This is a genomic window from Thermovenabulum sp. (assembly GCF_049723235.1).
Lineage (GTDB): Bacteria > Bacillota > Thermosediminibacteria > Thermosediminibacterales > Thermosediminibacteraceae > Thermovenabulum.
In genome coordinates this window covers 1-115,343 of record NZ_JBNARB010000003.1, presented here as the reverse complement: position 1 = coordinate 115,343, position 115,343 = coordinate 1, and the positions used below count along the sequence as shown (strand labels likewise).

Sequence of the window (115,343 nt, the reverse complement as noted above, 5' to 3'; positions counted from 1 at the left end):
TATTATTTTACCCGCATAATGTCAATTTCTACTTTTATTTTATAACATTTTTTTGGTATTTTAATATTAGTATAATAAAAGAAAAGGAGTCTGGGAAATGAGTTTTAAAGATTTTCATGTACATATTGAACAGGGGCCTTATACCCTGGAATGGTTAAAAAAGTTTATTGATAAGGGAAAAGAAAGGAATGTTAAAGAAATAGGCATATCCGAACATATTTATAGATTCGTTCAGGCAAAGGATATTTGGAAGGGTGGGTCTATCCGAAATGAATGGCATGAAAAAAGGGCGACAGAGGATATTGAAGAATATATTTATTTAATTGAAAAAGCAAAAAAAGAAGGATTTCCTGTGAAACTCGGGGTTGAAGCGGATTACTTTCCGGAAAACGAAGAAATAATAAGGGAATTTATCAAAGATTACCCTTTTGATTTTGTAATTGGTTCTGTTCACTGGCTTTCGGATTTCGGTTTTGACAACCCGGAAAGGATAAAGGATTGGGAAGGAAGGGACATAGATAAGGTCTATGAAGAATACTATTTTACTTTGATTTCGGCGGTTAAATCAGGAATTTTTGATTTCATAGCCCATCCGGACCTGGTAAAAATATTCAATTACAGGTCGAAGGCTGATTTATCAAATATTTACGAAAACCTTGCAAAGGAAATAAGAAGTAAGAATATGTGTATAGAAGTGAGTACGGCGGGGCTTCGAAAACCCGTAAAGGAAATATATCCTTCGGAGGATTTAATGTATTATTTTTCTAAATTCGATATTCCAGTAATACTAAATTCGGATGCCCACTGCCCCGAAGATGTGGGGAGGGATTTTGAAAAAGCCGTAGAATATATAAAAAGTTTTGGCTATGATAAATTATGTTATTTTGAAAATAGAAAAAGAATGCAATATAGAATACGGGAGGAATAAAGGTGTTTAACATAGTTCTGGTGGAACCGGAAATTCCGCAAAACACCGGGAATATTGCAAGAACCTGTGCGGCGACGGGGGCGGTGCTTCACCTGGTAGGACCGCTGGGATTTTCCTTAGAGGATAAATACTTAAAAAGAGCGGGTCTTGATTATTGGCATCTCGTAAATGTGAAATATTACGAAAATTATCAGGAATTTGAAGAAAAGAATAAAGGAAACACTATGTATTTTTTAACTACCAAATCCGAAAGGTGCTATACGGAAGCAAGTTTTAAACCGGGAGATTACCTTATTTTTGGAAAGGAAACCGCAGGGCTTCCCATGGACTTGTTGAAAAGGAACTGGGATTATACTCTCAGAATTCCCATGGTAGACGACGCCAGGTCGTTAAATCTTTCCAACTCTGTGGCGATAGTGCTTTACGAAGCATTAAGGCAGAATAATTTTAACGGTCTTAAAATTAAGGGACCTTCAAAAAATTAAAGGAGGATTTTTAGGTGTCCGAACTTAAAGTAGGGCAAACCATTGAAGCAGTAGTTGAAAATATGGCCCATGAAGGCCAGGGGATATCCCGCATAGATGGATTTACAGTTTTTATTGAAGGGGCAATTTTTGGAGAAAGGGTAATTGCTGAAATTACAAAAGTGACAAAATCCTATGCAATTGCAAAAGTAAAAGAAATCATTAATTTTTCCGAATACAGGAAGGAGCCTTTTTGTCTCTATGCAGTAATCTGCGGGGGATGTGATTTACAGCACCTTTCCTATGAAGGACAGCTGATTTTTAAAAAAAGGATAGTGGAAGATAGCCTCCATCGCATAGGAAAGGTTTTCCCGCAAATAAACGACACCATCGGTATGGAAAATCCTTTAAATTATAGAAATAAAGCCCAATATCCGGTGGGAAATAAAAACAATTTGCCGGTACTGGGTTTTTTCAAAAAAAGGTCTCATGATATTGTACCAATAAATTATTGCCCGATTCAGTCACACCAAAGTAATGAAGCTCTTTTAGCGGTAAAGGAATGGCTCGAAAAGTACAAAATACCCATTTACGACGAAATAAAACACGAAGGTCTTATAAGGCATATTGTTACCCGTCATGGTTTTAGAACTGGAGAGGTAATGGTGGTGATTGTAATAAACGGGGAGGATATTCCTCATAAGAAAGAGCTTATAGAAATATTAAAAAAGAAGGTCAAAGGCCTTTCTTCGGTTTATTTAAATGTGAATACACGAAAGACAAATGTAATTTTGGGAGAAAAAAACCTATTGATTTACGGCAGTGAAACCATTACCGAATATATAGGCAATATCAAGTTTTCCTTGTCTCCCCTGTCCTTTTTCCAGGTAAATCCCGTTCAGGTCAAGGTGCTTTACGATAAAGTGGCGGAATTTGCTGATTTAAAGGGCGATGAAACGGTTTTGGATGTTTACTGCGGTATAGGGACAATTGCCCTTTACCTGGCAGATAGGGCAAAAAAGGTGATAGGTATAGAAGTGGTAGGGGATGCGGTGAGGGATGCAAGAGAAAATGCAAAAACCAACGGTATTAAAAATGCCGAATTTATAGAAGGGGAAGCGGAAAAAATAATGCCCGAACTTGCAAAAAAAGGAATAAAACCCGATGTTATAGTGGTAGATCCTCCAAGAAAGGGCTGCGAAAAAGAGGTACTTTCTGCAATGTCAAAAATGCAGCCGGGTAAAATAATTTATGTGTCCTGCAATCCTGCCACTTTGGCAAGGGATCTGGGCATTTTAAAGGAATTAGGATATGAAGTAAAAATTGTTCAACCCGTTGATATGTTCCCTCATACGCATCATGTGGAGTGCGTAGCATTGATGTCAAGGGTGGAGAAGTAGAAGGATTGCAAAAGCCTGTAAATAAAGGGTTTCCAGACATTTAGCTTTTCTCCAGGCTGCTTTGCTGGAGATTACAGTGTCGGGAAGCCCTTGTTTTTATTGTTTGAGGTAACATATCAACTACCCTGAAAATTTATAGTTGAGTTACCAGATTAGATAACTGCCTATTTTTCAGGGGGTTGAGGATATAGGATGGATATAAATTAGTATAAGTATATTAAATTCGATGAAGTGTAAATATATGTTAACAAAAAGTAAATATATATTGACACAAAGTGCTAATATATGATATAATCTCGTTAAGCTTAATGGAGGGGAAGATATGGAACTAAATGTTATTATCAATCAGGACTGCATAGAAGGAATGAAAAATATCGATGATAATATGATTGATCTGATTATTGCAGATCCACCTTATAATTTATCAAAAGGTGGCGAATGGAAGTGGGACAATAGCGTAAAACTGGCTGGTATGGGCGGTAATTGGAACAAGGTTATGGAAAATTGGGATAATATGTCTTTAACGGAATACTTTTCATTTACAATTGCTTGGTTAACTGAAGCAAAAAGAATTCTAAAACCCACTGGTTCTATGTGGATTTTTGGTACATATCACAATATTGGAATTATTAATGTAGTTTGTCAATTGCTTAATATTGAAATTATCAACGAGATCATATGGTTTAAGCGCAACGCTTTTCCTAATTTAGCTGGTAGGCGATTAACTGCTAGTCATGAAACCTTACTATGGTGTAATAAAGGTTGCAAAAAACGTGAGTATTATTTTGATTATGAATATTCTAAAAATGGAAACTTTGAATACGATACTTTAAAGCAACCTGGAAAGCAAATGAGAACCGTATGGGATATCCCCAATAATAAAGAAAAACGAGAATTAGAATTTGGGAAACATCCAACTCAAAAACCTCTTAGGATTCTAAAAAGAATCATTCAAATATCATCAAAAGAAGGTGATATTGTATTATCACCTTTTTCGGGAGTTGGAAGTGAATGCTTAGCAGCTAAGGAACTAGGGCGAAATTATATAGGGTTTGAAACTGATAGACATTATGCAGAGATTGCAAAGAAAAGATTGGAGCACGCTATTTCGAATAATCAGATGAGTATTTTTGATAGCATGAGTAAAGGTGAAAAACAATGAAAAAGTATATTGCTGATGAGAAAAAAATACGGAAAATCATGATCGATAAAAATATAAAATCAATAAGTGAACTTTCCAGACTATCAGGGGTGTCAAAACCTAAAATTTATGAATTTCTTAATGGAAAAACACCAATGCAAACTTCATTTGTAAGATTAGCAGAGTTCTTAGAAATTGACCCAAATGAACTTATTGTTGAGGTAGAAGAAAATGAGTAAAAGTATTAAACCTGTAATTAAATGGAGCGGAAGTAAACGCAGTCAAGCTTATGAAATAGTTAGTAAAATTCCAGCATATAACCGATATTTTGAGCCTTTTTTAGGAGGTGGTTCGGTTATGTATGCTTTGAATCCTAGTAATGCAATATGCTCAGATATTTGTGAGCCGTTAATAAAATTATGGGAAGTTATTAAGAAAGATCCTATTGGGTTAGCTGATTACTATCGTGAACAATGGGAAAGGCTGCAAAAGGAAGGTTACCAGGTATATTATGAAATAAGAGATAGATTTAATAGTTCATTTTCTCCGTATGATTTATTGTTTCTATCACGGACGTGTGTTAATGGATTGATTAGGTTTAACAAGGATGGTCACTTTAATAACTCATTACATTACTCGAGAAAGGGAATTAATCCTAAAACCCTAAAAGGTATTATTCTAGATTGGTCCTCACGTATACAAAATGTAGAATTTAAAGCTTGTGATTATAAAGAAGCAACAAAAGAAGCTGGTGATGGTGATTTTATTTATCTTGATCCACCCTATTTTAATACGAAAGGCCGTTATTATAATTTGTCCACAATCGATTTTGATGAATTTTTCGATTACCTAAGAGAGCTTAATGCTCGAGGGGTTAAATGGGCATTGTCTTTTGATGGAAAAACTACTGATAAGGATTATAGTGTACAATTGCCAAAGGATCTTTTTGTTAACCATTATTATTTACACGCAGGAAAATCTGCGTTTAAAAAAGTAATGGATAAAAAGAGTAATACAGTGTATGAGTCATTATATACAAATTATTAAGAAAGAGGCACTTATAAATTGCACCTTCTTTCTTTATAAAAATGTGCAAGTAATTCCTATGTTGTTTGGGTGTGATAATATTAGCTCTTTTAATTCTGTATATACGGAGTTATCAGGCATATAGTTTATAATTCGAATGTCCCAGCCAACTTCTTTAGGGCTTAATGCAAATATTAAATCACATGCAGATACCTGATGAATATTATCATAATCTTCTGAACCGGAATCAATGAACGCAGCAACAGATACAATTTTACTCGAGTTAAGTGATATTTTTTTTCTAGAAATTGACCAATTTCCATTAATACTTCTTTCACAGCTAGGAATAAACGTAGATAAGTATTTGATATATTGCTTTAGTTGCTTTCCTACATTTGGTTCTAAATCAGAAGACCTATCCTTAGATTCAATCGATAAAATTATAGAATTGGTATTATAAGGATAAAGTTGTAATACATGATCTGGCCTTTTCCCATAAATTTCGCCACTAACTCGTGGTAGTGATACCCACCTATACTCACATTGATTAACTATAACAGAAAGGCCACTCCAATCACCTCCTGGAGGATTACATAGACCCTCAAAACATTTGTTAGAAGGTAAGCTAGTAAATAACATGTGAATAGCAGAATCTACATCATCTTCGTGTACACTATTTGGTGTAGGTGAAACAATGTCTGAGAAAATAACTTCTTTTGCTGATAGTGCTGTACACTCTTGTTTATACTTATGATTTGTTCTAAAAAGAGTTGCGTTTCTTTTTTCATTTAATACTGGAACATCAAGTAATAAATAGTCGCTTAGTCCTAAGAAAACATTCCAAAAACCACTAACACGAGCAACTGAACGTGGATCATTTTTTAGTTGTTCAATGCGGGTAGAGGTCATCGGACCATAAATAAAAGTCAATATTTTGGCATGTTCTGATGTTAACATTGCCAAGAACGGTAGTAGACCGCGATCGGGACGATTATCATCGCCTCTTGGTTTAAATCCTTTGATAAGGCATACTAGAAGATCGTGGTCATCATCTAATATTGTCTGAGCTTCGTTTTGACTAATGGGATAGAGTTCAATTAGCTCATTAACAAAATTAATCTTACTATCTGAGGGTATGACTCCGATTGGTAAATCCTTACATGTTATACCGTAAGCATATTTTTTTACTAACTCGACAAATGCACGAGTTTTGCCGCCCATAGATTTTTCTGCAATCTTCTTGCCAAATTGCCATTTCTTTTCTTTGGATAGTTCTATAACAGTTGTTTCGCCGTTATAAATACGTTTCCAGTCTTCTGGCTTAAAATAATATTGTCCTTTTGTATGTAATGAGAAAAAGTTTACCATTTTTAAATTTTTTTCAAGTAAAGATTTCTCATATACCGTAGTGTCATTTCCAAGCATTAGATTTACTAAATAATCTGATATGTCGTCTTCTGAAAAAATTGATTCATCAAAGTTTTTGAGTAAAGAATTGTTTTTGTCAAACTCTTCTGATTTAACAAAAGCTTGGACACCAAAAACGTTTTCTTGCAGTGTATTGTTAATATAACTGTAAGTTATTGCAGGATTAGGTGTTCTTATTGCTTTCCTTTTTCTTGTATTGGTATTCAGTTCATATTTAACAAAATCAACTATGTAAAGGTAAGGACAACCTGTTCTAATAGTTGAATATGCTCGTCCGCTTCTCTGCCATGCTTGATTTCCTGCCTGAAGGGCACTACAAAACTCAATGGCACACAATACCTTTTCTTTTTCTTCATGGATGTTAACTTCAGTTATGATCGCATCTGGTGTTTCATCTAAAAAACTCCCAGCGGTTTTTAACGAATCAAAGATATTATTATTCCAGCGATTACGGTTAGATTTACTAAATCCTGGATGATAAATAAGCCTCCAGCGATATTTTAAGCTATTATAAATAAAATTGATATCTATCTGGATTGCTGCTTGTGAAATAAACTGTTTATTGATATCAATAATATCAAGCTTGCGTGTTATAAAGTTAAAAATGCGCTCACATTCAACTATGTTGTCTCCATGAATTTTAAATGTTTGAAAAGTCATTCTTTTATCTCCTCACTTTGCCCCAATATTAACAAGGTAAAAATTGTAAAATCTCATAAACTCCAACATATTAAGTTGAGTAATTCTAAGTTACTTGTCATCTTCTACAATTTCCATAATATCTGATATATCACAGTTAAGAGCTTTACATATCTTTACCAAAATCTCAGTATTAACATTTTCATTTTTTCCGAGTTTGGCCATTGAAGCTGTACTAATACCAGCCAATTCTCTTAAGTCTTTCTTTTTCATATCTCTGTCAATAAGAAGCTTCCATAGTTTTTTATAGCTTACGGTCATAATTATCACCTCGACTTGCAATATAAAGGGTATCATAAAAAAATAAAAAACACAACAATAATTTGCGTTCGCAAATAAAATATTGTGTTAAGCGCAATTTATGTTATAATTTACATAAGGAAATATCTGGTCTATATGATGAAATGTTATTTTGGAGGTACGGTATGGCAATGGCAAGTGTCAGCTCGTTCAGAGATGTTATTGCAAACATGTATTATAATGATCTCTTTGACGAATTGTCCGAATATATAGAGGATAACCCGGATAAGCTGGAATCCAACTCATACCATGTGCAATCACCGGACGAAGCCGCATTATCCGATTTTGACATCATAATGATAGACATAACCGACTCGCCAGGTAACAGTATTTTATTTGATGTAATTGTTTCCGCTGAAGTTGAAATAGCAGAAACAGTGCGAAGGAATCGCGAGACTGACGGCATAGAACAATGGTTCCGTATCTCCTGTAAAGCTGATCTTAATGACGGAATTCAGAATTTTCAAATCAATTCTGTTTCAATTTTCAATAAGTACAGAGAAGGCAAAACAGGCCGACTGTCTGAGTATTTAGTGCCAATTATAGAAAAGGAACAGTTTGACGATGTTGCTACTGAATTTCTAAGTGAGTTTTGCCCGGAAGCATTAAGTACTCCTATGCCCATTCCAGTAGATGAAGTAGTGAAAAGAATGGGGCTTAAGGTTAAGGAAATCCAGCTTACAAAGCATTTCACTATATTTGGTCAAATAGTCTTTGGCGATTGTACGATAGAGTATTACGACAGAAATGAAAGAACATATAAACCTTTAGAAGTTTCAAGGGGAACAATCCTTGTGGATCCCAATGTGTATTTCATGCGAAACGTAGGGTGCATGAACAATACCATTATTCATGAGTGTGTCCACTGGTATAAGCATAGAAAATACCATGAGTTAGTTAAGACGTATAACAGCGATGCTTTGCTCATAAGCTGCAGAGTAAACGAAACAACTAAATACAAGAAGCAGTGGACGCCAGAAGATTGGATGGAATGGCATGCTAACGGAATCGCACCACGCATCCTTATGCCTAAATCAATGACTATCAAAAAGATTGAGGAGCTAATAAAAAAGAATGAGCTCCTTTTTGGTACTCAAGACAGGCTGAATATAATGGAAAATGTCGTTTATGAATTAGCGGATTTCTGCCAGGTGTCAAGAATAGCGGCCAAAATAAGGATGCTTGACCTTGGATATAAGGAAGTTGAAGGCGTATATACATACGTCGATGACCATTTTATCAGCAATTATTCATTTAAGGCAGACTCATTACATAAGAACCAAACATACAGCATTAGCCTAAGCGATTCCTTTTTTGAATATTATGCAAATCCGGAATTTGCAAAAATCATAGACAGCGGCAATTTTATTTATGTTGACGGTCATTATGTTATTAACGACTCCAAATACATTAAAAGGTTAGAAAAGGGAAGCCTTGATCTTACAGATTATGCAAAACTGCATGTAGATGAATGTTGCCTTCTGTTTGATTTAAAGATAAATAAAGCTTCCAAAATGGACATTGTAGTATATCTCGATTCTATAATGTTCCGTAAAGCTACACCGGATTATAACAGAGTGCCGACATTTAATCCGGACAAGCATAATATTGAGGTATTTAATCGTTCAGAAGAGCTAAAGAAATTTCACGAAGAATTCGTCGAAGAAGGTCGGCATTTGAGCCGTACAACCCAGACATTTTCCCAAGCGGTATATGGACATATCAAAAGGAAAGGCTACAATAAGCTTGTTTTTACAGATAAGACTTTGTTATCAGGGAAAACATATGACAGGATAAAAAACAACGAACTTAATAATCCAACTTTAGAAACTGTTGTTGCAATTTGCATCGGATTGGAGCTAAGCCCTACATACAGTGAAGAGATATTAAGGCTTGCCGGTTATACTCTTAATAATACACCTCAACAATTGGCATATAAGAAACTGATTCATTCGTACAGAGGGCATTCAATATATGAATGTAATGAAGTTTTGGAAGCCTTAGGGCTTTCCCCTCTTTGTGCAAAGGCATATAAAGAAATGATAAGTTAAAAAAATTGTTGGACTTCGGAAGTCCAACTTTTTTTATTATAAATAGGCTATTATACTGAGATCCTCAGCCATTATGCAAAAAAGGTGCAAAAACCTTATTGCATAATGGCTATTTTTTTGTCCAAAACATGGACTTTAGATGTCCAGACATGCTTTAACAATTCGAGTAGCATTGAGTCAGAGAGTTGGCCAACCCTCAAAATTGAAGGATGGAGGATATAAGATGCAAGACTCATTGAACAATGCAAAAACGCTACCAATAATTTCAATGCCCGTAAAGGGTAGACCATACAAGCATCAGGTTCGTGCTTTCAATTTCATCTGCAGTCTATTTGGACTTTTGAAGGGTGGTGGTGTTCATGCCATTTCCGGATGGGGTGCAGCGCTCCTGATGGAAATGGGCTGACCAGCACTGGAAAAACGCTTGTCTCAATCGCCATTATTGGAGCATTGAATGCTGCAGGAAGAATAAACCGTGTGCTGATAATCGCACCGCTTTCCATACTTGGAGTGTGGGAGGATGAGTTTAAACGGTTCGCAGATTTTCCATACAAGCTGATTGTCCTTAATGGCACGATTCAAAAGAAAATCCAACAGCTTAGATTTCTAACTGGCGAAGGTGTCCATGTGGTGGTAGTCAATTACGAATCTGCATGGCGAATGGAAAAGGAACTGGCAAACTGGCATCCTGATCTTATCATTGCCGATGAAGGACACAAGATTAAAACTCACAACACTTCAGTTTCAAAGGCAATGCACCAGTTGGGCTTGCTTGCCCGGTATCGGCTCTTACTGACAGGAACGGTTATAACCAACAAAGCCATAGATGTATTCAGTCAATATAAGTTTCTCGATCCTCGCATCTTTGGAAACAGCTTCTATGCCTTCAGAAACCGGTATTTCAATATGGTCGGCTACGGCAACCATACGCCGGTGCTGAAAAAATCAATGGAACAGGATTTGATGAAAAAGATCCACAGCATTGCGTTTCGGGCGACTAAAGCTGAGTGCCTGGATTTGCCGGAAACTACCGATATCATTCGCCACGTTGAGCTTGAGCCGGCAACTTTAAAGAAATATAAGGAGCTTGTCAAACAAAGCTATACTGAGCTGTCAGCAGGGGAAGTAACAGCTACAAATGTATTAACACGCTTGCTGCGTCTTTCCCAGTTAATAGGAGGCTTCATTGGAAGCGATGACGGCGGAAGAATTGAACAGGTAAGTGAAGCTAAGCTGAAAGCTCTCGAAGATATCCTTGAAAGCAGCATTCAAGAAGGGCATAAGCTGGTTGTCATAGCAAGGTTCATTCCTGAAATTCATGCCATATGCAGGATGCTGGAAAAGAAGAATATCGGCTATGCGTGTATTTATGGGGCGACTAAGGATCGTCAGGAGCAGGTTTGCCGGTTTCAATATGACCCTGACTGCATGGTGTTTGTAGGGCAGATCGCAACTGCAGGACTCGGTATTACACTGACCTCTGCAAGCACAATGGTATTTTACTCCCTTGATTACTCCATGTCGAATTTTGAGCAGACAAAAGCCCGCATCCATAGAGTTGGGCAGAAGAACGGCTGCACATATATCTACCTTATTGCCAAGGGTACTGTGGATTCAAAAATCCTGACTGCTCTGCGCAACAAGGCAGACCTTGCAAAAATGCTGATAGACGACTTCCGCAAAGGAGCAAACCCCTTTGCCCCGGAGGGAGGTGAAAGCTATGAGCGATAATACGATGTTTGAACTTGCTGACCGCCTGAAAGAGCTGCGCGAGACAAAGAAGGCTGCGGAAGAGGAACTGAAAAGCATAAATGCGGAGATTGACGAGGTCGAATACCGTCTGTCTGAGCTGATGATCAGCAGTGAGACGCAAAACTTCACAAGAGCAGGAACAATGTTCTGCCTTTCAACGACAACAAGAGCCAGTGCTGCCGCAGGCATGAAGGAGGAACTGTTTGACGCACTACGCAGTAAAGGCTTTGGAGAACTCATCTATGAAACAGTCAATGCAAATTCTCTGTCGGCATTTGTTAAAGAACAGATTGCTGAGAATGGGGAGGAACTTCCTGACTGGTTGAAAGGCCTTGTGAATGTTTTCGAAAAGACAACAGTAACTGTGCGGAAAGCAGCAAGGTAAATAAGTTCAATGTGCAATGCTCGAGGAATAACGGTTCGAAGAACAATGCTTCAAAGAACAATGATATAGATTAAATTTCAAATTCATAATTACGGAGGTATAAAAGCATGAAAAACAATGAAATCGTAACTATTAACAAAAATACAGGTTTTCTTCAGCTCGCTGATTTCAATTTTAACGAGGCAATGGCATCAGAGCTTGACGGTCTTGACATGACATTTGAACGCATAAAAATCCCGTCCGCAGGCAGCACAGTATTTGAAGTGCCTGGGGAGAATCCCGGAGAGCCGGATAATGTCAAAGAATTCTCAGCGGTAATCCTTTATCATCATCCACTTTATGCATATTACAAGGACAAGTATACCGGAGGCAGTAATCCGCCGGATTGCGGAAGCTTTGATGGTGTAACCGGTGAAGGAGACCCCGGAGGAAGCTGTGCCAAATGTCCATATAATCAGTTCGGTTCAGGGGAAAACGGCAGCAAAGCCTGCAAAAATCGCCGCAGGATATATGTACTGCGTGAAGGGGAGATTTTCCCGTTGATACTCTCATTGCCTACAGGATCGTTGAAAGAGTTTTCCCGCTACATCAAAAGGCTTCTTTCTAAAGGCAAAAAATCAAACAGCGTAGTTACCCGATTTTCTTTGAAAAAGGCGACCAACTCAAGCGGTATCACCTATTCCCAGGCTCAGTTTGCAGTAGATCGGGATCTGACCGCTGACGAATATGCGTTGATAGCCAAGCTTTCCGAGCAGGTCAAAGCATTCAGTACCCGCGTAGGCCATGATACTGAACCTGCCAGTGAAAACGCAATAAACGTAGATCCTGAAACCGGAGAAATTACAGAGCCGCTTAAGTGATCAAATGCCCTATCGGAGAGGATCTTCTATCTCCGATAGGGCGGAAAGGAGAACCACGTGGAATACAAATGTGTTTATACGTTAGATGAAATACAGAAGTACCTGAAAGACGCATATATATTTGCCTTTGACTTTGAAACCTCGCCTCGCGATAAATGGAGGAACGAGAAAGGTGCTGCTCTGGATGCTCATAAGGCTGACATTACAGGGATAAGTTTTTCAGTATCAGACGGAACTGCCATATATGTTCCACTTAAACATCGCAGCGGGCGAAACGCAGAGAACCAGAAGGCAATATGGGAGTATTTAAAACCACTGTTCGAATCAAAAGACGTAATAAAGGTTGCTCATAACCTGGCTTTTGAGTCTATGTTCCTTTACGCAAGAGGTATTGTCCTTCAAAAGCCTTGTTATGACACTATTGCAGCGTCACAGCTTACATTGAAGAGCAAGTGGGAGTTCAGAAGCCTTGCTGACAGCGGACTTAAGACGCTTGCACCCACACTATGCAAAGCGGAAATGATAGAATTCTCAACGGTTACTGAAGGTCGTTTTTTCGATGAATTAAACCCTCAGGATGAGAAGACCATCGGCTACGCTTGTGCAGACAGCGACTACACTCTTCGCTTGTACCATGTTTTCAATCAGTGGTTTGATAGGTTTTTACCCAAACACAGAACCATTGTAGAAGAGGTGGAGTCGCCCACATCAGTGTATGTCGGGATAATGAAGTATAACGGCATATTGGTGGACAAGTCAGCCATGCTGAAGAAACAAGCGGAAGCTGCGGAAAAGATCTACAGTATCAGGAATGAGATTACTGGGATAATCGGCAACGTGGAGATAGGGGCAAATGCTTCAACTTCGGCGTTTAAAAAGTATCTTTTTGTGGATCTTAGCCTTCCGGTCATGAAAACGACCGCAAAACATCAGGAAGCTGCCGACGATGAAACCATGATTCTGTTAAAAGAATGGTGTGAATCTAACAGGCCCGAACTTGTTCGTTTATTTGATCTGGTGCAAGAGTACCGCAAATGGGGCAAACTCAAATCCACCTATATAGACGGTTATCTTCGATTTATCGATGAAAATACTGGCAGGATTCATCCGGATCTTATGCCACTGGGTACAGAGACAGGGCGGTTTGCTTCAAGAAATCCGAATATGCAGAATTGCCCGCAGAAAGACAATGACCCAATAGGCGTACGAAAATTTATCATTGCGCCAGCCGGAAAGGTTCTTTTATCCCTTGACTTCTCGCAGATAGAACTGCGCGTCGGAGCGTTTTATTGCAGGGACAAACGTATGCTGGAAACCTATCGTACAGGCGGTGACATCCATGCGCAGACCACTTCTGTTATTTACCGCATTCCTTTTGAAGAGGCAGCAGACAAAAATGCTCCACATTATAAAGAGCGCAGGACCATTGCAAAGAACTGCAATTTCGGTGTGTTCTATGGACTGTTTCCTACTGGTTTACAGAGGACACTAAAATTTAAGGCTGGTCTAAACCCAACTTTAGTCGACTGTGAGACCATCATTCAAAACTTGAAGGCAGGATATCCTGGCCTTGCCCGGTGGCAGGATGAAGTTAAAAAGCGGGCTGCTGCAAGCTGCTATACAGAAACATGGCTGGGCAGGCGAAGGTACCTGCTGGGAATTCGGTCATCAGATTGGGGCAAGAAGTCGTTTGCCGAGCGGTGCGCATTAAATACACCTATTCAAGGTACAGCGGCAGATATTCTAAAGCTTGCCTGTGGGCGCATCATCAGTGGACTTCCCGAAAGGCTCTGGCTGAAACCTCTACTGCAGATACATGACGAGCTGGTTTTTGAATTACCGGAAGACAAGGCGGACGAAGCAGTTACCTTTATAAAAAAATGTATGGAAACACAACCCTTCCCAGAATTTGATGTACCCATCGTGGCAGAAGCCTCGATAGGCAGAAATTTTGGAGAAATGAAAGAAATGGAGGATTGATGTTATGAATAATTTACAGGTTTTTAAGAATACAGAATTTGGAGAACTTAAAGTACTCGTTATTGATGGAAAGGAATACTTCCCTGCAACAGATTTTGCAAAGATGCTGGGATACTCAGATCCATATGATGCAATTAACAGACATACAAAGGGGTCGGTGAAACACCGAGTCCTTACGAGCGGCGGTGAGCAGGAAATTAAATTCATTCCGGAAGGAGATCTTTTCAGATTAATTGTTAAATCAAAACTTCCTGCTGCTGAACGCTTTGAGAGATGGGTCTTTGATGAAGTGCTGCCTACGATCAGAAAATATGGAGTTTATGCTACGGATAAAGTTATCGAAGAGATGATTTCCAATCCAGAGTATGGCATCAGGATTTTCTCCGAACTGAAGGCAGAGCGCGACAGACGGAAAGCTTTAGAAATAGAAAATGCAAAGAATAAACAGATAATCAGCGAGTTAAAGCCCAAGGCGAGCTATTATGATCTCATATTGCAAAATAAGAGCCTTGTGCCGATCAGCAAGATTGCTAAGGATTACGGAATGTCTGGCCGCGCTTTCAATAAGCTGCTTTATGAGCTTGGAGTACAGTACAAAATGGGAAACTGCTGGCTTTTATATCAGGAGTACGCCGATCAAGGATACACGCAATCCAAGACCCATGCTATTGATGCAGAAAGAAGCGTAATGCACACATATTGGACACAAAAAGGAAGGTTATTTATCTATGACCTTCTCAAAAACAAGAAAGGTATATTGCCTGTAATCGAACGTGAACAAAAAAGCGCATAGGCAGGGGGAAATACTATGAGTATCAGCAAGTTTAACGCGGAAGGATATTACGACCCCACACCCTATGAAGCACTGCTTAGGATTGAGCGGGAAGCCAAGAAAGCGCCTTACAGACCGATGGTGTTCATCTGCAGCCCTTATGCCGGGGACACTGAACGCAATATCCGTAAGGCTCAGGGGTACTGCCGCTTTGCAGTGAGCAAGAATTGCATACCTATTGCTCCGCACCTATTGTTTCCGCAGTTTATGGACGACGATGATGAACAAATGCGGGATCTGGGCTTGTTCTTTGGCATGGTGCTGATGTCAAAGTGTTCAGAAGTGTGGGTGTTTGGCAGAAAAATTACTAAAGGAATGTCCATTGAAATTGAGAAGGCAAAGCAGCGCAGCATTCCGATCCGGTATTTCAACGAACGATGTGAGGAGGTGCGGTGCCAGTGAGCATGACATTCCCTCAGGAACTGGCTGACCGGAAGCAATGGATCTGCTGGCGTCTGGAACCAAACACGAAAGATGGAAAAGACAGCAAAATTCCTTACAATCCCTTAACCGGCAGAAAAGCCTCAAGCACTAATCCAAATGACTGGTCGACCCTTGATGATGCGATTGCGGCTAAAGAACAATATCTCTATACCGGATTGGGTTTTGTATTCGCAAAAGGTGGAGGCTTAGTAGGAGTTGATATCGATCACTGCCGCGACAAAAACACTGGGGAATTAAACGATACCGCCAAGGCTATCCTTGAGCGGTTTCCGTCCTATACGGAAATCAGTCCCTCAGGAACTGGGCTTCATATCTTCTATAAGGGGGAGATGCCTGCCAAAGGAAATAAAAACACAAAAACCGGCGTTGAAATGTATGCCCACAGCAGGTACTTCACAATGACTGGCGAACGACTGCCAGGGACTCCTGATTACATTGCTGAAGATAACGGAGCTCTAGCCTGGATACATGAGAATTATATCAAAAGCAAAAAGCGGAACGGGAAAAGCAAGAAAAACCGTAAGAATTTTAAGCTAGAGCCGCTTACGGATGAGGAAATCCTGGAGAAAGCCCGGACAGCCGAAAACTATAAGGAATTTAACCTGTTATGGGAAGGAAAATGGCAGGAAGCGGCCTATCCCAGCCAGTCCGAAGCAGACCTTGCCCTATGCTGTATGTTAGCTTTCTGGTCGGGCAAAAACAAAGAGCAGATGGACAGGCTGTTCAGGAAGTCCGGGTTATTCCGGGAAAAATGGGATACGGTACACCATGCAAGCGGCGCAACCTATGGTCAGGAGACACTGGACAAGGCCATTGAAGCCACAGAGAACGTATACAACCGCAAAAGCGAGTCAGTTATCTTTGAACATGAGGGCAGGTATTACCGCACCAGAGGCGAAAGCGTGTATCCTATAACAAACTTTATCATTCAGCCGGTGGAGATGATTGTATCAGAAGATGAAACGCAGATGACTGCCGATCTTGTTACAATCCGCGATGAAATATACCGCCAGACCTTTATGACCACCGACTTCAATAATATCCAAAAGTTCAAAAATATCTTGAACCGCCGGACAATATCCTTAGGCTATTTTGGCTCAGAAGGAGATTTAGAGCTGCTGAAAGGTTATATATCCGAAATGGAGTGGGTACGGAAAACAGGGGTCAAGGCTCTTGGAATTTATGAGCATGGCGGACGGATGGTCTATGTTTCAACGGATGGTGCCATTGAAGCGGGAGGCAAAATTGTTGAAGATATCGTGCAGCTTGATAAGTACAAAAGTATAACGACTGATATCCTAACCTTTGAGCCATTGACAAAGGAACAGTTTATTATGCTTGGAGAGTGGCTCCTCAGTTATAACGAACCCATAAAAACGGTGTCAGTGATGGCTTGGGTAGCCGGATGTTTTATTAAACCGCATCTTAAAAAATCAGGCATTAAGTTTCCGCACTTATTGCTTGTCGGAGAACAGGGCAGCGGAAAAAGTAATACGTTGGAGCGGGTTATTCTGCCGGTATTTTCATGCAGTAAAATCCGTGCCGCTACACAGGTTACCGCGTTTACATTGATGAAGGAATCTGCATCTTCAAATCTGATACCACAGCTGATGGATGAGTTCAAACCTTCAAAGATAGACAAGCTAAGGCTAAATGCCTTATACAACCATCTTCGTGATGCATATGACGGGCATGAAGGTGTCCGGGGCCGGGCAGATCAAAGTGCTGTTACTTATGAGCTGTTGGCTCCTATCATTGTAGCTGGTGAGGAATCGCCGGACGAAGCGGCCATCAGGGAACGAAGCATAGAATTGCTTTTCAGCAAGAAGGACTTAAAACCGGCCAGCCATAGGCAAGCATTTTATAAGTTGTGTGCAAAAGCTGATCTGCTTGGCAGCTTCGGCCGGAGCCTGTTGGATATAGCACTCAGAGTATCGGCCGCAGAGGCAGAGAAATGGTATGAGGAGGCAAAGTCAGAGATATCTGATGAGTTTCCATCCCGTATCGTCAATAACCTCGCCTGCTGCTATGCCGGATTGAGCCTAGTTAACAAGCTGTGTGAATTTCTTAATGTTACATGGTCTGAAGTGTTTCCCATTAACAAAGGGGCATGTATTCGATATCTTCAGAACGGTGTGCAGGAGTACTTGCTGGATGGCGGCAGCAATAACAAGACTATTGTTGAACAGACGCTGGAAATCATGGCCCGGATGAAACTGGCTCCAAACCAAGATTACACTTTTGATAAAGGTGGCAAGGTTATCGGGATACGTTTCTGCGATGTATATGACCGCTATACCAAGTATAGACGCGATTATGCAATCACAGGGGAATGCCTTCCGTATAACCAGTTTCTGAAGCAGTTGCGGCAAAGCGACTTTTTTCTGGAGAGCAATAAAACGATGCGTTTCGGGAATGAAACTAAGAAAGCCTGGGCTCTTGATTTTTCAATATTAAAAGAGCGATGCGATGTGAGCGGCTTTGAGATCACAGATATTGAACCTCTCTAACCTCGAAAAAGGTAACAAGGTAACAAAAAGGTAACACCCAAAACGCTGATGGATAGCCACTTGTTACCTATGTTACCTTTGTTACCTCAACTTTATATATACGCGCGAGAGAAACATGGCTTTTTTGAAAATAAAAGAATAAAAAATAAAAATATTTGTGTATACACCTAGCCAAAAAAGAGGTAACAAGGTAACAAAATCCGGAAAAGCGCTTGGAAAGCGGATTTATGAAATGACCTTTTTGAATATTACGAGGTTACAAGAGGAAAAAAGGTAACATTTTTGGAGGATGAGCAGTCATGTCCGAAAAAAGTATTGTGACTAAAATCCTACGGTACTTAAAGACAGTACCGGGGTGTTTCTGTTGGAAGGAGCATGGCGGTCTGTACGGGACAGCTGGAATACCGGACATTATTGCCTGTGTAAACGGACGGTTTGTAGCTTTTGAAGTAAAAACCCCATCAGGAAAGGCAACAAAACTGCAGGAAGCTACTATTAGGAAAATCCTCAATGCCGGAGGCGTGGCAGCGATTGTCCATTCGGTAGATGAGGTGAAGGTTATTCTGGAAAAGCATGACCTTCTACAAGGAACAAAGCAATAACGAACAAGGAAACATGCACTGCGAAGCAACGTAAAAAAGCACACTGCTTCAAGGATCAAGGTTTTTATCTTGATTTTTTGGAGGTGCGATATGCTGATTGCATGGCAGTATTTAGATAAAAAAGCGGCTGCTGTTGAAGCATTGAAAGATTACAGCAGCATGCAGTACATTATCGAACACAGTGATGAGGATATATATGAAGTTGAAACCCGTATGACAAGCCCACATAGTGCAAAGATTACCGGAGTTCCAGGCAAACACAATCCCAAAAGCGGCGAAGAACGCCTTGCTGCTTGCCTTGACGAGATTGATGTGTTGAAAGAACGTTACAGGCGGGCATTGGAATATATGGAATGGTTCAAGCCTGCATGGGAAGCCTTGTCGGAGGAAGAACAGTTCATACTGACAGAATTTTTTGTTAATGATGTGAGCAAGACGGAAGCCGTAGCAAACATCGGAGAGAAGCTGTTTCTTGAAAGAGCACAGGTGTACCGCAGGAAGGACAAGGCGCTTAATCATCTGGCACTGCTTTTATACGGAAAATAGTTTTAGATAATATCATTTTGCATGTAAATAGGAAACCCACTCAGATAGAGCGATCTACCTAAGTGGGTATTTTTATGGCCTACTGTATTGCGCTTAATATAAGCTCGTAGGATCTGTTATCTTTAGTATACGCTTTTTAATAAGAAAATCAATAAGTTAAAAACGCACTAATTGATGCATAAATCTTGACAATACGCATATAATATAGTATCATTGTATCACAAAGAGGTGATGCAATGAATCAGCACTATAATCAGAATTATACCCGAGAGCAGATTGATGAGATTTTGGCAATGATACAAGACTGTATTAGAGAGGGCAGATTCATTATATCAAAAAATGAGAATAGACAAGAAAACATAGATTTTATAAATGAATATAACCTAAACAGCAGAAGGCAAAAAGAGATTTTACTAAAAATAAAAACAGAAGATTTTTGCCATTCATTGCAAAATACGAAAATAGGATTTGAACATGAGGTTTTATATGTATTTTGTCCCCAGATTATGTTATTTAATTTTGATGGCATCGAGGAGCTAGTTGATATATATACGAAATTTAATCTAATTGATAGTGAGAGTGGAAAACGAGTGGTTGTCATATCGTTTCATAAGCGAAACAAGCCGATTGATTATCTTTTCCGATGATCAATCAGAAAGTTTGAAAGGAGGTCGCCTTATGAACAGGAATAAGACATTTTGCGAGGAATGCAGAAGAGATGTCGAATACATGGTAGAAACAGCAACAATTAAGGGTAAACTTAAAGGCGAAGAATATGAGTATACTGGAAAGAAGGCTGTTTGTACGGAATGTGGAAGCGAAGTCTATGTAGCGGATATAGAGGACGAAAATCTGAAGGCTTTGTATGACATGTACCGTCAAAAAAACGGCATTATTTCGCTGGAGAAGATATTAGAAATACCTCAGAAATACAATATTGGGAAACGTCCGTTGTCATTGCTTTTAGGCTGGGGAGAAATGACTTTTTCGAGATATTGTGAGGGTGATATGCCTACAAAACAGTATTCGGATATTCTTCAAAAGATTTATGATGACCCAGCATATTATAAAGAATTGCTGGAGAAAAATAAGGATAATTTAAAATCTCTGCAGGCATATGAAAAAAGTAAGCGGAAGGTACAGGAACTGCTTGGAGAAGAAAACAATACAGGTTCAAAGCTGGATTCAATTATCCAATATCTGCTTTATAAATGCGAGGACATAACTCCTTTAGCTTTACAAAAGGCGTTATATTATGTCCAGGGCTTTTATTACGCTTTTGAAGGACGGTTTCTTTTTGATGAAGACTGTGAGGCATGGGTTCATGGACCGGTTTACAGAGATGTGTATAACAGGTATTCATCTTATCGGTTTGACCCCATTGAAAGTGTTGAAGCTTTCGATGAATCAGTTTTTACAACCTCTGAAAAAGCAATATTGGATAGTGTTATTAAAAATTTCTGCTGTTATAGCGGAAAAACATTAGAAAAGTTTACGCATCTGGAGAAACCATGGCGGCATACCAGAGACGGTTTGCCGGTGGATGCGCATTCTAATCGTGTAATACCCAAAGAATTGATCGGGGAATATTTTGTAGCTGTGAAAGAAAAATTCAACATGCTTACTCCTGGAGATATAGAAGTATATTCGAAAGCTATTTTTGAACAAATAAACTGATATTTTTGCATTCCTTTTAGATGAGATTTTTATGAGATGCAAAACACAGAAATCCAATATATAATGATATTGTGGAAAAATGACATAAAAATGCATAAGCCCTTCGGGGCTTTTTTTATTGTTTAGGAAATTATGCTTTTAAAAAACTGTGGATAAATGTAGAATAAAGTTATGGTAGCAAATGGTAATGAAAAAGATACAATTAAAATAAAACAGATATTTGCAGATCACTGGGAAGATTTTAAAAAGACAGACTTACATAAAGTACCAAAAGATTTGATTGACAGTGTAACTGAGGCTGTTGAGAAAATGCTAAGGTGTGGAGATCCTCAGTATGGTTTCGTCAAATATCTTTGCACTAATTGTGGTAAACATGAGAAAAAGATAGGGTTTTCTTGCAAAAGTCGGTTTTGTAATAGATGTGGTAAGGTATACATAGAAAAATGGGTGGATAAACAGGTTGAGAAAATAATTGATGTAGGTCACCGTCATACCGTATTCTCTATACCTGAAGAACTAAGGGGTAAGATTTACTGGAACAGAGATTTACTAAAAGACCTTAGTGATGGGGTGGCCCAAGTAATTCAATATTGGTTTAGAAACAAAGCAAAAAACAAGGAATACGAAGTTGGAATAATTGCAGTAGTTCATACATTTGGACGAGATATGAAATTTAACCCTCACATCCATGCTCTGGTAACCGAAGGTGCACTTGATAAATATAAGAACTGGAAATCAGTAGGATATATTCCATATGAGTACTTAAGAAAGAGCTGGCAAAAGGTACTGCTAGATATCTTTAAGAAAAAATTTGGACAAGAGCCGGAGATGAAAAGGTTAATTGGTACCCTATACCGCAGGTATCCAAAGGGTTTTTATGTACATGCAGAAACTAGAATGAAAGATGCCAACGGTGCGGCGAAATATATTGGGAGATATCTGGCACGTCCGGCCCTAGCTGAATATAGAATAATTAGTTATGATGGGAAAAAGGTTAAGTTTTGGTATATTGACCATAAGACTAAAGAAAGAAAAGAAGAAGAGTTAGAAGCAAAACAATTCATAGGTAAACTGATAATGCATATTCCGAAGAAAAACTTTAAAATGGTCAGGAGATATGGACTTTATCGTCGGGATTTAAATAAATTAGCTCAGAAAGTGGTTGGATTATACAAATATCTAAAGACTAAAATTAAAAGCAAAATCAAACCTACTAAACAGCAAAAAAAGACATGGAAACAAAGAATGATAGAGAGTTTTGGAAATAACCCACTTGTTTGCCCAAGGTGTAAGAAAGAAATGGAACTTTGGGCTATTTGGCATCCCCATTATGGATTGATTTACGATGGTATAAAAGAACTAAAGAGGGAGAATACAAGGTATGAAAAACAAAAAGAACGAAATATTTTGGGACGAGATTCCTTTTCAAGAGGGTCCGGAAGACAGAGCACACCACAAATATCGCTGTCAGAGTTGTGGGTATAGGGAATGGATTCCCGCATGGGTAATAGATGAGTTTGCCTATGATGAGGAACCAGGAGTTATGCCGGGAACTGTTTGCCCAGAATGTAATGGAGAAATGAAATATACAGGAACACTAGCGTTGCAAAAACGTAATTCTCATTTGTCAACTATTAAAAACCGGTGAAAATAGCGGATAAACCAGCCAAATGCATAAAAAATCCTTTATAATAGAGATATAAGGTAGTTCTTGCCCAAATCTCTAAAATAAAGGAGATAAAACATGCAAGGCAAGGATACCATAATATCCACATTTCATCAATTGTTTGGACCAATTTTCACTGAAAAATTTCAGCAGGAAGTAGAAAAAATGGGGGTTGATAAATACACCAAGAAACTGCACACCATACAACTCATTGAACTTATAGCTCACGCTCAGTTAGAACAGCACGGTGGTTTACGGGATATCAGCCATAGTCTAAATGACGATAAGATCAGCGAAGCAATTGGCCTTGACTCCATTAGCGCTTCCCAGATTTCCCGCAAACTAAGAGAACTGCCAACTAAAGTTTTACAGATGCTGTTTAATGACGTAAAAGCTAATGCCGTAAAAGAAATTGGTGTTGATACCGTTAGCCAAGGGTTAAGACGTCTTCGTCTAATTGATTCCACGACCATCAGCTTATGTCTTTCCCAATTCCTTTGGGCTAAGTTCAGAAAGACCAAAGGCGGTATCAAGATACATCTTGGTCTTAGATTTTTTGAACAAGGGGTTCTGCCTGATGAGGTTGTCATTACCCCTGCCAAACCTGCTGACAAAACCCAGATGGACGCCCTGGTGGTTGAGGAAGAAGACGCTTTAAACGTCTTTGACCGGGGATACGTGGACTACAAGAAGTTTGATAACTACTGCCAAAAAGGCATCCGGTTTGTTACCCGTTTAAAAGGCAATGCAGTAATCGAAGTGGTTAAGGATCTTCCTAAAGACCCCGCCGACCCCATAAAGAAACACCAAATCGTATATCTGGGCACCGAAGGCATCAACAAAATGAAACACCCTTTACGCTTGGTGGAAACCGAGGATACCCAAGGCAATCCGGTAATTATCATCACCAATGACTTTAAACTTGAAGCTGAAGAAATTAGCGCCATCTACCGCTATCGTTGGCAAATAGAACTCTTCTTCAAATGGATTAAACAACACCTTCGGATAAAACACTTTTACGGAACAAGCGAGCAAGCGGTGGAAAACCAGATATTCATAGCGCTCATCACTTACTGTCTGTTGGTGCTAATGAAATTAAAAGTGGGTTATAGAGGACCTCTACTAACAATTAAAAGACTATTACATACCTGTCTTTGCGAATCTTTCAAATCCTTCGTCCAGAAGCTTTACCGGTTGCCTCAACGAGGCTCAAAAGGCCGACGAAGGATGAACCATGAAGCAATTTATCAAGCAACTGTGAGGCAGGTGATGGCAGGCGAAACAGATCATCTAAACGATCTGGCCTATGATCCGGTAATACTGTAATCGCTATATATTTGGAAAAATGTGGATGAGAACTACCTTTTAAAGGTTACTCCCTTTTACATAGGGATCCAAAATAATATGGTTGTATACACCATTTATGTAATATAAACCCATGTAAATGTTTGGGCCTATTCTGTTTTAAATTTGAAAATGCTTTTTATGCAACGTTAGTGATACAGGAAAAACCGAGGATAGATAATCAGTCCTCGGTTTTTAGTGTTTTTAATCGCCCGTAGGGCGAATTTGTTCTGCCATAAAACAGGAGTGAGGAAAGATGCACGATAAATGTTTTGGCAGTAACGGAAAGAATGGCTGCAATATCCTGACTGTACGCAAGTGTCAGCAAGGTAAATGTTCATTCTATAAAAGCACCCAAGATTTAGAGGAAGACAGGAAAAAGGCCTACCGTTTGCTGGTAGCTTTGCCGCCCGATATGCAGCGGTATATTTCAGATAAGTATTATAACGGCAGGATGCCATGGGTGAAAAGCAATTGTGCTGTTTAGTATTTCCGATGAGATTTTTATGAGATGAAATTCAGTAAAAAACCAAATATAATGGTATTGTGAAAAGTTATGGATAAGCCGTCATGGGATGAACCTGTGAGGGCTTTTTTTATACCCGTAAAGGAGGTGGCCAGATGCCAAGAAAGCCAAAAAGGCCTTGCTCCTTTCCAGGCTGTCCTGAGCTAGCGGGCGGAAGGTACTGTGACACGCATCAAAGGCAAGTGGATGCTTATTACAACAAATACGAACGAGATCCCCAAACAAGAAAACGCTATGACCGGAGATGGAAACGCATCAGGGACAGATATATCTCAGAGCATCCGCTTTGCGAGGAGTGCCAAAAGTACGGAAGGCTTACACCAGCTGAAGAGGTACATCATATTATCCCTTTATCCAAAGGTGGAACCAATGCAGACAGTAACCTTATGAGCCTGTGCAAACAATGCCACTCATCGATTACTGCCCGCGAAGGAGAGCGATGGGCAAGACGGTAGGGGGGTCAAAATCTCTGGTGAAGTAGTTTTGTGCAACGGGCGGGGGGTCACGCGAGAAAAATCGCAGTTTCAAACGGGGTATATACCCTCGTCGTCGCAAACTGCGCTGTGCTCGTTTTGACGCCAGCGTCAAAAGCTCGCCCGTTCCGTTGCTCCTTCTCTCCCCACAAAGCCTGCGGCTTTGCGGGGGCCCCAATTAATCTCAGAATCGAGGTGATGTATATGGCAAAAGACGGTACCAACCGCGGCGGGGCGCGCATTGGCGCAGGACAGAAGAAAAAGCCGCTGGCGGATAAGATTTTGGAAGGAAACCCTGGCAGACGAAAGCTCATGGTAATGGAGTTTACGGATGCTGCGGAACTGGAAGGCCAGAGCATGCCGCCACCAAGGGATTATCTTGCCGCAAAGCAAAAGAACGGCAAAGCAACATTGGCGGTGGAAATATACGAAAAAACATGGCAGTGGCTTAAGGAACGCAGATGTGTTCATCTTATTCCTGCGCAGCTTATAGAGCAATATGCCCAGAGCGTGGCGCGGTGGATCCAGTGCGAGGAATGCATCACCGAATTTGGCTTTCTTGCCAAGCATCCGACGACTGGCAATGCCATCCCGTCGCCTTATGTGGCCATGAGCCAAAGTTTCATGAAGCAGGCCAATAACCTGTGGTATCAGATTTATCAAGTTGTGCGGGAAAACTGTGCTACCGAATACAACGGGGCAACGCCCCACGATGATGTGATGGAAAAACTACTGACAGCCAGGAGGGGTGGCTGATGCATAAAACAAATTCAATCTTTCTTAGAAAACTTAGAAAATATAAAGGCCATTTAACGAGGTAACAGTTTAAGGCCCTGCGGGGACAAGTATTAAACGGAGATTGTGAGGGTGCTAAAAAGGGTCTTGAGAAAATATTGAACAGGAGAATGCAACATGAACATACAAAAAATATCTGTTGACAAACTTAATCCTGCAGAATACAACCCGCGCAAGGATTTAAAACCCGGCGATAAGGAATATGAAAAGCTGAAACGGTCAATAGAGGAATTTGGCTATGTGGAGCCTGTTATCTGGAACCAAAAGACGGGCAATGTGGTAGGCGGGCATCAACGCTTAAAGGTTTTGCTGGACTTGGGACAGACTGAGATAGACTGCGTCGTTGTAGATCTTGACCCGCAGAGAGAAAAAGCGCTTAATCTTGCCCTCAATAAGATTCAGGGAGAGTGGGACGAGAATAAACTGGCCGAGCTAATGGCTGAGTTGGACGCAGGTGCATTTGATGTTTCGCTTACAGGGTTTGACGCTTCTGAAATAGACGAACTGCTTAACCGATGGTATTCCAAAGAGGCGGTACAAGACAGCTTTGACATAGATAAAGCGCATGAGGAAATCATGCAGTGCGAGCCGGTAACGAAGCGGGGCGATATCTGGCTTCTTGGGAATCATCGTTTGATGTGCGGCGACTCTACGAAGGATGAGGATTTTGAGAAGTTAATGGACGGATGTCACGCACAGATGGCAGTGACTTCCCCGCCATATGGGGTAGGTAAAGAATATGAAAAAGCTGGGATTGAGCCATGGTTTGAAACAGTACGCCCAGTGATTAGAAATTTGTGCAGGTATGCAGATATTGTCTGCTGGAACTTAGGTGATTTATATGCAACCGGCTCCCAGTTTATTGAACCAACCAGCGTTTATAGCGTGAATATGTTTTTGGACAACGGTTACCGGCCTATCTGGATCCGTATTTGGAAGAAGCAGGGGCAAAACTTCGGTGTAGGCCCCTATCACCTTGTTTCAAATAAGCCGGTACAGCAGTATGAGTATATTTCAGCCTTCAGTAATAAAGGCGAGACTGAGGAATATAACGATCAGGAATATGTATGGCTTTCGGCCTTTGCGGGACACAGTTATAAATTTGTGAAACGGCTTACAAAGGAAGAACGCAAGAAATGGGGCTATGCGGGCATATGGGAAATGACCACTGTCCGGGCAAACAAGGAACATCCTGCGATGTTCCCTGTAGAACTTCCATGGCGGTGCATCAAAATGCACAGCGACAAGGGAGGTATTGTACTTGAACCGTTCTCTGGTAGCGGAACCACTATAATTGCGGCTGAACAGACCGAGCGTAAATGCTATGCGATGGATTTATCCCCTGTTTACTGTGATTTAGCTGTTAAGCGCTGGGAGGAATTCACCGGTGAAAAAGCCATCAAACTGGAGGGTTAAGATTTATGGATATACTGAAAATACCAGCAGAAAAATTAAAACCTTCTAAATATAATCCGCGAAAAGATTTAAAGCCTGGTGACCCTGAATATGAAAAATTACGTCGGTCTATTGAAGAGTTTGGATATGTAGAGCCGGTCATATGGAACAGGCGAACCGGGAATATCGTCGGCGGTCACCAGCGGTATAAGGTACTGACAGCCTTAGGGTATAAGGAGATCGACTGCGTTGTAGTTGATTTGGATGAGCAGCGGGAAAAGGCGCTCAATGTCGCACTGAATAAAATCAGCGGCGAGTTTGATATTCCGCTTTTGACCGATCTGCTTATGGACTTGAATGAAGATGGCTTTGACATTTCCCTTACCGGGTTTGATGCCGCGGAAATCGATGAGTTGTTCCGCGATAAAACAACCACAAATGTCAAAGAGGATAATTTCGATGCAGAAAAGGCAGCAGCAGAGATTAAAGCTCCGGTTACCAAAAAGGGCGATATATGGACGCTTGGCGGCCACCGGCTGATGTGCGGTGATAGCACCCTGCTTTCAGATGTGCAAAAGCTGATGGATGGCCAAAAGGCGAGGTTTGTTTTCACTGACCCGCCTTGGAACGTGGATTATGGTTCAGATACCAAGCATCCGAGCTGGAAGCCAAGGCAAATTCTAAATGACAAGATGAGCACCGAAGAATTCGGCGCTTTTTTATTGCGCGCTTTTAATTGCATGAAAGAGGTTTCTGAAGCCGGATGCATGACCTATGTGGTAATGAGTGCTCAGGAATGGGGCAGTTTGATGAACGTCATGCGGGAGGTAGGGTATCACTGGTCGAGCACAATTATATGGAAAAAGGACAGCCTGGTACTATCCAGAAAGGACTATCATACCCAGTATGAGCCGATCTGGTATGGCTGGCTTGAAGGGGCACGTCTTTGCCCGCTTAAAGACCGTAAACAGTCAGATGTTTGGGAGATCCCCCGTCCTAAAGTATCGGAGGAGCACCCCACCATGAAGCCGGTTTCGCTTGTAGCAAAGGCAATGCTCAACAGTTCCCATACTGGAGATTTAGCCCTTGACCTGTTCGGTGGTTCTGGTACGACAATGATTGCGGCGCAGCAGACCGGGCGGGTTTGTTTTATGATGGAGCTTGACCCGAAATACTGCGATGTGATTGTAAAGCGCTATGTTTCACAATTTGGAGCAGATTCAGTATTCTTGGTATCAGGTAGCGAAAAAATTCCTTACGCGGAAACACAGATTGCTTAAAAATGTTCTTGCTTTCCCCTCAAAACAGAGCGTTAATGTACCCCACCAAAAAGGAAAGGTGGGATTTTTTATGGGAATCAGAAATGTTTTAGCTTGTTTGAGGGGAGGTGTATGGCATGAACAATAACAGCTTTCGCTTTTCACAGAAGGTTGTCGGTCAGGAGAGAAAAGCTATTGCCTCAGTCATAGCTGAAGCCCTTGAAGGCCAGGTACGCTATACTGGAGCACCGGGGTTTATGTATGAGGTTAACGATGAGAAATCCGCTGGCAGCTGGACGGTTGACAGGGACAGTGTGGTTCACTCACCGAAAATCAGTCTTAATGAAATCAAAAGCATCCGTCCTATTATTGACGCGCTGAATATGGCGGGCTTATCAGCAGAGGGAACCATGACAATTACTCTTTTTTTAGAGGGCTTTGGCGAGACAAGCCTTGAAAACCTTAGAAATATGCTGGCCAGCAAAGAGACGTTAATTAAGAAAGCGCTGTCGCTTGACCGAGAACTTGAAGTATTCATTGAAAATGATGAGATTGCCTTCTCTTTCTGGAACGCAACCCTAAATGCCGACGAGGTACAGACGTATATAACGCTGGCAAAGCAGATGGCAGAACAGGCAAAAGCGCAGAAGCGTGTGCTGCGCATTGAAAAACCGGCAGATAATGAAAAATATGCTTTTCGCTGTTTCCTGCTTAGGTTGGGATTTATAGGTGATAACTTCAAAACTGAACGCAAGGTACTGCTTTCAAGACTGGTTGGAAACGGGGCGTACCGGAAAGGCAGAGTAAAGGCGGTGGACGAAAATGAATAATTTTCATAGCACTGCTTTCTTTGTCAAGCATCCGTTTAGGATTGAGGATCTAAAAGTGCCGCATCGGCATGATATGAGGAAACGATTTACAGTTGTAAAAACCATTGAGCTTTCAAAAATTGACTATGATAACTTCGTTGCCGACCTGTGCGTTGACCGCACATTTATTGAGAAAAACAAAGGGCTTTGCAGAATTGACGAGGACGGAGTATGGCTTTGCTTGCTGGTTAAGCAACGGGGACAGCCTGACGGAGTGCTGGTAATGCCGGACGGTAGTGATTATCCAAAGTACGCTGCATATTATCATGGAGAGGAGGACGAGCAATGAGCACAAGAGGCTTTCCTTCAAAAGAAACAGTCCTCCGCCTTAAAGAGCAGTATCCGCCGGGAACACGAGTTGAGCTTATATGCATGGATGATCCGTACTCTATGCTGAAACCGGGAGACCGAGGTACAGTTTCTTTTGTGGACGATATCGGTACCATTCATATCAACTGGGACTGCGGTTCTTCTCTGGGTGCAGCTTATGGTGTAGATATGATCAAAAAGCTGTAAATGTTCACAAATTAAGATGCGAAAAATCGTCCAAAATCCAGCGGAAACTCATGCAGAATTGCCTTGCTATCCTGTGTTTTCAATGGCCTAATGTACACTGCCAAAAGGCAGAAAACACAGAGAAAGCGAGGAGAAAACGCAATGCTTACAACGAGATTTGGAATCGAGGTAGAATTAACGGGGATTACAAGGAAACAGGCGGCCAAAACTGCAGCAGCTTTTCTTGGCGGAAGGATCGAATCCAGCGGAGATTACTACGACACTCAAAAGGTTATTGCACCGGATGGACGGGTATGGAAATTCATGAGCGACGGGAGCATCCGAACACAGAAAAAGGAAAGCGGACGGATTGTAGCGGCAGGCCGGGAATACAGTGTCGAGCTGGTAAGCCCGATACTGACATACCGCGAGGACACTGAAACCCTGCAGGAATTGATAAGGAGGCTTCGCAAGGCGGGAGGTTTTGCAAACACAAGCTGCGGAATCCATATCCACATAGACGGAGCAAACCACACGCCGCGAAGCATCCGAAACTTCATCAACATTATAGCCAGCAAGAACGACCTTTTCTATAAGGCATTGCAGATTGAGCCGGATAGGATGCGGTTTTGCAAGAAGATGGATGAGGCGCTGGTTGAAAAGATGAACCGACGCAAGCCCAAAACCATGGCGGCGATTGAGAGTATATGGTACGAAGGTTACAGCGAAAGCCGGAGCACCCATTACCACAACAGCAGGTACCATTTTCTGAACCTGCACAGTTTTTTTAACGGCAACGGGACTATTGAGCTTCGCGGTTTTAACAGCGAGCTTCACGCGGGGAAAATCAGAAGCTATATAGTGCTTGCCTTGGCACTAAACCATCAAGCGTTAACCCAAAAATGCGCTTCCAGCAAGAAGCCACAGGTTGAAAACGAGAAATTTGCCATGCGGACATACCTCAACCGCATAGGGCTTATCGGTGACGAGTTCCAAAACTGCCGGGAGCACCTTTGCAAACATCTCGACGGCAACGCGGCATGGCGGTTTCGGGCAGCATAGATAACCGGGCGCTGGGGGCGTAGAGCCGCCCCTAGTCTTCGGTAAACACAAGGAGGATGATACTATGAGCAAAGAAAAAGGAACAATATATTTAGCATACGGAAGCAACCTGAATTTGAAGCAGATGGCATACCGCTGTCCAACGGCGAAGGTGCTGGGAAGTGCAAAACTCACAGGATACCGGCTGTTATTCAGAGGCGGGAACGGCGGCGCAGTAGCGACGATAGAAAAGCAAAAAGGTGAAAGTGTACCGGTACTGCTTTGGAAAATCACGCTTTATGACGAGGAAGCGCTGGACCGATATGAAGGCTACCCGCATCTATACCGGAAAGAAATGGTTAAGGTGCGTTTCAAAGGGCGGTGGGTATCCGCAATGGTATATATCATGAATGAGGGCAGACCACTGGGAGCACCGGGTCGTTACTATTACGAGGTGATTCGCCAGGGATATATTGACGCGGGCTTTGATATTTCAGTTCTCAATAAAGCGGTAAGCGATTCAGTTTCAGCGGCAGAGATGTCTGAGGTGTAGGACATGGGTAACGAAAATCTGATAACTGATAAGATTTACCGGCAGATAATTGTCATACGGGACAGCGGTGTCTGCAATATGTTTGATTTGCCAAGAGTGCAGGAGGAGGCATACAAAAAGGGTTTTTATGAATTGGTGGTATTTCTTAATGAACACAAGAAAGAATATGCCGAGTTTATCCTGACAGGCAAACGATAACGATAATAACGTAACAGATTTCATAGAAATCCACTAATGAGAGGAACTTCGTCCATGAGGTTCCTTTTTTCTTGCTCAACTTTAGGAAAGGAGGCGGCAAAGCTGCGGAAGTTAAAACGGTATAAACCAACAAAGTTTATGGCGGAAGGTTCCCGATACGACAAGGAAGCGGCGGATGCCGCTGTTACTTTTATAAACTGCCTGAAGCATACCAAGGGCGAATGGTATGGGATGCCTTTTGAACTCATTGACTGGCAGGAGCAGATTGTCCGGGATATATTCGGCATCTTGAAACCCAACGGATACCGACAGTTTAACACTGCCTATATAGAAATCCCAAAAAAGCAGGGTAAGAGCGAGCTTGCAGCGGCAATCGCTTTATACCTGACATGCGGTGATTTCGAGCATGGTGGCGAGGTTTACGGGTGTGCATCTGACCGTCAGCAGGCATCCATTGTTTTCGACGTTGCGGTAGATATGGTGGAACAGTGTTCGGCATTAAAGTCCCGGATTAAACCGATGCTGTCGCAGAAGCGGCTGGTATATAAACCGTTAGGCAGTTTTTATCAGGTGCTTTCAGCGGAGGCATATACGAAACATGGGCTAAACGTCCATGGTGTGGTATTTGACGAACTTCATGCCCAGCCAAACCGGGATCTTTATGATGTAATGCTTCACGGATCTGGCGATGCAAGAAAGCAGCCGCTGTTTTTCCTGATTACAACTGCTGGCACCGACCGCAATTCCATCTGCTGGGAAGTGCATCAAAAGGCAGAGGATATTCTGCAGGGGCGCAAGATAGATCCGACTTTCTACCCTGTTATCTACAGCGCAGCTGATACTGACGACTGGACAAGTGAAAAGGTGTGGAGAAAGGTTAATCCGTCACTAGGCATTACAGTGGATATCGAAAAACTAAGGGTGGCTTGTGAAAGTGCCAAGCAAAACCCCGCAGAGGAAAATTTATTCCGTCAGCTCCGCTTAAATCAGTGGGTGAAACAATCGGTGCGCTGGATGCCAATGGATAAATGGGATAAGTGTGCATTTCCTGTTGATGCGGAAAAATTGCGCGGTAGAACCTGTTACGGTGGACTTGACCTGTCATCTACTACCGATATTACTGCATTTGTACTGGTGTTTCCGCCGCTTGATGAATCGGACAAATATCAGATTCTGCCTTTTTTCTGGATGCCGGAGGAGAATATCGATCAGCGTGTGCGGAGAGATCATGTACCTTATGATGTCTGGGAGCGACAAGGCTTTTTATATACCACTGAGGGTAACGTGGTGCATTACGGTTTTATCGAGACTTTTATTGAGGAGTTCGGGATGAAATATAACATTAAAGAAATAGCCTTTGACCGCTGGGGGGCAATTCAGATGACGCAAAACCTCGAGGCCTTGGGCTTTACGGTTGTTCCGTTCGGTCAGGGTTTTAAGGATATGTCGCCGCCTACAAAAGAGTTGATGAAGCTGACATTGGAAGAACGCATCGCCCATGGTGGTAATCCAGTACTACGCTGGATGATGGACAATATCTATGTTAAAACAGATCCCGCTGGAAACATAAAGCCAGATAAAGAAAAGTCCACCGAGAGAATAGATGGTGCGGTAGCGTTAATTATGGCGCTTGACCGCGCGTTAAGACATGGAGGAGATGTCCGCAACGGATCAATTTATGATGAAAGGGGGCTGCTGATCATATGAGTGTATTTTCCCGCCTATTCAAAGCAAGGGACAAGCCGAAAAACAGCCTGTTCGGCAACACATACAGCTTTTTCTTCGGTGGCACATCCAGCGGAAAGGCTGTCAATGAGCGGACGGCCATGCAGACAACGGCAGTGTATGCCTGTGTAAGAATACTTGCAGAGGCCATCGCCGGGCTTCCGCTTCATGTATACCGGTACAAAGAAGACGGTGGCAAAGAAAAAGCGCTGACCCACCCGCTGTATTACTTGCTCCATGACGAGCCAAACCCTGAGATGACTTCATTCGTGTTCCGGGAAACACTGATGAGTCATCTTCTTTTATGGGGAAATGCTTACGCTCAGATTATCAGGGACGGTTCCGGACGAGTGCTGGCGCTTTATCCCCTTTTGCCAAACAAAATGACGGTAGACAGGGCTCCAAACGGAGAGCTGTTTTACACTTATCGACGCGATAGCGATGAAAGCAGGGTAAATCCGAAGGCAGGCCTTATATACCTGCGAAGTGACGAGGTGCTTCACATCCCAGGACTCGGTTTTGACGGGCTGATCGGATACTCCCCTATTGCTATGGCCAAGAACGCCATAGGCATGGCTATTGCCTGTGAAGAGTACGGTGCATCCTTTTTTGCCAACGGTGCAAATCCCGGCGGTGTGTTGGAACACCCCGGAGTATTAAAAGATCCGGCAAAGGTGCGTGAAAGCTGGAACGCTGTCTATCAAGGAAGTGCTAATGCTCACCGCATTGCAGTTCTGGAAGAGGGTATGAAGTTTCAGCCAATCGGTATTCCACCCGAACAGGCACAGTTTTTGGAGACAAGAAAGTTCCAGATAAACGAGATTGCCCGGATATTCCGCGTGCCTCCCCATATGGTAGGAGATCTTGAAAAGTCAAGTTTTTCAAACATCGAGCAGCAGTCTCTGGAATTTGTCAAATACACGCTTGACCCGTGGGTAGTGCGCTGGGAACAGGCTCTACAAAAAGCACTGCTTTTACCGTCAGAGAAGCGGACATATTTTGTCAAATTCAATGTAGACGGCCTTCTGCGCGGTGATTATGCAAGCCGCATGAACGGCTATGCTGTAGCTCGTCAGAACGGCTGGATGAGCGCAAATGATATCCGCGAGCTTGAGGACATGAATCGGATCCCAGCGGAGTTGGGTGGGGATCTGTATCTTGTCAACGGTAACATGACCAAGCTTGCCGATGCAGGTGCATTTGCAGGCAAAACCAATGCTGAAACGGAGGGATCAAAAAGATGAGCAAATCACAAAAACCAAGGCCGGTTCGCCGCTTTTGGAACTGGATACAAAACGATGATGGCAGCCGGACATTATATATTGACGGACCAATAGCCGAAGAAAGCTGGCTGGGAGACGAAGTAACTCCCAAACAGTTCAAATCAGAGCTGTTGTCCGGAGAGGGTGATATAACGATCTGGATCAACAGCCCGGGCGGCGATATATTTGCAGCCAATCAAATTTATAACATGCTGATGGATTACAAAGGAAAAGTAACGGTAAAGATTGACGGTATTGCGGCCAGCGCCGCTTCGGTCATAGCCATGGCCGGAGGCGATGTCTTTATGTCACCTGTCAGCATGATGATGATTCACAATCCAATGACAATAGCCATAGGCGATACAGAGGAAATGGAAAAAGCCATCGCAATGCTGGAGGAAATAAAGGAATCCATCATCAACGCTTATGAGCTGAAAACCGGACTTTCCAGGGCAAAAATATCGCACCTTATGGATGCCGAAAGCTGGTTTAATGCAAGAAAAGCGGTGGAACTTGGCTTTGCCGATGGCATCTTGTTTATGGAAGATGAATCATTTCCATCCGAATTTGAAATATCAGGAGGAATGATCTTCAGTAGGCAGGCAGTAACAAATTCTATCCTGCAAAAGCTTAAACCCAAAGATAAACCAAAAGGAACACCGATTGAGTCGCTTGAAAAGCGGCTTTTTTTATTAAAACCATAAGGAGGATTTGATTATGAGCAAAATACTGGAACTGCGTGAAAAACGCGCGAAAATATGGGAAGCTGCTAAGGCTTTCCTTGATAGCAAACGCGGGAACGACGGACTGCTTTCACCGGAGGACACCGCGACTTATGAAAAAATGGAAGCCGATGTTATTGCGCTGGGCAAAGAAATAGAACGTCTCGAGCGTCAGGCTGCCATAGATTTGGAACTGTCTAAACCGTTGAATATTCCCATTACAGACAAACCCACTTCCATATCTGGCAACAATGAAAAAACCGGACGTGCCAGTGATGAGTACAGGCAGTCATTCTGGAACATGATGCGCGGCAGGCGCAAATATGACGTGCATAACGCGCTGCAGATTGGAGAGGACACCGAAGGTGGATATCTTGTCCCCGACGACTTTGAGCGTACTCTTGTGGAAGCGCTGGAGGAGGAGAATATATTTAGGCAGATTGCCAATGTTATTACTACGTCCAGCGGCGACAAGAAAATTCCTGTAGTGGCAAGCAAGGGCACTGCATCCTGGGTAGATGAGGAAGGCCAGATTCCGGAAAGCGACGACTCCTTTGCACAGGTATCCATCGGCGCATATAAGCTGGCTACTATGATCAAGGTGTCAGAGGAACTGTTAAACGACAGTGTATTTAACCTTGAACAGTATATCGCCAAAGAGTTCGCCCGCCGCATCGGAGCAAAAGAGGAGGAAGCATTCTTTATAGGCGACGGATCTGGCAAGCCAACCGGTATCTTGGCGAATAACGGCGGTGGCGAAATAGGAGTAACCGCGGCAAGCGCGACAGCCATTACCCTTGACGAGATCATGGACTTGTTCTACAGCCTAAAGTCTCCGTACCGTAGGAATGCTGTATTCATTATGAATGATTCGACAATTAAAGCTATAAGGAAACTTAAAGACAACAACGGTCAGTATCTCTGGCAGCCTTCTGTAACTGCTGGAACACCGGACACTATCCTCAATCGTCCAGTTAAGACGTCTGCATTCATGCCTGCCATTGCCGCTGGAGCAAAGACAATTGTATTTGGTGATTTTTCCTACTACTGGGTGGCAGATCGCCAAGGCAGGGTTTTTAAGCGGCTCAATGAGTTGTATGCTGCGACCGGACAAGTAGGATTCATGGCAACCCAGCGTGTAGATGGCAAGCTAGTGCTGGCAGAAGCAGTCAAGATACTGCAGCAGAAATCAGCTTAATGAAAACGGAGGGCTGCGGCATGGAACTTTTGGAGAAGGTTAAAGCAAACCTCATATTGCAACACAACGAAGATGACGCACTTTTACAAGAGTATATCAAAGCCGCAGTGGCCTATGCAGAAAGTTATCAGAAAAAGCCGGAAGGATATTATGCCGAAAACCCAATGCCGCCTACTACTGAGCAGGCTGTCATTATGCTGTCGAGCCATTTCTACGAAAGCAGGGATGGCTCGACGGCTGGCTTTTTTGGGGATAGTGTGCAGGCAGGACAGCAGGTATGGAATACAGTTAACCTTTTGTTGCGGCTTGACCGGGATTGGAAGGTGTAAATATGGGCTTTGGTAACATGAAAACTTTCGTGGACATTATCTCAACCAAGCCGGTTAAGGATAGTGAGGGGTTTGCTGAAAAAGGTGATGTCATTCTCGCTTCAATAAGGGCATACAAGGAAGACAGGCATGGCAGTGAAAAATGGGCAAACAGGGCGGCGTTTTCGCAGGCGTCTGCCCTGTTTCGCTTCCGTAAGATACCTAACCTGGAAGTTACCACAGATCTTGTACTCGTTTGCAGCGATGGCAGGTACAATATTATCAGTGTTGAGGACGTAAAAGGGCGCGGAATGTATATTGAGGTGCTTGCGGAAAAGGTGAAATCAAGCAAAGCATAAGAGGAGGTGGCTGCAAAGTGGCTAAGGTGGAAGTTAAAATGCCGGAAGAGTTCTTGTTCAGGCTTTCCAGACTTGGAGAAAGGACAGATGAAATAATACCTAAGGTATTGGAAGCAGGCGGAGAAGTGGTTCTTTCAAAAGTAAAGTCCAACCTGCAGTCGGTCATCGGAAGCGGCACTAAATACCCGTCCAGGGCAACCGGTGAATTGGTAAATGCTTTGGGATTATCTCCTGCTAAACAGGACAGGGATGGAAACCACAACATAAAAGTCGGCTTTACAGAACCAAGGAAAGATGGGGAAAGCAATGCGAAGATTGCTAATATTATCGAATACGGCAAGTCCGGGCAGCCTCCAAGACCCTTTTTGAAACCTGCAAAATCAGCTACAAGGAAGTCTTGCATCGAAGCAATGAAAACAAGGCTGGAACAGGAGCTGGGGCGGATATGAGCATATTATCAGAGTTAAATTCGTTATTGTATGTTTTGGGTATCCCCGTTGAAACCGGAGTTTTTAGCGGTGTACCGCCAGATGAGTACCTTGTCATTACTCCGATGACAGATACATTTGAGGTTTTTGCAGACAACCGGCCTCAGGCTGAAACCCAGGAGGTACGGTTGTCTTTATTTATAAAGGGAAACTACACTGCCCGTAAAAACGAAATAGTGAGCACATTGCTTCAAGCGGGCTTTACCATTACCGACAGGCGGTATATTGGCCATGAGGACGATACCGGCTATCACCACTATGCCATTGATGTGGCAAAAGAATATGAAATAAAGGAGGAATGAAAGGCATGGCTACAATCGGACTGGACAGGTTATATTACGCTAAAATAACCGAGAATGAAAACGGAGAAGAGACTTATGACACGCCTGTTCCGCTGGCTAAGGCGATTACGGCGGAGCTTTCGGTGGAACTGGCCGAGGCGACGCTTTATGCCGATGACGGAGCGGCAGAAGTAGTCAAGGAGTTTCAAAGCGGCACCTTATCTCTCGGTGTTGCGGATATCGGCGCTGCCGCTGCAGAGGTTTTGACAGGAGCCACCCTTGACGACAACAAGGTGCTGATTTCTGCCAGTGAGGATGGGGGCGCGCCTGTGGCAATTGGCTTTAGAGCCAAGAAAGCTAACGGCAAGTACCGGTACTTTTGGCTGTATAGAGTAAAATTCGGTATCCCGGCGACAAATCTGCAAACGAAAGGTGATAGCATCACCTTTTCGACACCCACCATTGAAGGGACAGTCATGAGACGTAACAAACCAGATGGCCAAGGTAAACATCCCTGGAAGGCGGAGGTCAGCGAAGACGACCCCGGTGTATCGCCTGAAACCATTACCGGCTGGTATACGGAAGTTTATGAGCCGGTATTTGCTGTGGGAGGAGGCAGCGAATAATGCAGGATAATGACAGAAGCGCAATTATCAAAATCGGCGATGAAGAATATCAGCTTATTCTAACCACTAAAGCGACAAAGGAGATTGCAAAAAGGTACGGCGGTCTTGAAAACCTCGGCACGAAACTGATGAAAACCGAGAACTTCGAGATGGCTCTTGACGAAGTGGTATGGCTGATTACACTGCTGGCCAACCAGAGCATTTTGATACACAACCTCAAAAATCAGGATAAGTGTGAACTCCTGACTGAAGAGACAGTGGAACTTCTCACATCTCCTTTGGAACTGGCAGCATATAAAGACGCTATCATGGAAGCAATGTTCAAGGGTACCAAAAGAAACGTTGAAAGTGAGGATGACTTAAAAAACACACCGGCCGAGTGAGCGATGAGGAATTGTTCACTCGGCTTTTATATTACGGCACTGTCCAGCTCAACCGTTCAGAGGAAGAAGTATGGCTCATGCCTATTGGGTACCTGCTTGATTTATGGGAGTGCCATAAGCAGTTTTTAGGGCTGGCCAAACCAAAGCGTATGCTGACCATTGATGATGTGATACCTTATGGAATCTAAAAATTTTGCAGGAAAGGAGGCGGTTATATGGCAGACAATTTTGGCTTGAAGATCGGGATTGAAGGCGAAAAGGAATTTAAAAACGCCATTCGTGAGATTAACCAAAGCTTTAATGTACTGGGTAGCGAAATGAACCTGGTCGCATCTCAGTTCGACAAGCAGGATAAATCAGTTGAAGCTGTTACTGCAAGAAACAAGGTGCTTAACAAAGAGATCGAATTGCAGAAAGAAAAAATAGCTACTTTGGAGAAAGCGCTTGCCAATGCCGCCTCATCTTTCGGAGAAACCGACAGACGTACTCAGTCATGGCAAATACAGCTTAATAATGCCAAAGCCGAGCTGAACAAAATGGAGCGTGAGCTGGAGGCAAACAACAAAGCGCTGGATAATGCAGAAAAAGAGTTTGATGAAGCGGAAAAACAAGCGGATGAATTTGGCGACGAGATTAAAAAAGCCGCGGATCAGGCGGATGACGCGGGCGGTCGCTTTGAAAAACTGGGCGGCGTTTTGAAAGGAATCGGCTTGGCCATGGGCGCAGCCCTGGCGGCCATTGGTACGGCGGCGGTCGGCGCGGGAAAGGCTCTTGTGGATATGTCGGTAAATTCCGCGGCCTATGCTGATGAAATTCTAACCGCTTCAACCGTAACCGGCATGTCCACCGACAGCCTGCAGGCGTATAAATACGCCGCAGAACTTGTGGATGTCTCATTGGAAACTCTGACCGGCAGCATGGCAAAGAACGTCAAGTCCATGTCTTCCGCAAGAAAAGGCACTGGCGAGATCGCGGACGCTTACCGGAAGCTCGGCGTTTCGGTCACTGATGTCAGCGGTAACTTACGCGACAGCGAAGCCGTATACTGGGAAACCATAGATGCACTTGGTAAGGTGTCCAACGAAACCGAGCGCGACGCGCTGGCCATGCAGATCTTCGGAAAATCTGCGCAGGAGCTCAATCCACTAATCGCGCAGGGTTCGGCAGGCATAGCTGAACTTACCGAAGAAGCAAAACGCATGGGCGCGGTTATGAGCGAAGATTCGCTCAAAGCTCTCGGGAAATTCGATGACAGTATCCAGCGGCTCAAGGCTGGCAGCACAGCGGCCAAGAACATGCTGGGCACCGTACTGCTCCCCCAGCTTCAGGTGTTGGCCGACGACGGAGTTGCGCTTCTTGGGGAATTTACTCGTGGATTATCTGAAGCCAATGGCGACTGGACGAAGATAAGCGGGGTCATCGGTAATACGGTAGGAAGCCTTGTGAGCATGCTGATGGAAAACCTGCCAAAGCTCATTCAGGTAGGCTTGGATATCGTCACCTCCGTCGGCGAGGCTATTGTGGACAATCTTCCAGTTATTATAGACGCGGCGGTACAAATTGTCATGACACTTTTGCAGGCTTTGATTGACGCACTGCCGCAGATAACAGACGGCGCCCTGCAGCTTGTAATGGCGCTGGTGCAAGGAATCATTGACAATCTTCCTGCTTTGGTGGAAGCTGCAGTTCAAATGGTTGTTACGCTGGCGACTGGTATCGGGGAGGCGCTTCCGGAGCTGATCCCGGCTATTGTCGAAGCCGTCATCCTTATCTGTGAGACGCTGATAAACAACATGGATCAGATACTTGAAGCAGCATTTGCCATTATTGAAGGGTTAGCGCAGGGACTTTTGAACGCTCTGCCAAAGCTTATAGAGGCATTACCTCGGCTTATTATGGCCATCATAAACTTTATCACAAATAACTTGCCGAAGATTGTGGAGATGGGCATACAGCTTACTGTCCAATTGGCAGCAGGCCTTATCAAAGCAATACCCCAACTTGTGGCAAGCTTGCCTCAAATTATATCCGCAATTATCCAAGGGTTGGGAAAGGCTATTCCCTCAGTTGCAGATATTGGCAGGAACATCGTAAAAGGATTGTGGGAAGGCATCCAAAGCCTTGGAAGCTGGATAAAGGACAAAATATCAGGTTTCTTTTCCGGAATCGTTGAGGGGGCAAAAAATCTCCTGGGCATACATTCACCATCAACAGTTTTTGCTGGTATCGGGAAAAACATGGGTGAAGGAATAGGAATAGGGTTTGATAAAGCAATGAACACAGTCGTACAGGATATGCAAAAGGCTATTCCTACTGAATTTGAGATAGATGCAGGTCTTAAGACGGGTGCTTCAGGCATCACTGGAAAGAGTGCTGTAAATGGTAATGGATTTATACTCCATATTGAAAATTTCTATAACAATACGGAAAAGGATATTGAGCAGCTTGCTTATGAATTTGAGTTTTATAGACAGCGTTTATCCTTGGCAAGGGGTGGTGCATAATGCTTAGTTTTGTCTTTAATAGCAAAGACAGTTTTAAAGATTATGGGATATTTATAGAAAAGCGGCCCAATGTACCTTCTCCAAAGCGAAGAGTTTCATACATTAGCATTCCGGGAAGAAATTCGAGTCTGAGATATGACGAGGAAACCTATGAAGATATAACCTTATCCGTAGAGTGTGCTGTAATTGGCAATATACAAGGCAAAATTGACGATATTAAGGCATGGCTCATTGGTTCAGGCGAAAGTGACCTTATTTTCAGTTTTCAGAGCGATAAGAAATACAGAGCACAGGTTGTAAACAGCATCGATTTTGAAATCATCCTGAAAATTGCCTCCCGGTTTGTCATTCTGTTTAACTGCAGGCCTTTCAAATACTCAGTAATGAATGAGGTTATTAATATTACTGAAGGAACAGGAACCTCTGTTTTTAACCATGGGACTGTTAAGAGTAGGCCTATAATAAAGGTTTATTGTTCAGGAGATGGCAGTTTTGTTATTAATGGCCGGGAAGTCAGACTAACAAACATTGATAAGCCTTATGTTGTTATTGATAGCGAGTTTGAGGAAGCCTATTTTGTTGAAGGTGGAATCCTATTAAATGCTAATAATTACATGTCCGGCGAGTTTCCTGTTCTTGATATTGGCAATAATATTGTTGCTTTTAACGGTGGGGTTTCTAAATTAGAAATCACTCCCAATTGGCGGTGGTTGTGATGATTCATGTTTATGATAAAAAAGAGAAGAGCTTTGATAAAAATGGGCTTGCGGTTTTACATGAGGTAGTGGAATGTAAGATAATCGAAAAGCTTAATAATGAATATGAGTTGATCTTGTCATATCCTTTGCATTCAAAAAAAGCGCAATATCTTAAACCCTTTAATATAATCAAAGCTGACGGTCAGTTATTCAGGATTTATAACACTGATAAAGACAGTAAAGCCGGATTAGTCACTGTTTATGCCCGGCATATTTTCTACGACCTTTTGAACTGCATCATTGAAGATCGGCGGGTGGAAAACAAAACCTGTCAAGAAGCGCTTGATATAATACTGGAGGAAATGGGACTTTCAGAAGTATATACAGCCGAATCGGATCTTACTGAAGTTGCTACGCAATATCTTGTTAAGAAAAATGGGGTTGAGGCTGTTTACCTGCTTGTAAATGAATGGCAGGGGGAGCTGGTCAGGGATAATTTCAGAATCGCCATTATGAAAAGCAAAGGTAAGGACCGGGGAGTGCACATCAGGTATGGCAAAAACATCATCGGCATCAGCGAAAAGCTCAACTCCGACAATGTGGCGACCTGGATTTACCCGGTTGGCATGGATGGAATTACTCTGCCGGAGAAATATTTATTAAATCCGCTGTGGGAAGGTTCGGATTACCCTGATTTTGCTCTCGTCAAGATGGTTGAGTTTAAAGAGGTAAACAGCGAAGGGCTGCTGAGAATAGAAGCGCAAAAGTATCTGGATGCCCACGCCCTTCCCGATGTCAATTACAAGGTTGATTTCATCCTGCTTGGGCAGACCGAGGAATACAAGAACTACAAGGCTTTGGAGCAGGTGGAAGTGGGGGATATTGTAACGGTATCGCACAGCATCCTCGGTATTGATATAAAGGTTAAAGTGATCGGTGTTGAAAAAGACCTTTTAAGCACCAAAAACACCAAGGTGGAACTGGGGCAGCCTTTAAGCACCCTTGACCGGTATTTTGCTGAAATTTCAAGAAACAGTGAGATTTTGGCTAGCACCATCTCCCAGGCCTTAAGCTCTATGCTGTATTATACAAATCCCAGCACACTGGAGGTCGGGGCTGTTGAAAAGGAAGTCATTTATATGCCCATTGGTACTGTGAGAAATACAAATATCATGTCTTACTTGATTTTGAGTGTGAATGCCTCTTCTGTTTGCACTTTAACTATAAAATATAGCCTCGATAACAGTATCATTCCAATCAATTTAAAACAGAAGCTGCAGATAGGAGATAACTTAATAGCAGTACCAATGGCATTGGTGGCTATTTCGGAAGGCGGTCACTATTTTAGTGTAAAGCTGTGTCTCGATACGGGTTCTATTACAATCCTGCCAAATGGTCTGCAGCTTGCTATTGACGGAAGAAATCTAACAGGAGGTTTAAGCTCGGAAATACCCCATGCAGAAGCAAGAGAAGAACTGAAGTACTCCGACGTAAGTTCAAATAGAGTGACTTACAATTATATAGTAGAGTCAAAAGTTCCTATTCCTGCAGCATGTACTGAAATGCTTATATATACTGATGTCAGCGAAAACCGGACAACTGAAGTTGTAGATATTATTTTAACGCAGGAGGTGTGATAAAAAATGCGTGTAGCCAAAGGCTATGACAAAAAATTTATAGATGGAACAATCAAAGAGCATGTAAAGATGAAACCGGATATTGAGATAAACGGTATAGTCACAATTCAGCTGTTTGATGAAAATGGTAAGCTGGAGCGTGAAATAAAGACTGAGAATCGCATTGCCGACTCAATTGCGAGAATGGCTTTCATGGATTATTTTTGCTGCAGGATAAGAGGAAATCCATGGGGCAGGCAATGGGAGTATAACGACGCGGAGGTGGGCAGCACCCAATCCACGAAGGATTCAAATTATACTGAATCAGGCGGATATTACTCATATTTTACTGCCCCATTTCGCCATTTATTTCTTACGGATGATACTACACCGGAATCAGGCTTTGCTAGAGCCATAAAAGGAAATATTATAGGCTGGGCGGATAAGTCAAGGCCGTATGCGGGCTCAAGTACAGTAAAAGGCACAATTAATCTCAGCGAATCTTTCTTTACGGAAAGTAATCTGCATTTTGTATTTGACTTTCCGACAAGTGCTGCAAATGGAACATTTCAGAAGCTGTGGTGGTGTGAGATGAAATATGATTCATCAACACAGGAAATATTATATGGTTTAAAGGAAATATCAAGAAATTTCAAATTAGACAGTTATAGCAGCAAGTCTAAAAATATTCCTGCATCAACAAATTTCACTCCAGGAAACTACAGTTCATATAGATTCAGGGTGTTTAAATACAACAACAAACTCTATATTATTGGAGTAAATTACAATACAGCAAAGGCATGTATGGGAGTAATCAATCTTGATACCGAAGAGTATTCAGAAGTTGACTTATATACTACAATGGGGCTAACATCCTCAAGTTACAGGCCATCGGCCTATTTGATGGCACAAGACAATAATTATGTATATATGATTTATCCATCATACAACAATAAACTTCATAGGCTGAATCTTGATGATAATACCAAGGTTGAAACAACGCTAACAAATAGCTACTATACGCTTATTGGCCAGCAAATACCTGAAATACCTTCAAACTGGTATAGCAATATTGACTCTTATTTACAGAATGGGTTAATGGGGTGTAAAAATGGAAAATTGTATATACCTTTAAGATACAATAATGGTGGAACAAACAAGACATTTATATTGGTGTGCAATCCTGATGCGAATTTAACAAAGACAGCTTTGTATGACTTGAGTACAACAACTACACCTGCAGGACCATTTTCAACCAGTGCAATGTCATTGAATGGATATGATTTGAAACTGCAGCCAAGAGATGCAGACACTTGGTTTGTTTGTAATGGAAACTATACTTTCATAACGGATAACAATTTTAATATCATCGATATATCATTTAGAAATTATTCCTTTGACTACCAATATGTAGTTGAGGATACAGGTGGATGTGCCGTAAAAAGATATTATGTTCCAAGCAGCAGTTCAATTTATAACTGGCAATATTACTGGACATTATGGGAACCTATTGCTGCAATGACCCTGCTGCCAAGTCCTGTAACCAAGACACCGACAAACACAATGAAGATTCAGTACGACTTTAACATCCAAAGGGCGGATCCGTTTCAGCCATAGAATGTAACAACTTTAATTTTTGAAAGCGCCTTTGTTGATTCAGAGGTGCTTTTTTATATGGAAATTTATAAAGAAATGAGGGATTTGATATGAAAGAAGTTTGGAATTGGATGCAAATTGCATTCACTGCTATTGGCGGATTTCTTGGCTGGTTTTTTGGAGGGCTGGATGGATTTTTATATGCTCTCATCGCTTTTGTGGCCATTGACTATGTGACTGGTGTGATGTGCGCCATTGTGGACAGAAAGCTTTCAAGTGAAGTCGGAGCCAAGGGCATCTTTAAGAAGGTGCTTATTTTTGTACTTGTGGGTGTGGGACATATCATCGACAGTCAAGTTCTCGGTAACGGTGGGGCAATCCGGACAGCGGTAATTTTCTTTTACCTGAGTAACGAGGGTATTTCAATTCTTGAGAATGCAGCACATATAGGACTGCCTATCCCTGAAAAGCTGAAGAACGCGTTGGAGCAACTGCATGGCAATTCAAGTGAGGAGGATGGGAAGAAATGAAGCTTTTTACCAAATACATGACGCGAAACGACTGCTATACGGCAGGCCGGAAAATCACGCCTAAAGGAATCATGGTGCATTCAACGGCAACGCCGGGCGTAATGGCGGCCGACTGGTTTTCCCGCTGGAACAAATCTTACAAAGCCGGTGAAATAAATAGGCAGGTCTGTGTTCACGCCTTTGTGGACGATAAAGAGGTTTGGCAATACCTGCCTTGGAATCATCGCAGTTGGCATGCAGGAGGAGCAGCCAACAATACCCATATTGGTTTTGAAATCTGTGAACCTGCCGGGTTTTTGTATAAATCCGGGTCGGTAATGGTGGGTTACGATGCAGCAAAGCAGGAAGATTATTTCCGTAAAGCGTGGCAGAATGCGGTTGAACTCTGCGTTATGCTCTGCAGGGAGTACGGCCTTAACGAGAATGATATCATCTGCCACTGTGAAGGGTATAAGCTCGGTATTTCCAGCAATCATGCTGATGTGATGCATTGGTTTCCCAAGCATGGGGAGAGCATGGACACTTTCCGTAAAGCAGTGAAAAATGCGCTGGAGAACAACACAGATAACAATACGGATATTGGAATTGGCGATATAGTGGAGTTTAAGGACAGCGCAAAAAACTACTACCCCGGCAGTGTGGAAGTTCCAACGTGGGTCAAAAATGACTATTACCACAGGGTCACACAGACTTTATACAAAGGCAAGCCGGTCGTAAAAGGCGGCAAAGAATGTGTTTTGCTTGGCAAAAAGGTTAGAAAATCTGGCGGTCTAGAGATTGCAGGCATAAACGCTTGGGTAGCAAAAGAAAACCTTGTAATTGTGAACAGCATTCCTGATAACAAGAGCAATAGAACCTATACAGTGCAAAAAGGCGACACCTTATGGAGAATAGCGGAAAAAGAACTCGGCAGAGGAACAAGATACCCGGAGATTAAGAAACTTAATGGCCTGACTTCAGATGCTATTTACCCCGGACAAGTTTTGAAATTGCCGGAATAACGATAAAGGACAGCCAATCAAGGCTGTCCTAAATTTTTATAGGAGGTGCTTGAATGATAGAGGCGGCTAATCATTTACCATATAACCCGCAGGAAACTAACTATACAAAGATAACACAGGAAGAACTTCAAAGAGAGGTTGATTACTGGCGGGCATATAAAATCCTGCAAAAGATGCTTAAGACAGGACTGATTTCAGAGGAAGAATTCGACAAAATCGACAAGTTGAACCGTAAAACTTTCTCGCCGATGTATGCACAGCTTATGGCCTAATTAGCTTGCTATTAGCGACATACAGAGGTAATATGTCACATACCCAAAGGAGGTGAAAACAGTGAGAAAGGTAACGAGGATTGATGGGAACAATGCTCTTCAAGCTTTCAAGCCAAAGTTGAGGGTAGCGGCTTATTGCAGGGTTTCAACCGAAAGTGATGAACAAATGGCAAGCCTGGAAGCACAAAAGAGCCATTATGAATCCTATATAAAAGCAAATCCTGATTGGGAATTTGCAGGGATTTATTATGATGAAGGCATTTCAGGCACAAAAAAGGAGAATCGGACTGGACTTTTAAGACTGCTTGCAGATTGTGAAAACAAGAAGATTGACTTTATTATAACCAAGTCAGTCAGCAGATTTGCAAGAAATACAACCGACTGCATTGAGATGGTGCGAAAACTTACCGATCTCGGTGTTTTCATCTATTTCGAGAAAGAGAATATAAACACACAGCGCATGGAAGGCGAATTGGTGCTGACAATTTTGAGCAGTCTTGCAGAAAACGAGTCATTATCCATTGCAGAAAATAGTAAGTGGTCTATCAGACGTAGGTTCCAAAACGGAACATACAAAATTTCGTATCCTCCCTATGGTTACGATTATGTGGATGGAAAGCTATTTATCAATAAAGAACAGGCTGAAATCGTAAAGCGGATTTTTTCCGAGGCTTTGGACGGTAAAGGCACACAGAAAATTGCAGATGGGTTAAATTCGGATAAAATCCCAACAAAGAGAGGTTCACACTGGACAGCGACAACTATCCGTGGCATTTTAAGCAATGAAAAATATACTGGGGATGTCCTTCTGCAAAAAACCTATACAGATGAGAATTTTAAGCGGCATTATAATCGTGGGGAAAAGGATCAATACATGATAAAGGGTCATCATGAAGCCATTATATCCCATGAGGAATTTGAAGCCGCCCAAGAGATATTAAAGCAAAGAGGAAAAGAAAAAGGTGTAATCAAGGGAAGCAGCAAGTATCAAAAACGCTACCCTTTCTCGGGGAAAATCAAATGCGCAGAATGTGGCAGCAGTTTTAAGCGTCGAATTCATGGCAGCGGTGACCGTAAATATATTGCATGGTGCTGCACAAAGCATATAAAGGACGCTTCGGCTTGTTCAATGAAGTTTGTCAGAGAGGATGCGATCCATCAGGCCTTCGTTGTTATGATGAATAAGCTTATTTTCGGTCATAAGTTCATTTTAAGACCATTGCTGCAAAGCTTAAAGAAAACAAATTACTCAGATAACATAGCAAAGATTCAAGAACTGGAAACTAAAATCAAAGAAAATACAGAGCGGGTTCAGGTGATTATGGGACTTATGGCCAAAGGATACCTGGAACCCGCTCTTTTTAATACACAGAAAAATGAGCTGCTCAAAGAAGCGGTTTTATTAAAAGAACAAAAGGAAGCCATAAAACGCGCAATCGATGGGAGTCAGACTATCCTTGTTGAGGTAGAAAAGCTTCTTAAATTTACAACGAAAGCTGAAAAGCAGATTGATGAATTTGATAGTGAAATATTTGAGGATTTTATTGAAGAAATCATTGTGTTTTCACAGGAGGAAATAGGTTTCAAGATGAAATGCGGGTTGAACTTAAAGGAAAGGTTGGTGAAATGATGAGCCATATACCTTTTGGGTATATCATTCAAAATGGCAGGGCTGACGTTAATGAAGAGGAAGCAGTTAAGATTGAGAAACTATTTGAGGCTTATCTTTCCGGGCTTTCTTTAACCGATGCGGCTCAAAAAGCGGGCATTAAGCGCTACCACACATCTATTGCAAGAATGCTGGCAGATAAACGGTATGTTGAGGATAAATTCTATCCGCCAATTATCAGCAGGGACACATTCGAAAAAGCACAACTGGAAAGACGCAGGCGAGCTGAGGCGCTTGGCAGGATTTATGAACATAAAGGAAATGAAAAGAAAATCTTAAATTTTAGGTTTCATGCTTCAATGCCAGATAATCTATACGATGATCCATTTCAGCAGGCAGAGTATGCTTATAGTCTTATTAAGAGCGAGGTGATTTTAGATGACAACGAGGAATGTTACAGTAATTCCTGCCCGTAAGCGAATTGGGAATAGTGCAAAGGCCGAGGAATTGCCTAAGCTTCGGGTAGCAGCCTATTGCCGTGTTTCTACGGACAGCGAGGAGCAGGCAACCAGTTATGAAGCGCAAATCGAGCACTACACAAACTACATCAAAAGTAATCCAGAATGGGAGTTAGCCGGTATATTTGCAGATGAAGGTATTAGCGGAACCAACACAAAAAAGCGTGAAGAGTTTAACCGGATGATAGAAGAATGTATGCAGGGCAAAATCGATATGATAATCACAAAATCTATCAGCCGTTTTGCAAGAAATACGCTGGACTGCCTAAAGTACATAAGGCAGCTTAAAGAAAAAAATATTCCGGTTTACTTTGAAAAGGAAAATATAAACACAATGGATTCCAAAGGGGAAATCCTGTTGACCATTATGGCTTCTTTGGCGCAGCAAGAAAGCCAATCGTTAAGCCAGAATGTAAAACTGGGTATTCAGTACCGATATCAGCAAGGAAAAATCCATATTAATCACAACCGGTTTCTTGGCTATACAAAGGATAAAGATGGCAACTTAGTTATCGTGCCAGAAGAAGCTGAAATTGTTAAACGCATTTATAGAGAATACCTCGAAGGTTCCAGTATGCTGCAGATAGCTAGGGGTTTGGAGGCTGACGGAATTCTGACGGGTGCAGGCAATTCAAGATGGCATACCAGCACCATCAATAAGATTTTGAGGAATGAAAAATATATCGGTGATGCGCTGCTGCAGAAAACCTATACAGTAGATTTTTTATCGAAGAAAAGGGTACCAAATAACGGTATAGTTCCACAGTACTATGTAGAAAACAGCCATGAGCCTATAATCCCGCGTGAAATCTTTATGCAGGTTCAGGAACAGCTTGTCAGAAGAAGATGTGTGCATATAAGTAAGAACGGAAAGAAGAGAAACTACAGCAATAATCATCCTTTATCCCAAATGGTGTTCTGCGGCAAGTGTCATGAAATATTCCGCAGGGTTCATTGGAATAACCGAGGAAAGAAATCAATCGTATGGAGATGTGTTAGCCGATTAGAAAATACCGGTTTGTTTTGTACCGCTTCCACTATACTTGAAGATACGCTAAAAGAGAAGATTGTAGAAGCCATCAATATAGCCGTCAGCGGAAAAAACTCTTTTCTGGCTATACTGAAAAAGAATATTGAAACCGTATTAAGCAAGCATTGGGATGAAAGTACAGCAGATATTGATAAAAGGCTGGAAGAACTTCAAACCGAATTAATTCAAAAGGCAAATTCAAAGGAAAGCTATGATAATATTGTCAATGAGATTTACCGCTTACGGGATTTAAGGCAAGAAACCCTTTCAAGAAACGCCCTCCGTCAAGATAAGCGGGATCGGATTGCTGAGATGACGGACTTCCTTCACACGCAAACCGGTGATATTACGGAGTTTGATGATAAACTGGTTAGAAAATTAGTTGAAAAAGCGACTGTATATGATGACAAGATAGTGGTGGAGTTTAAGTCTGGATTAGAAATAGAAGTGAATCTATAGGATTGCAATAAGATTGCCGCCAGTTGAGGAGGAAACCTTCTTAATTGGCGGCATTTTTATTTTTATACAAATATATAAACAAATATATAGACAAATAAATTTTTGTATTATATAATTGTAGCAAGGTGGTTAATTATGGCATATATCCAGATAAGAGCAAGGAGTGAGTGCTACCTAACATGTTTGGCAGGGTTACACATTAAATTGGAGGGTAAATATAGCGACTTTGAAGAGATACAAGAGGTGTAAGTTATGAATAGAATTAGAGTCGCAGCAGGAGTTATTACAGATAATGATAAAGTTTTAATTACTAGACGTGCACCAAAAGAAAATTTCGCTGGAGGATGGGAATTTCCAGGTGGGAAGATTGAAGCTAACGAAACCCCCGAAGATTGCCTTACTAGAGAACTTAAAGAGGAGCTTAATATCGATGTTTCTATTGATAAATTTTGTACTGAGGTAACTCACGATTACGGTAATATGAACATTTATCTAATTGCCTATTATTGTACAATAACTGACGGGACAATTCAGATATCTGTTCATGATAAGTATAAGTGGGTTAAAATAATTGATTTACTAAAATTTGAGCTTTTACCAGCAGATATTCTGATTGCTAAAAAGGTAATGGAGGATTATCATGAGTAGTTTTTGCAAATTTAAAATTGGACAAATTGTAACCCATTCAGATATTATAGCTGAATTTAAGTGCGGAAATATGGGGGGAATGCGCCGGTCAAAAGCAACCAATTCCCTAGTTATAATATCTGATCATACAAAAGGTTTGTACGAAGACAAATGGTTTGGAGATGTTTTACATTATACGGGTATGGGTAAAAATGGGGACCAAGATCTGAATTTTATGCAGAATAAAACACTAGCAGAATCTGATAGAAATGGTGTAGAAGTTCATCTGTTCGAAGTGCTGGTACCTACAGAATACATATATCGTGGTCTTGTATCTCTGGCAGGTAAGCCTTATCAGGAAATACAAAAAGGTGAAGATGGGGTTCCAAGAAAAGTATGGATGTTCCCTTTGAAGTTACAAACTGGTTCACAGGCTATTCCCGAAGCATCATTTAATAAATACATTAAGGAAAAAGAAAAGATAGCTGAAAGATTAACACTGGATGAGTTAAAAGAACGTGCAGAGCAAAATGAAAGTGATAAAGTAAGTAGTCGTAATGTTACAAGTAATGTTTTTATTAGAGATGCATTTGTAGCAGAATATGCTAAACGAAGAGCCAATGGTGTATGTCAACTATGTGGGCAAAAGGCTCCCTTCTATAATAAAGAGGGCATTCCTTATTTGGAGTGCCATCATATAGAGTGGCTTTCAGAGGGAGGAAGCGATACTATTGAAAACACTGTTGCACTATGCCCAAATTGTCATAGGAAAATGCATATTTTAAACTTACCTTCTGACAAAGAAAAATTAAAAATTCAAGCAAAAATCAGGTTATCCAAATAAAGCATGGGTATACAGAGCATGTTATGAGGAGGTTAATCGTGGATATTAAAATTGATAGCTTAATTCCTTTTGATTCATTAAAAACAAATATAGATCATGTATTTTCTGTCGTTGATAAAAATGGAAAAGTCGTTCTGCTTAAAAATAATAAGCCAGCTTATATAGTCTTAAAATATGATGAAAACAATTTAACTGATACAGGAATTGGCATGCAAGAAATGCCTAACTATACACTCCATGAAGCAATGAGAATAGTTTTATCAGAGGCAGAAAACAAGACGATGCATGCAGCTGAACTTGCTGATGAGATATACAGGCGCAGGCTGTATTTAAAAAAGGATGGCAGTAAGGCGGAATATACACAGATTAGGGCAAGGTGTGGGCATTACCCGGATATGTTTGAAGCATTGCCTGGCAACTACATTAAATTGAAGGAGGATTAGAATGTATATCTGTAATGACCCCGTTTGTGATCCAGTTTGCGATTTTTGCTGGTTTTGTGAACACGACGAAAATGGTGTACCTAAGTGTTGTACAAAGGGAAAGATTAAGGAATTTGATGATGGTTTAGGATATTGCGATGAATTTAAATGTAGTATACATGAAAAACAGCCGTAATGTGGATCTTAAAGTGATTACCAGTTTATTTATCCTTACTAACAGGCTTTTTTTGAAACATATTTATCAGTGAAAACTGATTATAATAGATTGTTAAGATGAAAGGGATGATAAAGATTGGTTCAAATACAATCATTGATGCGGGCTGTAATAAACTTTTATAATTTTAACAACAGAAATGCTTCCGTAGTAATCACGAGAGTAAAAGAACACGACAGTGAAAAAATGTTCATGGGCAGACTAGAAAGAGCGATTTTTGACTCATGTGATGAAGACTGCAAGGCAACTCCATCAAGATATGCAATATGGGGAGAAGACATTCGTAGTTTAATTATTTCTGCAAAAGAAGCAATGAAAAATGGGAACATCGAACAAGCAGAAAAATTAATGAATCAAGTTATTAATAGTATGGGCGCTTTTATAGACGCTCAATTGATACTGAGCAACTTGCCTGGAAATATCAGCTTTGTAAAGTCCAAAGATATTATTAAATCTTATTTAACCAGCTTACTAGAAAACAACTGGGTATCACATCCTGAAAAGGACTATTTAATCGACAGCATGAAGGAGATAATGAACAGAATTGAGGAAAGCGATTGATTAATTAAAGAGCCATACCGTCCTTGCTGTTGAGCTAGAAAAAATATCAGATATTTATTGTGCGTGGATAAAGTTTAGACTACTCAGGATTTATTAAAGCAACCAAATGTAAATGGGGTGATGCTGTATGACAGATGTTCAAGTAACAATAGATGGAATTATTCTTTATTGTGACGAAAGTGTTACTGCACTACAGTTAGGAAACGGATATACAATTAAAAAATTATATTTTGATGAGATACCATTTAGGAATAAAATAATCGATGGTAACGGAAAAATTGCAATTAGTTATTTAGGTTCACAGCGACAAGATGAAATAGGCACTTTTTTCATGTGCCTACATAAAGACGATACATATCAAGTGCAATTGCCAGAGATAGTACCAGGTGTTATATATACAGATAGAGATTTTGACTGTAGTAATCAATTGGAAGCCTATTATAACAGCGAAATGGAATACCTTCACAAAATTTTTTCCTTATTACGAGTATTCAAAAAGGGGAATATTGGTTTGAAAGAGGTTTTTATGGAGCACCGCTTTTCAGCTCTGGGTGGTTTTATAAATAATACACATAAGCAAACAAGCGATAATGTATCAAGAAACATCACAGACAATACAGTTTATACACTGACCCAGGAAGAAGTAATTCGCTGCAATCAGTTTCTGCAGGAGTATTCGGGACAAGAATACCTATTGTTAAAAAGCTGTATTGATGAATTTGTTTGGGGATTAGAACAGGTTGATCTTCCGACAGGATTTGAACAGTATACTACTGCTTTAGAAATGATATTCCTTAATAAAAATCAACAGGGAAAGAAAGAAGTGCTTTCGAAAAGAGTAGCTGTATTGCTAGAAAGCGACGCGACCAGAGTAAGGACACTTTATGATAAAATGAAGAATTTTTACAGATATCGTTCTGATTCATTGCATGAGGGTGATGGTAGGAATATTTCAGCCATAGAGTTAAAAGAAATGGAAGAAATAGTACGAAATGTGCTGCTTAAATACCTTGAATTGTGCAAAACAGCGCTTCATAATAACCCTTCTGTTACATGGGATGAAATCAAGAATAATAAAATAAATGAACTGAAAGCTGCGGTTCAGTCGGCGATACTTGCTGGTACACTTCCTGTGTAGACATGTTCCCACATACGGATGATTTTCAAAAAACAGCAAAAAACCTATTGATATGTTCCCGTAAACGTAAGGTGCAAAAAATCAGCCCAAGACATCAATCCAAGCGGCTCGTTCCACGTGGAATGTGTTGCGTTGATGACATGGATTGAGAAATAGGGAATATTGAAAAACACTTTATAATAAAGGATTTTCAAAGTTAGATGAGAAACTGATATTTAAAGTGACGTTTTTTGTCTTACAACCACCGTGAAATTTCTTTTGTAATGTATTTAAAATTGGTATTAAAATTGCTCCCCTTGAAGCAGAAGTTTTATAATTTTAGACTGTCTACTGAAAGGGGAGCATGTTCAATTATAAGCTTATAAAATTATTCTTTTTTATAACTGTCATACCTTAAATTTTTCTACCTGTCCCTCTATACGTTTTGCTACATCAAGAACCTGCTGTGCATTTTTTCAATACTTTTAAAAAAATTTCAACTATATTAGGATCAAACTGTGTTCCAGCATTTTTTTTAATTTCTGCAATTGCTTCCTCTCTGGTTAAAGCTTTGCGGTAAGGGCGGTCGCTTATCATGGCATCATAGGCATCGACAACTGCAAGTATTCGGCACAACAGTGGGATTTCCTCGCCTTTTAGCCCTTTTGGATAACCCTTGCCGTCCCATCTTTCATGGTGGCACAGTATGTATTCGGCTATTTGCACCAGTTCAGGAGTATTTTGCGCTATACGGCAGCCTACTTCCGGGTGCTTTTTCATTTCCTCCCATTCTGGTTCCGAGAGCGCGGAGGGCTTTTTTAAAATTTCCTCCGGTATTCCTACTTTTCCGATGTCGTGCAGGACTGCAAGAAGTGATAGCTCGTCTATTTCTTTTGGAGAAAGCCCCATATCCCTGCCTATATTTATGCAGCAATTTTGTAGCCGTTCTGCATGTTCTTTTGTTTCTGTGCTCTTTGCAAAAAGTGTAGCCAAAAGTGTATTTATTATACTTTTCCGGTAGCTTTTAGAATCATTTAATTTTTGGCGGTACATCATTTCTTCCGCTTCTTTTATAACCTTTTCTAACTTTTCTTCGGGAGATTTTTTTATAGAACAGCCTAATGCCATGCTCAGCTGCAGGTTTTTTGTGCTTTTTTCTTTGCATTTATCTTTAATTTTTTCAGTGATTTCCTGGGCGGCCTTTAAGTTTGTTTCTGGCAGTAATATAAGGAATTCATCCCCTCCCCAGCGGGCGATTACATCTTCTTTTCTGCAGCTTTCTTTTATTGCTTCGGCTGCTTTTTTCAGGAGGTCATCCCCTTCTTCATGTCCAAAAACGTCATTAGCCAGTTTTAAACCATTTACATCGGCCATAATAATTGCAAAAGAAGTTTTTCTTTGTTCAAAGCTTTTAAGCTTTTCTTCCATGTATCTCCTGCTATAAAGGCCTGTTAAGGTATCGTGATTGCTTAAATAGAGGATTTTTTCCTGCCATTCTCTTTCTTTGGAAACATCTCGAAAGACCATAATTACACCAAAAATATTGCCCTTTTCATCTGTAATGGGTGCCGCACTGTCTGCAATGGAAATTTTTCTATTGTCCTTTGTGACGAGGGCGGTATGGTTGGCTAAGCCTATTATTTTACCGGATTTTAGTACTTTTTCTATAGGGCTTTCTACCTTTTCTCCAGTTTCCTCATTTATAAGGCAGAAAATTTCGCCAAAAGGCAAACCTGCTACTTCATTTTCATTCCAGCCGCTTATCTCCTGAGCTACTTTGTTCATTAGAATAATACGTCCCATAGAGTCAGTGGCAACAACCCCATCTCCTATGGAACGGAGGGTAATTGAAAGGAGTTCTTTTTCTTCATTAAGCTTTCGTTTTAGCTCCTCCCGTTCTGTTACATCAAATATTATTGAAAAAAGTACTTTTTTATCACCGAAATTTATTGGAGCTGAATAAACATCGACAAGTCTTATTTCACCGCTCTTTAAGCGATGGGGAAAAACAAAGTATTTTTGTTTTTTCTGCAAAGCCATCAGACGCTTTTTTTCAACTTCTTCTTTTGGGAGCATATTTATGTCCTGAATATGCATTTTTAGCAACTCTTCCTTTGTATAACCGTAAAATGAACAGGCAGCCGGGTTGGCATCTAAAATTTTTCCTGTAAATGGTTCAATAATAAGCATTATGGCAGTATGCTCATTAAACATGGCTTGGTATCTATTTAAAAGCTCTTCTTTTTCTTTTTCTGCCTTCTTTTGCAGTGTTATATCCTTTCTTGAACCGACTATGTATTTAATACTGCCGTTTACGAAAACCGGTGTCAGGCTGGTAAGCCAGACTTTTTCTCCTGCCGGCATTTTAAGAGTTTCTTCATAAGTTATCGCTGCACCGGTTTCTAAGCATCTTTTATAGTCGGATTCTAATATCTTTCCCAGTTCTTTTCCTGCAACTTCCACCGGTGTTTTGTCTTTGATCATATCTAATGAAAATCCGGTTAATTCCTGATGAGCTTTGTTATTTCTGATATACCGGAATTCTCCGTTTTCTACTTTGACTAAAAATATCGCATCGTGAGTACTGTTAAATATGGTATCCAATTCGATGGTTAATTTTGAAATAATTTTTTGTTGCTCTTCCAGTTGCTTTATTTTCTCCATTTCAGCGGTTATATCTTGAAAAAAGGTTACAAAGTGATATTTTTTAGGGGAAAGGGCAGTAATTTTATAATATCTGTTCAATTCTTTTGAATATTGGGAAAATTCTCTTTTACCGCCGTTTAATGCAATATAACCGTAAAATCCTATCCAATCAAAAGAGTCTTCTTTAATTCCCGGCAGTATTTCAGTTAATTTTTTTCCTAAAATATTTTCTTTTTTTAGGCCGGTCATTTGCTCAAAGGCTGTATTGACATCCAAAAATACATAGTCTACTGGTATCCCTGATTCGTTTAAAATTATTTTGTGGTATGCATAGCCAAAAGGCGCCTGTTTTAATATTTCCAGGGTTATTTCTTCCATAAATGCCTCCTCCCTATTTAAATAAGTATCAACAATAAAAACATTCTAAATATATAAAAAATATTAAAGATATTTATACATATTTTATCATAATTTGTCGAATGAGTTAAGTAATTCCACAGGAAAAATATGGACAAAATAAAAAATAGAAAATAAAAAAAATTAAGAAGGAAACTGCATTTAAAAGTCGAATTTTTAAAATAAAAGACATTATGCCGGCGGAATAACCTTTATGAGTAACAGTTTTCATGGGGTGCAGGTCTTGTTCCCGGAACGGGTACAGTTATTTCTATGATAGTTTCTAAAAAATATATAGATTTTATGAAAATTCCAATACTTACAATGGAAGATGTAGATAAATATATTGCTGTTATTTTAGTAGGCCTATTAAATTATGCTAAAAGAAATGGGGAGTGCTAAAAAATGAAGAAAATATTATTGCTTTCAACAGGTGGGACAATAGCATCAGCCTCCGGAGAGGATGGATTGGTTCCGAAGTTATCAGGGGAAGAGATGATAAAACTTATTCCCGAACTGGAAGGAATATGTGAAATTGATTGCAGGGAAATAATGAACTTTGACAGTACAAATATTCAGCCGGAAGAATGGATAATTATTGGTCGTGAGGCATTTGAAGGTCTGAAAAAATATGATGGTGTAGTTATTACTCACGGAACGGATACCATGGCTTACAGCGCTTGTGCTTTGACTTTTATGCTGCGCAACTTGAATAAGCCCGTGATTTTTACCGGTTCGCAACTTCCAATTGAGCATCCACAAACGGATGGGAAGAGAAATATTCTCGACGCTTTTAAAGTGGCCGTATCCGGTTTGGCAGGAGTATATATAGTTTTCGACGGTAAAATCATTAAAGGTGTGCGCTCATCAAAAGTAAGAGCCCTCGGTTTTGATGCCTTTAAGAGCATTAATTATCCGTATGTTGGCCGTGTTGAAAATGGAAACGTGATTATTGAACATGGTATTGATAAAATGCCTGAAGGGCAGGTAGAACTCGATGATAAATTCGATCCAAGGGTTTTGCTTTTTAAGTTAACTCCCGGTTTTTTGCCCGAGGTTATTCCCGCGGTTTTAAAATTGGGATTAAGGGGGTTGATTATTGAAGGTTTTGGGTTGGGAGGAATACCTAATTTCAGGAGAAACATTATTCCTGAAATTGAAAAAGCATTAAAAGAGGGAATTGCGGTTGTTGTAACAACTCAATGCTTGTTTGACGGTAGTGATTTGACTGTTTACGAAGTAGGGGTAAAAGCTTTAAAAGCAGGTGTGATTCCGGGTTACGATATGACTACCGAAGCTATCATAACAAAGCTTATGTGGGCTTTGGGCCATACGGACAAATTGGAAGAGGTCAGAAAAATAATGATGACAAACTATGCCGGTGAATTTAGTATAATTAAAAACCACTGAAAATCGTATTAATTAAAAAAGGAAAAGCCTTTTGTGTAAATACAAAAAATTAAAGGGGTATTTTTATGGGGTAGAACAGACTTTAAGACTTGGTAAAAGGCCTTTGTACGCCCTGATAGCAGTTTTTATAGGTGCTATTGCAGGGTGGATAATAGGGCCGGGGGTTTCAGTTATAAAACCGCTGGGTGATATTTTTATTGCGCTTTTGAAGTTCATTGTAGGACCGCTGATTTTTGTTTCTATTGCAACGGCAGTAACTACGGTGCAAAGTTTCAAAAGACTCGGGAAAATATTCGGTGGATTTTTGGTTTACTGGTTTATTTTTGGACTTATAGCAGCAATCATAGGCTACACCATGGCTAATATCATGAAACCCGGTGTAGGAGTTCAATTGGGAGCAAAGGAAATACAATTGGCTCAAGTTTCTGCTGCTCAGGTATTAATGAGCTTTATACCTAATAACCCCGTGAGAGCATTTTTAGAACTTAACACTATGCAGATTATTATCTGTGCTTTGTTAACCGGGTTTGCTATTGCTTTTTTGAACAATGTGGCTCCCGAGGAACACAATTTCCTTAAAAAACTGTTTGAATCCTTACAGGCATTGATATATAAAATTGTTGACTTTATTTTATGGTATGCTCCGATAGGAATCTTTGCATTAATGGCGAATCTGGTAGGTACGGTTGGAACCATGGGGTTAGCATCCCTTGGTAAAATGGTATTCACCCAATGGGTAGCGTATTTTGTAATGTTGTTAGTTATTCATCCTCTATTTATGATGCTGGTTTTAGGGGTAAATCCTCTAATATTCTGGAAAAAAGTATATCCCGCAATGCTCACTGCCTTTGTTACACAAAGTAGCTCGGCTACATTACCAATTACTTTAAGGGTTACAAAGACACTGGGCGTTCCGGGAGATGCTGCGGATGTAATTATACCCCTTGCTGCTACCATCAACATGCAGGCGGTGGCTGCAGAAATGCCAATATATGCGGTATGGGTAGCACAGATGCATGGGGCTAATTTAACGGCAGCTCACGTTGCCGTGGCTTTGATGATGGGAGTATTCGGTGCTGCAGCGTGTGCCGGTGTTCCGGGTGGAGGTATAATGATCGCGGCTTTAACGTTACAGACCTTAGGACTGCCTTTGGACCCGGTAGGTTGGATAGCAGGTATTTACGTAGTTATTGATATGTTCAACACAATGCTTAACGTTACCGGCGATCCGCTGGGTGTTATGACCGTTTCGAAATTTGTACTGAAAGAATTCGATAAGAAAAAATTTCAGGCTCCTTCCGAATAATCTGGATTTTGTATAAATAATAATATTTTGCTCTCAGTATAGAGAGCATTTTTTATGATTTATTAATTTCTCTTATTGTAGTAAAACATTGCTTAATTGTATTTTCAAAAGTCTCATGTTTGACTTTTGTAGCATCAAACTTAAAAATTTTGAAAGTAATCTGGATAAATAACCCAATTAAAAGGGCAAATAACACCGTTCCAATTCCAATCATTCCACCGAGCTTCCAACCGGTTAATGCTACAATTAGCTCTATAAGTCCACGGCAAAAACCTATGGGATAACCTGTTTTGCGGGAAAGGGCTACCATCAAGCTATCCCTTGGCCCAGCTCCAAAAGCTGATTGAATGTATAAATAAGTAGCGAATGAAAAAATAATCATTCCAATTATTAACATAATTATTCCTGTAATGAAATTATTTGAAACCGGGATTATTCTGAGATTAAGTATAAGATCTAAAAACATTCCAATTAAAATCATATTTAAAAGTGTACCAAGGCCTACCTTTTCTCCCAAAAGGATTATTAATAATAAAATTAAGATTCCGGTTGCAATAGAAGCGGTACCAATACTTATCCTCAGGGTACTTGCCAATCCTGCATGAAAAACATCCCACGGAGAAAATCCTATGCGAGCATTTATTGTAAAGGCTATTCCCAAAGCACAAAAGAAAAGCCCTGTTAATAGTTTTATTAATCGAAAGTAAAATTGCTTCATTTTTTGGCTCCTTTCTTTATCGCTTAAGTTAGATAATAAAGTAATGTTGAATATATTATATTTTCTCCGCAGGATAAGGTTTTGTCAAGAAAAATATATAATACTCTTATTTTAACGTTAGCTGAATATTGCGTATATTAATAAATAAGAATATAATAAAAAAGTAACATTGTCATTAAATTGCCCGGCTTAGGAGTGATTAATTTGCTAAGGCTATTGACCGAGATGGATAGGGATATAATAATTGAGTACATAAGAAGGTATCCCTTTGAAACCACCTTTATCCAGGGAAATATTTCTAATTTCAGCATTGAAAATGATAAAAATATAAGAAGATGCGGGGATTATTACGGTTATTTTAAAAGCGGCAGGCTTGTAGGCATTATTCCCTTCTATAACTTAGGAAGCTCGACACCGCATTATGAGGATGAGGAGTGTATTGAAGCTTTTTCAGAGCTAATTTTAAAATACAATGTAGAATTCTTACTGGGAATGAAAAAAGTAATATTGCCCTTATTTGACAAAATTAAAGATGTAAAAAAAATAAAATTATGCGATGAAGATAGCTTTCAAGTTAATGAAAAATTAACACCCTATGAAAATTCGAAAATAAAAATCATGGATTTTCATGAACTGCCTTTAGAAGAAGCTGCGACCTTTGCTGTGGAAGCTTCAAAAAAGGGATTTGATATGGAAGTAAGTATTGAAGAAAAAATAAAAACTTTTAAAGAAAGGTCAAAAGAAGAGGATTACATATTTGCAATCTACAATGATGAAATCGTAGGGCAGGCATATATTCAGGTGTCAACGGATTTGGTAAACCAAATAGGCGGGGTATATACCAAGGAAGAATACAGAAATAAAGGAATATGTAAAACAATGGTTTCCGAACTTTGTAAAAGGATAGTTAACAGGGGAAAGAAACCGGTATTAATGGTAAAAAAGTATAATACACCTGCAGTTAAAGCCTATGAAAGGCTTGGGTTTTCCCATTTTGATGATTATATGATGGTAAGGTTTGATAATTGAAATCAAAAAATAACTAAATTGGGGGTATAATTATATGTCAAGAAATTATCCGCCTTTTATCAGTGTTCTGGAGCAAAAGGATCCCAAACTATTTGAAATCGTATCGAAAAATTTTGATCTGGCTATGGGACCCGGAGAGCTGGAACCAAAGGTGAAAGTATTGATAGCCCTTGCCTTAGATGCCTTTGCAAATTCTCCTGAAGGTGTAGAAAGCCTTTCAAAGACTGCAAGGCAAATGGGAGCAACGGAAGGGGAAATAGCGGAAACTTTGAGAATTGCTTATATGGTGTCGGGTATGAAAACGTTGAGCACTTTAAGTAATGCCTTTAAGTAAAATTAAAGTATCACGACTTATTAAAAAAGCCTCCTTTATGGAGGCTTTTTTAAATTTACTTGCTTATTTTATATAGGTCACTTGATATAAGTCGTCGCTGAGGGAGGGGTTTTCCCCTTTATAACCTTTTGATAATAATCGTAGGTTAATGGTTCGGAATCATCAATAATCTCACTGTCAATTAGTTTTCCAAGGAAAAGGGTGTGTGTAGGTGTATCAAAAGTGTTTATTACATCGCATTCTAACCATGCGGTGCATTTATCGATTACCACGGGTGCACCGGAATTTGAGAGTTTGAAGTTTACTTTTGAAAATTTATCCACATCTCTGCCGGATTTAAAACCAAAATTTCCAATAAAATTAAAGTCTGCCTTTTGGGATAAAATTGAGATAGTAAATTTTTTTGAAGAGGAAATGTATTCATGAGTTAAGTTTGATTTATTTATACTTGCTATTAATAGAACCGGATCTGATGTAACCTGAAATACAGAATTAGCAATTTGTCCATTGAATTTTCCGTTTTTAAGAGAACTAACGATGTAAAGCCCATAAGAGATTTTTTTTAGCGCATTCTTGTCCACAAAATCCCTCCTAAAAAATTTTTTTAATAATTTTTTACCTGTTGTAAAAATTATACATACAAAAGAATTCGAAAATTATTGGAAAATGGCAAAATTTCGGGTAATATTTTCTTATAGAGATATACTAATTTAATTATAAAATATTTTCTAAATATAATATAGAGGTAGATAATATGGATATTTTCGTTGCCAGGCAGCCAATTTTTAATAAAAACTATAAAGTAATTGGCTACGAGATCCTTTATCGAAACAGTTCTGCAAATAGTTTTAGTGAAAATCTTTCACCTGAAGAAGCTACTATCAAGGTATTGAATAATGTGTTTATTCAGATGGGTATTGATTTAATTACAAGAGGGAAAAAAGCTTTTATCAATTTTCCTGAGAGAATTATTAAAAATAGATTTCCCGAGTTATTTTCTAAGGATTTTATAGTTATAGAAATTCTGGAAAATATTGAACCGGATATTAGTTTTATAGAGACCATCAAATTATTAAAAAATAAAGGCTATAAAATAGCAATTGATGATTTTGAATTGATAAATTATAAAAGATATGCAGGTTTACTTGAGCTTGTAGATATAATTAAAGTGGATTTTTTAAAAAATGATAAAAAATCTCTGGCTTTAATACCGCGAATATTTAGCGGTAAAAATATGACAATTTTAGCCGAGAAAATTGAAACCCTGGATGATTTTAAGTTTGCCATTAACAACGGGTATGAATTATTTCAAGGATATTTTTTCCAAAAGCCCGAAATAATATCGGGTAAAAGTATATCAGTAATAAAGAAAAATTATTTTGAAATTATAAAGGAATTAAATAAAGATGAAGTCAATTTTGACAAAATTGAAGAAATAATAGAAAAAGATGTTTCTTTGTCCTATGAACTGCTTCGGCTTGTGAATTCCTCAATTTATTATAAAAGAAATGATATATATTCTATAAAACAGGCATTAGTCTTTTTAGGTTATGAAGAATTAAGAAAATGGATGGGAATCATGCTGATAAAAGATTTAGTAAAGGATAAGCCTGATGAATTAACATTAACTTCACTTGCAAGGGCACGATTTTGTGAAATAATAGCTAAAGAAATAGGGGAAAAAGAAGAAAGTACTTTAGCATATTTTACAGGATTATTTTCTATGATTGATGTGATTTTAAACAGGCCCATGGAAGAAATTTTGAACAATTTAATTCTTCCTGAACGAGTAAAAGAATCATTGCTGAAGAAAAAAGGCAGATTATGGGAAATATTGGATTTCGTTATATCTTATGAAAAAGGTGAGTGGGAAAGGGTAGAAAAATACTCAAAAATAATGAATATCGAAACTAATTTATTGGCAAAAATATATTTTTCAGTGTGGGAATGGCTCAATCTATTATCCCTTTAATAACATAGGGAAGTATAAAGGAAGTAATTACTCCTGCCACGCCGATAGCCAATCCGCTCATAGCACCCTCAATTTCACCTTCTTGAACTGCTCTTGAAGTCCCAAGTCCATGGGCAGCCGTACCTATTGCAATTCCTTTTGCAATTTTATTTCTTATTCCAAAAAAATTCAATACTTCCGGACCGGTTAAAGCACCGATAATTCCGGTAATTACTACTGCTGCAGAAGTAATAGAAGGATAACCGTGAAGCATATTTGAAATTTCCACTGCAATAGGTGTTGTTACGGATTTGGGAGAAAGTGATAAGGCAATTGTTTTATCCGCTCCTAATAAAAGTGCAATCATTGCAGAAGAGATAATACCGGTAAAGGAGCCCACCGTTATACCTATAAAAATGGCTAATTTGTATTTTAATATTGTATTAAAATTTTTATAGAGCGGAACGGCGAGAGCAACGGTAGCGGGACCCAAAAAAAAGCTTATATATTTTCCTCCCTCATTGTAATCCTGATAAGGTATTTTAAAGTAGCCAAGAAAGATAATTATTAAGATAATTGCAAGGGGGTTTGCTACGAAAGATTTTGTTCGATTTTGTACATACATGCCAATTTCAAAAGCAATAAAAGTAAGGGTTATTCCAAATAGAGGATTTTTTAAAATTTCCTCAATCATTTTCTTCAGCCCCACCTTTATCTCTTATTAAAAATTGCACAGTAAAGCCCGTTGTTAAGAGAACTGCATATGTACTAATTACAATTGAAAAAAGCAGGGGGAGGGCATTTTTATAAATTATATCTAAATACAATATTATTCCTACAGCCACAGGCACGAATAAAAAAGACAAAATTTTTATAAGGCCGTTTGCAACCTTTTCTACATCCTTTAATTTAACGATTTTGAAGTACAAAAATAAGAATAATAAAATCATCCCTAATACGTTTCCAGGGATTAAAAGATTAAGGCTTTTTGAAAGTAAATCCCCCGAGAAAAGGCAAAAAATTATAATTGAAAATCCTCTAATTATTTCCATAATCTATTACTCCTCGGATTAAAAATAAAAAAATTATAAGTAAAATAAATACCTGGCAGGTATAGATGATTATAACATTTTAACAATTAAATTGTCCATAATTTTACTTATTTGGATTATAAAAAATTAGGATCAGATTTTTCTGACCCGACAACTTAAATAAAGGATCGCAGGGTTTAAAGAGCTCTTAAACCTTTAATCCTACTAAATTATAACGGGGTTTTTTATCAAAGCGGTGAACGGCTTCTATAAAACGTATTGTTCCGGTTTTTCCCCTCACTACCAGAGTATGGGTGGATGCACCTTTTGATGTAAAGTGTACACCTTTTAAGAGATTGCTATTGGTAATTCCTGTCGCTGCAAAAAATATATCATCGCTTTTCACCATATCGTCCAAGGTAAGAATTTTTTCGGGGTCTGAAAGTCCCATTTTTTTGCACCTTTCAAATTGCTCTTCATTTTCCGGCTTCAACCGTCCAATTAATTCTCCTCCGAGGCATTTTAAAGCGGCCGCTGCAAGAACTCCTTCTGGGGCACCACCTATACCAATCATCATATCGATACCGGAATTTTCAAATGCGCAGGCGATAGCAGGTGAAACATCTCCGTCGGAAATCAGCATTATTCTTGCTCCGGCCTCTCGAATTTCTTTTATTAACTGTTCATGCCTGGGTCTATCTAAAATAACCACCGTAAGGTCAGAAATCGATTTTTTCAAACTTTCTGCCACAATCTTCAGGTTCTCTTTTACAGGAACATCTAAGTGAATCTTTCCAGCTGCGGCAGGGCCTACTGCAATTTTTTCCATGTACATGTCAGGAGCGTTTAAAAGGCATCCTCTTGGAGCTGCTGCCACTACTGCAATTGCCCCGTTTAGTCCTTTTGCTACCAGGTTAGTTCCCTCTAACGGATCCACCGCAATATCTAAGGCTGGGCCGTAACCCGTCCCTAATTTTTCACCTATATAAAGCATTGGCGCTTCGTCCATTTCACCTTCACCGATTACTACTTCACCTCTTATATCAATGGTATCGAAAACAGCCCGCATGGCTTCGGTAGCCGCTTCATCGGCTTTATTTTTATCTCCTCTCCCCATCCAGCGTGCTGCAGCCACCGCTGCTGCTTCAGTAACACGAGCAAATTCCAGGGAAAGTTTTCTTTCCATTTCCATCACGAAATCCCCCTCTTAATAATAGTAGAATAACAAAATAATGCTGTAATAATTTTATCATAAAAAGAAAGTCTGATGCACTTTTTAAGTTAAAATATTTAATATGTATAGTGCAATTTTTATTGCGAAAAATCAAGTAGCTTAAAAATTTCAAAAATTGTATAATAAAGGAAGAAAAATAAAAAAGGAGTGGTAATATGTCAGGGGAGAGGATGCAAATATTTATAGTGATAGCCCTTTTATTTGCTCTTTTCGTAGCTATATTTGCCCTTTCTAATTCGGAAATTGTAAATATAAGGTTTTTTGGAAATATCTATTCAATGTCGCAGGCTCTAATAATTATCGGTTGTACTGTTTTTGGGGCTTTAGCAGTAATGGTTCTTGGGTTATTTTCTCGTATAAGAACGGCTTTTAAGATGAGGGAGTATAAAAATAAGATAAAAAATTTAGAAAGGGAAATCGAAAAATTGAAGGAAAATATTAATATGCTTTCCAATAATAAAATAGAAAATAATTAAAATCGTATCTTTTTAAAAGGAGGTAGTAATTTTGGGTGATCTATTTAGAAAAATTATTGCGATTTTTATCCTATTTGGCATGATTTTTACTAATTTTGCTCTTGCAGAAGCAAAAACCATAAATAATTCTGTAAAAACAAAACAAACTACTTCTAAGACCACCTACATACATCCTGATAAAGCTTATAAACTTGGGGTCGAAGCATATAATAAAAAGGATTATTCTAAAGCTGTATACTATTTTGAGATTGCAGTAAAAGGAAATCCATCGGCAGCTAATTTTATTATGCTCGCTAAATCTATGAGGAATTAGGGAAAATGGATAGATTAGCAAAAAGCAGGGTATATAAGTTTTTTATCGGTCAGTAAATAGAAAGTTACCTTTACGATAAGAAAAATATTTATAAAAAAAAAGTATAATATTTATTTTAAAAATATATATGTTCGGTTTATTGAATTTACTTTAATAAGGGGGTATAACAGATATGGAATAAAAATATGCTAAAGGAGATGTTATAAATGAACTTCATTCAGGTTATTTCTGTAGCAGTATTTATAATTACTTTTATATTTATTATCAGCGAAAAACTTAACAGAACCGTGGCGGCCATGTTAGGGGCAATGTTTTTAATGATAATACGCTTAATTGATCAAACAACTGCCATTAAATTTATAGATTATACGACAATCGGAGTTTTAGTGGGGATGATGATAGTAATTTCAATTATCAAAAGGACCGGACTATTTCAATATCTTGCCATAAAATCCGCTAAAATGGCAAAGGGTGATCCTTTAAAAATTATAGTCATGTTTGGGATAATGACGGGTGTAATTTCTGCCTTTCTGGATAATGTTACCACCGTTTTATTGATGATACCTGTTACCATAGTAATTGCAAAAATGTTGAAATTAAATCCCGTGCCTTTTATAATGTCAGAGGTTCTTTCATCTAATATAGGAGGTACCGCTACCCTGATTGGTGATCCGCCCAATATAATGATTGGCTCTGAAGCGGGGCTGGGTTTTTTAGATTTTATTGTAAATCTGACCCCTGTGGTATTGATAATATTATTTGTTACGGTATTTATTTTGCGATATATATACAGGAACGAATTGAAAGTAGACGAAAATCTTAGAATGCAGATAATGAAATTGGATGAAAACAATGCAATAGTAGATAGGACGCTTCTTGTAAAAAGCTTAGTGGTTTTAGCATTGATAATCACAGGGTTTTTCCTGCACGAACACCTCGGTTATGAATCCTCAACGATTGCCTTAGGAGGAGCTACTTTATTGTTACTTATCAGCGGTTTACAAATTGATGAACTGCTGGTGGAAGTAGAATGGACCACCATATTTTTCTTCATATCACTTTTTATTATAGTGGGTACTTTAAATGAAGTAGGGGTTATTTCAATTCTTGCAAATAATGTGGTAAATTTAACAAAAGGCAATCTGGTCTTAACGGGAATTGTAATACTATGGGCATCGGCGATATTATCTGCTTTTTTGGATAATATACCCTTTGTAGCTACCATGATTCCATTAATTAAAGGGCTCGGTGCCATTACGGGAATAAATATTACTCCCTTGTGGTGGGCGCTTTCCCTCGGTGCTTGCCTCGGTGGAAATGGAACTCTGGTGGGTGCTTCGGCTAACGTGGTAACTGCCGGTGTCATGGAAAAGGAAGGCTATAAAATTACTTTTAAGGATTTTACTAAATTGGGATTTCCTTTAATGCTGATTTCAATTGTCATATCAACCGTATATTTGTTGATATTTGAATTGAAATAAAAAAGAAAAGGGGTAAAAAATAATGAAAGAAATCGATATTAGGGAAACGGTCCATGAAATGATGCTAAGGCAGATGGGAGGAAAGGTGACCGTTTTTCTGGGTAAGCAGTGCCATGTAAAATTTACTGTAGAAGGCTACGAGATAAGTTACGTTTACAATATAAATGCAAAAAATAAGTATTTTTTACAGAGGGTTAAGCCGTATCCAATGGCAGCAGGGGTATATGAAGATTTAAAAGATGTGGTAAAAATGATTGAAATAGATTTAGAGCAGTTAAAAGAAGTTATTAAAAGCGGCAAATTTGAAAAATTTTTAGATTTAAATAAAAGGATACTGGATACGGCTCGAAATTTAGAGGATTTGTTTTTCTATTACAAGGTGGATGAAGAACTGTTTGATGATCTTTTAAAAAGGATAGAAGAAATTAAAGAGAAAATCTATCAAAGTGCGATACCTGAAAAGAGGGTATACTTTAAAAAAGATCCGGAATCCCTGGAGATTGAATGATCAATTTTTCTCATAAACTTTTTCGGCGATTCTTACACCTTCTAATGCATCCTTAGCGTAAAAATCTGCTCCGATTTTTTCGGCAATATCTTTGTTCAGTATTGCACCCCCAACTATTACCTTACAGTTGGGGATTTTATTTTTTAAAAGTTTAATCGTTGTTTCCATAGAAGGTACGCTTGTAGTCATGAGAGCACTTAAACCTATTAATTTTAAATCTTTATACTTTCTGGCTTCATTTAAAATTATTTCCGCGTCCACATCCACACCCAGGTCAATTACGTCAAAACCGTAATTTTCCATAATAGCTTTAACTATATTTTTACCTAAATCGTGTATGTCGCCTTTGACCGTAGCCAGTATTATCCTTCCTTTTTTTTCTTCTTCTCCGGAAGGAATTTTCCTTTTTATTATTTCAAATGCTTTTTTTGCTGCTTCAGCGGATAGTAAAAGCTCGGGGATAAAGTAGTCACCTTTTTCGTATTTTTCCCCTACCTCTTTTAGTGCGGGGATAATTATTTGGTTTATGATATTATAAGGCTCGTTGTAACTTAAAAGCAATTCCTCAATAGGTTTTTCAACTTCTTCATTATTACCGTTTAGTATTGCTTCATAAAGCTTTTTTTGTGGACTATTTTGCAGTATCATATTTTCTTTTAAAAATTGTTTTTCGCCATCTCTGTCTTTTGTGGTTTTTGCAAAACTGATGAATAGACTTGCATTTTTATCCCTGCCAGTTAATACGTCACCCGCTTTTATTATTTCTAATAAGTCATTGTCTAAAGGATTAATTATGGGCAGGTCGAGCCCCGCCGAAAGGGCCATGGATAAAAATGCTCTGTTCAGGAGATTTCTTCTTGGAAGACCATAGGAAATATTGCTTATTCCGAGGGTAGTAAGACAACCCAGTTCTTCTTTGATTAATTTTATAGCCTTGATGGTTTCCAGGGCTTGCTCTTGCCGGGTTCCTGCTGTCAGACATAGACAGTCTATAATTACATTTTGTTTCGGGATGCCATAATTTTCTGCTGCCTTAATAATTTTTTTTGCAATTTCGAGCCGTTCGCTGGCGGTTTTTGGAATTCCGATCTCATCCATTGTTAAACCGATTACCACCGCTCCGTATTTTTTTATAATGGGAAGTACCTTTTCGAGGCTCTCTTTACTTCCATTGACCGAATTTACCAGAGCCCTCCCGGTATAGACCCTGAGTCCCGCTTCCAGGGTATCGGGATTACTGCTATCTATGGAGAGAGGAATGTTTACGGCCTCCTGAAGAGCGGGAATGACCTTTTTCATTAGGGAAGTTTCATCTATTTCCGGCACCCCCAAGTTCACATCTAAAATATCTGCACCGGCATTTTTTTGTAAGACTGCTTCCCGGATGACTCCTGATAATTTTCCTGATTTTAATTCTTCCGATAAAGCCTTTTTTCCCGTGGGATTTATACGTTCGCCAATTATTTTAACGGGATCTTTTCCGCTCAATACAATCGTCTTTTTATCCGAACAAATAACGGTATTTAAAAAAGGGATCACTTTTAAAGGTTCTATTTTTAAAAAAGAATGCTTAAGAAATTTAATGTGTTCGGGTGTTGTGCCGCAGCATCCTCCTATAGCATTAAGCCCTATAGAAGATAATTTTACACAGCTTTTTGCAAATTCTTCTGGAGAGAGGGGATAAATAGTCTTTCCTTCAGATAAAATGGGCATACCGGCATTGGGCTGTACCAAAATAGGTGTGCATTTATATTTTGACATTTCCTGGAGGGCAAAGGCTATTTTATCCGGACCCAAGGAACAATTGATGCCAACCACATCAGCTCCTGCGGAACTCAAAACAAAAAGGGCTGTGGCCGGATCGGTCCCCATCAAGGTTTTACCGGATTCTTCGAAGGTCATGGTAGCGATAACAGGAAGATCACATAGCTCTTTTGCGGCAATAACCGCTGCCCGGGCTTCAGAAAGCTGACTCATGGTTTCGATGAGAATAATATCGGGTTTGGCTTCTAAAGCAGAAGAAATCTGGTTTTTAAAAACTTCGATGGCAGATTCAACGTTTAAAGGTCCATAAGGTTCAACCAGAACTCCCGTAGGCCCAACGGATAAAGCCACAAAGGCTTTCCCTGCAGCTGCTTTTTTTGCAATTTGTACAGCTTTAAAGTTGATTTCTCCGACTTTATCCGAAAGCCCAAAGTGGGAAAGCTTTATTCGATTTGCTCCAAAGGTATTGGTTTCTATGACCTCAGCGCCAGCTTCAATGTAGCTTTTGTGAATTGTTTCAATAATATCCGGTTTTTCTATATTCCATAGCTCCGGACACTCGCCGGGATTTAAACCGCGTTTTATCAGCTCCGTCCCCATGGCGCCGTCAAAAATGACAACTTTTTCATTTATAATATTTAAAAAAGGGTGACTCATATCTTATTTCCTCCCGGGTTAAAATTAGAGGGTAACCAATCGGATGTATCCTTTTGCAGCAATTTTATCTCCCAGTATACTGAGAGCACCGATTACACCGGGAATGTCAAGGGCGAAATTAACCGCCCTTTCCAGATCCCGTTCACTTTTAACCAGATTGCAGGCAGCCGTCGCTACTGCATCGGCTAAGATTGCGGACTCAGCTACTATTACCATAGCATCGGCTTTACCAAAGCTTAAACTATGACCCACGGTGCCCGAAGAGGTACAAATTCCCAGAGGTGTGCGATTAGGATTTATCTTTAAACCTATACGATTTGAAAAAGGGGAATTTCCTGCAAATATTCCCACCGTTCGGGTCTTTTTTAATTTCAGCCATATATCTCCTCCGTTCTCTACTATTACTTCACTGGAGTAATTAGAGAGCATTTTTCCTACAATCTCCGAAAAATATCCCGCCACTGCTGCCATTGGCCCTACGCCCGCTAATTGGGCGGCTTTGCTCATAGACAGGGCGGATAAAGGAGCACCGGGTAAAGGAGTATATGGCTCAAGAGCTGTTATAAATTCGGGGTCTTTTTTTATGTATTCTTTTAAAAGCAACCTTTCTTTTTGTACTAAAAGATATACCATATCTTTAATTTTAGGGTTAAACCTTTCTTGCCTTATGGCAATATCCAGGTCGGTTTCTTCAATGGTAACCTGAAAATGATATAAATCCTTTTCTTTATAAAGCTCCCGGTAATTTTTTGGCTCGTAGGGCAACTATACCTTCACCTCCATGGCGCGAACAGGGCAAATTTTCAGACACATGAGGCAAAGGATGCATTTTTCACCGTCAAATTCAACCTCCATCGAAGGTCTTTTTATATATAAAGCCTGGGTGGGGCAGTGAACTGTACACGCCCCGCAGCTGGTACAGCGCTCAATATTCCTTACGACTTCAGTTTCAATGGGTAAAACCGATACTCCCTGTTTTTCCAGGAAGGATATGCCTTCCTCATACCTATCACCGGAAATTTCTAAAACCATAGTTCCCTCTTTATGAGGATTAATAGAAGCTTTTAGAATATTAATTATTAAATCGTAATCCTTTACTAAGTGATAAATAATTGGCTTATCGGCATTCTGGGCTGAAAATTTTAAAACTACTTTTTTCTCGGTCATAAAAATCCCTCCTAATTTAATACCTTTCCTTTTATACCGGAGTGGGGGTTGGGCAGGGCTTCTACAGGTTCGCTCAATAAGAAATCTCCCTTTATTATCCATTCCTTCAAAATATAAGCTATTTCCCTGGCCTTTGGGTAACTGCTCAAAGGCGCTGTTGGGACCTCTTTTCCTAAAACGTTAATTTTTCCGCTTTTTAGCCGGGCATAACTTACATAGCCCAGATTTCCGGGTTTTCGGTTTGGATAAGCATCGCTGTAATCCACAATTGGGGCAAAAAGTTCATCATCGGTTTTAGCTGCATAGTAAAGAATTTCTTCATTTAAAATTGGTATAGGTATTCCGATTCCTACCGTCAATGTGGCTCCGTAACCTCTAAAGCTCGTTCCAACCAGCCATTTAGGGCTCATTTTTTTCAAATCGCCTATTACGGCAAGGGTTCCACCTGCTGCGCATAATTCATTTCCATTTTCATCTTTTAGTATTGATGGGAAGTGCTGAGTTCCATTCCAGGCTACATATCCTATTCCGCCTCCCAAAAATATCCTGGTGCCTACGCCTATGGTTTTAAAGAAAGGATCCTTCAAAAGGGGGCTTAGCTGTCCTGAAGTGGAATAGTTTGCATTTCCCAAATTGGGCTTTAATGTGCCCATGTAAGTATATATTGTTCTATCGCTTAAATTTACAGCACAGTTGTAATTTTGATAACAGTTCCTCGGGTTGAAAAGTATGGCTTCGTTTATGTCATCAAGGGTAATGGTTGTTTCAAATTCCTTTCTGGGATAGCAATCCGTTCCGTAAGCTGTAGCTTTGAGCCTTATCGGTCTTCGTGCCACCAGGTCCTCTATTACATGACCGCCTCCGTAGCGGAATTCGCCCGGATAATCGCTGTTTAAAGGGTCGTCTTCCGGAAGTTCGGTAGCCCCTATATAGGCATCTACTGCTGCTACTCCGGTATAAGCGGGTACATTGTTCAGCCAAACTTTTTGCATTTTTATACGGGGAGAGCTATGGCCGAAGTTTAAGAAAACGCCGGAAGAGCACATGGGCCCAAAAGTACCGGTTGTTACTACATCTACTTCCCTTGCAGTAGCTTCTATACCTTTTTCTTTGACCTTTTCTATAACCTCCTCCGCTGTAAGAACCACTGCTTTACCGCTTTTTATTCGTTCATTGATTTCTTTGATTGTGCGTTCAATACCCATAAGCAATCTCCTTTCTAAAAATTAATTAATATAAAAATTTAAGGCCTCTTCATCAAGATAAGAGGCCTTAGATATTATTCTAAGTACGCCCCTCTTATCTCTCAGAAGACCAAGCTTCTGCAGGAATTGGCACCATTTTAGAAGCAAAGCTTCTAACGGTTGCCGGGCTTCACAGGGCCAGTCCCTCCGCCACTCTTGATAAGAGGTTTTAAAAACCTTTATCATATTCAATTGATGAAATTATACCAGCAAGAAATTTTCCTGTCAATAAATTTAATGTTGATTTTTTTTAAAAATATTTTTATAATGTAAATATAACAATTGAACAAATATTCATATGTTCAACTAAAAGGGGTGTTAAAGTTTTGGTTAATGATAAAATTGACAATTTTGAAAAATGTGACTGCACGGTTATTCATGAAGATGTGGTGAAAAAAGTAGGGGAGGCAATGCCGCCTGAGGAAGAACTTTACGATTTAGCGGAGTTTTTTAAAGTTTTTGGTGATACTACGAGGATTAAAATCTTGTGCGCTCTTTTTTCTTCGGAAATGTGCGTGTGTGATATAGCAGCTCTTTTAAATATGAGCCAGTCCGCTGTATCCCATCAGCTGAGGGTTTTGAAGCAGGCAAGGCTGGTAAAGTACAGAAGGGAAGGGAAAGTGGTTTATTATTCCCTTGATGATGAACATGTAAAGCAGGTTTTCGACCAGGGTCTTTTGCACATAAAAGAGAAATATTGAAGGAAGGTGCTATGTTGAAAGAAAAGAGAGAATTATTGTTAGAAGGGCTGACATGCCCCGTTTGTGCGGATAAAATAGAGAAAAGAATAAAAGAAATAGATTTTGTGGAAAATGCCGTTATCAACCTTTCAGGTCAAATCCTTACCCTGGAAATTAAGAATAATGGCAGTTATTCAAAAATAAAAGAAGAAATAGAAAAAATAGTAAAAAACTATGAGCCCCATGTAACTGTTCGAGAAAAGGGCAAAAAAGGCGAGGATTTAGAGGAATTTCGGTATTATAAAAGCGAAATTTTTATTTTAATTGTAAGCGCTCTTTTGTTTGCTTTAACTTTTATATTTAATCTTCCCAGTAATATAAAAATTGTTTTGTATTTAGCAAGTTATATTTTTGCCGGTAAGGATGTGATTAAAAGATTTTTTAAAAATATTTTGAGAGGACAATTTTTTGATGAAAATTCCCTTATGACAATTGCTACCATAGGGGCCTTTGCAATAAAAGAGTTTCCAGAAGGTGTAGCGGTAATGCTTTTTTACCAGATCGGTGAAAAAATCCAGGAACGGGCCGTAAACAGTTCAAGAAAATCGATTAAAGACTTGATGAACATAAGGCCAAATTACGCAAATTTAAAAATTAACGGCAACTTTATAAAAGTTTCACCTGAAAAGGTGAAAGCAGGGGATATTATCGCGGTGGGGGCAGGAGAAAAAATACCCCTTGATGGTATTATATTAGAAGGCAGCTCCTTTGTGGATACTTTCTCCTTAACCGGTGAAGCTATACCAAAGCGGGTTAATCCAGGAGATGAAGTTTTGTCGGGGTGTATTAATAAAAACGGTCTATTAATCGTTAAAGTTACAAAAAATTACGAAGAATCTGCGGTTTCTAAGATATTGGAGCTGGTGGAGAACGCATCTGCCAAAAAAGCTCAGACAGAAAATTTTATAACCACCTTTGCCCGCTATTATACTCCTGCTGTAGTATTACTGGCCGTGCTTATCGCTATTTTTCCGCATCTAATTTTCAAGGATACATCCTTTTCTTTCTGGTTTTACAGGGCTCTAATTTTTCTTGTAATATCGTGTCCTTGTGCCCTTGTGATATCGATACCTCTGGGATTTTTTGCAGGTCTTGGCAGGGCGGCGCAAGAAGGGATATTAATTAAAGGCGGAAATTATTTAGAAGCTTTGAATTTTCCTGAAATAGTGGTTTTTGATAAAACGGGCACGCTTACAAAAGGGGTATATGAAGTAACAGAAATAAAAGCAAAAAATGGATTTTCACCACTGAAATTGCTTGAATTTGCAGCACAGGCAGAAAGTTTTTCCGGTCATCCCGTAGCTTTATCCCTGAAGAAGGCTTACGGAAAAGAGGTTGAGGGACAAAAAATAGAGAGGTTTGAAGAAATTCCGGGATATGGGGTTAAGGCTGTGGTGGATGGCTTTGAGCTTTTGGTAGGGAATAGAAAGCTTTTGGAAAAGCAAAATATTGATTTTTATGAAGACGAAGATGAAGAAGGTATTACAAGGGTACACGTAGCGGTTAATGGAGTTTATGCAGGCTCAATATTAATTTCCGATGAAATCCGGGAGGATTCTGCAATAACTATTAAGTCTTTGAAGGAAATGGGGATAAGAAATATTGTAATGTTAACGGGAGATAAACTAAGCGCCGCTGCGCATATATCGCGAATTCTCGGCATTGAAGAGTACTACCCGGAGCTGTTACCCCACCAGAAAGTTGAAAAAGTAGAGGAGTTAATGACACAAAAAACAAAAAAAGGAAAATTAATATTTATGGGTGATGGAACAAACGATGCCCCTGTACTTATGCGTTCCGATATAGGAATTTCTATGGGGAGATTGGGCTCCGATGCTGCCATCGAAGCTTCGGATGTGGTTTTGATGGAGGATAAACCTTATAATTTAGTAAAAGCAATAAAAATCGCAAGAATAACAAGAAAGATAGTGATTGAAAATATAGCTATCTCCCTTGGCTTTAAATTAATTATTCTTATTCTCGGTGCTACAGGACGTGCCAGCATGTGGGAAGCGGTTTTTGCCGATGTGGGAGTTGCACTGCTTGCGGTTTTAAATTCATTAAGATTGCTCAAAATACGATTTTGAAAATTACCCCGGAAAGTCCGGGGTTTATATTTTTAAAAGAATTTTAATTCAATTATGATATAATTAAAAAAGGGGGGCCATAGGAGGTTTTTACTGTGGCGGACAATGAAAAAAATTTTAAGATCGATGTAAGGATAACCCAGGATGAAATGTCGGCTTATATCATTATTGTTTCTAAAGAAGAAGAGATAGCATTAAAGGTAGAGGATGTGTTGAATGCATTAAAGGAAAAAGGGGTTATTTACGGGATTGATATTTCGGCTATTGAAAGGGCAGTAAAGGAGAAGATTTTTAATACCGAAGTACTGGTTGCGAAGGGAAAGGAGCCGGTACCCGGTAAAAACGGCGATGTTAAATTTTATTTTGATTTAAAAAGGGAGTTCAAGCCTAAAATTAGCGAAGACGGCAGGGTAGATTTTCACGATTTAGGGTATATTACAAATGTTTTAAAAGGTCAACTCCTGGCGGAGAAAATCCCACCGACCAAAGGTATTCCCGGATATACAGTTAAAGGGAGAATTATACCGGCAAAGGATGGAAAGGAGCCAAAACTTTTTCCAGGTAAAAATGTGGTTTTTTCTGAAGACAGGAACAAATTATTCTCCATTATTGATGGATCTCCCGTTTTGCATGATGGGAAATTAAGCGTTAACCCGGTTTTAGAAATAAAAGGGGATATTGGTCCTAAAACCGGAAATATTGATTTTTTGGGAAGTTTAAAGATTTACGGTAATGTACTTACAGGATACAGGGTGAAAGCCCAGGGCGACATAGATATAGAGGGTTATGTGGAAGGTGCCCAAATCCATTCCGAAGGAAGGGTGTTGATAAAGGGAGGAGTAAAGGGAGGAGGAAAGGGGATAATAAAGGCTCTTTCCGATGTTACAATAAAATTTATTGAAAACGGCTGTATTGAAACAAAAGGAAATATTTATATTACCGATTCTGCCATGCACAGCGTACTGATTGCCGGTGGAAGAATTGAAATTACCGGTAAGAAAGGGTTACTCGTGGGAGGCAAAATTTCAGCCTATGAGGGGATTGCAGCCAGGATAATAGGTTCTCCCTTTGCGACACTGACGGAAATTGAGGTAGGGATAAATCCTTTTTTGAATATTAGATTACAGGAAGCGATTAATAAAATTAAGAATACGGAATACGAACTGGCAAAGGTGGAAAGGGCAATACTTCTTTTTGAAGCTATGAAAGATAGCGGGAAAATTTCCCAGGAAAATTATTCGGCTTTAGAAAAACTTTATAAAACACGGGATTCTTTAAAACAAAGCTTAAACGATATAAATGAAGAGAAAAAGAGTTTAGAGGAAGAGATAAAAAAAGTATCATCGGCAAGGATAGTAGCTAAGGAAATGGTATACCCGGGCGTTTGTATAAAGATTGGCAACGGAATCCTTCGGGTAAAAGATAATATAGAAAGGGCAGTTTTTTATAATAAAGAAGGAAGTATTTTAATTGAAAAATACATATAAAAGGGATATTATTTTACTTTCCTCCCTTCCGGTGCTATATTTTAATTGAGGGGAGGTATTTTTTTGGAAAAGGCACTGAGTTTTTCCTTTCAAAACGCAAAACGTCTTCAGCAAATTGTAAACACAGTTTTTAAATACGGTTTTGGGTATATATTAACAAGGATTGGCGTAGTAAAATTTATACCCAGGATTAAAACCGTGGATGAAAAAATAAGCACTCCCGTAAGAGTAAGATTAATGCTGGAAGAACTTGGTCCCACCTTCGTAAAATTAGGACAAATTCTAAGCATGAGACCGGATTTATTGCCGGAAGAATATATTATGGAATTAAAAAAATTACAGGATGAAGTGCCCGGCGTGGCTTTTTCTTACATTAAGTCTTTAATTGAATCGGAGCTGGGGAAGAAATTAGAGGATGTGTTTGATTATTTTGAAGAACAGCCAAAAGCAGCAGCATCCATTGCCCAGGTTCACAGGGCAAGGTTAAAAAGTAAAGAAGAAGTGGTTGTAAAGGTTCAAAGACCGGATATTGAAAAGATAATAAATTCCGACCTGGAAATAATGTTTCATGCTGCACGGCTTTTAGAAAGGTATGTCCCTGAAAGCCGTTTATACGACCCCGTTGGAATTGTAGAAGAATTTTCGGAAGAGATAAAAAATGAACTGGATTTTCTCAGGGAAGGCTGGAATGTGGAAAGGTTCAGAAAAAATTTTAAAGGAGACGATTCGGTATATGTTCCAAAAGTTTACTGGGAATATACCACAAGAAAAATCCTTGTAATGGAATATATTGATGGAATAAAAATAAAGGATATAAAGAGCATTGAAGAACATGGTTTTTCAAAGAAAGAACTGGCGGAAAAGGGAATAAGGGCAGTGCTAAAGCAGGTATTCAAACATGGATTTTTCCATGCAGACCCTCATGGTGGGAATATTATTTTAACAAAAGATGGCCGAATTGCCTTTATAGATTTCGGAATAATGGGAAGGCTGGATAATTTTTATAAGTACAAATTGCTGGAACTTATACAGGGAGCCATCAGTAAAAATATAGACAGGGTTTGCGATGTGCTTTTGGAGATCGGATTTATTGAAGGGAAGATCGATTATTCCCGGTTGCGATGGGATGTGGAAGATGTTATTGAGAGATTTTACGGGAAAACTTTAAAAGAAATAAATATGTCTGAAATGCTTCCACAAATGCTGAGGTTATCTCAAAAGCACAGGGTGAAGGTCCCGTCAAATTTGATTTTACTGATAAAAGCGGTAATTACCGCTGAAGGTCTCGGGAAAGAGCTTTATCCCGATTTTGATATTGTAAGTACAGCCAAGCCATATGTGTACGAGCTAATAATTTCCAATTACAGCCCTGAAAGGATAATTAAAAATGCCGGTGAGGAACTGAGAAAATTTCAAAAAGCAATTAAAGGAATTCCCGAAATAATAAATAAATTGAATGACAAATTGGCTGAGGATAATATTAAGATTGATTTTGAATACAGGGGGTTAGAAAAATTTGCCTTTGAACTGAGTAAAATGGTGAACCGGCTGGTAATAGGGATAATAGTATCGGCAATAATAGTAGCTTCTTCTTTAATTATTCGTGCTAACGTAGGCCCCATGATTTTCGGCATTTCTGCAATTGGTATGCTGGGATATGTGTTAGCGGCGTTTTTCGGTTTTATGATTTTGATTTCAATTCTACGAACGGGATAAATTTATAGACTGTTAAGGTTATTAGTGATAGAATAGAAAGGAAATTACATAATTTTGGGGGAGGCTTAACCGGAGATGATGTTAAAACTTTTCAAAAGAGCGGTTTCTGCTGTTATTATTGTTTTATTTTTATTTGTCTTTTCCTGCCCGGTAACCGCTCAGGAAAACAATGAAAATAGTATTCCGCCGGAAATAGAGTTTTTAAAACAGCTCGCTGATTTTATCGAAAATAGCTATCCTTATGATGTAAACAGGCTGGATATCATTAAAGGAGCTATAAAGGGCATGGTGGAATCACTGAATGACCCTTATTCGGAGTATTTTTCACCAAAAGACTTCAAGGATTTTGAGGATACAACTACCGGCGTGTTTGGCGGTATAGGAGTTGTAATTACATCCAAGGATAATATTATTACAGTCGTCACCGTTCTTGATAATTCTCCGGCGATGAGAGCGGGAATAAAGCCGAATGATAGAATAGTAGAGGTGGATGGGCAGGATATTAGGGGCATTTCAAGTTCTGAAGCTTCAAAGCTAATAAGGGGAAAGGAAGGTACCACCGTTCGGTTGGGCATAATGAGAGAAGGGCAAAAGGATGTAATAAGGTTAAATATCACCCGGGAAATAATTAAGGTTAATCCTATAGAATATAAAATCTTAGAAGAAGGGATAGGATATATTAAAATCAGCGAATTTAATGAAAATACTTCGGACAATGTGGCAAAAGCTATAGACTTTTTCAAAAAAAGCAATGTTAAATATCTTATTCTTGATCTAAGAAATAATCCGGGAGGGCTTCTGGATGAAGCGGTGGAAGTGGCAAAATACTTTGTACCCCGGGGTCCTATTGTGAAGGTTATTTACAAGAACGGTGAGGAAGAAGTTTATCAATCGGATAGGGATCCGGAACAATTTAATCTATCTGTTCTGGTAAATGGAGGCTCCGCCAGTGCCGCAGAAATTCTTGCCGGAGCTATAAAGGACAGGAATGCGGGAACAGTAATCGGTGAGAAAACTTTTGGTAAAGCCACCGTACAGAGAGTTATAGATTTGGGGGAACTGGGTGGCATTAAACTTACGGTAGCAAAATACGTAACTCCTAATGGAACGGATATAAATAAAACCGGAATAAAACCCGATGTGGAAATAAAAATGGAAGAAGAAAAAAAGGTGGAATTCACTCCGCTAAAAGGGGATAAGCCTTTAAAAATTGGAAGTATAGGGCTTGATGTAATGGGACTTCAGGAACGGCTGGCCTTCTTGAATATTTTTCCCCTGAAAGCGGATGGTATATTCGGTCCAAAAACAAAAAAAGCTGTGGAGACCTTCCAGCGGATGAACGGATTAAAGGTCAACGGAATTGTAGATGTTAATTTTATTAAAAAGTTAAACAGTGCAATCGAAGAGAAGGTAAACAAAAAGCAGGATGTGCAACTAAATAAAGCCTTAGAGATAATAAAAGAAAAAATAAAAAAGGCTGCTTAAAGCAGAGTTTCGTAACAGTATATAATCTTTTTTATCATTGTATTATAATTAAATTTTTTAAGAAGTGTTTCATACCCGGCTTCGGCCAATTTATAAGCCAGGCCGGGATTTTTAATTATTTTTTTTAAGCAAAGGGCAAGGCTGAGGGGATCCTGATTTTTAAAAAGAAGGCCGTTTTCTTTATCCTTTATTATCTCCGGAATTCCTCCGGTATTGGATGCGATTACAGCTTTTTTTAAACTGAATGCCTCCAGCAGGGAAATTCCGAAACCCTCCATTCTTGATGGCAAAACCAGAATATCACACTTACTCATAAACTCGTATATATTTTCGAGTTGACCTAAAAATACTATGTAATCCTCTAAATCGAGCTTTTCGGAGAGTTTTTTTAGATTAGTTTCTTCAGGGCCGCTTCCGGCGATGTAGAATTTAATATCTTTCGGGGTAAGATTCAATTCATCTTTTAAAATTTTTGCTGCTTTTATCAGCACATCCACCCCTTTTTCGCGGGTGAGTCTTGAAGGACAAAGAACCTTTATCTCACCGGAAAATAAAGGCTTTAAAGCATATATATTACTACTGATTTTATCTTCCGGAAGGGAATTATATATTACACAAATCCTGTTTTTACTCACCCTGTATTTGAAAATTAGTTCATTCTTTACAGCTTCCGAAACTGCTATAACCATATCACATTTTTTGAGGAAAAATAGGCAAAGCGGATGACCTTTCGGTATATTATGGATGGTGGCGACTAATCTTATCCCGCTTAAATACTTAACGAATAAACATATTAACGTGGCTAAGATGCCGTGAGAATGTATAAGATGGATTTTTTCGTTTTTGATAATATGAACAATTAGTATTAAAATTTTTAAATATTCTTTTATGTTATATACATTCTTAAGGCTTATTTCAAAAAAATTTTCTACATTGTCAGCCAAATTAGGGTGCAAAATATCCTTTGGCCCTGCTAAAAAAATAGTGAAATTTTCTTTCATTAAGCCCTTAATAAGTAAATTTATATGGGTTCTCATCCCTCCTGTGCACTGCCTTACTACTATGAGCACTTTCTTATCCAATAATTCATCTCCTTTCTTCACACTCTTTTACGGATAGAATCAGCAAAGGAAGAAAGGAAAAAATCATTGAGGTAGCTGCTGCCACAATACCTGAGTCGTTAAATACCAAAGCCAGTAATGTTCCAAAATTTGCACCTTTTATTCCCTTAAAAAGGAATGGATAATCCTGGCTTAATTTTTTAAAAAGGCCTACCGGCCATTTTACTAATATTAGAAGGGTTATAATAGAAAAAATTAATGCTTTAGTCCAGGGAGTATATTTAAATAGTCTGTAATTCATTAGAAGTTTTCTTGAAATAACAAGGAAAAGAGGGTTAAATCCCTGATTTTTTATTGAAAGAAAAAGCAAGGTGAAGTGAGATGGTGGTCCATACAGAATAAAAATTAACAGAAAAAGGACAAAAATGATCGTTCCCAATAGGATGTATTTTATAATTACCTTAAAATCGGTTTTTTTATAAAAATAAAGTACATATGTGTACAAAAAACCACCCAGAGCGGCAATACCCCCGCCAAAATTGCTGCCGAAATCGGGAGAAAAGATTAATATAAATGTTACCAAAAAAAGGGCAATCGAAATATTTTTTTTGTAATTATCTTTTAGTTTCAGAATTTCAAATAGCGATGAAATCCCTGTAATAATTGAAGAAAAAAATACTCCCATATATTCGTTTCCAATGCCGTAATACCTGGCACCTGCTATCACATCGTAACCCAGAATGGAAGTTTTCATAAAGTTAGCTCCCAGTAATAAATCTAAAAAAATAATTGAAGCGGTAAAAATACTTAAAAAGGCTATTGAGTAAAGGGGATTTTGAAAATTTTTAAATAACAAATACGGAATTAAAATTACAGCTAAGGATGTTATCACCCACAGGGTAAATTTATGAAAAAGAGAAGGAGAGCCATAAATAAAAGGAAAAAGCATAGAAGCGGGTGACGAAAGGTTAAACAGAAAGAAAAAAATCATGAAACCGGGCTTTATATCCAGTAACTTAAAAATATAGGACAAAAAGAGGATAAGCGATAAAATATGTAAAAAAACATAGGTTTTTATAATATTAGGGCGTGCTGTATAGTTTGCGGTTATTTTTTTATTAGAGTCCTGTAAAAAAGAAAGGGTATTTTCAGAATCAATTCCGTATATGGCCTTTCCCAACATTGGATAAGGGGCATTTATACCAAAAAAAGAAAGGATAGTAGGTGCAATATCTATATTGGCAACAATTCCTTTTCTTTTTGTTGTTTCAGAAGTAGCAAAACCGCTTTTTAAAATATTTCCCTTTAAAATTACAGGAGTTAAATACTCCCTGTTAATTAAACTTTTATAAGAAGGGAAGGGGGTTACAATCATTAGAAGTTCTTCTGAAAAGTCCACGGTATCCGCAACTTTACCTATGAAGCTGTCAGCCCTTATGAGTGCATTAAGCCTTGTAGATTCTCCATGATTTTTATCCGAAAATCTATAGTATTCGTCTGCCCTTACGGAATCACCTATGTATATTACAATTAACCCTCCGAGAGATCTATATTTTAAATATTCCTGGAACAATTTTTCATAGTTTAATGTTAAAAAAAAGGGAGAATTCTCATCGAATATATTTATTCCTTCCAATTTTCCCTCCCAAATTTGCCCCTTTTCATCCATAGCAATGAGTGCGGCAAGCCGGTTCATTTCCTCTGCTTTATCTGCATTTCCGAGGAGGGAAACAGGAATGCTCCGTTTCTTTAAAGTTTCTCCCAGCAAACCGGGTATAATTTCGTGATCCTGTTTTAAATTTTCTTCGATTATTAAGGGTATTTCGGGAACCAGGATTTTACCGTAGATTTCATTTCCAGTAAAGCTTTTGTAAATCTTTCCTGCTTCAAAAGAATTGTAAATTTCGTAATCCATTAAAGCGATTTTTCCTTTACCCGAAGCCGAAGCTCTTGTACCGGCACCAATGGTAAGATAGCTCCCGGCGGGTTCATAATTTCCGGCGCATCTTGTATTCATCAAGCCTGTAACTCCGCTAAAGGCAATTTTTTTTAAATTGGGAAGCTTTTCTATATCGTTTATACTTATCCTGTCCAGAATTATAAGAGTGCAAATTTTATTTTTTGTGGAGGGATTAGCTGAGGAAACTGCCGGGCTAAATATAAAAAAATAAACAAGGGATACTATTATAATCTTTTTCAAAAGTTTATATATCAAGGTCCATCACCTGTTTTTTTTTAAATAGTATCCCTTGTATCTTTCAATATCATTCAGTTTTTATTAACGAAATCTTATTTCCCTTCATAATATAGAATTTAGATTAGTTTATTGGTATTTTGGAGGTGGAGATGTTGCTCAACGGAATCTTGGGATCAGCTGCAGCAGGACTTATTACTACACTGGGAGCTTTTTTTGTATTTTTTAAAAAGGAATATAACAAAAATCTTGAAAGAATATTCATAGGATTTGCAGCGGGTATTATGCTTGCTGCTTCAATCTTCAGCTTACTGTTACCTTCTATTGAAAAAAGCAATGTGTATCTTTCTTCTTTGGGTTTTTTAAAGGGAGCCTTTGCAGTATACATTTTGGATAAAGTAATAGTTAAATACTATTTTAAAAAGGAAAACAAGGAAGATGTGGAAATAAATAAAATTGCCCTTTTCATCCTCGCCATAATAATTCACAATTTCCCGGAAGGCTTGGCAGTGGGGATTGCATTTTATCAGGATTCGTTTTCTGCAGCCCTTGCCCTTGCCTTAGGGATAGCGATACAAAATATACCTGAAGGTTCGGCAGTGGCCTTTAGCCTTATAAAATTAAATTACAGCAGGGTTAAAATAGTTATGGTGACTACCTTAACCGGGCTTGCCGAACCCGTTGGAGCCGTGATTGGATTAATTTTCAGGAATGTACCTTTATATTTACCTTTTATGATGGCTTTTGCGGCAGGTTCAATGGTCTACGTGATAATCAGCGAGCTAATTCCCGAATTTTTTAGAGATGAAAAAGATAGAAAAATAGGTTCGATTGCGGTTATAATAGGGTTTATTATTATGATGTTGATGGATAGCATTAATTTTTAAAAAGGTTTATTCATCTTTTATTTTTCTCCAGTGATATAAATATAATGGGATACAAATCAATAAGAAGGCAACTTCTTTTAGCGTTCGTTTTATAGCGTAGATTTTTTGCCGTTTTTGGTCGTTCTGAATTTGCTCCTGCTGCATTTTAATGAATTCTTCTAAGCTAACGGATTTTTTAATAAATTCATCTCCCTGGTACATTCTCACCATGTCGATTTTCGCAGGAGTATAGGTGGTGGGAAATATTATTTCGGTTGCATCGTAAACTAATTGGGCGGTATTGTAAATGATGATCATTAATGTAACAAAACATACAAGATAAAAATAAATACTTTTAAAATTTCTTAAAATACCCGATCTTTTTTCATTTTCCATAAATCTCACCCTTATTTACGTTGTTAAGATAATTATACCTTTATTTATAAATTCCTTAAATACTTTTTCTCTGAATATATATTGATAAATTTTTGAAAAACTGATAATTTATATTAAAATAATCAGAAATCGAAAGAGGGATAAATAATGGAGGAGTATTTACGAATTCATAAAAGGGCATTTGTATTTGACGCCCATTGCGATACGGTGTTATGCATATTAGATGGTAGGGGAAGTTTGAAAAACGGGATTAAAAATGGCCATATAGATATTGAAAAATTAAAAACAGGTGGGATAAAGGCTCAGGTTTTTTCGGTTTTTGTCCGGCCGGAGTGGTACGCTAATCCGGTTTTACATACTTTAAAAGCAATTTCGGTATTGAAAAAAGAATTTGAAGAAAACAGGGATGAGATTGAACTTGCTAATTCCTATAAGGACATTTTAAGGATAAATAGAGAGGGGAAAATTTCTGCTTTGTTAAGCATAGAAGGTGGAGAAGCCATAGCCGGTGAAATTGATATGCTTAGAATATACAGGGAACTTGGGGTAACTTCGATGATTCTTACCTGGAACAACAGGAATCAAATAGCCGATGGAGCGGGAGAAAAAAGATCAAAAGGAGGTCTTTCGGATTTCGGCTATGAAGTGGTAAAACAAATGGAGAGGCTGGGAATGGTAGTGGACCTTTCCCATATTTCTCCGGAAGGTTTCTGGGATGTAATTTCTATAGTAGAAAAACCTGTGATTGTTTCTCACTCAATTCCCAGAAGAATGAGGGATATTCCCAGAAATTTAGATGATGAACAAATAAAAGCAATTGCTGAAAAAGGTGGGGTAATTGGAGCAGGTTTTTATTTTTCCAGCTACAACGGAGTGCAGGCAAAATTAGAAGATGTTCTTGATGCAATAGAGTATTTTATAAAAATCGGTGGGATAGACCATGTGGGAATCGGTTCGGATTTTGATGGCATTGATGTGCCGGTAATGGGGTTGGATGATGCGAGTAAAATGCCGGAGCTTACAAAGGGTTTGATAAAAAGGGGGTTTAAAGAAAGCGAAATATCAAAGATACTTGGTGAAAATTTTCTGAGGGTTTTTAAAGAGGTACAGGATCAGGGAGGAGTGTGAAACCTTTGCGAGTAGGGGCACATATTTCAATTTCAAAAGGTTATTTTCATGCCGTTAAAGAAGCCTTATCCATCGGAGCTAACACAATGCAATTTTTCACCCGAAATCCGAGAGGGGGAGCGGTAAAGGCCCTGGATGAAGAAGACATAAGGAAAATGAAAAATTTGAGGGAGCAGGAAGATTTTGGCCCCCTTGTAGCCCACGCACCCTATACGTTGAATCTGGCAACGGATAAACAGGAAGGCATGGAATTTACAAAAAGGGTATTAGAAGACGATATAATAAGGTTAGCGAAAGCCGGGGCGGAGTTTCTCGTTTTGCATCCGGGTAGCCATACAGGACAAGGAATAGAAAAGGGAATCGAACGGATTGCAGGGATTTTAAAGGAAGTGGTGAAAGCTGATACGGGAGTTACCGTTTTACTCGAAACCATGGCGGGAGCGGGAAGTGAAGTGGGATATACCTTTGAGCAGCTTTACGATATAATGGATAAAACCGGGAAACCCGAAATTTTTGATGTTTGCATTGATAGCTGCCATTTATACGGCGCCGGCTACGATGTGGTGGATAAATTGGATGAGGTGTTGAGCGAATTTGACAAAATCTTGGGATTGTGGAAATTAAAGGCTGTCCATTTAAATGACAGCAAATTTGGTCTTGGACAGAGAAAGGACAGGCATGCAAATTTAGGAGAAGGAGTTCTTGGTTTAAATACTATAAAAAAAATAATTACCCATCCCTTTTTGAAAGACAAACCTTTTTTACTGGAAACCCCGGGAGGGCTTGAAAATTATAAAAAGGAAATAGAGTTTTTAAAGCAAATGGCCCAAGACCTGAAAAATTAAGGAGGGCAAAATGGAACAAAAGGAGAGAGCAATAAAGATAATAGAAGAACTTATTCCCCTCTACCCTGCCAGAACTGCTTTAAATTTTGAAAATCCTTTTCAACTATTGATAGCAACAATATTATCTGCCCAGTGTACAGATACCCGGGTAAACCGGGTGACGGAAAGGCTCTTCAAAAAATATAAAACTCCTCAAGACCTTGCGATTTCAAATCTAAAAGAACTTCAAGAGGATATTAAGGAACTCGGGCTTTTTAAATCAAAAGCAAAAAATATTAAAGAGGCTTCAAAAATGATTTGTGAAAAATATGATGGCAAGGTTCCGGATAGTTTTGAAGAACTTGTAAAACTTCCCGGTGTTGGAAGAAAAACTGCAAACGTTGTTCTGGCTAATGCGTTTAATAAACCGGCATTAGCAGTAGATACACATGTTTTCAGGGTTTCGAGAAGATTGGGTTTATCTTCTGGAGAAACCCCGGAAAAGGTGGAAAAGGACCTTGTGAAATTATTTCCCGAAGAGTTATGGAATACCGCTCACCACCTTTTAATAAGGCACGGCAGGCAGTGCTGCAGGGCAAGAAAACCTTTATGCCAGCAGTGTGCCGTATCTAAATGGTGCAATCATTTTAACAATAATTAAGTGGAGGGATTTTATGAATTACGAAAAATATGTATCGACAAAAGTAAAACAAGTGGAATTTTCTACTATTCGTCATTTTTTTAATCTGGTTTATCAGATGCCCGATGCTATTTCCCTTTGTATTGGAGAGCCCGATTTTGCTACTCCTCTTCATATAAGGGAAGCTGCTAAGGTAGCGCTGGATAGATACAATTTAGGATATACGCCCAATCCGGGTTTGCCAGAGCTTAGAAAAGCTATATCCGAATATTTAGAGGAGAGGTTTGGCTTAAAATACAGGCCGGACACCGAAATAATTGTAACAATAGGCGCCAGTGAAGCTATTGATATTGCCCTCAGGACCATAATAAATCCCGGAGATGAAGTTTTAATACCCGTACCATCTTTCATTGCATATAAACCCTGCACCCAGCTGGCAGGGGGAGTACCTATATTTGTCCCTACATATTTTGAAGATGAATTTAAGCTCAAAAAAGATGTACTGGAAAAATACATTACAAAAAATACTAAAGCCCTGATATTGCCTTACCCCAACAATCCCACGGGTGCGGTACTGACAAAAAAAGACTTAGAGGAAATCGCAGAGGTGGTTGAAAAATACGACTTACTAGTGATTTCCGACGAGATTTACGCAGAATTATCCTATGAACAGGACCATATTCCCTTTGCAGCTATTGAGGGAATGAGGGAAAGGACCATTACCATTAATGGATTTTCTAAATCTTTTTCAATGACCGGCTGGAGACTTGGATTTATAGCTGCTCCCGGAGGGCTTGCCCAGGAAATTTTAAAAGTGCATCAGTACAGCGTGACCTGCGCATCATCCCTTTCCCAGTTTGCTGGTATAGAGGCGTTAAAACACGGTAAAAAAGACGTGGAAGAAATGCGCAGGGAATACGATAGAAGAAGAAGGTTTCTTTTTAATAGTTTGATTAATTTAGGGTTTGACTGTTTTGAACCCAAAGGAGCATTTTATATATTTCCTTCGATAAAGAAATTTGGAATTTCCGACCCGGAATTTGCTGAAAGATTGCTGAAAGAGGAGAAGGTGGCGGTGGTGCCGGGAAGTGCTTTTGGAGATGGCGGAGAGGGGTTTATCAGGATAGCTTATTCCACTTCAATGGAAAACCTGAAAGAGGCAGTTATCAGAATAAAAAAATTTATTAATGGTTTAAAATAGGTGGTAAAAATGCAAAAAAAATTCGTAATCTTCGACGTGGATGGAACGCTGATAGCCAGCGAACATGTCACCTTAGAAAGCCTCAAGGTAACAATGAAAGACCTCTATGAGAAAGATTTTGAGGATGAAGAAATTGAATTCGCCATCTGGCTTCCGGGACAGCATTCCTTGGAAAGATTAAAAATTGAAAGAGTTGAGGAAACTTTAAGGATTTGGTTTGAAAACATAAAAAGATTTGCCCATAAAGCTTATTTATACCCCGGGGTAAAGGAACTTTTAAAAAAATTAAAATTACAGGGCTTCAAACTGGGGATAGTTTCGGCCAGATACGATTACGAAATCTTTGAAGATGATAAATTAAAAGAAGTATTGGAATACTTTGATGTTATTGTACCTTACAGCAGCAATTTAAAACCCAAACCCCATACCGATCAATTGGAAATAGCCTTAAAAAAGTTAAAGGCCTTAAAAAGCGAAGCGGTATATGTGGGGGATACCATGGTGGATTATGAATGTGCTAAAAATGCCGGGGTGGATTTTATCCTTGCCAATTGGGGGGAAAGGGATAAATTGAAATATTTTGAAGAAAAACCTGTTAAAATATGCAGGAAACCACAGGAATTATGGAATTATTTATAAAAGTAAAATGCGAAGCTCAAAGCTTCGCATTTTTTATTTATTTTTGGTGATAAATTTTCAGTTAATTATTGATAATAAGGACGACATATGATATATTTATATAAACAAACAAAACATAAATTAATCATAATAATATTCGTATAAAAACGAACAATAAATTTTTTACATAGTTCTAATATAGTTAAATCAGCGACGAAATAATTTATATCGATTAATAAGGCGGAGGTAATTATATGAAAGATAAATATGGATTTCCCCTGGCAAAGATAGGAATCATAGGTGGGGGACAACTGGCTAAAATGATGGCGCAGAGCGCAAAAAAGATGGGTTTTTTTGTTTCGGTATTGGACCCGGCACCTGATTGCCCGGCATCTTCGGTTTGTGACAGGGTTTTGGTGGGGGATTTCTACGATGAAGACAAAATAAGAGATCTTGCGGGGGAAAGTGAAGTTATCACTTATGATATTGAACATATTAGTACTCGAATTTTAAAAATACTTATGGATGAAGGATATAAAATTTTTCCCTCGCCGGCTTTGCTGGAAATAATCCAGGATAAGTTTCTGCAAAAACAGGTTTTATATGCTGCGGGAATTCCGGTCCCAAAGTTTAAATTGCTTGAATCTTTGGAACCAGGCTGTTTTAAAAATTTCGGTTTTCCCTGTGTTCAAAAAGCAAGAAAAGGTGGATACGACGGCAGGGGAGTCCAGCTAATTAGAGGTTATGAGGATCTTAAAAAAATTTTAAAAGTGGAATCTTATTTAGAAGAGTATGTGGATATTGAAAAAGAACTTGCAGTAATGGTGGCAAGAAGCAGCAAGGGAGAAATGAAAAGTTACCCGGTGGTGGAGATGATTTTTGATGAAGAAGCGAATATATGCGATATGGTTATTGCACCTGCAAAAATTTCTGAGGATGTAGAAAAAGAGGCTAAAGCAATTGCCGTAAAAACGGTGGAAATATTAAATGGAATAGGCGTTTTTGGCATAGAATTGTTTCTTACTAAGGATAAAAAAATATTGGTAAATGAGGTGGCACCAAGGCCTCACAATTCCGGACATTATACCATTGAAGCATGTACTACAAGCCAGTTTGAACAACATATTAGAGCAATAACGGGTTTGCCCCTTGGAAGCACAAAATTACTGATACCGGCAGTGATGGTAAATATACTGGGAGGAAAGGGATACGAAGGTGCTCCTTTAATCGAGGGACTAAAAGAAGCCCTTTCGATAGAAGGTTTATCCTTTCATTTTTACGGGAAGAGTATCACCAAACCCTTTAGAAAGATGGGGCATATTACAGTTCTTGATGAAAATATAGAAAAAGCTATCGAAAAGGCTGTAAAGGCAAAAAAATTACTAAAAATAACATCGGAGGTAAGAAAATGAATAAACCGTTAGTAGGTATCATAATGGGCAGTGATTCCGATTTGCCGGTAATGAAAGAAGCGGCGGAGGTTCTTGAATACTTCGAAATTGAATACGAAATTACCATCGTATCAGCCCATAGAACGCCGGAAAGAATGTTTGATTACGCGAGAAGCTGTGCCGATAGGGGATTGGAGGTAATAATAGCTGGGGCCGGTGGAGCGGCTCACCTGCCGGGTATGGTAGCTTCAATAACATGCCTTCCGGTTATCGGAGTTCCCGTAAAAACTTCTGCCTTACAGGGTTTGGATTCCCTTCTTTCAATTGTTCAAATGCCGGCAGGGGTACCGGTGGCTACCGTTGCTATTAATAATGCAAAAAATGCGGGTTTGCTGGCAGCGGAGATAATAGGAATAAAAATCCCCGAAGTTAGAAATAAGATTAAAGAATATAAGGAAAAGATGAGACGAGAAGTGGAAGAAAAAGCAAGGAATTTGGAAGAAAAGGGATACAGGGAATATTTAAATGTGTAATTGGTAAAAAAATGGGGAAAGGTGGAATAAAAATGGAAAAATTAGAACTCCTTTACGAAGGTAAGGCTAAAAAGGTCTATAAAACTTCCGACCCATCCTTACTGATAATGGAATTTAAAGATGAAGCTACAGCTTTTGATGGAAAGAAAAAAGGGGTAATAGAAGATAAAGGAATTTTAAACTGCAGAATTTCTACCATATTTTTTGAACTTCTGGGAAAAAAAGGAATTGATACCCATTATGTAAAAAGGCTAAATGACAGGGAGATGCTTGTAAAATCAGTTAAAATACTCCCCATAGAAGTAATAGTGAGAAACATAGCCGCAGGAAGCATGGCCAAAAGATACGGTATTGAGGAAGGATTTGAATTGAAAAGGCCGGTTCTTGAATTCTGTTTAAAGGATGACAGATTGGGTGACCCCATGATTAACAATTACCACCTTATAGCCCTGGGTATTGCCTCAGAAGAAGAATTAAAAAAGATAGAAGAGATGGCCTTCAATATAAACAATATTTTAAAAGAATATTTAATGACTAAAGGCATCCTGCTGGTGGACTTTAAACTGGAATTCGGGGAAAAGGACGGGAAAATACTTCTGGCTGACGAAATTTCTCCCGATACTTGCCGTTTCTGGGACATTAATACAAAAGAAAAATTGGATAAGGATAGGTTCAGAAGGGACCTGGGTAATATTATAGAAGCCTACAGGGAAGTTTATAACAGGTTAAAAGATTAAAGGGGGAAATATTATGTACTATGCGGAAATAAGGGTCATGTACAAAAAGGGCGTTTTAGACCCTCAGGGACAAGCCGTTAAGGGAGCTTTGCATCACTTAGGATTTTCTAAGGTTTATGATGTGAGCATAGGGAGGTTAATTTTTTTAAAATTGGAAGCCGAATCTAAGGAAGAAGCCCAAAAGACTGTAAGGGAAATGTGCGAAAGCCTTCTTGCAAATCCCGTAATTGAAGATTTCACCTTTACTATTATGGAGGAAGAAAAATGAGGTGTGCGGTTATTGTATTTCCTGGTTCCAATTGTGATCTGGATTGTTATCATGTTTTAAAAGATGTTATGGGGCAAAATACAGAATATGTTTTTCATAAGGAGAAATTTTCTCCCGAAGATTTTGATTTAATAGTTCTTCCGGGGGGATTTTCTTACGGTGATTACTTAAGGGCAGGGGCTATTGCCCGTTTTTCAAAGGCTATGGAAAGTGTTGTAAAGGCTTTTGAAAAAGGAAAGCTAATTCTTGGAATTTGTAATGGATTTCAGATTTTACTTGAAGCCGGTCTTTTAGAAGGAGCGATGATGAAAAACAGGGATCTGAAGTTTCACTGCCATGAGGTTTATTTAAGGGTGGAAAATAACGATACGCCCTTTACTCATCTTTATAAAAAAGGTGAAATTATTAAGATGCCGGTTGCGCACGGATTCGGTAATTTTTATGCCCCTGAAAATACCTTAGAAAAATTAAAAAATAACGGGCAAATAATTTTTACCTATTGTGATAAAGATGGAAATGTTACGGAGGAATCCAACCCTAACGGTTCCGTTATGAATATTGCCGGAATTTGCAATGAGAACAAAAACGTTCTTGGGCTAATGCCCCATCCGGAAAGGTGTGCGGAGGAAATTCTAAAAAATACCGATGGGAAAAGGCTTTTTGAATCCGTACTAGAATTTATAAAAGGGAGGGCTCTATGACCATGCTGAAAGAAGCACTAAAATTAGGTTTAAATGAAAACGAGTACAGGGAAATTGTAAATACCCTGAAAAGAGAGCCCAATCATGTGGAACTCGGAATGTATTCGGTAATGTGGTCGGAGCACTGCAGCTATAAAAATTCAAAAAAGTACCTGAGAAGATTTCCTACGAAGGGAGAAAGGGTTCTGGTAGGCCCCGGTGAAAATGCCGGAATAGTGGATATCGATGATGGCTTAGCGGTAGTTTTGAAAATCGAAAGTCATAATCACCCTTCTGCAGTTGAACCCTATCAAGGAGCAGCAACGGGAGTGGGTGGAATAATTCGCGATATTGTGGCAATGGGAGCAAGACCTGTTGCCTTGCTCGATTCTCTGAGATTTGGAAATCTGGAAAACCCCAGGGTTAAATATCTTTTCAGCAATGTAGTAGCGGGCATAGGCGATTACGGTAATTCGGTAGGCATACCTACTGTGGGTGGTGAAACTTATTTCAGCGATGAGTACGAGGAAAATCCCCTGGTTAATGCTATGTGCGTTGGAATTATTAAAAAGGACGAAATAAAAAGGGGAACCGCAAGGGGTGTAGGTAACTCCGTAATGCTGGTGGGTGCTTTGACGGGGAGGGATGGCATACACGGTGCCAGTTTTGCTTCAGAAGAACTTTCAGAAGATTCCAAGGAAAAAAGGCCATCCGTTCAGGTGGGAGACCCCTTTATGGAAAAACTGCTTATTGAGGCATGCCTGGAAGTGCTGAAATTCGATTTTGTGGTGGGCATACAGGATTTAGGTGCTGCCGGTTTAACTTCAGCCTGTTCGGAAACTGCCGCAAGAGCGGGAACGGGAATAGAAATAGATGTGGATCTGGTGCCAAAAAGGGAAGAGGGGATGACCCCCTACGAAGTGATGCTCTCGGAATCTCAGGAAAGGATGCTTTTGATAGTAAAAGAAGGATACGAAGAGGAAGTCATCAAGGCTTTTAAAAAATGGGACCTGAACGCCGTCAAAATCGGAAAAGTCACCGGTGATGGGATGCTAAGGGTACTGGAAAAAGAGAGAAAAATTGCTGAAGTACCGGCAAAATCCCTGGCAGAAGGGGCGCCGCAGGTAATTCACGAGATAAGGGAACCTATAAAACAGGAAGAAAAGGATATTGTAAATGTTGAAGTCCCCGAAGATTTAAATGAGGTTTTTAAAATTCTTTTATCTTTGCCGAATATTGCCGATAAATCTCTCGTTTATCATCAGTATGACTACATGGTAAGGACGGATACGGTGGTAACTCCGGGTTCGGATGCAGCAGTTTTGAGAGTAAAAGGCACCAAAAAAGGGCTTGCTTTGACCTGTGACTGCAATGCTTATTATTGTTATTTAGACCCCTATGAAGGCGGAAAACAGGCGGTTGCTGAAGCGGCAAGAAACATAGTTGTGAGCGGAGCAACTCCCTTAGCCATAACCGATTGTCTTAATTTTGGAAATCCAGAAAAAAATGAGGTTATTTACCAGTTTGCAAAGTGCATCGAGGGTATGGCCGAAGCTGCAGAATATTTTAAAATACCGGTTGTAAGCGGAAATGTAAGCTTCTACAATGAGTCAAAGAATAAGGCGGTTCTTCCAACTCCGGTGGTTGGAATGGTAGGATTGATGGAGGATATTTTAAAACATACCACTCAATCTTTCAAAAAACAGGGAGACCTGGTTATTTTAATTGGTGAAAATACCGAAGAACTTGGCGGTAGTGAGTATTTAAAAAATGTTCATAAAATAAGGTATGGAAAGCCTCCAAAGGTCGACCTGAAAAAAGAAAAAATGGTACAGGATTTTTGCTTGAAAGCAATAGAACTTGGTCTTTTACGGTCAGCTCACGATGTGTCCGAAGGAGGGCTCGCTGTAGCCCTGGCTGAATGTGCCATAACTGGAGGTTTTGGATTTAAAGGAGAGATTTATACATCTTTGCGTGAGGATGCCGTCCTTTTCGGTGAAGCTCAGTCAAGGATAATAGTAAGCATAGATGAAAAAGAGTTTTCTACATTTAAAAGATTGGCCGAAGAAGAAGGGATTATTTATCAGGTCCTTGGCTTTGTAGATAAGGATGATTTTGAGTTTACGGTAAAAAATAGCAGGGTGAAGAAAATTTCATTGGGATTAGATGAAATTTCATATATTTGGAGGAATTCCTTAAAATGGGCTTTGGAGAAATAATGGGAAGTGACAAATTAAAAGAAGAGTGCGGGGTTTTCGGAGTTTATTTGAAGGAAACCGATCCCACCATAGCCAGAACAGTGTTTTATGCTCTAATTGCTCTGCAGCACCGGGGTCAGGAAAGTGCGGGAATTGCTGTAAGCAATGGAGAGGAGATACTGTACCATAAAAACCTTGGGCTTGTTAACGAGGTTTTTGATGAAAAAGTTTTGGATTCCCTTCAGGGTAAAATTTCCATTGGGCACGTCAGGTATTCTACTACGGGATCCAATACTGCAGTGAATGCTCAGCCCTTCGTAGTAAAATACAAAAATGGCTTTTTAGCGGTAGCACACAATGGAAACCTGGTAAATGCCGATATTTTAAGAAGGGACCTGGAAGAGAAGGGAGCCTTTTTTCAGACAACTGTTGACAGCGAGGTAATTGCCCATCTTATTGCAAGAGAAACTAAAAGCGACCTTGTCGATGCTATTATAAAAACAATGGAATACATTAAAGGTTCCTATGCCCTTGCCCTGATGACTCTGGATTCTTTAATAGCCATAAGGGACCCCTATGGCTTAAGGCCTCTTTGTCTCGGAAAATTAAATGGAGGCTATTTAATTTCTTCTGAAAGCTGTGCTTTTAATACTCTTGGAGCGGAATTTATTAGAGACGTAGAACCCGGTGAGATATTAATCATTAATGAAAAGGGAGTAAACAGTATTAAGCCTTTTAATGCAAAAAAATCCCTGTGCATTTTTGAGTTTGTTTACTTTGCCCGCCCCGACAGCACGATTGACGGTATTAATGTACACCGGGCAAGGTTCAATGCGGGAAGGATACTTGCCAGTGAATGTCCGTGCGATGCGGATCTGGTTATAGGTGTTCCCGATTCGGGAACAGCTGCCGCAATGGGTTTTGCTTACGAATCTGGAATCCCCTATGGGGTTGGTCTGATTAAAAACAGGTATATAGGCAGGACCTTTATTCAACCGGGGCAGAAGTTGAGAAGCCTCGGAGTGAGATTAAAACTGAATCCTTTAAAGGAAGAAATAAAGGGTAAGAGGCTTGTCATGATAGACGATTCCATAGTTCGCGGCACTACCAGCGGACAGATAGTAAAAATGCTGAAAGAAGCGGGAGCCAAAGAGGTACACGTTAGAATTACCTCCCCACCCGTCAAATATTCCTGCTATTTTGGAATAGATACACCTACAAAGAAAGAATTAATTGCCTCAAGTTTAAGTGTAGAGGAAATAATGAAAAGCATAGGGGCGGATAGCCTGGGGTATTTAAGTACCGAAGGGCTAATAAGATCAACGGGAAAGGAAAAAGGATTTTGTCTTGGGTGTTTTACAGGAGAATACCCCGTGGAAGTACCGAGAGAGGGAAGAAAGTATCTATTTGAAAAATGTTGAACGGGAGAGAAGGCTATGGAAAAAATGACCTATAAATCTTCAGGCGTTGATATAGATGCGGGCAATAAGGCAGTAGAGTTAATAAAAAAACATGTACGTTCTACTTACAGGAACGAGGTTATCGGCGACTTGGGAGGATTTGCAGGATTTTTTAAACTTGACCTTAAAAAATATAAAAATCCGGTTCTTGTTTCCGGCACCGATGGAGTAGGAACAAAAATAAAGATTGCGCAGGAAATGGACGTACACGATACTATTGGCATTGACCTGGTGGCCATGTGCGTAAATGATATTTTGGTAACGGGTGCTGAGCCTCTTTTTTTCCTGGATTACATCGCCTGCGGGAAACTCATTCCCGAGAAGATAGAAAAAATTGTCAACGGGATTTCGGAAGGATGCAGAAAAGCTGGTTGTTCTCTCATAGGTGGCGAAACGGCGGAAATGCCGGGCTTTTACGGGGAAGAAGAGTACGACCTGGCAGGATTTGCGGTGGGAGCGGTGGATGAAGATGGAATAATTGATGGATCGGGTATTTCCGAGAAGGATGTGGTAATCGGTATTTCATCTTCCGGACTTCACAGCAACGGATTTTCCTTAGTAAGAAAAGTGCTATTTGAAAGAGCAAAGCTTACCTACACTACTTATATCCAAGAGCTGGGTAAAACCCTTGGAGAAGAACTTTTAACTCCCACAAAGATTTATAAAGAGGATTTAGAGGTTTTAAAGGATTTTAAGATAAAAGGAATTGCTCATATTACAGGGGGTGGCCTGGTCGAAAACCCGCCCAGGATTTTAAAAGAGGATTTGAGTTTTCGGATTTTTACCAATAGCTGGGAAGTACCTCCTATATTTAATATTATTAAAAACACGGGGGAAATCGAAGAAGCCGAGATGTTCAGAATATTTAATATGGGTATAGGACTAATCCTGGTGGTTTCTGAAGAAGAAGTGGATAAAATATTAAGCCTGCTAAAAGAAAAAAAAGAAAAAGCTTTTGTCATAGGAGATGTAGTTAGGGGAGAAAGGGGCGTTACATTTTGCAAAAAGTAAAGGTGGGAGTTCTCGTTTCAGGCACAGGAACAAACCTGCAGGCTTTAATCGATGGAGTGAAACGGGGTTTTTTACCCTGTGAAATCTCGGTAGTAATATCCAATAAAAAAGAAGCCTTTGCCCTAAAAAGAGCTGAAAAAGAAGGAATTCCGGGTTATTTCATAGATGAAAAGGATTTTAGAGAAAAAACGGATTACGAAAAAAAGATAGTAGAAATTTTAAAAGAATATAGAGTAGAACTGGTGGTGCTTGCAGGTTATTTAAAGGTATTATCTCCGTATTTTGTAAGAGAATTTCATAATAAAATTATAAATGTTCATCCATCTTTGATACCTTCCTTTTGCGGTAAGGGTTTTTATGGAAGGAGAGTGCATGAAGAGGTAATAAAATACGGAGTGAAAGTGACGGGTGCAACGGTGCATTTTGTTGATGAAGGCACCGATACGGGGCCTATTATTTTGCAAAAGGCGGTACCGGTCCTGGATGAAGATACACCTGAATCCCTTGCGGAAAGGGTAAAAAAGGTGGAACATGAAATACTTCCCCTTGCTGTTAAGCTTTTTGCGGAGAAAAGGCTCGTAATAGAAAATAGAAGGGTGAAAATTACGGGAGGGCTTGGCGATGATGGAGAAAAAGAGAGCAATAATATCGGTATATGACAAGAAAAATGTGGTGGAATTTGCAAAAAACCTTGTGGAAATGGGATATGAAATAATTTCCACGGGTAAAACTGCGGATATACTGAGCAAGGAAGGAATTATCACGATTAATATTTCCGATTATACCGGGTTTCCGGAAATGCTCGAAGGCAGGGTTAAAACCCTGCACCCAAAGGTGCACGGAGGGATTCTTGCCAGGAGAAAAAATGAAGAGCATATGTGGCAGTTAAAACAACAGGGTATTTCAACTATAGATATGGTAGTAGTTAATTTATACCCTTTTAAAAACACCATTTTAAAGGAAAAGGTGGATTTTCAGGAAGTTATAGAGAATATAGACATAGGTGGTCCTACCCTTCTCAGAGCAGCAGCAAAAAATTTTGAAGATGTAATTGTTATTTGCGATCCGGAAGATTATTTTAATATTATCGAAGAATTAAGGGCAAAGGGAGATGTGGGTTTTGAAAAAAGGTTTGAACTCGCTTTAAAAGTTTTTGAACATACCTCCCATTACGATGCGGTTATTGCGGATTATTTCAGAAAAACCTTGAAACAAAAGGGAGTTCAAATTCAAAAATTCCCCGAAACCCTTACTTTTACCTTCGAAAAGGTAGAAAAGCTTCGCTATGGGGAAAATCCTCATCAAGAGGCGGCTCTTTATAAAGAAGTAAAAACTAAAAAAGGGAGCCTTTTTTCAGCCGAAATTTTAAACGGTAAAGAGCTTTCTTTTAATAATATTAATGATATAGAAGCAGCTGTAACTATTGCTGCGGAGTTTGAAGAACCCTGCGCTGTGGCTATTAAACACACTAACCCCTGCGGGGTTGCTCTGGGAGAAAGTATTTACGATGCATTTACCCGGGCCTATAATGCGGATCCTGTTTCCATTTTCGGTGGTATAGTTGCCCTTAACCGCAAAGTCGATGTGGAGACGGCAAAAGTCTTGAACAGCATATTTTTAGAAATAGTAATTGCTCCCGATTATGACGAAGAAGCTTTAAATTTGCTTAAACAAAAAAAGAATTTAAGAATATTAAAAATGGAAATAAGCGAATATAAAAACCTACATGAGGATGGTTTTGATATTAAAAAGATTGGCGGGGGAATCCTTGTCCAGGATTTTGATTCAATGGATTTTGATTTAAAAGAGCTAAAATACGTAACAAAATTAAAACCTGCTGAAAGAGAATTAAAGGATTTGATCTTTGCCTGGAAGGTAGTAAAACATGTTAAATCCAATGCCATAGTAATTGCAAAGGATCTATGCACGGTTGGTATAGGCATGGGCCAGGTAAACAGGCTCTGGCCTACCCAGCAGGCAATTTCCTGGGCAAAGGAAAAGGCACAAAATGCCGTTCTTGCTTCGGATGCATTTTTCCCTTTTCCGGATGTAGTAGAAGAGGCGGCTAAGGCTGGAATTAAAGCCATCATCCAGCCGGGAGGATCAATAAGGGATGAGGAATCAATAAAAGCATGTGACGAAAAGGGCATTGCGATGGTTTTTACCGGAATAAGGCACTTTAAGCATTAAATTAAAACCTTGGAGGGGAAATAATGAGGATATTGGTGGTTGGCCAGGGCGGAAGGGAGCATGCTCTTTGTTATGCCCTTGCTAAAAGCAAAAAGGTAAAGGAGATTTACGCGGCACCGGGCAACCCAGGAATGGATGAAATAGCCGGGAGAGTCGATATAAATGCGGAAAACATTGAAGGCCTTGCAGATTTCGCTTTAAATAAAAATATAGATATTACGGTGGTAGGACCTGAAACACCTTTAGCACTGGGTATTTCTGATGAATTTAATAAAAGAGGATTAAATATTATTGGCCCTGTAAAAGAAGGTGCGCTACTTGAAAGCAGCAAAGTTTACGCCAAAAATTTTATGAGAACATATTCCATTCCCACCGCATTTTACGAGGTGTTTGACGATTACAGGAAAGCTATGGAATTTATTGATGGGCAAAAATTTCCAGTTGTTATAAAAGCGGAAGGTTTAGCCCAGGGAAAGGGAGTGATTATTGCCCGGGATAAAAGGGAAGCACAGGAAGCTTTAGAAGATTTAATGGTGAAGAAAGTTTTCGGTAGTTCGGGAGAAAGGGTAGTTATTGAAGAATTCTTAGAAGGACGGGAAGTCACGGTACTTGCTTTTTGTGACGGGAATACTATAATCCCCATGCTTCCCAGCAGAGACCATAAAAGGCTTTTTGATAATAATGAAGGGCCAAACACGGGTGGAATGGGGGCGATTTGTCCCTGCCCGGATGTGGATGGTAATTTAATGGAAGATATCTATAAGAAAATACTAATAAGAACTTTGGAGGGTTTAAAGAAAGAAGGAATAATCTATAAAGGTATTCTTTACGCGGGTTTAATGCTAACAAAAGAAGGTCCTAAGGTACTTGAATTCAACTGCCGTTTTGGTGACCCTGAAGCTCAGGCGGTATTGCCGCTTTTAAAAAGTGATGTTGTAGAAATTTTTGAAAGTATAATTAACGGGAATCTTGATAAACAAACCATCGAATGGGAAGGACTATTTGCAGTAAATGTGGTTGCCGCATCGGGCGGGTATCCCGGCAAGTACGAAAAAGGCAAAAAAATAATAGGCCTTGAAAAGGCAAAGCAAAAAGGAGCTCTTGTTTTTCATTCGGGCACTTTAAAATCCGGTAATGAATATTACACATCCGGCGGCAGGGTTCTTTCGGTAACAGCGATGGGAGCAAAATTAAACGAGGCAAGGGAAAAGGCGTATGATGCTTTGAAGGAAATATATTTTGAAGGAATGCATTTTAGAAAAGATATTGGACTATACTAATTTGTATTCTAATACTACTTCTTTTGACTCAATATTGTAAAGTTTTACCACATCCTCGAGGATTATTCCGCAGGAAGGAATACCGTCCTTTGGTAAAGAGGTTGAACCGGGATTTATAAGCATTACATTGCCTATTTTTTCAATAGTTTTAACATGAGTATGTCCTGCAATTAAAAAATCCACACCCCAATCATTACATAGGCTCAACCAGTCCTCAAGAGGTTTATCGTGGCCGTGAATGGCCACTATTTTTTTTGCATAAGTATATATTAAAGCATAGCTGTTTTGAAGGGGGAATCTCAACAACAGCTGGTCTATATCGGCATCGCAATTACCGCAGGCTGCAACAATGGGTTTATTACATTCGTTCAATAAACGGGCTAATCTTTGCGGGTCATAACCTGCCGGGAGCGGGTTTCTCGGGCCGTGGTATAAAACATCCCCCGAGTGCACTATGAGGTCGCAGTCTTTAATAATATCGAAGGCTTTTAAAAAGGCTTCTGCACTTCCATGGGTATCACTTATTAAACCGATTTTCATTTACATTTCCTCCTTCTTGGGGTAAAATTTATTTTTTGCCATTTCAAGGAGAGTATCTTTCTCATTTAAAGATGGATCTTTTAAAATTTCTTCCAAAAGATAGCTCAAAATTTGACCTATTAGAGGACCCGGCTTTAAATTAAAGGCTTTAATTAAATCATCGCCTTTTACGGCTAAGTCCTTTAGGTTATAATCTAATTTTTCTTTCTGCAAAATTTCTAATTTGTTTATGAGACTTGATAATCCCGGGCCTATTGCCTGGGGAAAACCGCTGGCAAGCCTATCGGCTTTTCTGATTTCAATGAGGTCGTAAATATTCTCCCACCCCACAGTAAAAACAAGCTTTCTTGCTTTATAAAGGTCATCTTCAGGGTAAAAAATAAACATATGATGTTTTATTAAATGGATCACCTTTTTAATGGTTTTTGAGTCGTACTTTAACCTTCTTAAAACTTCTTCGGCTATTCTGGCAGATATCTCATGGTGGTTGGGGAATTCTAATCCGTATTCCTTTTTTTGGGCACAAAAGGGCTTTCCTACATCATGCAGAACTCCGGCAAGCTTAAGGTATAACTTCTTTGAAAGGTACTTACTCATTATAAGATTATGTTCCAATACATCATAGGGTTTATTGTAATGTTCAACTCCCATTCCTTCTAAAAGTTCAGGTATAATATAATCCAAAAGATTTGTCAAAAAAAGCATGTTAAGGCCTTCGTAAGAATTATCAGATAGGAGTATTTTTGAAAACTCATCCCTGATCCTTTCTTTGGAAATAGTTTCTAATAGTGCAGATTTTGCTTTTATGGTGTATAATGTGGAAGGTTCGATGGAAAAATTGAGCTGTGCCATAAACCTTACCGCTCTTAATGCCCTGAGAGGGTCTTCCCAGATTCTTTTTGAAGAACCGGTGCATCTTATTATTTTATTTTTAATATCTTCTATTCCTCCGAAGGGGTCAATAATTTTATTTTCGATAGGATCGTAAGCAATAGAATTTATTGTAAAATCCCTTCTTGACAGGTCCTCTTCAATAGAGCCAGCAAAACCGTACTGGGGCTTTCTTCCCGGAGCGTCATTTCTAAAGGGAGTTATCTCTATTTTTTTGTCCTTTAGAACATACAAAAAGGTTCCAAATTCACCGTAAGGAATTGCTTTTGGCAAAGCTTTTTGTATTTCATAAGGCCGGGCACTGGTAGATATGTCATAGTCAAAATTTTCTTTTCCTAAAAGCGCATCCCTTACTGTCCCTCCTACTATATAGGCTTGATAACCGCTATTTTTGAAACATTTTATAACTTCTATAACGTCCTGGGGTATTTTTATCTGTGATAACATATTTTACCTCCGGTATCTAAAAAAGGAAAAATTTGAAGATTGATGTTGTTAAATCAAAATATATCATAATTTTACGTTAAATAAAAGATAATAAGTTTTTTATAAGTAAGATACAATCGATGTTTTAAAAAAATTTTTATGCTATACTTTATATTAAGGTGAGTATAATGTATCCGAAAAACCGCCTGCTGGGATCGGATGCATTAAAAAGGGCGGAATATAAATAGCCCAGCCTCAAGCAAAAGATTCAGCTTGAGCTAACGGGAGGATGATGGATTTTAAAAAGCTTTTTTTAAAGGGGATAGATTTTGAAGATTTTTTAGAACAAGCTGACGAAAAAACGAGGAAAAAGATTGAGGATATTTACGGCAAAATAAACTTTAGCGATAAATTGTTGGAAAGAATTAATGAAATCAATAAAAAAATAAAGGTCCTGGTTTTTGCTGAAAGCTGGTGTCCCGATTGCATTGCCGCCGTTCCCGTCCTTATAAAAATGGCAAAAACCTCGGGAGTCATAGATTATGCAATACTGCCAAAAGAAGGTCATGAAGAAATTTTAGAAAATTATAAATACGATGGAAAACCTCGAATTCCCACTTTTATTTTCCTGGATGAAAACTATAGAGAAATTGGAAATTACGTAGAAATACCTGCTAAAATAAAGGAGATTTACGAAAAGGGTATGCAGGCTGATTACATTGTAGCCCGCAGAAATTACAGAAATGGTCTTTATCCGGATATGATTGCGGAAGAATTTTTAAATATTATTGAGGAAAGATGACAACAGCCTATGATTAAACTTCGAGGGCATCATTTAATTTGTTTGAATTATTACGATGGTGATGGAATTGATGAAAGGTTTAAAGAAAATGTGCAATTTATAAAGAAAAAAATGGCCGAGGGAGATACGGTAAAGGTCGTAGAGGGTCCTGATGATGTATGCGGAGAATGTAAATATCTTAAAGATTATACTTGTCATTATTCGTTGAGTTCAGAAGATGAGGTAAAAAGTTTGGATAATTTGGCTTTAAAGCACTTAAAATTTGCTGCAGGGGATTCAGTTTGTTTTTCTGATTTGAAAAAAAATCTTTCCTTAATATCCTTAGAATTTTATAAAGAATTCTGCAGCGGATGTAATTTTGAAGGATATTGTAAAAATCCTCTAAAAAACTGAAAAAGTTTTATTATATCCACCCTCCGGGGTGGTATTTTTTTTATAATTTATTATTATTGATTATTTTTTTAATTTATTGTATCATTTAATCAGACAAGTTAGTTAAAAGTTTGGCAATTTACAAAAAATAATAAAAATAGACAAAATATAGACGATAAGGAGGTTTTAAATTGTACAACCTTACCTATGAACATACTTTCGGAATAGTGATTACACTGCTTTTTATCACCTTTCTCGGATATTTTTCGGGTAGGAATATAAAAAGTTCTTCCGATTTTTCTACGGGAGGAAGAAGAGCGGATTCATCCGTAATTGTCGGAGCAATAACGGGAACGCTGGTAGGAGGCGCGTCTACCATCGGAACGGCTCAGCTTGCTTTTGTTTCCGGGCTTTCTGCCTGGTGGTTCACCTTAGGAGCCGGTATAGGATGTCTGGTTCTGGCGCTTTTTTTTGCCGAACCCTTTTATAAAATGAATAAAGGTACAATACCTCAAATTCTCTGCGAGGAATTCGGGCAAATTGCAGGGCCTATTTCCAGTATTTTTGTTTCTATTGGCATGTTTTTAAATATTGTAGCTCAGGTTCTTTCTGCCGTAGCCTTGATTACATCAATGTTTAAAATGCTGCCTTTTTCGGCTGCAGTAATTGCGATATTAATTATGGCTACCTACGTGATTTTCGGTGGGGTATGGGGTGCGGGAATTGTCGGTGTGGCAAAACTTTTACTCTTATATCTTGCAATGCTGGTGGGAGGCATTATTTCGTATAAAGGCCTGGGAGGATTACCGGGAATATTTAGTACCTTTCCGGCAAACCCATACTTTAACTTATTCGGGAGAGGATTCTGGGTAGATTTTGCAGCAGGTTTCTCGCTGGTTATAGGCGTTATTTCCACACAGACCTATTTCCAGGCGGTGGTATCAGGAAAAAGCGTAGAAGAAGCTAAAAAAGGTGCATTGATTAGTGCTATAATTATTCCTCCAATCGGTATAGCGGGAATTTTAATAGGACTTTATATGAAGGCTAATTTTCCCAGCATAAATCCAGCCTCGGCGTTACCTTTGTTCGTTATAAACCATTTAAACCCCTGGCTGGGAGGAGTGATACTCGCAACTTTACTCATTGCCGTTGCAGGAACAGGTTCCGGGCTTACGCTGGGGATCAGCACCATCTTTGCAAAGGATATATATGCAAAATTTATTAATCCAAAGGCCAATGACAGTGTTTTGCTGAAGGTAACGAGATTAAGTATAATAGCGGTTTTGAGCATCACGCTCTTATTCATCACCGGAAACCTGAAATCCCTGATTTTAAAGTGGAGCTTTATGTCTATGGGACTTCGGGGAGCTACAGTTTTTGCTCCCTTATGTGCGGCAATATTTATGAGAGGAAGGGTTGACAGGAGATTTGCAATCCTGTCAATGGTTATAAGCCCATTAACGGTGCTGATAGGGAAATTTATTCTACCCGAGAATATAGACCCTCTAATTCCGGGGATATTAATAGGTATGATATTAATTTTTACAGGAACCTTTGTTAAGGAAAAAACTCCCGAAAACAAAACTCCTATGGCTTAAAATACAACTGGATCAGGGGGAATTATAATGAAAAATCTAATGAACTATATATGGCTTTTAAATGCCTGCAATAACAGTCTGCTGGAAGCAGAAATCCTTTCAAAACAGGCTCTTGAAAGATATGATGAATTTTTTAAAGAAAGCCAAGGTATAAAAGGAGAAGAAAGAGAGTGTTTGAAAAAAGAACTGGAAAATTCTATTTTATACCTTGATGAAAAAGTAAAATTCTTACAACTTTTATCGGAGAAACTAAAGGAAGTTATTCCTTTACTAAAGGAGGAGTAAGATTATGAGCAACTCCGAACTTAAAAACAAGGTTATGACCGCAAAAGAGGCTGTTGAAAGGTTTATTAAGCCGGGAACCCACATAGCCTTTGGCGGATTTACGATATTAAGGAGACCTATGACAATTGCCAGGGAGATTGTAAGGCAGGGAATAGACAACCTTTTTGTTACCATGAACGGTGGAACACTGGTTGAAGAAATGCTGGCTGGAGCGGGATTAATCAAGTGGCTCGAAACCACTTACTTAGGCCTGGAAGGTGGCATGCCCGTTGCTTATGCTATAAGGCAGGCCATTGAATCGGGAGAAATCGAACTTATAGAAGATTACAGTAACTGGAGCTTTGCTCAGAGGACTTTAGCAGGAAGATTGGGACTTCCTTTTATGCCCTGTCTTGGCGATATTGGCAGCGATCTTATCGAATACGATACATTCAAAAAAGCCGGGCTAAGAGGCAAGAAGGAAAACGGAGAGTTTATTCACCCCGGAATACCTCCCAAAAAATATGAAATTATAGACGACCCCTTTGAGGGATTTGGGTTAAGACCCAGAAGGTTTTTAAGCGGGGAAGATTCTTGCGTAAATAAGACTAATGCTTACAGAGATGGCAAGATAAATTCGAAAAAGTATACCGGAAAAGAAGGAGTTAAGGTAGCCCTTGTACCACCTTTAATGCCCGAAGTATGTGTAGTAAGGGCTCAGAGAGTTGCTCTCGACGGCACCGTAAGAATAGAAGGACTTATAGGTCCGGACCTGGATCAATCCCTTTGCGGAAGGATTTTAATTGTCGAATGTGAAAGAATATGTCCGCCGGAAGAGTTAAGAGCCGTTCCGGAACATAACCAGATAGCTGCTCATTTTGTACATGCTATTGTGGAACAACCCTTCGGTGCTTACCCCAGTGCCGTTCCCAATTACTATGATTACGATTATTCGTGGTTTAAGAATTACGTAAAAGAGGTTAATCATCAGCCAAAGGAAAAAGTAAAGGAATTCTGGGAAAAGCATGTAAAGGAAACCAAGGATGATTGGGATTACTTATATAATAAGGTAGGAATTAAAAAACTTTTTTCATTGAGAACCGATCCTAAATACCACTATAATCCGAACCTTGACAGATTCAATTGAGGGAAGGGTGAAAAAATGCCTTTAGATATAAATGTTAAGGAATATGAAGAATACTTAATAAAAATGGGTCTGGAAAAAGATAAATACACCTATATGGAACTTTTGGCTGTGGCAACGGCAAGGGAAATGCCCGACGAGGCCTTTGCGTTTGTAGGGACAGGATTACCCCTTCTTGCCGCTATGCTTGCCCAGCATACCCATGCTCCTAATATGACAATAATCCTGGAAGCGGGCACGGTAGGTCCTAAAATTGAACATATACCCGTTTCCGTTGCGGACCCCCGAGCGTGCTATCAGGCATCTACCCTTTCCACTCTTGTAGATGCTTTCGGAACCTTAGCGGCAAGGGGATACTGTACCCTCGGAGTTCTCGGAGCAGCTGAATGCGATAAATACGGTAACCTTAATTCAACAGCAATAGGTAGCTACTGGCCTAAAGGGGTTTCCGAAACGGGAAGAGGACCGGATGTAAGGTTTACAGGGAGTGGAGGGGCAAACAGTATAGCCAGCTTAGCGGATAAGATAATCGCCATGATGGTCCACGAGAAAAGGCGCCTCCCCGAGAAGGTCCAATATTTAACTACACCGGCGGGAATGAGGGGGCCAAAAGGGGAGACGAGATTCGATTACGGGCTTTTCAGGGGCGGAGATTTGGTAGTGGTCACCGACCTTTGCAAAATGAAACCCGATCCCGAAACGGGTATACTTTACCTTGACGAAATTTATCCGGGAATCGACCCGGAATTTGTAAAACAGAATACGGGATTTGATCTTGATATTTCAAGATGCAGAGTTATGGAGCCACCTACGGAAGAAGAGTTAATGATTTTAAGGATGAAGGTGGATCCGGAAAGAATTTACCTGGGAAGAAAACCAAAAAGAAAAGAATAAGGGTGCAAAAAACGCACCCATTTTTATTAAGTTTAATTCACAGGTATAGCAAAAACAAAGCAAATTTTATAAAATGATTATTAGGTATAAAAAATAAATTTAAATTTAGAAAAAGGAAGGTAATAATATGCCCTTTTTATTAATGCTTTTGTTAATATTTTTTTTCTTCCCGTATCTGATACTTCCCTTTCTGATATTTTTTATAATAGGTTCATTATTTTTACTGCCCTATGTTTTAATTTTTAACTCTTTTTATAATGTTATAACAATACCCTGGCAGATAATAAAAATTGCCGCGGATAAAAGGGTAAGAAAAAATCACAGCTTAGAGCATGCCACTGTAAATGTGCTGGAAGAAAGATATGGGCGAAATTTAAGAATAGGCGGGCTTGCTTATTCCAATGGTTTTACCCTATCGGGGCCGGACCTTCCCCCTCCTTACGAAATTTTAGATGCAGCCCGGGAAGGCCTTTTAAGGATGAGACGGGGAGAAATAAGTTTAGCACTGCACCCACGATGCGGAACTTCTATTGCTGCCGCCAATTTTTTATTTTCTCTTGCTTTTGTTATTGTATTAATCTTTTATAAACACTTTAGTTTATTAAATATATTAGTAGCTTTTCTTTTTGCAAATATTCTGGCAAAACCTTTTGGGATCATGCTCCAAAAGTTTTTCACCACTCATCCCGATGTGGAGGATGTGGAAATTCTTGATATATACGGACAGGGGCTTGGTTTTCCTTTTGAATTCTTTTTAAACCCTAACAGGACTTATTTTATAAAAACCGCCGATATAAAAAGGGGCTTTAGATTATTTTTATAAGGAGAAGAATATGAAAATAGAGGGCGAAAAAATTGAAGCGATTTTTGTAAAAAGGCTGAATCGATTTGAGGCGCAAGTTTTATTAAACGAAAAAGAGATTACCGTTCACGTTCCAAATAGCGGGAGGCTAAAAGAACTATTTATACCGGGGGCGGAAGTTATACTGCTTGAATCAAAAAATGAAAATAGGAAGCATAAATATGATTTAATATTTGTCAAAAAGGATTTAAATTTAATTTCTGTTGATTCCTCAATTCCTTCAAAACTTGCCGTTGAAGAAATAAAACGGGGAGCTCTTGCTCCCTTTTTTGAAGAGTATATAAATTTAAAAACGGAAGTCAGATTTAAAGATAGCCGTTTTGATATAGGACTGGGTAATTCCGAACGCATAGATTATTTTTTGGAAGTTAAAGGGGTAACCCTTGTAAAGAATGCGGTGGCTTTTTTTCCGGATGCACCGACAGTAAGGGGAACAAAACATTTAAAACATTTGATTGAAGCCAAAAAAGAAGGTTACTCTGCCGGTGTCCTTTTTATTGTGCAAAGGGAAGATGCTGAGATTTTTCGCCCTAACCGGGAAATGGATAAAGTTTTTTCTGAAGAACTAATCAAGGCTCGGAATGCCGGTGTTGATATATTTGCTTTTAACTGTGAAGTAAAAGTGGATAATATAAAAATCAAGGAAAAAATTAAGGTTTTGCTATAAAACTTTATTATATCAATTGACATTAATTTGCATTATATCTGCAAGATGTCTAAACACCTCTCCTATGGATTCATGAATTACAAGGTCTGCATACCTATCCCAGGGGGTTTCCTCTTTGTTGATGATGGCCAATTTTTTTGCAAAGGAAGGAAGGTCCGCTACAGGGTAAACCTGAAGGCTGCTCCCTACCACTACTAAAAGTTCACATCCTTCCATATCCTCAAGGGCTTTTAAATAATCCTTTCCCATGGGGTCTTCAAACAAAACCACGTCAGGCCTGAGCATACCATTACAGTAACTGCAGTGAGGAGGATTTTTTCCGGCGAAATATTGGTTAGCCATTTCTTCAAAGGGATAGGTTCTATTGCATTCCATACAATGACAAGTCCTTAAATGCCCGTGCACTTCTCTTACCCTTTTTGAACCAGCTTTAATATGTAAACCATCGATATTTTGAGTGATTACTGTTTGTATGTATCCCATTTCCTCAAGTTTTGCTATTACCTTATGAGCAATATTTGGTTGTGCATTAACGTATTTTGTCCAGGTGGGTATATTAAAATCAAAGAACTTTTTTGGATCCGTCATAAGTGCTGTTACACTGACGTATTTCATAGGGTCAAATTTTTCCCAGAGCCCCGTGCCCTTGCTCCTGTAATCGGGGATACCGCTTTCGGTGCTAATTCCGGCCCCCGTTAATACATTATTTTTATTGTTATTTAGTAGCAGGTTTTTTAAAATATTTATTTTTTCAAGAATATCTTGGGTATTCCTTAACATAAAATCCCTTCCTTTAAGTCTCAAAATTGGTGAAAAATTGCTAAATATATTATATTAAAAAACTTATGTTTTTGAAAACTAAAAAATATTGTATACATAAAAAAATAAGAAGGAAATTTTATATTTTTATCGAAATAATATATAAAAGATAAAGTTATACTTATCACAAATATACAGGGTGTTGGTATGAATAGGGTAAATCAATCTGAAATTTTAATAACAGGATATGCTAAACTTCCAGAAGAAACGACTGCGTATAAGCTTTACGATGTAGTGGGTATAGCACTTCGAATTAATAAAGAAAATGCCGAAATAATTGATGCAGATATTACACTTGCCACATCCGTTGCCAAACAATTTTTTAGAGATGCTGTAATAGGAAAAAATCTCAATAAAATTGATGAAATAATCAATATATTTGAAAGGCAATACTTAGGCACTGCTAAAAAATCTATAATAACAGCTTTGAAAATATGTCAGCTAAGATATAAGAACTATTTAAAAAATATTGAAAGCAAGGATGAATAATTTCTTAAAATAAATTTAATAAAATAAGAGGGCCATTTACCTGTGGATGATAGAAAATAACTTTTATCATAAAAGCAGGTAATGTGCGGCCTAAGATAGCGATATTTTGCTGTCTTAGGCCGTTTTTATTTTATAAAAAAACAGCGAGGTGATAATTTTTATGAATGTTTCGAGAGAGAGATTGCGTCTGCCAACGTTAAAAGACAGAATTATGAGTGCAGACGAAGCGGCCAATTTAATTAAGAATGGTATGACAGTAGCAACCAGTGGATTTACTCCCTCCGGTTACCCAAAAGAAGTACCGATGGCAATTGCAAAAAGAGCGGAGAGGGAAAATTTAAAAATAATACTTTATACAGGTGCTTCTGTAGGTGACGAGCTTGACGGGACTCTTTCAAGGGCCAATGCAATAGCAAAAAGAATTCCTTATCAGACCAATGAAAGTATAAGAAATGCCATTAATTCTGGAAAAATAGAATTTGTGGACCTTCATCTTAGCCATATGCCGCAGATGATAAGATATGGTTTTCTTGGGAAGATTGATGTAGCAATTATAGAAGCTGTTGCCATTAGGGAGGATGGGGGTATAGTTCCAGCTACTTCTCTGGGCAACAGCCCTGTTTTTGTGGAAATGGCGGAAAAGGTGATAATTGAGTTGAATGAAAGTCATCCTTTAGAACTTGAGGGTATGCATGATATTTATACACCGGAAAATCCACCTGATAGAAAACCTATTCCTTTAACCAGGGTAGATCAGAGAATTGGGAAAGATTATATACCGTGCAACCCTGATAAAATCGCTGCTATCGTCCTTACCAATAGAAAGGACAGTGTAAGACCTCTTTCACCTGTTGACGAGACGTCTAAAAAAATATCCGAACATCTTATAGATTTTTTAGAAAATGAGGTTAAAAAGGGAAGGCTCCCGAAAAACCTGCTTCCTCTCCAGTCAGGCGTAGGGAATATAGCTAATGCAGTTTTAAAAGGCCTATTGGATTCACCTTTTGAAGGACTGGAATTCTATTCAGAAGTAATTCAGGACGCGGTTTTTGACCTTTTGGACAGCGGGAAAATGGTAATTGCTTCCGGCACTTCTGTTACTCCCTCGGAAGAAGGCCTTGATAGATTCTACAAGAATATTGATTTTTACAGAAAGAAAATCATACTCCGGCCGCAGGAAATAAGTAATAATCCTGAAATAATAAGGCGTCTTGGTGTTATAGCAATGAATACGGCTATTGAAGTGGATATTTATGGACATGTCAATTCAACTCATATCATGGGGACAAAGATGATGAACGGCATCGGAGGTTCAGGGGATTTTACAAGAAATGCATATATATCCATATTTGCTACTCCTTCTACTGCAAAGAACGGGGCGATTTCCTGCATAGTACCGATGGTTTCTCATGTAGACCACACTGAGCATGATGTAATGGTTGTCGTTACAGAACAAGGCCTTGCTGATTTAAGGGGATTAAGTCCTAAGGAAAGGGCCAAGGAGATTATTAAAAAATGTGCACATCCTGATTATAAAGATGCTTTAATGGAATACTTCAATAAGGCGATAGAAAAAGCAGGTTTAACCCATACTCCGCATATTCTTGAAGAAGCTTTTTCCTGGCATATAAAATTTATGAAAGAAGGGAGGATGAATTCAATATTATAAAGCTTGTATTTTTTAAAATCTTTAATTTAAATTTTAAGGAGGGGAAACTGTGGATGCGTTTATTAAAAGTGTAATGGGCAATAAATTTTTCATCCTGTTTGTTGTTACTGCTCTTGGATTGATTTTAGGGAAAATCAAGGTAAAGGGTATAAGCCTTGAGACATCGGGAGCACTTTTTGTGGGCCTCGTTTTTGGGGCTCTCGGATATAAACCTGAAAAGGTTCTTTTTACCTTCAGTTTAATAATATTTGTATCAGCTGTTGGCTTATTGGCGGCAAAGGATATAGGAAGGGTAATAAAACTATACGGACTTAAATTTGTTTTGTTAGGAATTATAATAACTTTTGCCGGAGCATTTGCAACTTATATTCTTACTTTGATTTACCAGGGTACTCTTGACCCTTATCTGGTATCGGGAACTTATACTGGAGCACTGACAAGCTCACCTGGCCTTGCAGCAGCTCTTGAAGCTACGAAAAATAATCCAAACATTACTATTGGGCATGCAGTAGCTTACCCCTTTGGCGTAATAGTTGTTATACTTTTTGTTCAATTAGCTCCATTAATATTCCGGATAGATGTAAAAAAGGAATTAGAACAATATAGGATAGAAATGATGCAGGGGGGACAGGGAGATAAAAACCCGAAGGCAGAGCCTACCCAGGTAAAAGAAAAATTCAATCTCTTAAGTTATTGTATAATACTTGCATTGGGAATAATTATAGGAAGTATACCCTTCAGAATTCCAGGAATTGCAACACCTATAAAGTTAGAAACAACAGGTGGCGTATTGATATCAGCACTTTTACTGGGATATTTCGGTAAAATAGGTTCTTTAAATACCAGAATGCCCAAGGAAACTCTGGCAAATTTTAGAGAACTTGGTCTTGCGTTTTTCCTTGCGATTGTAGGTCTTGATAGCGGAGCCGGTGTGGTACAAGTAGTAAAACAGACAGGTGTGATACTTTGTGTTATAGGATTTGTAGCAGGTTTATTTGCCGAATTAGTAGGATTTTTAATTGGAAGGTATATATGGAAGATTAACTGGATACTTCTTTCTGGAGCAATATGTGGCGGAATGACCAGCACACCCGGTTTAGGTGCGGCTATAGAAGCTACTGGAACTGATGAGGTTGCTACCGGTTATGGTGCCACATATCCCATAGCACTTCTTTTCATGGTAATATGGACCATATTGCTCCATACTGTTTTAGGTGCATAATATATAATTTCTGGCTTTTAGTTTTAATAGTAATTGAACACGAAGGAATGGGTAACAGAATTTTTATTAAAAGCTGTTACCCATTCCTCACTGCAATATTTAATATTCAAAATTTGCAAATGGGAGGGAAAAAACTTGTTTGGCAAAGAAACCCTTAGCAGGATACAGGAAGAACAAAAAAGATGGGAAGAAACTACG

The 115,343-nt window shown here is 39.3% G+C and carries 119 protein-coding genes and 1 riboswitch; of the genes, 101 read left to right on the top strand and 18 right to left on the bottom strand.

The annotated features are described in order from the left end of the window. Positions 1-97 precede the first annotated feature (97 nt). The 6 genes from ACPLOV_RS02745 (at position 98) to ACPLOV_RS02720 (ending at position 4,980) form a co-directional block, all read left to right on the top strand. Positions 98-928, top strand: coding sequence for a histidinol-phosphatase HisJ family protein (locus tag ACPLOV_RS02745; protein ID WP_424910579.1), 831 nt, complete (start codon positions 98-100; stop codon positions 926-928). A gap of 2 nt (positions 929-930) precedes the next feature. Then, positions 931-1,413, top strand: a complete 483-nt coding sequence (gene trmL, locus ACPLOV_RS02740) for a tRNA (uridine(34)/cytosine(34)/5-carboxymethylaminomethyluridine(34)-2'-O)-methyltransferase TrmL (protein WP_424908594.1) — start codon at positions 931-933, stop codon at positions 1,411-1,413. A 14-nt stretch (positions 1,414-1,427) separates the two neighbouring features. Further along, positions 1,428-2,792, top strand: a complete 1,365-nt coding sequence (rlmD, locus tag ACPLOV_RS02735) for a 23S rRNA (uracil(1939)-C(5))-methyltransferase RlmD (RefSeq protein WP_424910578.1) — start codon at positions 1,428-1,430, stop codon at positions 2,790-2,792. Positions 2,793-3,114: 322 nt separating this feature from the next. Next, the gene (locus tag ACPLOV_RS02730) at positions 3,115-3,954 is read left to right on the top strand and encodes a DNA-methyltransferase (protein ID WP_424910577.1); all 840 of its coding nucleotides are present in this window, start codon (positions 3,115-3,117) and stop codon (positions 3,952-3,954) included. Continuing rightward, entirely contained in the window at positions 3,951-4,172 is a 222-nt protein-coding gene (locus tag ACPLOV_RS02725; RefSeq protein ID WP_424910576.1) for a helix-turn-helix domain-containing protein, read from the top strand. The genes ACPLOV_RS02730 and ACPLOV_RS02725 overlap by 4 nt, the downstream gene beginning before the upstream one ends. Further along, positions 4,165-4,980 (top strand): DNA adenine methylase, encoded by an 816-nt coding sequence (locus ACPLOV_RS02720; RefSeq protein WP_424910575.1) that lies wholly within the window; start codon positions 4,165-4,167, stop codon positions 4,978-4,980. The genes ACPLOV_RS02725 and ACPLOV_RS02720 overlap by 8 nt, the downstream gene beginning before the upstream one ends. A 33-nt stretch (positions 4,981-5,013) precedes the next feature. Here the strand turns inward: ACPLOV_RS02720 and ACPLOV_RS02715 are convergent, their stop codons facing one another. Together ACPLOV_RS02715 and ACPLOV_RS02710 are read right to left on the bottom strand one after the other, a co-directional pair. Beyond that, positions 5,014-7,047: a hypothetical protein gene (locus tag ACPLOV_RS02715; RefSeq protein ID WP_424910574.1), complete on the bottom strand. Its 2,034-nt coding sequence runs from the start codon at positions 7,045-7,047 to the stop codon at positions 5,014-5,016. A gap of 90 nt (positions 7,048-7,137) precedes the next feature. Beyond that, a complete protein-coding gene (locus ACPLOV_RS02710) occupies positions 7,138-7,347 on the bottom strand; it encodes a helix-turn-helix domain-containing protein (RefSeq protein WP_424910609.1) in 210 nt (69 codons plus the stop codon). A gap of 416 nt (positions 7,348-7,763) precedes the next feature. On the opposite strand from ACPLOV_RS02710, the gene ACPLOV_RS02705 reads away from it, so the two are divergent. From ACPLOV_RS02705 to ACPLOV_RS02445, 53 genes are all read left to right on the top strand, one after another. Continuing rightward, the gene (locus tag ACPLOV_RS02705; protein WP_424910573.1) at positions 7,764-9,437 is read left to right on the top strand and encodes an ImmA/IrrE family metallo-endopeptidase; all 1,674 of its coding nucleotides are present in this window, start codon (positions 7,764-7,766) and stop codon (positions 9,435-9,437) included. 223 nt (positions 9,438-9,660) lie between these two features. Further along, positions 9,661-9,843 (top strand): hypothetical protein, encoded by a 183-nt coding sequence (locus ACPLOV_RS02700; RefSeq protein ID WP_424910572.1) that lies wholly within the window; start codon positions 9,661-9,663, stop codon positions 9,841-9,843. Continuing rightward, complete coding sequence (locus ACPLOV_RS02695) at positions 9,810-11,168, top strand: DEAD/DEAH box helicase (RefSeq protein WP_424910571.1); 1,359 nt, start codon at positions 9,810-9,812, stop codon at positions 11,166-11,168. Before ACPLOV_RS02700 ends, ACPLOV_RS02695 begins: the two co-directional genes overlap by 34 nt. Beyond that, positions 11,158-11,574, top strand: coding sequence for a hypothetical protein (locus tag ACPLOV_RS02690; RefSeq protein WP_424910570.1), 417 nt, complete (start codon positions 11,158-11,160; stop codon positions 11,572-11,574). The genes ACPLOV_RS02695 and ACPLOV_RS02690 overlap by 11 nt, the downstream gene beginning before the upstream one ends. Before the next feature lie 107 nt (positions 11,575-11,681). Continuing rightward, the gene (locus ACPLOV_RS02685) at positions 11,682-12,434 is read left to right on the top strand and encodes a hypothetical protein (protein WP_424910569.1); all 753 of its coding nucleotides are present in this window, start codon (positions 11,682-11,684) and stop codon (positions 12,432-12,434) included. Between the two features lie 57 nt (positions 12,435-12,491). Continuing rightward, positions 12,492-14,414 carry a bifunctional 3'-5' exonuclease/DNA polymerase gene (locus ACPLOV_RS02680; RefSeq protein ID WP_424910568.1) on the top strand — a complete coding sequence of 641 codons (1,923 nt, stop codon included), beginning with the start codon at positions 12,492-12,494 and terminating at the stop codon, positions 14,412-14,414. Between the two features lie 4 nt (positions 14,415-14,418). Beyond that, positions 14,419-15,207 (top strand): phage antirepressor, encoded by a 789-nt coding sequence (locus tag ACPLOV_RS02675; protein ID WP_424910567.1) that lies wholly within the window; start codon positions 14,419-14,421, stop codon positions 15,205-15,207. 15 nt (positions 15,208-15,222) lie between these two features. After that, positions 15,223-15,648, top strand: a complete 426-nt coding sequence (locus ACPLOV_RS02670) for a DUF4406 domain-containing protein (RefSeq protein WP_424910566.1) — start codon at positions 15,223-15,225, stop codon at positions 15,646-15,648. Then, positions 15,645-18,200 carry a DNA primase gene (locus tag ACPLOV_RS02665; protein WP_424910565.1) on the top strand — a complete coding sequence of 852 codons (2,556 nt, stop codon included), beginning with the start codon at positions 15,645-15,647 and terminating at the stop codon, positions 18,198-18,200. Before ACPLOV_RS02670 ends, ACPLOV_RS02665 begins: the two co-directional genes overlap by 4 nt. A 299-nt stretch (positions 18,201-18,499) precedes the next feature. Continuing rightward, on the top strand, positions 18,500-18,802 hold the full coding sequence (locus tag ACPLOV_RS02660; protein ID WP_424910564.1) for a VRR-NUC domain-containing protein: 303 nt from the start codon (positions 18,500-18,502) through the stop codon (positions 18,800-18,802). A 90-nt stretch (positions 18,803-18,892) separates the two neighbouring features. Then, a complete protein-coding gene (locus ACPLOV_RS02655) occupies positions 18,893-19,348 on the top strand; it encodes a hypothetical protein (protein WP_004400053.1) in 456 nt (151 codons plus the stop codon). Between the two features lie 236 nt (positions 19,349-19,584). After that, complete coding sequence (locus ACPLOV_RS02650) at positions 19,585-19,995, top strand: hypothetical protein (RefSeq protein WP_424910563.1); 411 nt, start codon at positions 19,585-19,587, stop codon at positions 19,993-19,995. Between the two features lie 31 nt (positions 19,996-20,026). Beyond that, the gene (locus ACPLOV_RS02645) at positions 20,027-21,025 is read left to right on the top strand and encodes a type II TA system antitoxin MqsA family protein (RefSeq protein WP_424910562.1); all 999 of its coding nucleotides are present in this window, start codon (positions 20,027-20,029) and stop codon (positions 21,023-21,025) included. 171 nt (positions 21,026-21,196) lie between these two features. Continuing rightward, positions 21,197-22,510 (top strand): IS91 family transposase, encoded by a 1,314-nt coding sequence (locus ACPLOV_RS02640; RefSeq protein ID WP_424910561.1) that lies wholly within the window; start codon positions 21,197-21,199, stop codon positions 22,508-22,510. Positions 22,511-22,769: 259 nt separating this feature from the next. Then, positions 22,770-24,017 (top strand): IS4 family transposase, encoded by a 1,248-nt coding sequence (locus ACPLOV_RS02635; RefSeq protein ID WP_424910560.1) that lies wholly within the window; start codon positions 22,770-22,772, stop codon positions 24,015-24,017. Positions 24,018-24,291: 274 nt separating this feature from the next. Then, positions 24,292-24,522, top strand: coding sequence for a hypothetical protein (locus ACPLOV_RS02630; protein WP_424910559.1), 231 nt, complete (start codon positions 24,292-24,294; stop codon positions 24,520-24,522). A 134-nt stretch (positions 24,523-24,656) separates the two neighbouring features. After that, positions 24,657-25,016: an HNH endonuclease gene (locus ACPLOV_RS02625; RefSeq protein ID WP_424910558.1), complete on the top strand. Its 360-nt coding sequence runs from the start codon at positions 24,657-24,659 to the stop codon at positions 25,014-25,016. Positions 25,017-25,238: 222 nt separating this feature from the next. After that, positions 25,239-25,790 (top strand): P27 family phage terminase small subunit, encoded by a 552-nt coding sequence (locus ACPLOV_RS02620; protein WP_424910557.1) that lies wholly within the window; start codon positions 25,239-25,241, stop codon positions 25,788-25,790. Positions 25,791-25,946: 156 nt separating this feature from the next. Further along, entirely contained in the window at positions 25,947-27,245 is a 1,299-nt protein-coding gene (locus ACPLOV_RS02615) for a site-specific DNA-methyltransferase (protein WP_424910556.1), read from the top strand. Positions 27,246-27,250: 5 nt separating this feature from the next. Continuing rightward, positions 27,251-28,504 (top strand): site-specific DNA-methyltransferase, encoded by a 1,254-nt coding sequence (locus ACPLOV_RS02610; protein ID WP_424910555.1) that lies wholly within the window; start codon positions 27,251-27,253, stop codon positions 28,502-28,504. Positions 28,505-28,620: 116 nt separating this feature from the next. Continuing rightward, complete coding sequence (locus tag ACPLOV_RS02605) at positions 28,621-29,313, top strand: virulence factor (protein WP_424910554.1); 693 nt, start codon at positions 28,621-28,623, stop codon at positions 29,311-29,313. After that, a complete protein-coding gene (locus ACPLOV_RS02600; protein ID WP_424910553.1) occupies positions 29,306-29,641 on the top strand; it encodes a hypothetical protein in 336 nt (111 codons plus the stop codon). Before ACPLOV_RS02605 ends, ACPLOV_RS02600 begins: the two co-directional genes overlap by 8 nt. Next, positions 29,638-29,868, top strand: a complete 231-nt coding sequence (locus ACPLOV_RS02595) for a DUF4314 domain-containing protein (RefSeq protein WP_424910552.1) — start codon at positions 29,638-29,640, stop codon at positions 29,866-29,868. Before ACPLOV_RS02600 ends, ACPLOV_RS02595 begins: the two co-directional genes overlap by 4 nt. Positions 29,869-30,009: 141 nt before the next feature. Continuing rightward, on the top strand, positions 30,010-30,909 hold the full coding sequence (locus ACPLOV_RS02590) for an amidoligase family protein (protein ID WP_424910551.1): 900 nt from the start codon (positions 30,010-30,012) through the stop codon (positions 30,907-30,909). Between the two features lie 64 nt (positions 30,910-30,973). Further along, complete coding sequence (locus tag ACPLOV_RS02585) at positions 30,974-31,441, top strand: gamma-glutamylcyclotransferase family protein (RefSeq protein WP_424910550.1); 468 nt, start codon at positions 30,974-30,976, stop codon at positions 31,439-31,441. A 3-nt stretch (positions 31,442-31,444) separates the two neighbouring features. After that, a complete protein-coding gene (locus tag ACPLOV_RS02580; RefSeq protein WP_333552863.1) occupies positions 31,445-31,639 on the top strand; it encodes a DUF5049 domain-containing protein in 195 nt (64 codons plus the stop codon). Between the two features lie 54 nt (positions 31,640-31,693). Next, positions 31,694-33,346, top strand: a complete 1,653-nt coding sequence (locus tag ACPLOV_RS02575) for a terminase large subunit (protein ID WP_424910549.1) — start codon at positions 31,694-31,696, stop codon at positions 33,344-33,346. Then, complete coding sequence (locus tag ACPLOV_RS02570) at positions 33,343-34,608, top strand: phage portal protein (RefSeq protein ID WP_424910548.1); 1,266 nt, start codon at positions 33,343-33,345, stop codon at positions 34,606-34,608. The genes ACPLOV_RS02575 and ACPLOV_RS02570 overlap by 4 nt, the downstream gene beginning before the upstream one ends. Next, complete coding sequence (locus ACPLOV_RS02565) at positions 34,605-35,330, top strand: head maturation protease, ClpP-related (RefSeq protein ID WP_424910547.1); 726 nt, start codon at positions 34,605-34,607, stop codon at positions 35,328-35,330. The genes ACPLOV_RS02570 and ACPLOV_RS02565 overlap by 4 nt, the downstream gene beginning before the upstream one ends. Positions 35,331-35,343: 13 nt before the next feature. Then, a complete protein-coding gene (locus ACPLOV_RS02560) occupies positions 35,344-36,546 on the top strand; it encodes a phage major capsid protein (RefSeq protein WP_424910546.1) in 1,203 nt (400 codons plus the stop codon). Between the two features lie 20 nt (positions 36,547-36,566). Further along, positions 36,567-36,875: a head-tail connector protein gene (locus ACPLOV_RS02555; RefSeq protein WP_028306855.1), complete on the top strand. Its 309-nt coding sequence runs from the start codon at positions 36,567-36,569 to the stop codon at positions 36,873-36,875. Between the two features lie 2 nt (positions 36,876-36,877). Continuing rightward, positions 36,878-37,213 carry a head-tail adaptor protein gene (locus tag ACPLOV_RS02550; RefSeq protein ID WP_424910545.1) on the top strand — a complete coding sequence of 112 codons (336 nt, stop codon included), beginning with the start codon at positions 36,878-36,880 and terminating at the stop codon, positions 37,211-37,213. 17 nt (positions 37,214-37,230) lie between these two features. Beyond that, positions 37,231-37,662: an HK97 gp10 family phage protein gene (locus ACPLOV_RS02545; protein ID WP_424910544.1), complete on the top strand. Its 432-nt coding sequence runs from the start codon at positions 37,231-37,233 to the stop codon at positions 37,660-37,662. Then, positions 37,659-38,003, top strand: coding sequence for a hypothetical protein (locus tag ACPLOV_RS02540; protein ID WP_424910543.1), 345 nt, complete (start codon positions 37,659-37,661; stop codon positions 38,001-38,003). Before ACPLOV_RS02545 ends, ACPLOV_RS02540 begins: the two co-directional genes overlap by 4 nt. Positions 38,004-38,008: 5 nt before the next feature. Beyond that, positions 38,009-38,608, top strand: a complete 600-nt coding sequence (locus ACPLOV_RS02535; protein ID WP_424910542.1) for a major tail protein — start codon at positions 38,009-38,011, stop codon at positions 38,606-38,608. Then, a complete protein-coding gene (locus ACPLOV_RS02530; protein WP_424910541.1) occupies positions 38,608-38,991 on the top strand; it encodes a hypothetical protein in 384 nt (127 codons plus the stop codon). Before ACPLOV_RS02535 ends, ACPLOV_RS02530 begins: the two co-directional genes overlap by 1 nt. Next, positions 38,988-39,179, top strand: a complete 192-nt coding sequence (locus ACPLOV_RS02525; protein WP_213997470.1) for a hypothetical protein — start codon at positions 38,988-38,990, stop codon at positions 39,177-39,179. Before ACPLOV_RS02530 ends, ACPLOV_RS02525 begins: the two co-directional genes overlap by 4 nt. A gap of 27 nt (positions 39,180-39,206) precedes the next feature. Beyond that, complete coding sequence (locus ACPLOV_RS02520) at positions 39,207-41,495, top strand: phage tail protein (protein WP_424910540.1); 2,289 nt, start codon at positions 39,207-39,209, stop codon at positions 41,493-41,495. Further along, complete coding sequence (locus tag ACPLOV_RS02515) at positions 41,495-42,211, top strand: distal tail protein Dit (RefSeq protein ID WP_424910539.1); 717 nt, start codon at positions 41,495-41,497, stop codon at positions 42,209-42,211. The genes ACPLOV_RS02520 and ACPLOV_RS02515 overlap by 1 nt, the downstream gene beginning before the upstream one ends. After that, positions 42,211-43,830: a phage tail spike protein gene (locus ACPLOV_RS02510; RefSeq protein ID WP_424910538.1), complete on the top strand. Its 1,620-nt coding sequence runs from the start codon at positions 42,211-42,213 to the stop codon at positions 43,828-43,830. The genes ACPLOV_RS02515 and ACPLOV_RS02510 overlap by 1 nt, the downstream gene beginning before the upstream one ends. 6 nt (positions 43,831-43,836) lie before the next feature. Next, positions 43,837-45,426 carry a hypothetical protein gene (locus tag ACPLOV_RS02505; RefSeq protein WP_424910537.1) on the top strand — a complete coding sequence of 530 codons (1,590 nt, stop codon included), beginning with the start codon at positions 43,837-43,839 and terminating at the stop codon, positions 45,424-45,426. Between the two features lie 89 nt (positions 45,427-45,515). Continuing rightward, positions 45,516-45,935 (top strand): phage holin family protein, encoded by a 420-nt coding sequence (locus tag ACPLOV_RS02500; RefSeq protein WP_424910536.1) that lies wholly within the window; start codon positions 45,516-45,518, stop codon positions 45,933-45,935. Continuing rightward, positions 45,932-46,936 carry an N-acetylmuramoyl-L-alanine amidase gene (locus ACPLOV_RS02495; RefSeq protein ID WP_424910535.1) on the top strand — a complete coding sequence of 335 codons (1,005 nt, stop codon included), beginning with the start codon at positions 45,932-45,934 and terminating at the stop codon, positions 46,934-46,936. Before ACPLOV_RS02500 ends, ACPLOV_RS02495 begins: the two co-directional genes overlap by 4 nt. Positions 46,937-46,989: 53 nt before the next feature. Continuing rightward, positions 46,990-47,208 (top strand): SHOCT domain-containing protein, encoded by a 219-nt coding sequence (locus tag ACPLOV_RS02490; protein ID WP_424910534.1) that lies wholly within the window; start codon positions 46,990-46,992, stop codon positions 47,206-47,208. A 61-nt stretch (positions 47,209-47,269) separates the two neighbouring features. Then, positions 47,270-48,838 (top strand): recombinase family protein, encoded by a 1,569-nt coding sequence (locus tag ACPLOV_RS02485; protein ID WP_424910533.1) that lies wholly within the window; start codon positions 47,270-47,272, stop codon positions 48,836-48,838. Beyond that, a complete protein-coding gene (locus ACPLOV_RS02480) occupies positions 48,802-49,293 on the top strand; it encodes a recombinase (RefSeq protein ID WP_424910532.1) in 492 nt (163 codons plus the stop codon). Before ACPLOV_RS02485 ends, ACPLOV_RS02480 begins: the two co-directional genes overlap by 37 nt. Next, a complete protein-coding gene (locus tag ACPLOV_RS02475; RefSeq protein WP_424910531.1) occupies positions 49,256-50,824 on the top strand; it encodes a recombinase family protein in 1,569 nt (522 codons plus the stop codon). The genes ACPLOV_RS02480 and ACPLOV_RS02475 overlap by 38 nt, the downstream gene beginning before the upstream one ends. Positions 50,825-51,076: 252 nt before the next feature. After that, positions 51,077-51,472, top strand: coding sequence for a (deoxy)nucleoside triphosphate pyrophosphohydrolase (locus tag ACPLOV_RS02470; RefSeq protein WP_424910530.1), 396 nt, complete (start codon positions 51,077-51,079; stop codon positions 51,470-51,472). After that, the gene (locus ACPLOV_RS02465; protein ID WP_424910529.1) at positions 51,465-52,295 is read left to right on the top strand and encodes an HNH endonuclease; all 831 of its coding nucleotides are present in this window, start codon (positions 51,465-51,467) and stop codon (positions 52,293-52,295) included. The genes ACPLOV_RS02470 and ACPLOV_RS02465 overlap by 8 nt, the downstream gene beginning before the upstream one ends. A 38-nt stretch (positions 52,296-52,333) precedes the next feature. Further along, positions 52,334-52,738: a hypothetical protein gene (locus tag ACPLOV_RS02460; protein WP_424910528.1), complete on the top strand. Its 405-nt coding sequence runs from the start codon at positions 52,334-52,336 to the stop codon at positions 52,736-52,738. Between the two features lies 1 nt (position 52,739). Next, entirely contained in the window at positions 52,740-52,913 is a 174-nt protein-coding gene (locus ACPLOV_RS02455) for a hypothetical protein (RefSeq protein ID WP_424910527.1), read from the top strand. 117 nt (positions 52,914-53,030) lie between these two features. Next, positions 53,031-53,513, top strand: coding sequence for a hypothetical protein (locus ACPLOV_RS02450; protein ID WP_424910526.1), 483 nt, complete (start codon positions 53,031-53,033; stop codon positions 53,511-53,513). 127 nt (positions 53,514-53,640) lie between these two features. Continuing rightward, a complete protein-coding gene (locus ACPLOV_RS02445) occupies positions 53,641-54,651 on the top strand; it encodes a hypothetical protein (RefSeq protein ID WP_424910525.1) in 1,011 nt (336 codons plus the stop codon). A 432-nt stretch (positions 54,652-55,083) separates the two neighbouring features. Here the strand turns inward: ACPLOV_RS02445 and ACPLOV_RS02440 are convergent, their stop codons facing one another. After that, positions 55,084-57,654, bottom strand: coding sequence for a PAS domain S-box protein (locus tag ACPLOV_RS02440; protein WP_424910524.1), 2,571 nt, complete (start codon positions 57,652-57,654; stop codon positions 55,084-55,086). Positions 57,655-58,077: 423 nt separating this feature from the next. Here ACPLOV_RS02440 and ACPLOV_RS02435 point away from each other — a divergent pair, with 423 nt between their 5' ends. After that, complete coding sequence (locus ACPLOV_RS02435) at positions 58,078-59,082, top strand: asparaginase (RefSeq protein WP_424909551.1); 1,005 nt, start codon at positions 58,078-58,080, stop codon at positions 59,080-59,082. A gap of 31 nt (positions 59,083-59,113) precedes the next feature. Beyond that, positions 59,114-60,388 carry a dicarboxylate/amino acid:cation symporter gene (locus tag ACPLOV_RS02430; protein WP_424909552.1) on the top strand — a complete coding sequence of 425 codons (1,275 nt, stop codon included), beginning with the start codon at positions 59,114-59,116 and terminating at the stop codon, positions 60,386-60,388. Between the two features lie 52 nt (positions 60,389-60,440). Here ACPLOV_RS02430 and ACPLOV_RS02425 read toward each other — a convergent pair whose 3' ends face one another. Then, complete coding sequence (locus tag ACPLOV_RS02425; RefSeq protein WP_424909553.1) at positions 60,441-61,106, bottom strand: YczE/YyaS/YitT family protein; 666 nt, start codon at positions 61,104-61,106, stop codon at positions 60,441-60,443. Between the two features lie 204 nt (positions 61,107-61,310). On the opposite strand from ACPLOV_RS02425, the gene ACPLOV_RS02420 reads away from it, so the two are divergent. Beyond that, positions 61,311-62,135, top strand: a complete 825-nt coding sequence (locus ACPLOV_RS02420) for a GNAT family N-acetyltransferase (RefSeq protein WP_424909554.1) — start codon at positions 61,311-61,313, stop codon at positions 62,133-62,135. A 34-nt stretch (positions 62,136-62,169) separates the two neighbouring features. Beyond that, complete coding sequence (locus tag ACPLOV_RS02415) at positions 62,170-62,469, top strand: carboxymuconolactone decarboxylase family protein (protein ID WP_424909555.1); 300 nt, start codon at positions 62,170-62,172, stop codon at positions 62,467-62,469. A 77-nt stretch (positions 62,470-62,546) separates the two neighbouring features. Here ACPLOV_RS02415 and ACPLOV_RS02410 read toward each other — a convergent pair whose 3' ends face one another. Next, positions 62,547-63,050, bottom strand: coding sequence for a flavin reductase family protein (locus ACPLOV_RS02410; protein WP_424909556.1), 504 nt, complete (start codon positions 63,048-63,050; stop codon positions 62,547-62,549). Between the two features lie 173 nt (positions 63,051-63,223). Here ACPLOV_RS02410 and ACPLOV_RS02405 point away from each other — a divergent pair, with 173 nt between their 5' ends. Beyond that, complete coding sequence (locus tag ACPLOV_RS02405) at positions 63,224-64,441, top strand: EAL and HDOD domain-containing protein (RefSeq protein ID WP_424909557.1); 1,218 nt, start codon at positions 63,224-63,226, stop codon at positions 64,439-64,441. On the opposite strand, the gene ACPLOV_RS02400 is transcribed toward ACPLOV_RS02405, so the two are convergent. The 3 genes from ACPLOV_RS02400 to glpX form a co-directional block, all read right to left on the bottom strand. Further along, entirely contained in the window at positions 64,422-65,114 is a 693-nt protein-coding gene (locus ACPLOV_RS02400) for an LrgB family protein (protein WP_424909558.1), read from the bottom strand. The two genes, ACPLOV_RS02405 and ACPLOV_RS02400, sit on opposite strands and share 20 nt — an antisense overlap. Beyond that, positions 65,107-65,472 (bottom strand): CidA/LrgA family protein, encoded by a 366-nt coding sequence (locus ACPLOV_RS02395; RefSeq protein ID WP_424910523.1) that lies wholly within the window; start codon positions 65,470-65,472, stop codon positions 65,107-65,109. The genes ACPLOV_RS02400 and ACPLOV_RS02395 overlap by 8 nt, the downstream gene beginning before the upstream one ends. 187 nt (positions 65,473-65,659) lie before the next feature. Further along, entirely contained in the window at positions 65,660-66,637 is a 978-nt protein-coding gene (gene glpX / locus ACPLOV_RS02390) for a class II fructose-bisphosphatase (RefSeq protein WP_424909561.1), read from the bottom strand. Positions 66,638-66,855: 218 nt separating this feature from the next. Between glpX and ACPLOV_RS02385 the strand changes: the two genes are divergently transcribed. The 4 genes from ACPLOV_RS02385 to ACPLOV_RS02370 all read left to right on the top strand — a co-directional run bounded on the left by ACPLOV_RS02385 (position 66,856) and on the right by ACPLOV_RS02370 (position 69,463). After that, a complete protein-coding gene (locus ACPLOV_RS02385) occupies positions 66,856-67,161 on the top strand; it encodes a LapA family protein (RefSeq protein ID WP_424910522.1) in 306 nt (101 codons plus the stop codon). A 31-nt stretch (positions 67,162-67,192) separates the two neighbouring features. Further along, the gene (locus ACPLOV_RS02380; RefSeq protein ID WP_424910521.1) at positions 67,193-67,474 is read left to right on the top strand and encodes a hypothetical protein; all 282 of its coding nucleotides are present in this window, start codon (positions 67,193-67,195) and stop codon (positions 67,472-67,474) included. A 206-nt stretch (positions 67,475-67,680) separates the two neighbouring features. After that, entirely contained in the window at positions 67,681-68,955 is a 1,275-nt protein-coding gene (locus ACPLOV_RS02375) for an ArsB/NhaD family transporter (RefSeq protein WP_424910520.1), read from the top strand. 22 nt (positions 68,956-68,977) lie between these two features. Then, entirely contained in the window at positions 68,978-69,463 is a 486-nt protein-coding gene (locus ACPLOV_RS02370; protein ID WP_424908638.1) for a hypothetical protein, read from the top strand. Here the strand turns inward: ACPLOV_RS02370 and ACPLOV_RS02365 are convergent, their stop codons facing one another. From ACPLOV_RS02365 to ACPLOV_RS02350, 4 genes are read right to left on the bottom strand one after another with little or no spacing between them, the layout of a single operon-like run. Beyond that, positions 69,464-71,884 (bottom strand): homocysteine S-methyltransferase family protein, encoded by a 2,421-nt coding sequence (locus ACPLOV_RS02365; RefSeq protein WP_424910519.1) that lies wholly within the window; start codon positions 71,882-71,884, stop codon positions 69,464-69,466. 24 nt (positions 71,885-71,908) lie between these two features. Continuing rightward, positions 71,909-72,649, bottom strand: a complete 741-nt coding sequence (locus ACPLOV_RS02360; RefSeq protein WP_424910518.1) for a UPF0280 family protein — start codon at positions 72,647-72,649, stop codon at positions 71,909-71,911. After that, the gene (locus ACPLOV_RS02355; protein ID WP_424908635.1) at positions 72,650-73,051 is read right to left on the bottom strand and encodes an NIL domain-containing protein; all 402 of its coding nucleotides are present in this window, start codon (positions 73,049-73,051) and stop codon (positions 72,650-72,652) included. A gap of 11 nt (positions 73,052-73,062) precedes the next feature. Then, complete coding sequence (locus ACPLOV_RS02350) at positions 73,063-74,256, bottom strand: homocysteine biosynthesis protein (protein WP_424908634.1); 1,194 nt, start codon at positions 74,254-74,256, stop codon at positions 73,063-73,065. 91 nt (positions 74,257-74,347) lie between these two features. Then, positions 74,348-74,461: riboswitch (SAM riboswitch) on the bottom strand. Between the two features lie 160 nt (positions 74,462-74,621). Here ACPLOV_RS02350 and ACPLOV_RS02345 point away from each other — a divergent pair. The 5 genes from ACPLOV_RS02345 (at position 74,622) to ACPLOV_RS02325 (ending at position 81,810) form a co-directional block, all read left to right on the top strand. Beyond that, complete coding sequence (locus ACPLOV_RS02345) at positions 74,622-74,996, top strand: ArsR/SmtB family transcription factor (RefSeq protein WP_424908633.1); 375 nt, start codon at positions 74,622-74,624, stop codon at positions 74,994-74,996. An 11-nt stretch (positions 74,997-75,007) separates the two neighbouring features. Next, positions 75,008-77,122 carry a heavy metal translocating P-type ATPase gene (locus ACPLOV_RS02340; RefSeq protein WP_424908632.1) on the top strand — a complete coding sequence of 705 codons (2,115 nt, stop codon included), beginning with the start codon at positions 75,008-75,010 and terminating at the stop codon, positions 77,120-77,122. A gap of 95 nt (positions 77,123-77,217) precedes the next feature. Then, a complete protein-coding gene (locus ACPLOV_RS02335; protein ID WP_424908631.1) occupies positions 77,218-78,609 on the top strand; it encodes a DUF342 domain-containing protein in 1,392 nt (463 codons plus the stop codon). Positions 78,610-78,672: 63 nt separating this feature from the next. Further along, positions 78,673-80,325 (top strand): 2-polyprenylphenol 6-hydroxylase, encoded by a 1,653-nt coding sequence (gene ubiB / locus ACPLOV_RS02330; protein ID WP_424908630.1) that lies wholly within the window; start codon positions 78,673-78,675, stop codon positions 80,323-80,325. A 75-nt stretch (positions 80,326-80,400) separates the two neighbouring features. Then, positions 80,401-81,810, top strand: coding sequence for a S41 family peptidase (locus tag ACPLOV_RS02325; protein ID WP_424910517.1), 1,410 nt, complete (start codon positions 80,401-80,403; stop codon positions 81,808-81,810). Here ACPLOV_RS02325 and ACPLOV_RS02320 read toward each other — a convergent pair. Further along, positions 81,807-82,892 carry a glycosyltransferase family 4 protein gene (locus ACPLOV_RS02320; protein ID WP_424908628.1) on the bottom strand — a complete coding sequence of 362 codons (1,086 nt, stop codon included), beginning with the start codon at positions 82,890-82,892 and terminating at the stop codon, positions 81,807-81,809. The genes ACPLOV_RS02325 and ACPLOV_RS02320 overlap by 4 nt on opposite strands. Before the next feature lie 4 nt (positions 82,893-82,896). Beyond that, the gene (locus tag ACPLOV_RS02315; RefSeq protein ID WP_424908627.1) at positions 82,897-85,086 is read right to left on the bottom strand and encodes a hypothetical protein; all 2,190 of its coding nucleotides are present in this window, start codon (positions 85,084-85,086) and stop codon (positions 82,897-82,899) included. 134 nt (positions 85,087-85,220) lie between these two features. Here ACPLOV_RS02315 and ACPLOV_RS02310 point away from each other — a divergent pair, with 134 nt between their 5' ends. Further along, positions 85,221-85,952 carry a ZIP family metal transporter gene (locus ACPLOV_RS02310; RefSeq protein ID WP_424910516.1) on the top strand — a complete coding sequence of 244 codons (732 nt, stop codon included), beginning with the start codon at positions 85,221-85,223 and terminating at the stop codon, positions 85,950-85,952. 6 nt (positions 85,953-85,958) lie between these two features. On the opposite strand, the gene ACPLOV_RS02305 is transcribed toward ACPLOV_RS02310, so the two are convergent. Next, positions 85,959-86,327, bottom strand: a complete 369-nt coding sequence (locus ACPLOV_RS02305; RefSeq protein ID WP_424908625.1) for a hypothetical protein — start codon at positions 86,325-86,327, stop codon at positions 85,959-85,961. A 147-nt stretch (positions 86,328-86,474) separates the two neighbouring features. On the opposite strand from ACPLOV_RS02305, the gene ACPLOV_RS02300 reads away from it, so the two are divergent. The 16 genes from ACPLOV_RS02300 (at position 86,475) to purD (ending at position 102,486) form a co-directional block, all read left to right on the top strand. Then, a complete protein-coding gene (locus ACPLOV_RS02300; protein ID WP_424908624.1) occupies positions 86,475-87,455 on the top strand; it encodes a dipeptidase in 981 nt (326 codons plus the stop codon). Continuing rightward, positions 87,452-88,300: a deoxyribonuclease IV gene (locus tag ACPLOV_RS02295; protein ID WP_424910515.1), complete on the top strand. Its 849-nt coding sequence runs from the start codon at positions 87,452-87,454 to the stop codon at positions 88,298-88,300. Before ACPLOV_RS02300 ends, ACPLOV_RS02295 begins: the two co-directional genes overlap by 4 nt. Before the next feature lie 10 nt (positions 88,301-88,310). After that, on the top strand, positions 88,311-88,940 hold the full coding sequence (nth, locus tag ACPLOV_RS02290) for an endonuclease III (protein ID WP_424910514.1): 630 nt from the start codon (positions 88,311-88,313) through the stop codon (positions 88,938-88,940). A 13-nt stretch (positions 88,941-88,953) separates the two neighbouring features. Beyond that, positions 88,954-90,120: an aminotransferase class I/II-fold pyridoxal phosphate-dependent enzyme gene (locus ACPLOV_RS02285; protein WP_424910513.1), complete on the top strand. Its 1,167-nt coding sequence runs from the start codon at positions 88,954-88,956 to the stop codon at positions 90,118-90,120. A gap of 9 nt (positions 90,121-90,129) precedes the next feature. Then, positions 90,130-90,759: an HAD family hydrolase gene (locus ACPLOV_RS02280; RefSeq protein ID WP_424908619.1), complete on the top strand. Its 630-nt coding sequence runs from the start codon at positions 90,130-90,132 to the stop codon at positions 90,757-90,759. A 233-nt stretch (positions 90,760-90,992) separates the two neighbouring features. Continuing rightward, positions 90,993-92,150, top strand: coding sequence for a 5-(carboxyamino)imidazole ribonucleotide synthase (locus ACPLOV_RS02275; protein WP_424910512.1), 1,158 nt, complete (start codon positions 90,993-90,995; stop codon positions 92,148-92,150). Next, positions 92,147-92,662 (top strand): 5-(carboxyamino)imidazole ribonucleotide mutase, encoded by a 516-nt coding sequence (gene purE, locus ACPLOV_RS02270; RefSeq protein WP_424908617.1) that lies wholly within the window; start codon positions 92,147-92,149, stop codon positions 92,660-92,662. The genes ACPLOV_RS02275 and purE overlap by 4 nt, the downstream gene beginning before the upstream one ends. A gap of 32 nt (positions 92,663-92,694) precedes the next feature. Then, positions 92,695-93,399, top strand: a complete 705-nt coding sequence (gene purC / locus ACPLOV_RS02265) for a phosphoribosylaminoimidazolesuccinocarboxamide synthase (protein ID WP_424908616.1) — start codon at positions 92,695-92,697, stop codon at positions 93,397-93,399. A 13-nt stretch (positions 93,400-93,412) separates the two neighbouring features. Continuing rightward, positions 93,413-93,667, top strand: a complete 255-nt coding sequence (gene purS, locus ACPLOV_RS02260; protein ID WP_424910511.1) for a phosphoribosylformylglycinamidine synthase subunit PurS — start codon at positions 93,413-93,415, stop codon at positions 93,665-93,667. After that, positions 93,664-94,368, top strand: a complete 705-nt coding sequence (gene purQ / locus ACPLOV_RS02255) for a phosphoribosylformylglycinamidine synthase subunit PurQ (protein WP_424910059.1) — start codon at positions 93,664-93,666, stop codon at positions 94,366-94,368. Before purS ends, purQ begins: the two co-directional genes overlap by 4 nt. A gap of 2 nt (positions 94,369-94,370) precedes the next feature. Then, positions 94,371-96,566 (top strand): phosphoribosylformylglycinamidine synthase subunit PurL, encoded by a 2,196-nt coding sequence (purL, locus tag ACPLOV_RS02250; protein WP_424910607.1) that lies wholly within the window; start codon positions 94,371-94,373, stop codon positions 96,564-96,566. Continuing rightward, positions 96,548-97,966: an amidophosphoribosyltransferase gene (gene purF / locus ACPLOV_RS02245; RefSeq protein ID WP_424909681.1), complete on the top strand. Its 1,419-nt coding sequence runs from the start codon at positions 96,548-96,550 to the stop codon at positions 97,964-97,966. Before purL ends, purF begins: the two co-directional genes overlap by 19 nt. Before the next feature lie 24 nt (positions 97,967-97,990). Further along, positions 97,991-99,016 (top strand): phosphoribosylformylglycinamidine cyclo-ligase, encoded by a 1,026-nt coding sequence (gene purM, locus ACPLOV_RS02240; RefSeq protein WP_424910606.1) that lies wholly within the window; start codon positions 97,991-97,993, stop codon positions 99,014-99,016. Then, positions 99,004-99,675 carry a phosphoribosylglycinamide formyltransferase gene (gene purN, locus ACPLOV_RS02235; RefSeq protein WP_424909680.1) on the top strand — a complete coding sequence of 224 codons (672 nt, stop codon included), beginning with the start codon at positions 99,004-99,006 and terminating at the stop codon, positions 99,673-99,675. The genes purM and purN overlap by 13 nt, the downstream gene beginning before the upstream one ends. Then, positions 99,641-101,206, top strand: a complete 1,566-nt coding sequence (gene purH / locus ACPLOV_RS02230; protein ID WP_424910605.1) for a bifunctional phosphoribosylaminoimidazolecarboxamide formyltransferase/IMP cyclohydrolase — start codon at positions 99,641-99,643, stop codon at positions 101,204-101,206. Before purN ends, purH begins: the two co-directional genes overlap by 35 nt. Positions 101,207-101,229: 23 nt before the next feature. After that, positions 101,230-102,486, top strand: a complete 1,257-nt coding sequence (gene purD / locus ACPLOV_RS02225) for a phosphoribosylamine--glycine ligase (RefSeq protein ID WP_424909679.1) — start codon at positions 101,230-101,232, stop codon at positions 102,484-102,486. On the opposite strand, the gene yfcE is transcribed toward purD, so the two are convergent. Both yfcE and ACPLOV_RS02215 read right to left on the bottom strand, forming a co-directional pair. Then, positions 102,478-103,026: a phosphodiesterase gene (gene yfcE, locus ACPLOV_RS02220; RefSeq protein ID WP_424909678.1), complete on the bottom strand. Its 549-nt coding sequence runs from the start codon at positions 103,024-103,026 to the stop codon at positions 102,478-102,480. The two genes, purD and yfcE, sit on opposite strands and share 9 nt — an antisense overlap. Then, positions 103,027-104,364, bottom strand: a complete 1,338-nt coding sequence (locus ACPLOV_RS02215) for a CCA tRNA nucleotidyltransferase (RefSeq protein WP_424910510.1) — start codon at positions 104,362-104,364, stop codon at positions 103,027-103,029. Positions 104,365-104,632: 268 nt separating this feature from the next. On the opposite strand from ACPLOV_RS02215, the gene ACPLOV_RS02210 reads away from it, so the two are divergent. From ACPLOV_RS02210 to sfsA, 8 genes are all read left to right on the top strand, one after another. Beyond that, entirely contained in the window at positions 104,633-105,145 is a 513-nt protein-coding gene (locus ACPLOV_RS02210) for a thioredoxin family protein (protein ID WP_424909462.1), read from the top strand. A 9-nt stretch (positions 105,146-105,154) separates the two neighbouring features. Next, positions 105,155-105,538: a DUF1284 domain-containing protein gene (locus tag ACPLOV_RS02205; RefSeq protein WP_424909461.1), complete on the top strand. Its 384-nt coding sequence runs from the start codon at positions 105,155-105,157 to the stop codon at positions 105,536-105,538. A 170-nt stretch (positions 105,539-105,708) separates the two neighbouring features. Further along, a complete protein-coding gene (locus tag ACPLOV_RS02200; RefSeq protein ID WP_424909460.1) occupies positions 105,709-107,115 on the top strand; it encodes a sodium:solute symporter family protein in 1,407 nt (468 codons plus the stop codon). A gap of 27 nt (positions 107,116-107,142) precedes the next feature. Continuing rightward, a complete protein-coding gene (locus ACPLOV_RS02195; RefSeq protein ID WP_424909459.1) occupies positions 107,143-107,400 on the top strand; it encodes a hypothetical protein in 258 nt (85 codons plus the stop codon). Between the two features lie 4 nt (positions 107,401-107,404). Beyond that, entirely contained in the window at positions 107,405-108,526 is a 1,122-nt protein-coding gene (locus tag ACPLOV_RS02190) for a CoA transferase subunit A (RefSeq protein ID WP_424910509.1), read from the top strand. A 15-nt stretch (positions 108,527-108,541) separates the two neighbouring features. Next, complete coding sequence (locus ACPLOV_RS02185; RefSeq protein ID WP_424909457.1) at positions 108,542-109,417, top strand: CoA-transferase subunit beta; 876 nt, start codon at positions 108,542-108,544, stop codon at positions 109,415-109,417. A gap of 127 nt (positions 109,418-109,544) precedes the next feature. After that, positions 109,545-110,240 (top strand): DUF6391 domain-containing protein, encoded by a 696-nt coding sequence (locus ACPLOV_RS02180; RefSeq protein WP_424909456.1) that lies wholly within the window; start codon positions 109,545-109,547, stop codon positions 110,238-110,240. 10 nt (positions 110,241-110,250) lie between these two features. Next, positions 110,251-110,946: a DNA/RNA nuclease SfsA gene (sfsA, locus tag ACPLOV_RS02175; RefSeq protein WP_424909455.1), complete on the top strand. Its 696-nt coding sequence runs from the start codon at positions 110,251-110,253 to the stop codon at positions 110,944-110,946. Positions 110,947-110,958: 12 nt separating this feature from the next. Here sfsA and ACPLOV_RS02170 read toward each other — a convergent pair whose 3' ends face one another. Further along, the gene (locus ACPLOV_RS02170; RefSeq protein WP_424910508.1) at positions 110,959-111,726 is read right to left on the bottom strand and encodes an NAD-dependent protein deacylase; all 768 of its coding nucleotides are present in this window, start codon (positions 111,724-111,726) and stop codon (positions 110,959-110,961) included. 186 nt (positions 111,727-111,912) lie between these two features. On the opposite strand from ACPLOV_RS02170, the gene ACPLOV_RS02165 reads away from it, so the two are divergent. From ACPLOV_RS02165 to ACPLOV_RS02155, 3 genes are all read left to right on the top strand, one after another. Beyond that, positions 111,913-112,254, top strand: a complete 342-nt coding sequence (locus tag ACPLOV_RS02165) for a DUF3870 domain-containing protein (RefSeq protein ID WP_424909453.1) — start codon at positions 111,913-111,915, stop codon at positions 112,252-112,254. Positions 112,255-112,414: 160 nt separating this feature from the next. Next, entirely contained in the window at positions 112,415-113,923 is a 1,509-nt protein-coding gene (locus tag ACPLOV_RS02160) for an acetyl-CoA hydrolase/transferase family protein (RefSeq protein WP_424909452.1), read from the top strand. A gap of 49 nt (positions 113,924-113,972) precedes the next feature. Then, a complete protein-coding gene (locus ACPLOV_RS02155) occupies positions 113,973-115,145 on the top strand; it encodes a YidE/YbjL duplication (protein WP_424909451.1) in 1,173 nt (390 codons plus the stop codon). Positions 115,146-115,343: the final 198 nt, after the last annotated feature.

Bases quoted from the DNA above. Each gene is read 5' to 3' on its own strand.
- ACPLOV_RS02160 (WP_424909452.1), top strand. From the start codon at position 112,415: ATGAATGTTTCGAGAGAGAGATTGCGTCTGCCAACGTTAAAAGACAGA.
- ACPLOV_RS02715 (WP_424910574.1), bottom strand. From the start codon at position 7,047: ATGACTTTTCAAACATTTAAAATTCATGGAGACAACATAGTTGAATGT.
- purH (WP_424910605.1), top strand. From the start codon at position 99,641: ATGGAGAAAAAGAGAGCAATAATATCGGTATATGACAAGAAAAATGTG.
- ACPLOV_RS02675 (WP_424910567.1), top strand. From the start codon at position 14,419: ATGAATAATTTACAGGTTTTTAAGAATACAGAATTTGGAGAACTTAAA.
- ACPLOV_RS02720 (WP_424910575.1), top strand. From the start codon at position 4,165: ATGAGTAAAAGTATTAAACCTGTAATTAAATGGAGCGGAAGTAAACGC.
- ACPLOV_RS02520 (WP_424910540.1), top strand. From the start codon at position 39,207: ATGGCAGACAATTTTGGCTTGAAGATCGGGATTGAAGGCGAAAAGGAA.
- ACPLOV_RS02495 (WP_424910535.1), top strand. From the start codon at position 45,932: ATGAAGCTTTTTACCAAATACATGACGCGAAACGACTGCTATACGGCA.
- ACPLOV_RS02515 (WP_424910539.1), top strand. From the start codon at position 41,495: ATGCTTAGTTTTGTCTTTAATAGCAAAGACAGTTTTAAAGATTATGGG.
- ACPLOV_RS02700 (WP_424910572.1), top strand. From the start codon at position 9,661: ATGCAAGACTCATTGAACAATGCAAAAACGCTACCAATAATTTCAATG.
- ACPLOV_RS02185 (WP_424909457.1), top strand. From the start codon at position 108,542: ATGCCTTTAGATATAAATGTTAAGGAATATGAAGAATACTTAATAAAA.
- ACPLOV_RS02425 (WP_424909553.1), bottom strand. From the start codon at position 61,106: ATGAAGCAATTTTACTTTCGATTAATAAAACTATTAACAGGGCTTTTC.
- ACPLOV_RS02445 (WP_424910525.1), top strand. From the start codon at position 53,641: ATGACAGATGTTCAAGTAACAATAGATGGAATTATTCTTTATTGTGAC.
- nth (WP_424910514.1), top strand. From the start codon at position 88,311: ATGGAACAAAAGGAGAGAGCAATAAAGATAATAGAAGAACTTATTCCC.
- ACPLOV_RS02625 (WP_424910558.1), top strand. From the start codon at position 24,657: ATGCCAAGAAAGCCAAAAAGGCCTTGCTCCTTTCCAGGCTGTCCTGAG.
- ACPLOV_RS02415 (WP_424909555.1), top strand. From the start codon at position 62,170: ATGTCAAGAAATTATCCGCCTTTTATCAGTGTTCTGGAGCAAAAGGAT.
- purD (WP_424909679.1), top strand. From the start codon at position 101,230: ATGAGGATATTGGTGGTTGGCCAGGGCGGAAGGGAGCATGCTCTTTGT.
- ACPLOV_RS02300 (WP_424908624.1), top strand. From the start codon at position 86,475: ATGGAGGAGTATTTACGAATTCATAAAAGGGCATTTGTATTTGACGCC.
- ACPLOV_RS02370 (WP_424908638.1), top strand. From the start codon at position 68,978: ATGAAAGAAATCGATATTAGGGAAACGGTCCATGAAATGATGCTAAGG.
- ACPLOV_RS02170 (WP_424910508.1), bottom strand. From the start codon at position 111,726: ATGTTAAGGAATACCCAAGATATTCTTGAAAAAATAAATATTTTAAAA.
- ACPLOV_RS02745 (WP_424910579.1), top strand. From the start codon at position 98: ATGAGTTTTAAAGATTTTCATGTACATATTGAACAGGGGCCTTATACC.
- ACPLOV_RS02405 (WP_424909557.1), top strand. From the start codon at position 63,224: ATGGATATTTTCGTTGCCAGGCAGCCAATTTTTAATAAAAACTATAAA.
- purF (WP_424909681.1), top strand. From the start codon at position 96,548: ATGGGCTTTGGAGAAATAATGGGAAGTGACAAATTAAAAGAAGAGTGC.
- sfsA (WP_424909455.1), top strand. From the start codon at position 110,251: ATGAAAATAGAGGGCGAAAAAATTGAAGCGATTTTTGTAAAAAGGCTG.
- ACPLOV_RS02650 (WP_424910563.1), top strand. From the start codon at position 19,585: ATGAATCAGCACTATAATCAGAATTATACCCGAGAGCAGATTGATGAG.
- ACPLOV_RS02500 (WP_424910536.1), top strand. From the start codon at position 45,516: ATGAAAGAAGTTTGGAATTGGATGCAAATTGCATTCACTGCTATTGGC.
- ACPLOV_RS02355 (WP_424908635.1), bottom strand. From the start codon at position 73,051: ATGACCGAGAAAAAAGTAGTTTTAAAATTTTCAGCCCAGAATGCCGAT.
- ACPLOV_RS02595 (WP_424910552.1), top strand. From the start codon at position 29,638: ATGAGCACAAGAGGCTTTCCTTCAAAAGAAACAGTCCTCCGCCTTAAA.
- ACPLOV_RS02395 (WP_424910523.1), bottom strand. From the start codon at position 65,472: ATGGAAATAATTAGAGGATTTTCAATTATAATTTTTTGCCTTTTCTCG.
- ACPLOV_RS02605 (WP_424910554.1), top strand. From the start codon at position 28,621: ATGAACAATAACAGCTTTCGCTTTTCACAGAAGGTTGTCGGTCAGGAG.
- ACPLOV_RS02190 (WP_424910509.1), top strand. From the start codon at position 107,405: ATGAGCAACTCCGAACTTAAAAACAAGGTTATGACCGCAAAAGAGGCT.
- ACPLOV_RS02305 (WP_424908625.1), bottom strand. From the start codon at position 86,327: ATGGAAAATGAAAAAAGATCGGGTATTTTAAGAAATTTTAAAAGTATT.
- ACPLOV_RS02285 (WP_424910513.1), top strand. From the start codon at position 88,954: ATGAATTACGAAAAATATGTATCGACAAAAGTAAAACAAGTGGAATTT.
- ACPLOV_RS02710 (WP_424910609.1), bottom strand. From the start codon at position 7,347: ATGACCGTAAGCTATAAAAAACTATGGAAGCTTCTTATTGACAGAGAT.
- ACPLOV_RS02475 (WP_424910531.1), top strand. From the start codon at position 49,256: ATGACAACGAGGAATGTTACAGTAATTCCTGCCCGTAAGCGAATTGGG.
- ACPLOV_RS02585 (WP_424910550.1), top strand. From the start codon at position 30,974: ATGAGCAAAGAAAAAGGAACAATATATTTAGCATACGGAAGCAACCTG.
- purE (WP_424908617.1), top strand. From the start codon at position 92,147: ATGAATAAACCGTTAGTAGGTATCATAATGGGCAGTGATTCCGATTTG.
- ACPLOV_RS02550 (WP_424910545.1), top strand. From the start codon at position 36,878: ATGGGCTTTGGTAACATGAAAACTTTCGTGGACATTATCTCAACCAAG.
- ACPLOV_RS02730 (WP_424910577.1), top strand. From the start codon at position 3,115: ATGGAACTAAATGTTATTATCAATCAGGACTGCATAGAAGGAATGAAA.
- ACPLOV_RS02165 (WP_424909453.1), top strand. From the start codon at position 111,913: ATGAATAGGGTAAATCAATCTGAAATTTTAATAACAGGATATGCTAAA.
- ACPLOV_RS02510 (WP_424910538.1), top strand. From the start codon at position 42,211: ATGATTCATGTTTATGATAAAAAAGAGAAGAGCTTTGATAAAAATGGG.
- ACPLOV_RS02340 (WP_424908632.1), top strand. From the start codon at position 75,008: ATGTTGAAAGAAAAGAGAGAATTATTGTTAGAAGGGCTGACATGCCCC.
- ACPLOV_RS02690 (WP_424910570.1), top strand. From the start codon at position 11,158: ATGAGCGATAATACGATGTTTGAACTTGCTGACCGCCTGAAAGAGCTG.
- ACPLOV_RS02560 (WP_424910546.1), top strand. From the start codon at position 35,344: ATGAGCAAAATACTGGAACTGCGTGAAAAACGCGCGAAAATATGGGAA.
- ACPLOV_RS02620 (WP_424910557.1), top strand. From the start codon at position 25,239: ATGGCAAAAGACGGTACCAACCGCGGCGGGGCGCGCATTGGCGCAGGA.
- ACPLOV_RS02195 (WP_424909459.1), top strand. From the start codon at position 107,143: ATGAAAAATCTAATGAACTATATATGGCTTTTAAATGCCTGCAATAAC.
- ACPLOV_RS02205 (WP_424909461.1), top strand. From the start codon at position 105,155: ATGATTAAACTTCGAGGGCATCATTTAATTTGTTTGAATTATTACGAT.
- ACPLOV_RS02435 (WP_424909551.1), top strand. From the start codon at position 58,078: ATGAAGAAAATATTATTGCTTTCAACAGGTGGGACAATAGCATCAGCC.
- ACPLOV_RS02600 (WP_424910553.1), top strand. From the start codon at position 29,306: ATGAATAATTTTCATAGCACTGCTTTCTTTGTCAAGCATCCGTTTAGG.
- purC (WP_424908616.1), top strand. From the start codon at position 92,695: ATGGAAAAATTAGAACTCCTTTACGAAGGTAAGGCTAAAAAGGTCTAT.
- ACPLOV_RS02530 (WP_424910541.1), top strand. From the start codon at position 38,608: ATGCAGGATAATGACAGAAGCGCAATTATCAAAATCGGCGATGAAGAA.
- ACPLOV_RS02280 (WP_424908619.1), top strand. From the start codon at position 90,130: ATGCAAAAAAAATTCGTAATCTTCGACGTGGATGGAACGCTGATAGCC.
- ACPLOV_RS02400 (WP_424909558.1), bottom strand. From the start codon at position 65,114: ATGATTGAGGAAATTTTAAAAAATCCTCTATTTGGAATAACCCTTACT.
- ACPLOV_RS02630 (WP_424910559.1), top strand. From the start codon at position 24,292: ATGCACGATAAATGTTTTGGCAGTAACGGAAAGAATGGCTGCAATATC.
- ACPLOV_RS02490 (WP_424910534.1), top strand. From the start codon at position 46,990: ATGATAGAGGCGGCTAATCATTTACCATATAACCCGCAGGAAACTAAC.
- ACPLOV_RS02695 (WP_424910571.1), top strand. From the start codon at position 9,810: ATGGGGTGCAGCGCTCCTGATGGAAATGGGCTGACCAGCACTGGAAAA.
- purS (WP_424910511.1), top strand. From the start codon at position 93,413: ATGTACTATGCGGAAATAAGGGTCATGTACAAAAAGGGCGTTTTAGAC.
- ACPLOV_RS02570 (WP_424910548.1), top strand. From the start codon at position 33,343: ATGAGTGTATTTTCCCGCCTATTCAAAGCAAGGGACAAGCCGAAAAAC.
- ACPLOV_RS02580 (WP_333552863.1), top strand. From the start codon at position 31,445: ATGGGTAACGAAAATCTGATAACTGATAAGATTTACCGGCAGATAATT.
- ACPLOV_RS02660 (WP_424910564.1), top strand. From the start codon at position 18,500: ATGTCCGAAAAAAGTATTGTGACTAAAATCCTACGGTACTTAAAGACA.
- ACPLOV_RS02215 (WP_424910510.1), bottom strand. From the start codon at position 104,364: ATGTTATCACAGATAAAAATACCCCAGGACGTTATAGAAGTTATAAAA.
- ACPLOV_RS02565 (WP_424910547.1), top strand. From the start codon at position 34,605: ATGAGCAAATCACAAAAACCAAGGCCGGTTCGCCGCTTTTGGAACTGG.
- yfcE (WP_424909678.1), bottom strand. From the start codon at position 103,026: ATGAAAATCGGTTTAATAAGTGATACCCATGGAAGTGCAGAAGCCTTT.
- ACPLOV_RS02725 (WP_424910576.1), top strand. From the start codon at position 3,951: ATGAAAAAGTATATTGCTGATGAGAAAAAAATACGGAAAATCATGATC.
- ACPLOV_RS02555 (WP_028306855.1), top strand. From the start codon at position 36,567: ATGGAACTTTTGGAGAAGGTTAAAGCAAACCTCATATTGCAACACAAC.
- ACPLOV_RS02480 (WP_424910532.1), top strand. From the start codon at position 48,802: ATGCGGGTTGAACTTAAAGGAAAGGTTGGTGAAATGATGAGCCATATA.
- ACPLOV_RS02535 (WP_424910542.1), top strand. From the start codon at position 38,009: ATGGCTACAATCGGACTGGACAGGTTATATTACGCTAAAATAACCGAG.
- ACPLOV_RS02440 (WP_424910524.1), bottom strand. From the start codon at position 57,654: ATGGAAGAAATAACCCTGGAAATATTAAAACAGGCGCCTTTTGGCTAT.
- ACPLOV_RS02275 (WP_424910512.1), top strand. From the start codon at position 90,993: ATGAAAGATAAATATGGATTTCCCCTGGCAAAGATAGGAATCATAGGT.
- ACPLOV_RS02575 (WP_424910549.1), top strand. From the start codon at position 31,694: ATGAGGTTCCTTTTTTCTTGCTCAACTTTAGGAAAGGAGGCGGCAAAG.
- ACPLOV_RS02210 (WP_424909462.1), top strand. From the start codon at position 104,633: ATGATGGATTTTAAAAAGCTTTTTTTAAAGGGGATAGATTTTGAAGAT.
- glpX (WP_424909561.1), bottom strand. From the start codon at position 66,637: ATGGAAAGAAAACTTTCCCTGGAATTTGCTCGTGTTACTGAAGCAGCA.
- ACPLOV_RS02505 (WP_424910537.1), top strand. From the start codon at position 43,837: ATGCGTGTAGCCAAAGGCTATGACAAAAAATTTATAGATGGAACAATC.
- ACPLOV_RS02325 (WP_424910517.1), top strand. From the start codon at position 80,401: ATGATGTTAAAACTTTTCAAAAGAGCGGTTTCTGCTGTTATTATTGTT.
- ACPLOV_RS02670 (WP_424910566.1), top strand. From the start codon at position 15,223: ATGAGTATCAGCAAGTTTAACGCGGAAGGATATTACGACCCCACACCC.
- ACPLOV_RS02645 (WP_424910562.1), top strand. From the start codon at position 20,027: ATGAACAGGAATAAGACATTTTGCGAGGAATGCAGAAGAGATGTCGAA.
- ACPLOV_RS02655 (WP_004400053.1), top strand. From the start codon at position 18,893: ATGCTGATTGCATGGCAGTATTTAGATAAAAAAGCGGCTGCTGTTGAA.
- ACPLOV_RS02385 (WP_424910522.1), top strand. From the start codon at position 66,856: ATGCAAATATTTATAGTGATAGCCCTTTTATTTGCTCTTTTCGTAGCT.
- ACPLOV_RS02610 (WP_424910555.1), top strand. From the start codon at position 27,251: ATGGATATACTGAAAATACCAGCAGAAAAATTAAAACCTTCTAAATAT.
- ACPLOV_RS02590 (WP_424910551.1), top strand. From the start codon at position 30,010: ATGCTTACAACGAGATTTGGAATCGAGGTAGAATTAACGGGGATTACA.
- ACPLOV_RS02640 (WP_424910561.1), top strand. From the start codon at position 21,197: ATGGTAGCAAATGGTAATGAAAAAGATACAATTAAAATAAAACAGATA.
- ACPLOV_RS02350 (WP_424908634.1), bottom strand. From the start codon at position 74,256: ATGGGTATTGAACGCACAATCAAAGAAATCAATGAACGAATAAAAAGC.
- ACPLOV_RS02540 (WP_424910543.1), top strand. From the start codon at position 37,659: ATGAGCATATTATCAGAGTTAAATTCGTTATTGTATGTTTTGGGTATC.
- ACPLOV_RS02465 (WP_424910529.1), top strand. From the start codon at position 51,465: ATGAGTAGTTTTTGCAAATTTAAAATTGGACAAATTGTAACCCATTCA.
- ACPLOV_RS02455 (WP_424910527.1), top strand. From the start codon at position 52,740: ATGTATATCTGTAATGACCCCGTTTGTGATCCAGTTTGCGATTTTTGC.
- purQ (WP_424910059.1), top strand. From the start codon at position 93,664: ATGAGGTGTGCGGTTATTGTATTTCCTGGTTCCAATTGTGATCTGGAT.
- ACPLOV_RS02635 (WP_424910560.1), top strand. From the start codon at position 22,770: ATGCAAGGCAAGGATACCATAATATCCACATTTCATCAATTGTTTGGA.
- ACPLOV_RS02685 (WP_424910569.1), top strand. From the start codon at position 11,682: ATGAAAAACAATGAAATCGTAACTATTAACAAAAATACAGGTTTTCTT.
- ACPLOV_RS02615 (WP_424910556.1), top strand. From the start codon at position 25,947: ATGAACATACAAAAAATATCTGTTGACAAACTTAATCCTGCAGAATAC.
- ACPLOV_RS02180 (WP_424909456.1), top strand. From the start codon at position 109,545: ATGCCCTTTTTATTAATGCTTTTGTTAATATTTTTTTTCTTCCCGTAT.
- purM (WP_424910606.1), top strand. From the start codon at position 97,991: ATGACCTATAAATCTTCAGGCGTTGATATAGATGCGGGCAATAAGGCA.
- ACPLOV_RS02375 (WP_424910520.1), top strand. From the start codon at position 67,681: ATGAACTTCATTCAGGTTATTTCTGTAGCAGTATTTATAATTACTTTT.
- ACPLOV_RS02470 (WP_424910530.1), top strand. From the start codon at position 51,077: ATGAATAGAATTAGAGTCGCAGCAGGAGTTATTACAGATAATGATAAA.
- purL (WP_424910607.1), top strand. From the start codon at position 94,371: ATGCTGAAAGAAGCACTAAAATTAGGTTTAAATGAAAACGAGTACAGG.
- ACPLOV_RS02365 (WP_424910519.1), bottom strand. From the start codon at position 71,884: ATGAGTCACCCTTTTTTAAATATTATAAATGAAAAAGTTGTCATTTTT.